The sequence below is a fragment of the Myxococcus sp. CA005 genome (genome assembly GCF_006518205.1).
Taxonomy (GTDB): domain Bacteria; phylum Myxococcota; class Myxococcia; order Myxococcales; family Myxococcaceae; genus Myxococcus; species Myxococcus xanthus.
Genome location: NZ_SRLV01000012.1, coordinates 55,746 through 148,721, shown reverse-complemented (window position 1 = coordinate 148,721; position 92,976 = coordinate 55,746). Strand labels below are relative to the sequence as shown.

Sequence of the window (92,976 nt, the reverse complement as noted above, 5' to 3'; positions counted from 1 at the left end):
GGCCGGGAGGGATGTGTCAGGCGCCGGGCGTCAGCGCCTCGATGCGCGCCTTTTCCGAGACGATGAGATTCCGGACGTGCTCACGCAGGGAGGCCACGTCGGTGAAGGCGCTGGGGTCGACGGGGGGCATGACCTGGACGTGGCAGCGGGCGGTGGTCTCCAGCACCAGGCCGTGCTTGGGCAGGGTGCGCGCGGTGCCGGTGAGGACCACGGGGATGACGGGGCAGCGCTGCTTCAAGGCCAACGCGAAGGCGCCGTCCTTGAAGGGCTTCACGACGCCGTCGGAGGAGCGCGTGCCTTCGGGGAACATGAGGATGGGCACGCCGCGAGACAGCCAGTATTCGCAGTCGGCCAGCATCTTCGTGATGCTCGCCCTGTCACCGCGCACCAGGGGGACATAGCGGTTGAGCCGCATGTTCCAGCCGATGAGCGGCAGCTTGAAGTTCGACGCCTTGGAGACCCACTTGAAGGGGCGGTAGAGGCCGAAGAGGACCAGGATGTCGCCGAGCGACTCGTGGTTGGACACGAGCACGGCCGGGCCCCGCCAGGGCAGGTGTTCGCGGCCGTCGACCTCCAGGTGCCAGAGCGGGTTGACGTAGAAGTAGAGCTGCGCCCAGAAGCACGAATACAGGTGCAGGACGCGCCCGTCGCGGTCGAACGGCAACGTGACGAGCCAGACCAGCACGGCGCCCACGAAGAGCACGGCGCTGGAGAGCATCAGGAACGCCCAGAAGACGATGGAGAAGAGGAGTCGAATGGCGCGCGCAGTGTGCCACAGGCTCGCGGCAGGTGGGCTTGTACTTGGAGGTGTCGCGCGGCGCCGGTCTGCTTCGTGGCGCATGCCGATGACCCTGTTCCGCGCCATCTGGCTAGCCCGTCTTCAGCACGGACACGGGCGCGGGCGGTTCGCTCGTGGAAGCGTCCAGCGCTTGCACCCGCGCGCCCTCGGCGGCGAAGGCGTCTCGCAGCCAGGGATGGCAGGTGAAGGCGATGACCTGCTGGTGCTCGGAGAGCTTCGCCAGCAGGTGGATGGCGCCTCGCGCCCGCTCCGGGTCGAAGTTCACCAACACGTCGTCGACGATGAGCGGCAGCGCCCCGCGCGTCTCGCCGAAGTCACGCACCACCGCCAGCCGGAACGCGAGGTAGAGCTGCTCACGCGTCCCTCGGGAGAGTTGCGCCGCGCTCCAGTCACGCTGACCATCACCCACGCGCAGCTCGCGCTCCTCTCCCGTGGGGATGAAGACGCGCTGGTAGCGGCCCTGGGTGAGCGTGGCGAAGTGCTCCGAGGCGAGCTGCACCACCCGCGGCTGCTGCTCCTCTTCGAAGCGGCGGCGCGCCCGCGCCAGCAGTGCCAGGGTCAGCCGGTCCGCCGCGTACTGCTTCGCCAGCTCGGCGGCCCGTGCGCGCAGGGACTCCTCGACGATGCGGAGTTTCGCCAGCGCGTCGTCGTTCTCCCACTGCTCCAACTGGTGGCTGAGTGCGCCGCGCTCCGTGAGCACCGCCTTCAGCCGGTCCTGGGCCTCCGCCTGTCGGTCGCGCAGGGATTCCAGCTCCACGCGCAGGCCCTGCTCGCCGCCCACGTCGATGAGCGCCTGCCGCGCGAGCGTCTCCGACAGGCCCGTGCGCGCCTCGATGCGGTGTGACAGCTCCCGCGTCCGGCCCGTCAGTTCCACGTAGCGGCGTGCCTGCGCGGCGCGGCGGCGGAAGGTCTCCTCGTCGGGGCTGCCACCTTCGGCCAGCAGCGTCGCCAACGCCGCTTCTTCGTCGTGGCACAGCCCGTCCAGTCGCGCTTTCTCCGCTCGCAGTTCGTGCCGCCGCTCTTCCAGCGTCCTGCGCTCCAGGCTCTGCGCGCGCTCCGCTTCCAGCGCCGCCGCCACCCGCGACGCCAGGGGCTCCATGACACCGGCGTCCAATTCACGGGCCTCCGTCGCGCCCGGGATGAGTTCCGCCACCACGGCCTCCGCCCACAGCCGCGACGTCACCAGGGCGCAGACTTGCGCGTCCACCGTGAGCGCGGCTTCCTCCGCGCCTACGTCCAGGAGTCGCTGACGGAGCGCCGCCGCGTCACGCCACAGCGTCAGTGCCGCGGACGCGGCCAACGTGGGAGGGAAGTGCCGCTCGGACAGCAGGGCCGTCAGCTCTGTGCCCAACTGTTCCTGCCGCGACTCCGCCTCGCCCACCGCCTCACTCGCGCGGTGCTCCTCGCGTCGCGCGGCGGTGTGCTCGGCGTGCAGCGTCTCCCGCTCCCGCTCGAGCTGCTCCCGCCGTCCCGCTCGCTCCAGCGCATCCGCCAGCACGGCTTCCCGCGCCGCCATGTCCGCCGCCGTCGCGACCAGGTTGAGTCCGGCCTCGGACGCCGCGGACAGTAGCTCACGGTGCAGCAGTTCCTCTCGCGCGGACAGACCCATCAAGGCCGCGCGCAGCCGCTCCTCTTCCTGCTGCCGCCAGCGCTGGCGCGCGCGTTGTGCCTCCACGTCCGCGTCGCGCGCCGTCTCCACACGGCGCCGGGCCAGCTCCAGCACGCCCGTCAGCAGCAAGCCGCCCACGAGGCACAGCGCGCCCACCACATTGCCCGCCAGCAGCCACGCCGTCACCGCGAGCGCCACCACCACCGCGGCGACCGCCGGCACCCACCATGTGGGAAGCACCGCCGCCGTCGCCTGCGGCTCGCCCTGGGTGCGGACGCTCTCGAATTGCCGGTGCAGCTCGGCCCGCTGCTCCGACAGGCGCTCCACCTCCGCGCGTACGGTGCGCAGCCGTCCCAGCCCCGCCTGTTGCTGGCGAATTCGCGACGCCCGTTCCTCCGGCAGCGTCGACAGCTCGGCGTCCACCCGCGCCAGCGCGCCATCCAGCCGCTCACGCTCCGAGACGGCGCGGGCCCATGCGCCCTCCGCCTCGCGATGCGCGACCTCGGCCGCTCCCAGCCGGAGCGCCAGTTCCTCCAGCGTCACGCGGACGCTTACGCTCAAGTCCAGCGCGAGCAGGCCGGGCCCATCCACGGGCAGGCCCAGCTCGCGCAAGGCCAGCTCCACCTGCCGCTGCTTCTCCGCCAGGGCGGCCCGGCGGGAGGGCAGGGCGCGCAGCAGCGCGGCGCCCTCGGTGTATGCCGCAAGGGCCTGGCTCAGCGCCTCTTCGCGACCCCGGACGCCCGACGGCGCGGACAGCCGCTCCAGCCCGGCTTCCACCGTGGCCAGCCGCTCCGCCAGCCGAGCGCCTTCCGCGCGATAGCTCCGACGCCGGTGCAGGCCGTCCTCGAGCCGCGACTCACCTGCCTCGGGGAAGGTCTCCAGCGCGGGCAGCGTCGCCAGCTCGGCGCGCGCCTGTGCCAGCGCCGCCACGTCCCCGAGCGCCGCCTCCAGTCGCGTCAGCCGCTCCAGTCCGGTCCCCGTCTCCAGCAGCGCCGCTTCGAGCGTCCGTTGCTCCTCCACCAGCGCGCCCAGCCGCTCCTTCTCCGCGAAGTAGCGCGCGGGCCGGTCTCCCTCCTGTCGCAGCCGGACCTGGACGTCCTCCAGGGCCTTCAGCGTCACGTTCAGCGAGGGAGTCACGCCGTTCGGCTTGTAGATTTTCTCGATGCGCTTGCGGAGTTGGTCCATGACCTCCGGCAGTCGGCGCGCGCCGCGCATGCTGGCGGCCACCAGGGCCTCGGAGGCGCCTCGCTGTTCGGTGAGCCGCTCGAAGCCGGCCAGCTCATCCAGGCGGAAGGCGAACACGTCGAAGAACAGCTCGCGCGACACGTGGGCCAGCGCGCTCTCCAGCGACTCCTTCGAGAGCTCCTTCCCCTCCGCGTCGCGCACCGACAGCTCGCCCTCCGACGAGCGCCGGCTCGCGATGCGGCGCACCAGCAGCGGTCCCGCGTGGGTGGTCAACGTCAGCTCGCCGCCGAACGCGCCGCCGTGGGCCGGCTCGTAGCGCTCCGGTTGCCCGCGCTTCTCGAAGCCGAACAGCATGCTGCGCAGGAAGGCCAGCAGCGTGCTCTTCCCCGCCTCGTTGGGGCCGTACAGCAGGTGCAGTCCCGGCCCCAGGTCGCGCGTGAGGCCGGAGAAGCGGCCGAAGCCGAGCACGCGCAGCGCGTCGATGCGCAGCCCCGGCTTCATGACGTCTCCTCCTCATGCAGCGACTCCACGCCGTGCAGCCCGGCCTGCACCACCCACTCCGCGCGAGGCGCCTCCAGCGCGTCCACGCCCAGCCGCTTCAGCCGCTGGCTCAGCGCGCCCATGGCCTCCTCTTCCCACAACCGCGCCAGCGCCGCCGGGTCCTCCGCGAGGAAGCCCACCTCGTCCAGCAGCGTGCGCGCGAAGCCGCCCGCCGCGCACACCGCCTCCAGGTCCACCTCCGGCCGGCTGCTGTCCCGCAGCGACTCCAACAGCACTGGTGGGTGACTCCTCGCGAGCTGTTCGCGCAGGTCCACCTCCAACTGTGCCAGCGCGCCGGGACGGGCCAGCTCGCGGTGCAGCGGACCTCTTCCGGTGAGGGTGAGTCGCACCGCGTGGCCGTCCAGCTCGGGCGCGCAGCGAGCCTCCACGCCCTCCATCACCGTGGCCAGCAGTCCGTCCAGCGTGCTGACGCCGGACAGCGGAACCTCCAGCTTGTGCCAGCGCACCCCGTCCACGGGGATGAAGCGCCGCCGCATGCCGCCGTCCTCCACCTCCACCAACATGCAACCGCGCGGGCCGGTTTCGTTCGCGTGCCGGCCCTGCGGGTTGCCGGGGTACACCGCCACGCCGCCGCCGGGGAGCATGTGCTCGGCGCGCGTGTGGACGTGGCCCAGCGCCCAGTAATCCAGCCCGCGCGAGCCCAGACCCGCGGTGGTGCAGGGCGCGTAGTTGGCGTGGCCCTCCGCGCGGCCCAGGTTGGCGTGCAGCAGTCCCACGCTGAAGCCATCCCCGGTGCGGCGGAAGCGCGCGGAGAGGTCGTCGCGCACCTCCACGTCCGGATAGGAGATGCCCTGCACGCGGCACAGTCTCCGGCCCTCGCGCTTCACCTCCACTTCTTCCCAGTCCGGGCCGAACACCTTCACCGACGGCGGAAGCCCCAGCGCGCCGGTGTCTCCGCTCAGCGGGTCATGGTTGCCGTGGACGATGAAGGTGGAGATGCCCGCAGCGTCCAGCCGGCCCAACTCGCGCCGCAGCGCCAGCCGCGCGCGCACCGAGCGGTCCTTCACATCGAAGAGGTCTCCGGCGAGCAGCAGGAAGGCCACCCGTTCTCGCAGGCACACCTCCGTGATGCGCGTGAGCGCTCGGAACGTCGAATCCTGGAAGCGTCCCAGGAGCGGCCCCTGGGTCGCGACGCCCCGGAAAGGCGTGTCCAGGTGCAGGTCGGCGGCATGAACGAACTTGAAGGGCATGGCGCGCCGCACAACGTACCCGATGCGGGCGGGTGACCCGACATTCCGGCCCGGACGCACGGTCGCTGGCCGACAGCAACCCCTCCCTTTGTGCCCGGGTGGCGTCGACTCGCCGCCAGAACGGGTGTGACGGGTAGGACAGAGCCGAAGGCCCAGAAGCGGAGCGGGGCCCGGGAGCATCCCGGACCCCGTGGGTTGCTTGCTCGCGGCGGGTCGCGAGCAGGCGGGCTACTGCTGACCTTCGGGGCTGTGCGTCCCGGTGTCCTTGGTGTTGTGGTCGTTCATCATCCCGGAGCCGCCCATGCCGGCGTCGTAGCCTTGCATCTCGTGGCCGGAGCCGCCCGTGCCGGCGTCGTAGCCTTGCATCTCGTGGCCGGAGCCGCCGGTGCCGCCGGTGCCGCCGCTAGGGTGCGGCTTGGTGCCCTGGCCGCTACCGCCGGTGCCCTCCATGCCCGGGGTGGTCGTCGTCCCTTGGTGCTCACGGTTCTGTTCCCTGCATCCTGTAATGGACATCGCCACCGCCACCGCACCGAGCACCATCCACCGATTGAAAGCCTGCATCGCGTTTCCTCCCTGAGTAGCGACTGGCCCAAGGCTGGAGGCGACCCTCGCGTGTTGCACCCCGCCCCCCCGACCGTTGCACATGTCCGCCCATGCTCCGGCCGGGCGGCCAGGGGCCCGCTTCAATCAAGAGGTGGGGCGAGTCCTCAGTCCACCCGCCGGAGCACGAGCAGCCCGTACTCCAGACCGCCGTCCATCAACGCCTGCTGCAGGCGCAGGTGCTCGCGGCTGGATTCGCCGCGGCCGGCCTGAGCGAGCGCACGCAGGGGATGCTGGGTGGGGTGTGCCGAAGCGCGCTCATGCACCATCAATTCCAGTGTCAGCGACCAGAAGCCCACCACGCGTGAGGACACGTCGTCGCGGACCTCCAGCTCCAACCCCGCGGCGTGCGCGGCGGACAGGTACTCATCGAGCGAGCCGATGCGCGTGCGCCAATACCGGTCAAAGCCAGGGGCCAGCTCCGGACGGCAGAGGAAGCAGTCGGCGATGGCCAGCACGCCGCCTGGCTTCAGCAGCGTCCGCGTGCGGCGGAACCACTCGGCGCGCGGCAGGTAGCAGGCGCTCTCCACCGCCACCACCGCGTCGAAGGCCGCGCGGCCCGGCACGGAGAGGGCGTCACAGAGGATGGGGCGCACGCGCGCGCTCACGCCCGCGGCCTCCGCGAAGCCGCGCACCAGCGCGACATGCGAGGGCACGTTCGTCACGGCCGTCACGTGCGCCTGATGCTCGGTGGCCCAGTAGAGCGCGCCGCCGCCCAGGCCACAGCCGACGTCCACCACCTCGCCGCCGTCCGGGAAGCGGCCCACGGCGCGCGCCAGCTCCATCAGCAGCGCTTCCTGCGCGGAATGGACCGTGTCGCGCAGCACCTCCGAGGACGCGCCGGGCGGCGGCACCACGTCCACCAGCCCGGAGTGATAGTGCACGCGTGGGCCGGGCCCATAGCGTTGGAGCAGCCGCTCCGTCTTCGCCTCGTAGTACGCGCTCACCTCGTCGCGTCTCCACTCGGGTTGCACGGCTTCGGCGTTCATGACTCCCCCTCTGGCAGCATCGGTTCGATGCGGCGCAGCGCCGCGTCCAGGCAGCGCAGGTCCAGTCGGCGCAGCGCCTGCGCGGCGGCGCGCGCCCAGGCCACCACCGCGTGACGGTCCGCCCCGGGCATGCTGGTGAAGCGCACGTCCCGCGTGCGGATGTCCTCCGCCACGTGCGCGGCCACGCCCAGTGCCCGGCCCGCCGCCGCCGCGCGGGGCTCCAGCACCGTGCCCGCCCACAACACGCGCAGGTACGCGGCCCACTGCTGGCCGGCGATGCCCTCCGCGACCTGGCGGAACAACGGCGCCGTCCAGTCGCTGGCGCGCACCTCCAGCGCCTGCGGGCCGGCGGCCACCGCCAGGGTGCGGACCGCCTCTTCCAGCACCGTGCCCGGCAGTTGCGCCGGCGCGCCGCACAGCGTGGCGAAGGCCAGGTTCTGGAGGATGAACTGCACGCACGGCCCCACGCGGATGGGTGGGTCGTGGTACGTGCACTCACCGTCGATGAGGTCGTCGGCGAGGTTGCCCGCGCTGAAGCTGAGGAAGAGCCCGGCGCCGCGCGCCATCAGGGCCTCGCGCGGCAGACCGGCCTCCGCGCCCGCCTCGTAGAAGAGGGACAGGGGGCCGGGCTGCGCCGCCTCCAGCGCCGCGAGCACGTCCCGCTCCGACACCTCCGGCAAGCCCAGCCGGCGAAGCGCGCGCAGCGACTCCTGGTACAGGGCTCCGCCGCTCATCGGTACTCCCTGGGAAGGACCATGCGGAGCACGGCGCCGCCCCCTGTCGCGTTCCGCCGGTGCAGCATGCCGCCGCTGGCGCGCAGGAGGCACTCGCTGGTGTAGAGGCCCAGGCCCGTCGCGTGGGACTTGCTGGTGTACAGCGCCTCGGCGGGGCGGCTGAGCTGGCCGGGCGGGAAGCCGGGGCCATCATCTGTAATCGTGACCTCCAGGCGCCCGCTGAGCGGCTCCACGCGCGCATGGATGTGGACCCGCGCGGCGCCTTCCTCGCCGTTGCCCTCGCAGGCGTTGAGCACCAGGTTCTCCACCACGCGGCGCAGCGTGGGCGCGCCGCCGCGCATCAGGGCGCGCAGGGGCGGGGAGGGCTGCTCCACCTCCACCTGGATGTCCACGTCCGGGAAGCGCAGGCCCACGCTGGCCTGCACCGAGTCCAGCACCGGCGCCAGCTCCACGGGCTCCGGCTCCATGCCGGCATGGCGCCGCCCCTTGTTGCGGGCGTCCATCATCATGTCCCGTATCTGCGTCAGGTTGTCGTTGAGCTGCCGGAGCAGGTCGTCGAACTCGGTGCGGCCGGGGCCCGGGCGGTGCGCGCCCACCACGGCCAGCATGTCCGCCGCGCTGCCCGCCGCCATGAGCGCGTTGTCGATGTCGTGGTGGTAGCCCAGGATTTCCGACAGCGCCTGCGACAGGCGGCCCACGTCGCGCTCCTGCTGCTCCAGCAGTTGCGCGTGCACGGCGGCGCGCAGGCGCTCCGCGTCCGCGCGGGCCCGGTCATGCTGCACGGCGAAGGTCCCCAGATAGAGCTGGGCGGTGAGCGCCGCGGGTCCGATGACGCCGAAGAGGGCCAGGTGTTCGTCGCTGCCGCGCAGGGGCAGGGCCAGCGCCAGGGCCAGCGCGGTGCCCAGGGCGAGGAAGGGCTGGCGCGGCGTCACCCGGTGCAGCCGGCCATGGAAGGCGGTGGTGAAGAGGAACAGCGAGGCGATGACGGCGGCCCCTGGCGGCGCCGACAGGGCCATCAGCGCGGCCACGAAGAAGTGCATCGTCGCCACGCCGAAGATGAGCCACCCCCAGCCCCAGGGCTCGATGCGGCGGCGCCGCCGGTGGACGAGCGAGAACAGGACGCCGCTGGTCAACATGGGCGCGGCGCACAGCAGCGCGGTGCCGAAGTGGATGCCGAAGAAGCTCCGCGCGCCGGGGGCCCAGGCCGTCATGGCCAGCAGGCTCGGCACGAAGGCACAGAGCGCGAGCCACGCGCCCAGGCCCGAGGCGGCCAGCACCTCCGCGGCATCCTGGGCGCGCGTCCACCGCCGGAACGAGGACAGGAGGGCCTGTCGCCCGGCGGAGCGCGGACTCATACGGTGGCGGACAGGATGTCACCCGCCGTACCCAGGCTGGACGACTCCTCGGTGGCGCGTTCGGCCCGGAGGTTCAGTTCGTTGACGATGTCCGCGTTGCCGCGCTGGAGCAGTTGCACCGACACCTCGCCGCCCGCGAGCACGTGGTGGAGGGCCTCCAGCACGGGCCGCAGCGTGGGGGTGAGCGTGCGCGCACCCAACGGGCCCTCCATGGCGCCCAACTCATTGCAGCGCGCCAGGTAGGCCGTCAGCGCGTCGTCACGGGCGGTGTCGCCGTGCGAGCCGTCGTGCGCTGGTTTGATCGCGCGGTTTCGAGGCCGCGGCGTCGCGAGCGCGCCCGTGCGGGCATCCCAGCGCGGTGGGCATTCTCGTCGCGTGCGAAGTGGATGGAACCGGATTTCTCGGACTCTTGGCGTCATGCTGGCTCCCCCCCGGGGCCCGGCACAGTCGTTTCACCCCCGAGCAAAGCGAAGGCGCCCCCGCGCCGTCAAACTCCCGGCCAGGCGAGTGTTGTCCAGCGTGTTCTCTTCACCCTTCAGGGCAGGCGGGTGATACGGGATGGACAGAGGGCGCGGTGGAAGAGGTGCGCGGAATGTCTCGAGTCTTGACGAAGCCGGGGCCGGTCACGGTGGCGGTCCTGACGTTGCTCGTCGCGATGGCCTCCATCCAGACGGGCGCTTCGCTGGCCAAGCAAGTCTTCCCCGTCTTGGGCGCGGCGGGGGCCACGGCGCTTCGCGTGTTCTTCGCGGCGCTCATCCTGGCGGCGGTGTTCCGGCCCTGGCGGCAGCGGCTCACCCGCAAGGACTTGCGGGCCGTGGCCATCTACGGCGCGGCGCTGGGCGGGATGAACCTGACCTTCTACCTGGCGCTGGAGCGCATCCCGCTGGGCATCGCCGTCGCCATCGAGTTCACCGGGCCGCTCGCCCTGGCCATCTTCTCCACGCGCCGGGCGCTCGACTTCGTGTGGGCGCTGCTGGCCGTGGCAGGCATCCTGCTGATTCTGCCGCTGTCGGAGACGTCGCGGTCGCTGGACTGGATGGGCGTCTTCTGGGCACTGGTGGCCGCCACCTGCTGGGCGCTGTACATCCTCTTCGGTCAGCGGGCCGGAGGCACCGTCCACGGCGGCACGGCGGCGTCGCTGGGGATGTGCGTCGCGGCGCTGCTCGTCATGCCCTTCGGGGTCGCGCACGCCGGCATGAAGCTGCTGGACGTGTCGCTGCTTCCCATCATCCTGTGCGTGGCCGTGCTGTCGAGCGCGCTGCCGTACTCGTTGGAGATGTATGCCCTCAAGGCGCTCCCCACGCGCACGTTCGGCATCCTGATGAGCCTGGAGCCGGCGCTGGCCGCCGTGTCCGGGCTGCTGCTGCTGGATGAGCGGCTGTCGCTGGTGCAGTGGGCGGCCATCGGCTGCATCATCCTGGCGTCCGTGGGCAGCTCCGCGACGTCGCGCAAGCCCGTTGAAGCCGTCGCCGCGAGCTGACCAGAAGGGGCCGCCGACACCGTTCCCTGGGGTCGGGCCTGTCTTCGGGCTCGCAATGGGGCCCGGCGCCGGGCTAGAGGACGGCCTCATGCGTGACCGAATCCAGGCCGTGCTCCGCCAGCTTGCCCAGTCGCCCGATATGGAGGCGCGCTGGCTCCACACCCTGTCCCTGATGGAGTTCATCGGCGCGCGGAAGATTTCGCGCACCGTGGCGGACCGGCACCCGACGCTGGAGGTGCTGGGGCACCTGGCCGACGAGACGCGCCACGCCTTCGCCTTCAAGCGCCTGTCCGCCGAGGTCGCCGGCGCGGAAATCACCACGTTCCTCTGCCCGGAGGCCGCGGGCCGCTACTTCCAGGCGCTGGACCACGAGCTGGCCACCTGGGCGACGTCCTTTACGGGCGCGCCGGACGTCTATCTGCACTACCTGCTCACGACGACGGCCATCGAACGGCGCGCCATGGTGCTGTACCCGCTCTACAAGGCCGCGTCCCGCCAGCCGGCCGTGCGCGAGGAGCTGGGGCGCGTCGTCACCGAGGAGCAGAGCCACCGGCTCACCATCGAGGATGCGTGTGTCGAGCGCCTCACCGCCGTGGGCGCCACGCTGGATGCCGCGCTGGCGCTGGAAGAGCGGCTCTTCGCGGCCTTCATCGGTGAGCTGGAGGCCACCGTGGCGCGGGAGTCGGGCGCCCAGGCGGCCTTCGTTCCGGCGCCCGGCGAGGACGTCGCGGCGCGGTCGCAGCAAGGGTGACTACAGCGCGTCGTCGTCGCCCACAGGCGCGCCCGTGCCATGGGCGCCTGACAGGACAAGCGTGCCGTCCATCAGCTCCGCGCGCAGGTTGCGGGCCTTGCGCGCCCGCTTGCGGCTGAGCTCCACGCCCACCGCGTCCAGACCCAGCGCGTTGGCCACGGCCAGCACGGTGCCGTGGCCACAGAAGGGGTCCACCACCGTGCGCGTGCGGGTGTGCTCCAGGATGAAGCGGCACGCGATGAGACACGCCTCCACGCCCATGCCGCGCGTCCACGTCACCTCGCCCGCTTCGGGCAGGACGTCCGGCGTGGACTTCGCCATGTCCACGCGGACGCCGCGCGAGAAGCACAGCATGTGGGAGTACGCGGGCCGGCCGAACGTCACCGTCCCGGGCGGCCGCCGGCACACCACCTTGTGCCAGAGCAGGTCAACGCCCACCTCCTCCGCGGCGCGGGCCACCAGGTAGCCCTTGTCCACCCAGGTGCCCTCGTCCTTCACGTCCGTCTGGTAGAAGATGGCCACGCCTTCGGGCGGCACGCGCGCGAGGATGAGCGCCGCGGCGCGGATGAACCAGGCCTTCCACTCCGCCAGCGACAGGGACGGGAACTCGGACCAGTCCGGCAGGGACGCGATGGCCGAGCTGCCCTCCAACACCGGTCGCGCCTCCAGCCAAACGAGTGCGTCTTCGCAGTACACCGTGCGCTTCGCCGCGCCCGTGGCGCCTGCCTGTTCGTCCACCATGTGGTGCTGGAGTCTGCCAGAGCCGCGCGCACTCCGCGTCGGGCTGGTCAACACGCCCAAACCGTGGCTTGCTAGCGCTTCTGTAGATTTCTACAATCCTGTTTTATCTCGTTGCAACGGAGAGACGGAATGCCCACGACTTCAGCGAAAGACGGGACTTCGCTCCACTACCGTGTCGTGGGTGAGGGTCCGCGCACGGTCATCCTGGTCCACGGTTGGATGGTATCAGGCGCGGTCTGGGATGCGCTGGTGGAGCGCCTGGACCTGACGGGGCTGCGGCTGGTGATTCCGGACATGCGGGGCTCGGGTCAGTCGGGCCGGCCGGACGGAGGCTTCAGTCTGGAGTCGCTGGCGCACGACGTGCTGGCCGTGGCGGACGCCGTGGACGCGCGGCGCTTCACGCTGGTGGGGCACAGCATGGGCGGCCAGCTGGTGAAGTGGGTGGCCGCGGAAGTGCCGGCGCGCGTGGAGGGGCTGGTGCTCCTCAACACGGTGCCCGCCGCGGGTCTTCCGCTGCCTCCGGATGCGGCGGGGCTGTTCCGCACGTCGGCGGACAGCCGCGAGAAGAAGCAGACCATCCTCGGACTCGCGTGCAAGCAGTTGTCGCCGGAGGCCCTGGAGGCGTTGGTGAAGGACTCGATGGGCGTCAGCCCGGCGGCCATCGAGCACGTCTTCGACGCGTGGACGGCGGGTGGCTTCGCCGACAAGCTGGCCTCGATTACGGCGCCCACGCTGGTGTTGGCCACGGACGACGCCTTCCTGCCGGCGGCCTTCCTGCGGGAGGCGGTGGTGTCGAGGATTCGCGGCGCGCGCCTGTCGTACCTTCCCGGCCCCGGTCATTACCCACAGGTGGAGCGCCCGGCGGAGACGGCGGCGCTGGTGTCCGCCTTCCTCGCCGGCTCCCAGCCGGCCTGAGCGCCCGCTTCGAGGAGGCAGCACGATGGCCTGGAACATGTCCTTCGAGTACGACGCGCTGAACGACGTCGTCACCGCCTACTTCACCGACTGCGTGTTGGTGAGTGAGGCGGACGTCCTTCGCTGGCGGAAGGAAGTCGAGGAGCACCTTTCCAAGTACCCGCCCAAGGTGGACCTCCTCATCAACCTGGACGGGCTGGTGGTGAAGTTCACCGCCGGCCGCGTCTTCGGCAAGGAGCGGCGCGAGGTGCTGGAGCGCTACACGCACCGCTCGTATCGCTTCGGTGGTGACGAGATGACGCGCATGTTCGTGCTCACCAGCGGCGCCATCAACGGCGCGGCCGTCAATCACTACGCCACCCGCGACGAGGCGCTGGCCGCGCTCCAGGCCGAGCGCGAGGCGCTGCGCAAGCGGGGCTTTTCGCCCTTCGGTGGTGGCTTCGCCGGCAGCAAGGTCTGAGTCTTGCTCCCCAGCCTCATGCGCGGCGGTGCGTCTGAACACACGCCCCGTCGCAGGCGTCGATGGCTGTCGTTGATGTCGTGGGCGCGTGGCGAGTTGAGGGGGCCTCACACGCCCGCGAACCACTCGTAGCCGCGGTCCTCCCAGTAGCCTCCGGTGGGCTCGGGCAGGAAGTTCACCTCGGTGAGGTACTTCACCATCTTGTAACCCAGCTTCACGCCCGAATAGAGGCGCAGCGGCGCGCCGTGGCCGGGCGTCAGTGGCTGGCCGTTCATTCCGTAGGCCAGAATCGTCTGCGGATGGAAGGCGCTGGGCCGGTCCCAGGACGAGTAATAACCCGCGTCGAACGAGCGCAGCTCCACGTAGCCCGCGCGGGTGTCCGCGCCCACCTGGCGGGCCAGCTCGCTCAGGCGGACGCCATGCCAGGACGCCACCGCGGTCCAGCCTTCCACGCAGTGGTGGCGAATGCGCAGGTCCGTGCGAGGCATTCGCTGGAGGGCGTCCAGCGTCAGCACGGTGGGGTGCGCCACGAGCCCGCCCACTCGGAGCGCCCATCCCGAGGGCGCGAGCGGCACCGTGTCGGAGACGTAGTATTCGGGGAACTTGCCTGGAGGCGTCGTCTCCTCGGGAGGCAGCTCCGGCGCCAGCCGGCGTTCATCGAACAACAGGGCCTGCGCGCGCGCGTTGAAGCGCTCCATGACGCCCAGGAAGCCCTCGTGAGGGCGGCTGCTGTCACACGCGCTGGCCGTGAGCGCGGTGGTGCCCAGCAGCGCCGTGCGCCGCGTGAGGAGGTGTCTAGGCATCCGGCTTCCTTCCGCCCGTCACCATCTCCGCCAGGCTTCGCGGGTGGAGCAGCACCAGGGTGATGTGGCCCACGGTGAACAGGGCGAGCAGCGCCAGGATGACGAGGTGGATGGCGCGCGCCGCGTCGTAGCCACCTAGCAGCGAAGTGAGCGCGCCGAACTGCACGGGCTTGTAGAGGACCAGCCCGGAGAGCACCGCGAGCAGTCCCAGCGCCAGCGTGCCCGTGTACGCCAGCCGCTGAAGGCCGTTGTAGAGCCCCTGCGCGGGCGCGTGTTTTCGCACGCGCAGGTAGAAGGCGAGCGTGTCCAGGGCGTTGCGTGTGTCGCGGCGGGGCAGGAAGAGGCGGCGGCGCCACTCACCGCTGAGGGCGAGGTAGAGCACGTACGCCACGCCGTTGAGGATGAGGAACCACGCGAAGGCGAAGTGCCAGTGACGGGCGCCGGCCAGCCAGTTCCCCAGCCGCATCCATTCGGGTGGAGGGATGCCCTGGTAGGGATACCAGCCGTAGGGCCGGCCCTGTGGTCCGAGCATGGGATAGGCGACAAGTATCTGGAGTCCGCTGGCCGCCATGATGAGCAGCAGCGGTACGTTGAGCCAGTGGGTGACTCGGATGAGCCACGGCTGAGGCCTGCGTCGTTCAGGGGCTTGCACGCGCGCGGAAGAAAGCACCCGGCATCACGCGGCGTGGGCGCGACTTGTCCCGCGTTGGTGGACAGCCATCATTCAGGGCGGGGGCCGCTCACCCTTCGTCGACGTGAGGACGGGCTCTGGCCTCGCGGGGCAGGAAGCGGCGGCGGATTTCAGCGCGCACGATGCTCCCGAGCCCGTTCGTGCAAGTTGCAACCTGGAGAATGGCGGCAGGGACACAAGCCCCTGGAATGACAGGGGGTTCGTGAGCCGTGGCCGGGCACGGCGCGTGCTCTTGGGGAGACACGACCATGCTCGCTTCTCCACTGCCATCCCTGGTGTCCTCCCTGTTGTTGTCCCAGGCCCCTTCGCCGGAGCCGTCTCCCGATGCCGAAGCCCCGGGCCTGCTGTCTCGCCTGGAGGTGGAAGGCGGGGTGGACGTCTACTTCGGCTACAACACCAATCGCCCCGCCGACGGTGCCAGTTTCATCCCTGGCACGGGCACCACCGCCCGGCGGGACAACGAGGTCTCCATCAACCTCGCGTCGCTGGGCGTGTCGCTCGCGCCCGAGCCCGTGGGCTTCAAGGTGTTGCTGGGCTTCGGCACCGGCATCGAGGTGCTGCACCAGGCCGAGCCGGAAGGCCCGGCCATCGGGCCCGAGGTGTGGCGCCATCTCCAGCAGGCCACGGTGTCGTACGCGACGGGACCGCTCACGTTGGAGGCGGGCGTCTATCCCAGTCACATCGGTCTGGAGTCGTTCCAGTCGCGGCTCAACTGGAACTACACGCGCTCGTGGATGGGTGAGCTGTCGCCCTACTACCAGTCCGGCCTCAAGAGCACCTGGGCCTTCGATGACGCGTGGAGCGCGCAGCTCCACCTGCTCAATGGCTGGCAGACGATTGGAGAGAACAACCGCGGCAAGGCGCTGGGCACGCAGGTGGCCTACGCGGGCCCGCGGCTATCCACCGCCCTCAACACCTTCGTGGGAGAAGAAGGTGACGGTGGCCTGCGACTCTTCGTGGACGCCGTGGCCACCTGGAAGGTGACGCACGCCTTCGCGCTGGCCGCCACGGCGGACGTGGGCCGGCAGGCGCGTTCCGGACAGTCGGCGGCCCTGTGGTACGCGGCGGGCTTCAACGCGCGGGTGCAACTCTCCGACGTCGTGGCCGTTGCCGCCCGGGTGGAGGCCTATCGCGACGAGGACGGGCTCATCACGGGGGCCGTCCAGACGTTGGCGGGCGGCACCCTCACCCTGGAGTTGAAGCCCGCAGAACACCTGGTCCTCAAGATGGAGGCGCGCCGCGACACCTCCACCGCAGACGTGTTCACCGGCCGCGCCACGGGAGGGGATGGCGCGCCCATGCTCGAGGACGCCGAGACGCTCGGGGTGCTCAGCGCCGTCGCCTGGTTCTGAACAGGAGCCCCATCTCATGGACCTCGTGCTCGTTCTTGTCACCGCCGCTTTCTTCGCGCTCGCGTGGGTCTACGTCCACGGATGCGAGCGCCTGTGAGGCATTGCCCGATGACTTTCGAATATGCCGCTGGCGCCGTCCTGTCCGTGCTGCTCGGTGCCTACCTCATCTACGCGCTGCTTCGCCCGGCGCGCTTCTAGGCCCCCGCCATGTCCTTCATCGGTTGGTCGCAAATCCTGTTGTTCTTCGCCTTGGTGCTGGCGGTGACGAAGCCGCTGGGGGCCTATCTCTTCCGTGTCCTCGAAGGGGACACCCGTCCGCTGCCGCGCGTGCTGGGCCCCTTGGAGCGCCTGCTGCTGCGCCTGTGCGGCGCGGCGGACCGGCACGAACAGACGTGGGTGGCCTACGCGAGCTCGCTGCTGGCGTTCAGCCTCTTCAGCGTCCTCATCGTCTACGGCCTCCAGCGCGTGCAGCACCTGCTGCCGCTCAATCCGCAAGGGCTGGGAGCGGTGGGGCCGGAGCTGGCTTTCAACACCGCCGTCAGCTTCACCGCGAACACCAACTGGCAGTCGTACGCGGGTGAGTCCACGCTCAGCTACCTCACGCAGATGGTGGCGCTGGCGTGGCAGAACTTTGTCTCCGCCGCCGCGGGCATCGGTGTCGCGCTGGCGCTGGCGCGTGGTTTCACCCGCCGGCCCGGTCCGGACGGACAGAAGACGTTGGGCAACTTCTGGGTGGATGTGATGAACGCCACCCTCTACGTGTTGCTGCCGCTGAGTCTGCTCTACGCGCTCTTCCTGGTGTCGCAGGGCGTGCTCCAGAACTTCGCGCCCTATGCGCAGGTCGTGACGCTGGAGGGCGCGAGTCAGACGCTGGCGCAGGGACCGGTGGCCTCGCAGGAAGCCATCAAGACGCTGGGCACCAATGGCGGCGGCTTCTTCAACGCCAACAGCGCGCACCCCTTCGAGAACCCCACGCCCTTCACCAACCTGGTGCAGATGCTGTCCATCTTCGCCATCCCCGCGGCCCTCACGTACACCTACGGGAAGATGGCGGGAGACACCCGGCAAGGCTGGGCCCTGCTCTCGGCGATGTCCGTCCTCTTCCTCGTAGGCGTGGCCGCGGTGTACGCGGCGGAGTCCCAGGCCAACCCGGCGTTGAGTGTCGCGGGGCAGGTGGCGCAGGCGGGAAACATGGAGGGCAAGGAGGTGCGCTACGGCATCGCGGCCTCCTCGCTCTTCGCCGCCGTCACCACCGCGGCCTCGTGCGGCGCGGTGAACGCGATGCACGACAGCTTCACGCCCCTGGGCGGCCTGGTGCCCATGGTCAACATGCAACTGGGCGAGGTCGTCTTCGGCGGCGTGGGCGCGGGCCTCTACGGCATCCTCGTCATGGTGGTGCTCAGCGTCTTCATCGCCGGGCTGATGGTGGGCCGCACGCCCGAATACCTCGGCAAGAAAATCGAGGCGCGGGAGATGAAGCTCGCGATGTTGTACGTGCTCGTCTTCCCGCTCTTCACGCTGGGCTTCAGCGGGCTGGCGGCCGTGCTGCCGCAGGGCGTGTCCTCGCTCAACAACGCGGGGCCGCACGGCCTGTCCGAAATCCTCTACGCGTACACCAGCGGCACGGCGAACAACGGCAGCGCCTTCGCGGGCCTCAACGCCAACACGCCCTTCTGGAACATCACCCTGGGCGTGGCGATGCTCGGCGGGCGCTTCCTGATGATGGTGCCCGCGCTGGCCATCGCAGGCTCCATGGTGGGCAAGAAGGTGGTGCCAGCGGGCCCGGGCACCTTCCCCACGCACGGCGTGCTCTTCACCGGTCTGCTGGTGAGCGTGATTGTCATCGTCGGCGCGCTCACGTTCTTCCCCGCCCTCTCCTTGAGCCCCATCGTCGAGCACTTCCTCGCCGGGGCTGGAAAGCGCTACTGAGATGTCCTCGCCTGCTTCGAAACCGGCGTCGCTGCTGGACGCCTCACTGCTCAAACCCGCGATGGTGGACAGCCTGCGAAAGCTCCACCCGCGCGACGTGGCCCGCAACCCCGTCATGTTCGTGGTGTGGGCTGGGAGTCTGCTCACCACGGTGTTGGTGGTGAAGGATTTGGTGGCGCCGCGCCCGGATGCCGCGCCGCTGGGCTTCACCGTGCAGGTGACGCTGTGGCTGTGGTTCACCGTGCTCTTCGCCAACTTCGCGGAGGCCGTGGCGGAGGGCCGCGGCAAGGCCCAGGCTGGCGCCCTGCGGAAGATGCGCAAGGAGACCACCGCGCGCCGCTGGAAGGACGGGCGCGAGGAGCGCGTGCCCGCGCCGGACCTGCGCAAGGGGGACGAGGTGATTTGCGAGGCCGGGGACCTCATCCCCGGTGACGGTGAGGTGGTGGAGGGCATCGCCAGCGTGGACGAGTCCGCGATTACCGGCGAGTCCGCGCCCGTCATCCGGGAGTCGGGTGGTGACCGCTCGGCGGTGACGGGCGGAACGAAGGTGCTCTCCGACCGCATCCGCGTGCGCATCTCCGCCAACCCCGGCGACTCCTTCCTGGACCGGATGATTGGCCTGGTGGAAGGCGCGGCCCGGCAGAAGACGCCCAACGAGGTGGCGCTCCACATCCTGCTGGTGGGGCTCACCCTCATCTTCCTGTTGGCGTGCGTGACGCTGGTGCCGCTGGCGCTCTACTCGGGAGTGCCGCTGTCGGGCACGGCGGTGGTGGCGCTGCTGGTGTGCCTCATTCCCACGACGATTGGCGGCCTGCTGAGCGCCATTGGCATCGCGGGCATGGACCGGCTGCTGCGCAAGAATGTGCTGGCCATGAGTGGCCGCGCGGTGGAGGCGGCGGGTGACGTGGACACGCTGCTGCTCGACAAGACGGGGACCATTACCCTGGGCAACCGCATGGCCACGGAGTTGCTCCCCATGCCGGGTGTGCGGATGGAGGAGCTGGCCGAGGCCGCGCAGCTCGCCAGTCTCGCGGATGAGACACCCGAGGGGCGCTCCATCGTCACGCTGGTGAAGGACACGTACAAGATGCGCCCGCGCGAGCTCCAGGCGCACCACGCCACCTTCGTGCCCTTCACCGCGCAGACACGCATGAGCGGCTGTGACCTGGTGGACCCGCACCCGCGCAGCATCCGCAAGGGCGCGGTGGACGCCATCGTCACGTACGTCCGTTCCCAGGGCGGCGCGGTGCCGGATGAGCTGGCGCAGGCGTCGGGCCGTATCGGCGACGCGGGTGGAACACCGCTGGCGGTGGCGGACGGTGCGCGGCTGCTGGGCATCATCCACCTGAAGGACGTGGTGAAGGGCGGCATCAAGGAGCGCTTCGACCGCTTCCGCGCCATGGGCATTCGCACGGTGATGATTACGGGCGACAACCCGCGCACCGCCGCGGCGATTGCACGCGAGGCGGGCGTGGATGACTTCCTGGCCGAGGCCACTCCCGAGGCCAAGCTGGCCCTCATCCGCACCGAGCAGGGCCGCGGCAAGCTGGTGGCCATGACGGGCGACGGCACCAACGACGCGCCCGCGCTGGCCCAGGCGGACGTGGGCGTGGCGATGAACACCGGCACCCAGGCGGCGAAGGAGGCCGGGAACATGGTGGACCTGGACTCCAATCCCACCAAGCTGCTGGAGGTGGTGGAGGTGGGCAAGCAGTTGCTGATGACGCGCGGCACGTTGACGACCTTCTCCATCGCCAACGACGTGGCGAAGTACTTCGCCATCCTCCCGGCGCTCTTCATGGGCGTGTTCCCGCAGATTGCGCCGCTCAACGTGATGGGGTTGTCCTCGCCGTTCAGCGCGGTGCTGTCGGCCGTCATCTTCAACGCGCTCATCATCATCCTGCTCATCCCCCTGGCGCTGAAGGGTGTCCGCTACCGCCCGTTGGGCGCCGAGGCCCTGCTGCGGCGCAGCCTGCTGCTGTACGGCGTGGGCGGCGTCATCGTTCCCTTCGTGGGCATCAAGGTCATCGACGTGCTGCTCGGCGCCGTGGGTCTGGCGTGAAAGGACTTATCCCCATGTTCTCCACATTCCTCACGGCCCTGCGCACGTGCGTCGTCACGATGGTGCTCACGGGGCTGCTGTACCCGCTGGCCGTCACCGGGCTTGCGCAGCTCCTCTTTCCGGGGGAGGCCAATGGCTCGTGGGTGAAGGACGGCCGGGGCCGCGTGGTGGGCAGCGCGCTCATCGGCCAGGGCTTCACCCGGGCGGGGTACTTCCATCCGCGTCCTTCCGCCGCTGGCGCGGGCTACGACGGCGCGGCGTCCTCGGGCAGCAACCTGGGGCCCACGTCGCTGAAGCTGAAGGAACGCGCGGCGGCCGAGCTGGAGCGCCTGCGCCGGGAGAATCCGGATGCAGCGGGGCCCGTTCCCGCCGAGTTGGTGACGACGTCCGCGTCTGGGTTGGACCCCCACCTGTCGCCGGAGGCGGCGCGCTGGCAGGCGGCGCGGGTGGCACGGGCCCGCGGCGTGGCGCTGGAGCGGGTGCTGGACGTGGTGGACGCGCGGGTGGAGGGGCGGACCTTCGGCGTGCTGGGCGAGCCGCGCGTCAACGTCCTGCTGTTGAACCTCGCGTTGGACAGGCGCTTCGGGCCGCTTCCGGACGCGGCGCCGGGCGTGGGGGGCAGGGCCTCGCCGGGCCAGGGCGCACCTTGAGCGACGTGGGGGGCACGCGCATTCACCACGTGAGATTCGCCGGGCGCGAGGGCATCCTCCGCCCCGCCTCCCACCAGATGGGCAGAGGATGACGATGACGCGGCGCTCACGCGCGGAGGACTTCCTGGAGCTGGTGGAGCGGGGCAGGCGTGGCCGGCTCAAGCTCTACATCGGCTTCGCGGCCGGGGTGGGGAAGACGTACCGGATGCTGGAGGAGGCACACGCGCTGAAGCGGCGCGGCGTGGACGTGGTGCTGGGCTTCGTGGAGTCGCATGACCGCGCGGACACGCAGGCGCTGGTGGAGGGCCTGGAGGTGGTGCCGCGCAAGCAGTACTCCTACCGCGACGTTACCGTGGAGGAGATGGACCTGGACGCGGTGCTCGCGCGCAAGCCCCAGGTGGCGGTGGTGGACGAGCTGGCTCACACCAACCTTCCGGTGTGCCGCCACCGCAAGCGCTATCAGGACGTGCAGGCGTTGCTGGACGCGGGCATCAACGTCATCGGGGCCTTCAACGTCCAGCACCTGGAGAGCCTCAACGATTTGGTGGAGCGCGCCACCGGCGTCGCCGTGCGGGAGACACTGCCCGACAGCTTCCTCAAGGCCGCCGACCAGGTGGTGAACCTGGACCTGGCGGTGGAGGACCTGCACGAGCGGCTCCGGACGGGGAAGATCTACGCGAAGGACAAGGTGCCGCGGGCGCTGGAGCGCTTCTTCACGGAGGAGAACCTGGCCACGCTGCGCGAGCTGGCGCTGCGTGAGGTGGCGGAGAGCCTGGACCGCGCCACCGCGAGGCCGCCTCCGGGAGAGGGAGATGAAGGTTCGCAGCGGAGCGCGGCCTGGGGCCGGGTGCTGGTGGCGCTGTCCAGTTATCCCCGGCACGCGGCGACGCTGATGCGCCGGGGCTCACGGATGGCGGGCCGGCTGAACACGGACTGGTTCGTCGTGTACGTGGAGACGCCGCGCGAGGCGCCGCACCTCATCGACGCGGAGGCGCAGCGGCATCTGCTGACGAACATCGAGAAGGCGAAGGAGCTGGGCGCGGAGGTGGTGCGCCTGAGGGCTCGAGACCCGGTGGAGGGCATCCTGGACTTCGCGCGCTCGCACGGCGTGGGTCACATCATCGTCGGCCGTTCGCATCAGCCGTGGTGGAAGCAGCGGCTGGGGCGCGCGGTGGACATGAGGCTGGTTCGTGAAGGCCGGGGCTTCGACATCCACGTGGTGGCCTTCGAGCCGCGCGAGGAGGGACGCCGCCCATGACGCTGCGAGCCCGGTTGTTGTTGGCGCAGGCACCCCTGGCCCTGGCGCTGTTGTTGGTGGGCGTGGTGGCCGTGGTGACGTTGTCCCAACTGGGGCGTTCTGGGCCTCGGGTGCTTCAGGACAACTACCGCAGTGTGCTGGCCGCGCAGGAGATGATGGCGCAGTTGGAGCGCATGGACAGCGGGGCGCTCTTCATCATCGCGGGTGAGCGGCAGCGCGGGCTGACGCAGCAGGCGGCGCAGCGCGCGCGCTTGGAGTCGCAGTTGCGGGTGCAGGAAGGCAACGTCACCGAGCCCGCCGAGGATGCGGCGACGCTCCGGTTGCGCACGTCCTGGCGGCGTTACCAGGAGGCCTATGACGGGTTCCTCGCCCAGTCGTCGCCGGAGGGGGCGCGGGAGGCGTACTTCGGTGTTCTCGAGCCGGCCTTCCAGGAGGTGACCGGAGCGGCCCGGGCCATCCTGGACCTGAACCAGGACGCCATGGTGCGCAAGAGCGAGGCGTTGCAGCGGCAGAGCGCGCGGGTGAACACGGTGATGGTGGCGGCGGTGATGGTGGCCTTCGTGGTGGGGTTGTTCGCGTCGCAGTCGCTGACGCACCGGGCGCTCCGTCCGGTGTCGGTGCTGTCACAGGCGGTGCGGCGCCTGGGCGAGGGCGACTACGCGGCGCGCGCGGTGGTGGAGGGACAGGACGAAATCGCGCAGGTGGGGCGGGACTTCAACGCCATGGCGGAGGCGCTTCAGCAGTACCGGCGCAGCAGCCTGGGTGAGTTGCTCCAGGCGCAGGCGGCATCACAGGCGGCCATCGACAGCCTGCCGGACCCGGTGGTGGTGTTCGGCGCGGACGGAGGGCTGCTCAACGTCAACCGCGCGGCGGAGGACGTGCTGCGGCTGTCGCTCGAAGCGGGCGGGGACATGCTGGGGCAGGTGGTGCCGGAGGCGCGCGCGGTGCTGGAGCGGGTGCGTGAGCACGTGTTGACGGGGCGAGGGGCGTATCAGCCGCGCGGGTACGAAGAGGCGGTGCGGGCGCCGCTCCCGGACGGGGACCGGTGGCTGCTGGCTCGGGGAAGTCCGGTGCATGGCGAGTCAGGGGAGGTGGTGGGGGCCACGGTGATTCTCCAGGACGTGACGCGGCTGCGGCGCTTCGACGAGCTGAAGAACGACCTGGTGGCCACGGTGGCGCACGAGTTCCGCACGCCGCTCACGTCGCTGCGCATGGCGCTGCACCTGGTGACGGAGGGCGTGGTGGGGCCGGTGACGGAGAAGCAGGCGGACCTGTTGTTCGCGGCGCGCGAGGACTCCGAGCGGCTGCAGGGCATCGTGGATGACCTGCTGGACCTGTCGCGCATCCAGGCGGGGCAGCTTCAGTTGGAGATTCGCCGGGTGCCGGCGGAGGAACTGGTGGACGCGGCGCTGGACGCTCAGCGGATGGCGGCGGAGGAGCGCGGGGTCCAGGTGTCGAAGCAGGTGGGGCTGGACGTGGAGCCGGTGGACGTGGACCCGGAGCGGCTGGGGTTGGTGCTGGGGAACCTGGTGGGCAACGCGGTGAAGCACACGCCCCCGGGAGGCGAGGTGGAGGTGCACGTGTGGCAGGAATCGCACGGGGTGCGCTTCGAGGTGCGCGACACGGGGGAGGGGATTGCCTTGGAGCAACAGGCGCGCATCTTCGAGAAGTTCTACCGGGCACCCGGCGCGCCTGCGGGAGGCGCGGGGCTGGGGCTGTCCATCGCGAAGGACATCGTCCAGGCACACGGCGGGGACATTGGCGTGGTGAGTACGCCCGGCCAGGGAAGCACGTTCTGGTTCACGCTGCCCCGGCGGGAAGAGTCCGGGCCGGCGAGCGTGTGACGCGAAGGTCGTCCGTTCAGCATCGAGGACAACCCAGAGGGTGAGTCAGAGGCCTTCTGTACGGTTGGCGTGCTGTGCACGTGAAAAGCCAAGAACTTCGAACGCTTGGGAAATCACTTGTGCGCGTTGATTCGTCGTTGTTACTAATCTTGCGGTCACCGCAAGTCAAATGGCGGTGGTCCGCGGCGTAAGGGGGGAGTGGAGGGCGTTGAGCAAGGAACCCTTCAAGCGTTTCGAGGCGCTCAGGTTTGCCCGGCGCCTCTTGGACGAGGGCTCGTTGGTTCTCAAGCAGCACGCGAAGGACCGCATGAAGGAGCGGAATCTCGCGACCACGGACATCGAGAACATCATCGAAGGCGGCGTCGTGAACAGCGAGGGGGAGCAGAAGGATGGTCGGTGGACCTACGTCATCGAAACCCCACGAATGGGGCTCGCGGTGGCCTTTCGCTGTGACGAAGCGGGTGAGGCGCACGAGTTGGTCATCGTGTCAGTCTGGAGGAAGTCATGAAGTGTGAGAGCTGCGGTGGGGAGCTCTTGGAGACACGACTCGACAGCTACCACTTCGACGAGAGTGGGCTGGAGGATGTCATCCTCGTGGGGGTGATTGAGCGTCGGTGCGAGAAGTGCAACGAACGAGAGGTCGTGATCCCGAGGTTGAAGGAGTTGCACCGGACGATTGCGAAAGCCCTGGCCGCGAAGAACAGCCTGCTGACGCCGCTGGAAGTTCGATTCCTGCGCAAGCATCTGGGGTTCTCACAGGCTGACTTCGCGAAGCGCATCAATGTCCGCTCTGAGGCTGTGTCCCGCTGGGAGACCGGCGCCGAAGAGTTCAGCTGGCATTTCGAGCTGCTTCTTCGCTTGATGGTGATGTTGGAGCTTCACGAGCGGAACTACACCGTGAAGTCCTTCGACGAGGTCCAGGAGAAGAGACTCACTGCCCCTGTCCGAATTTTCGCGGAGAAGTCCGCGTGGAGGCCAGACAGCACCAACATGCTGACCGCTGCCTGCTGAGGAGCGGTGTGCCTCAGGGCAACACCGCGCCCTCGTCTTCATGCCGCTTACGTCCCCGTGCGTTGAACCCCAGGCCTCAGGCGTTCGCCTGACCCTGGAGCTTCTGCATCTCCTCGCGGCGGACCTCGGAGGCGGTGCGGACGATGTCCTTGCACGACATGCCCAGGTCCTGCTCGGTGACCTTCTGACCGAGCTTGGGCAGTACGTCGCGCTCCTCCATCGTCACGTGGTCCTTCACCACCTTCTCCAGTTCGCCGAACAGGGCCACCAGCTTCTGCGGGTCGTTGCGCGCGCGAATCATCTGGGCGATGAGCTCCGTCATCTCCCCGTGCTCCTCGACGGAGTCCTGAATCAGCTTCTCCTCCACCACCCGGCGCGCGGCGGGGTACACCCAGCGTTCTTCAATCGTGGTGTGCAACGTGAGCGCCTCCGCGAGCTGGATGCCAAGCTCTTGCTTGCTCGCATCGTCCTTCGCCGCGCGACAGGCATCGAACAGCGCTTCCAACTCACGGTGCTGCTGAATCAACAGGTCAATCACGTCCACGTCTGTGCTCCTTGGAATCGGTTCGGTGTCCTCCAAGGCTCCGCATGCTCGCAGGACGTCGCAATCACCGCTCCAGGCACGAGGAGAAGCCCTGCCCGCTCTGCTCCCGTGGAACACCACGGGCGCTCCCAGGCCCGTGCTCAGCCCTCGCCCGACTCGTACTTCTTCCGCTTCCGCCACAGCGTGGACGCGTCGATGCCCAGCACCCGCGCTGCCTCATCCAACGTGGGCGCCGAGGCCATGACGCGCAGCACGTGCTCGCGCTCGATGTCCTCCAACGTGTGCGGCCCGCCCAGGGTCATCACCGGACTCCCCGCCGCGGCGATGCGGTCGGGGAACGCCTGCGGCTCCAGCACCTCCGCGGGCCAGACGATGAGCGCTCGCTCCATTGCATTCCGCAGCTCGCGCACGTTGCCCGGCCACCCATAGGCCAACAGCATCTTCTCCGTCGCGGGCGACAGCTCCGGCGGTGGGCGCTGCGCCGCGCGAGCGAAGAAGGAGACGAAGCGCCGGGCCAGCGAAAGCAGGTCCTCCGGCCGCTCTCGCAGCGACGGCAGCTTCACCTCGATGACGTTCAGCCGGTAGAGCAGGTCCTCCCGGAAGCGCCCCTCGGCCACGTCCTTCTCCAGGTCCCGATTCGTCGCCGCCACCACCCGCACGTCCGCCTTGCGCGTGCGTCCCTCGCCCAGCCGTTCGAACTGCTTCTCCTGGAGGAAGCGCAGCAGTTGCGCCTGGAGCCCCGGACTCATCTCCGCGATTTCATCCAGGAACAGCGTGCCCCCTTCCGCCGCCTCCACGCGTCCTGGCTGGTCCTTCACCGCGCCGGTGAACGCGCCGCGCACGTGGCCGAACAGCTCGCTGGCCAGCAGTTGCTCGGACAGCGTGGGACAGTTGACGGTGACGAAAGGCCGGCGCCGCCGAGCACTCATCGAATGCAGCGCGCGGGCGAGCACCCCCTTGCCGGTGCCACTCTCTCCCCGCAGCAGCACCGCCGCGTCGGACGCCGCCGCGCGCGTCAACAGCCCGATGGCCGCGTGCATCGCGGGCGAGGCTGTCTCCAACGTGGCCTCCGGCACCGCCTGGGAAAGCTGCCCCTCCAGGTTCTCCAACTGCGATGCCAGCTCCTGGTGCCGCCGCGCCTTCTCCACCGCGTGGCGAATCTGCGCGGGCGTGAAGGGCTTGGGCAGATAGTCCCGTGCCCCGCGTCGCATCGCCTCCACCGCCGTGTCGAACGTGGCGTAGGCGGTGATGAGCACGACGTCCAGGTGGGGCGACTCGGCCAGGAGGCGCGGCAACAGCTCCATTCCGCTGGCCGTGCCGAGCCGCAGGTCGACGAAGGCCAGGTCGGCGGGGCCTTGCGCCAGCGCGGCCAGCGCGGCCTCGGGGGTGGCCGCCTCGCGGACCTCACAGCCGAAGCCCTCCAGGCACACGCGCAGGGTGTGGCGGATGTTCCGCTCGTCGTCCACCACCAGCACCCGCATGGGGCGCTCACCAATGTCCATGACTTCATCCTAGGAGCAATCCGCGCCAGCGCGCGGTCAGACTCCCGCGCGGCGTGCGGGAGCTCACGCAATGGCCGCCCGGCTTGTTGGCGGTTGCCTCACATCCGCTGCACTCCGTGCTGGCGTTGCTCCCCGGTTTGGGCTGGAACAGGGGGCGTATGCGCTTGATGGGGATGATGGCAGGCGGCCCACCGCCCGAAGACGATGAGGAGGAGAACGTCTTCTCCCGAGCCCGAGGCCCCTCGCCGGCCGAGAAGCGGACTCGGAAGGCCGTGCTGGTGGGGCTGGTGCTGCTGTTGCTCGGCGGCGTCTGGCTGTACCTCCAGGGAGGGGAGAACCGGGCGCTGAACGCGTTGTCTCCCGCGCAGCGGGCCTCCCTCTTCCAGGAGACGCGCGACTCCTTCCACGAGATGTGCATGGGGGATGCGGGCACCAGCCGCTTCCCGAAGCGCTGCGCGCAGATGGCGGACTTCCTCACCCGCTTCACGGAATGTGACGCGACCTGCCAGCAGGAGATTGCGCCCGCGCTCCAGCGCTCCGTGCGCTGATACGGGGCGCCACCGGGGAAGCGACGGCCTGCTCTCCTACCCGGAGCGCGCGGTGAAACCGGGCCATGGGTTGGGATGCGCTCGCCCAGGTGGGGTTGGGTCCTACCCGTCTTTCACGGCGCTCCGCGTCCGTCTGAATGACACGGGTGGTGAGAGTTACCAGCCCGCAGACAGTTGGCTATCCTACGACGCGCGGCGTGAGCACCGGCCGCACGGGTTTGTGGCTCCCACGGGAGTCCACGGAAGGATGGCGACATGTGCTGGTGCAGCGGGCCTTGGAAAACGGGGTGGCTCTTCCACAGCCGGATTCTGGCCGCGGCGCGCGGCGTGGAGTCGCAGGCGTTGAAGGGGGCTCACGGTAGCGGGGAGGCCAGCGGGTGCGTCTGAAGCTCAAGCAGAAGATGATGTTGTTGCCGGCTGTTGTCGCGGTGTTCCTGGTGGCCATCCTGGTGGCGTTCATCGCCCTGGGCGCGCGCTCCGGTGGCGTGTACGCGCGCATCAGCAGTTCGCAGGTTCCCACCATCGAGCTGAACCGTGAGGTGATGCACCGCTTCCCGGGCCTGCACCGCAACGTGCTGGCGGCGGTGGCGGCGAAGGCGGGAGGGTTGGAGCCGCTGAGCGCGGAGGTGGACGAGCTCCAGTCGAAGCTCGACCTGGCGGGGGCCGTACCGGACGCGAACCGCCAGCGGGTGGATGAACTCAAGTCGTCCCTGGCCACGTACTGGACGAACTCCAGGGCGGCGGTGACGTTCGCGGTGGAGGGGGACGAGAAGGCGGCGTCCGCGCTCGCGAGCGTGGAGTCCCTGGCCGCCGCGCTGTCCCATGAGCTGGAGAGGGCCGTGGAAGCGGATGGCCAGGCCATCGCGACCTCCTACGCGGAGGTGGCCGGGCTGCACCGCGCCACCACCTGGACGGTGTGCGTGCTGGTGCTGTTGTGCATCGCGCTGACGGTGGGGCTGGCCTACTGGCTGCACCGCGAGGTGACGCTGCCGCTGGCGAAGCTGACCCACGTGGCCACGCGCATCGCGGAGAAGGGCGACCTGACGCAGGCCATCGACGTGAGCGCCCACGACGAGGTGGGCGAGCTGGCGCGCGGCTTCCAGGTCATGGTGACCCGGCTGCGCAACGTGCCCACCACCATCCAGACGGTGGTGACGGACCTGACGAACGCGGCGAAGACGCTGACGCAGGCCAGCCAGGAGCAGGTGAACTTCCTCACCAATCAGTCCCGCAGCCTCACCGAGGCGAGCACCACCATCGCCGAAATCGCGCAGACGTCCAGCATGGCCGCCAGCCGCGCGGAGATGGTGCTCCGCGTGGCGGGACAGGCGGATGCGTTCAGCGCGTCCGGCCAGGAGTCCATCGAGAAGAGCGCCGAGGGCCTCCAGCAGATTCGCCAGCGCGTGGGCGCGCTGGTGGGCAGCATCGCGCACCTGAGCGACCAGGCCGTGCATGCCGGTGAAATCATCGGCAGCGTGAAGGACCTGGCGGACCAGTCCAACGTGCTCGCGCTCAACGCGGCCATCGAAGCGGCGCGCGCCGGGGAACAGGGCCGGGGCTTCGCGGTGGTGGCGCGGGAGATGCGCTCGCTCAGCGGCCAGTCGCTGCAGAGCACCCAGCGCATCGGCAAGATTCTGCTCGAAATCAACCAGGCCATCCGCCAGACGGTGGGCATCGCCGAGGGCGACAGCGAGAAGATGGAGGAGGGCATCGAGCAGGTGCTCGCCTCGGCCAACACGCTGAAGGAAATCACCACCGTGGTGCAGGAGAGCAGTCAGGCCGCGCGCCAGATTGTGGCCTCCGTCACCCAGCAGAACGCGGGCATCGCGCAGATGACCGAGGTGATGACCACGCTGTCCTCCATGATGGCGGACGTGGTGACGGCCACGATGACGGCCGAGCAGGCGGTGACGCAAATCAACGCGTCGCTGGGACAGCTCCATGAGCTGTCCACCGGCTTCCGCGTCTGACGCCGCCTCGGGGCCGCGCGGGTGCCACCGTCCTGGGTGGCACCCCGGCTTGGGGCTCGGCTCACTCCCCCTGCATCAGCCCGGTGACGCGCCCGTCGTCGTGGACGGTGACGCGGCGGGCGGCAGGCTCGCGTGGCAGGCCGGGCATGGTGAGGATTTCTCCAGTGAGCGCCACCATGAAGCCCGCGCCCGCGGACAGCCGCACCTCGCGCACGGTGAGCGTGAAGCCGCGCGGCCGCCCCAGCTTCGTGGGGTCATCCGACAGCGACAGGTGCGTCTTCGCCATGCACACGGGCAGTCCGGCGCCGCCCAGCTCGCGGATGGCGTCCAGGTCCTTCTTCGCGCTCGCGGTGAAGGCCACGTCGTCCGCGCCGTAGACGGTGCGCGCGATGGCGGCCACCTTCTCCTCGGGTGTCTGCGCCACGTCGTAGAGGAAGCGCGGCTGGGGCGGCGCGGCGTCCGTACCGTCCAGCATCTCCAGCACGCAGTCGGCCAGCTCCAGCGAGCCGTCACCCCCTCGCGAGAAGCCGTCACACACGGCCGTCTCCACGCCGCGGGCCTTGCCGAAGGCGCGCAGCTCTTCCAGCTCGGACTCGGTGTCCTGCGGGAAGCGGTTGACGCACAGCACGGCCGGCAGGCCGAAGGCGGCCACCGACTCCAGGTGCTTCTCCAGGTGGGCGAAGCCGCGAACCAGGGCCTCGCGGTCCGGCTCGGCCACGCGCGCGGGGGAGGCGCCCCCGTGGTGCTTCAGCGCGCGCAGCGTCACCACCAGCACCACGCCCCGGGGCCACAGCCCGCTGCCGCGGCACTTGATGTCCAGGAACTTCTCCGCGCCCAGGTCGAAGCCGAAGCCCGCCTCCGTGATGACTTCATCCGCGTAGGCCAGCCCCATGCGCGTGCCCATCACGGAGCTGCACCCGTGCGCGATGTTGGCGAAGGGGCCCGCGTGCACCAGCGCGGGGCCGCCCTCGCGTGTCTGGGCGAGGTTGGGCATCAGCGCGTCCTTGAGCAGCGCCACCATGGACGCCGCCGCGTCCACGTCGCGCGCGCGCACCGGCTGGCCGTCCCGGGTGTGGCCGATGATGACGCGTCCCAGCCGCGCCTCCAGGTCCTTCAGGCCCTCCGCGAGCGCGAGGATGGCCATGACCTCGCTGGCGGCGGTGATGTCGAAGTGGTCCTCGCGTGGCACGCCCTGCGCCTTGCCGCCCAGGCCGACGATGACGTTGCGCAGGAAGCGGTCATTCATGTCCAGCGCGCGCCGCCAGCGCACGCGCGTGGCATCCAGGGCCACCGGCTGGCCGTAGAAGACGGCGTTGTCCACCAGCGCGGACAGCAGGTTGTTGGCGCTGGTGATGGCGTGCAAGTCACCGGTGAAGTGCAGGTTGATGTCGGCCGCGGGCTCCAGGCTGGCCTGCCCGCCGCCGGTGCCGCCGCCCTTCACGCCGAAGACAGGGCCCAGTGACGGCTCGCGCAGGGCCGCCACCGCGCGGCGCCCTCGCTTGCGCAAGCCCATGGCCAGCGCCACGGACATGGTGGTCTTCCCTTCGCCCGGCGGCGTGGGGTTGATGGCGGACACGAGCACCAGGCGTCCCTGCCGGCCGCCCCGCTTGCCGAGCGCGTCCAGCGACACCTTGGCGCGGTGGGTTCCCCACGGCAGCACGTCTTCGGGAGACAGGCCCAGCTCGGCGCCCACGTCGGTCATGGCTCTCAGCGTCATGCAGGGAATCTCCGTGCGGAACTGGCAGCGGTCAACGGCGGAGACGCATGCCTGCTACAATTCAGGGCTGTGAAGACCTTCGCTCGTGTGTCTGGATTCCTGCTGGTCTGCATTCGCGGCGTCAGCCCCGTGCTGGCGGCGGACCAGCGCGACATCGAGACGCGGTCCGATGTGTCTGTCGGAATGGATGTCGGGCCCGCTGGTCGCCGCTCCCATCATCGAGGACTGCTCCTAGCGCGCGTCAGTCCAGGCGGAAGCCTTCGGGGGCGCGCGGGTCCTTCCGTTCATACATGTTGAGGTACAGCATCACCGGCTCCTCCAGCCCGTCGTAGGTGACGACGTACACGTCGAGCATGCCGCTGCCGAACGGCGCGCCCTCCGACTCGAAGGCGCAGCAGCTTCCTCCCCGCTCGTAGCGGATCTTCTGCCCCTCTGGCCCCCGCAGGTGCTGGAGGTATTCGTGTTCGCCGCCGACACCTCCACCCACGTGGATGGGGTCGTTCTTGCTGTAGCCATAGCCGGAGGGCGCGCTGGGCGCGCTGGGCGCGCTGGGCGTGGCCTCGGGGGCCGCCGCTTCCGTCGCGGGCTCGTCTGGCCGGGTGGCGCCAGCGGTGGAGGCACAGCCCGTGGCCAGCACGGGCACCAGGAACAGCATCGCGAGGCGAGAGGTCGTCATGTGGCGGAAGCCTACCGCTTTCGCATGGCAAGCGGCCTGGGAGTCGGAGCCCCTTCGGCGGTGGCGGCCGAGCAGGGGGGCCCCTTTCATGCCCTTGGCGGGCGCCGCATCTTTCCGCCGGAAATGTCCCGCCAACGAGGCCGAGGAGCGCCCATGTCGAAGGCCCACATCTATGAGGAAGGACGGAGCGGATGGGGCGCGCCTGGGGCTGCCGAGGCCCGTCACCCGAGCGGGCCCGACTTCGCTCCGGCGCTGCTGAGATTGGGGCAGGCGCTCCAGGCGGCGCTCATCGTCGACGCGCACGGACGCGTGCTCTGGATGGACGATGCGCTGACTCACGCCACCGGGCCGCAGGGAGAGCCCTTTCAAGGGCGTTCCGTGGCCGAGGTGCTCGCTCGGCTGCCCTGGCTCGCGCAGGCGATGCAGCCCGCGCTCCAGGGCAAGGCCGGTGTTCACGAGGAGCCGGGCCTGACGGCCTTCGTCCTGCCCATGTTCGATGAGCAGGGGACATTGTTGGGAGCCTGCGCGCGCCTCCAGCTTCCTGAGTCCTCGATGGGGCAGGTCGCCGAAGGCGGTCTGACGCGGCACGCGCCGGAGAGCCTGGCGCACATGAACTCGGTGCTGCGCGCCACGTTCGACTCGATTGCGGAAGGCGTCATCGTGGTGGACCTGAACAAGCGCGTCACGGCCTTCAACAAGCGCTTCCTCGACATCTGGGGGCTGACCGAGGAGATGATGGTGGACCGCGACGCGGAGCGGGTGCTGGTGCGCGCGGCGGGCGGCGTGAAACACCCGGAGTCGTTCACGTCGCGAATCCGGGAGCGCTTCGAGCCGTCCGAAGAGGTGGACGTGGAGACGGTGGAGTTGCTGGACGGGCGCATCCTGGAGCGCAAGTCGCTGCCGCAGCGGATGGGGGGCGCCATCATCGGCCGCGTGTGGAGCTACCGCGAGGTGACGGCGGAGCGGCAGGCCGAGGCCGAGCGCGAGCGGCTGCTGCGCGAAGCCCAGGAGGCCATCCGCGTGCGGGACGACTTCCTGTCCATCGCCGCGCACGAGCTGAAGACGCCGCTCACGCCGCTGAAGCTGCACCTCCAGATGCTGCGGCAACACGGCGCCGAGGGGGACGGGGCCTCCGCCCGGCACGTGGACAAGTCGTTGATGCAGGTGAGCCGCCTGACGGGATTGGTGAATGACCTGCTGGACACCTCGCGCATCCAGGAAGGGCGGCTGACGCTGAAGCATGGGCCCGTCGTGTTGCAGGAGCTGGCCCATGACGTCGTCTCCGAGATGCGCCTGTCCAGCGCGCACCACCGGGTCGAGTACGAAGCGCCGGAGGCACCCCTGGTCGTCCTGGGCGACGCGGACCGGCTCGCGCAGGTCCTGGTCAACCTGATGGAGAACGCCTTCAAGTACAGCCCCAGTGGGGGAACGGTTCGCGTCCGGGTGGCTCGGGAGGACCGCCACGCCCATGTCTCCGTCCAGGACGAAGGCATCGGCATTCCGCGGGATCAGCAGGAGCACCTCTTCGAGCGCTTCTTCCGTGCTCGCAACGCCCCCATCTCCGGCTTTGGTGGGCTGGGGCTGGGGCTCTACATCTGCGGGGACATCGTCGAGCGGCATGGCGGCCGTCTGTGGGTGGAGAGCGTGCTGGGGCACGGCTCCACCTTCCGCTTCACCGTGCCGCTGGCGTCCACGTGACGGTGCCTCACCGGGGCAGGGCCTGCGCGGCCTGACGCTGGCGGGCCACGCGCAGGCGCCACACCGTCACGGGAATGCCCACGGCAAGAGGCGCCACGCTCCAGAGCCACAGCCCCTCCGTCCATACGCGCTCACGCAGGGGCGCGGGAGACTGGGCGCCCAGGAGGAAGGCGGCGGTGGTCAGCACGAACACGGCGAAGCCCTTGCGCAGCATCGCGGGGGACACGCGCCCCGCGAGCCTTCCGCCCACGAGGCTGCCCGTCATCGCGGCCAGGAGGACTTCGCCGGTGAGCACCCAGGGCAGGTCCAGGTGGCCCAGGTGGCCCACCAGGCCGGCGGCGCACTGGAGCGCGATGACCACCAGGGACGTGGCGGTGGCGACTGGCATGGGCAGCCCCGCCAGTGACAGCGCGGGCACGATGAGGAAGCCGCCCCCGGCGCCCACCAGTCCCGACAACGCGCCCACCGCGATGCCTTGTGCGAGCACGCGGGCCGCGGGGAGCGGGGAGACGCTGGTGGCGGCGGGCCCGGCTTCCCGGCGGCGAAGCATGGCCACGGCGGCGGCCACCATGACGCTCCCGAACAGGAGCAGCAGCGTGTCGGGCGCGAGGTGGGGATTGAGCCGGCCACCGAGGAAGGCTCCGCCCATGCCCCCTGCGCCGAACACGAGCGCGGTGCGCCAGCGGACGCGGCCCGCGCGGGCGTGGAGGAAGGCGCTGCTGGCGCTGGTGACGCCCACCACCACCAGGGACATGGCGATGGCCGTCCGAGGCTCGACGTCGAGCACGTAGATGAGCAGCGGCACGATGAGGATGGAGCCGCCACCTCCGAGCAGGCCCAGCAGGATGCCCACGAGCACCGAGCCCGCGATGCCCGCGTACAGCATCACCGCTCGCCTTCCGCGCGCGCGACGGCGAGCAGGTCCCGGTATGTGCGCAGCAGGTGCTCGAAGGCGGCGGTGTCCCGGACATCCGTCGGCCGCGCGGCCTGGAGCGCGTCGAGCACTGCGGTGAGTGCTTCCCGAGACGGGGTCGTCAGGGGGGGCACGGTGGGCCCTTCATGGGGCGGGGGTGCCACGGCGCGGTGGAGGCCGTCGAGCAGTCCGTCGCGGACGGTGCCCAAGGTGGGCAGGGTGTGGGGGATAGGACGCACCACGGGCAGCCGCGCGGTGTTCCACGCGAGCATCCCGCCTCGCAGGTTCATCACTCGGGTGAAGCCCAGGGCGACCAGGCTCGTGGCCGCCCTCGCCGAGCGCGCCCCGGAGCGGCAGATCATCACCACGTCCGTGTCACGCGGCCAGGCGTCGACAACGTCCGGCACCGTGGCCAGGGGGACGTGCCGGATGCCCGCGACGTGGCCCAGGATACCGTCGAGCTCGGCGGCCTCACGCACGTCGACCAGCGTGAGCTCGGAGGGCAGGAACGCCGCGAGCTGTCCCACCTCCACGTCGCGGTAGCCCGCGGGATGGGGCGCGGCGTTGTCGCAGAGAGGATGCATGGGGGCTCCGCGTGACTTCAGGCCTGGAGGGAAGGTGAGGGCGGCGTGTGTCCGCAGGCCCGGTTGGCGGGGACGGCCACGTCCAGCTTCCGGGGAGGTGGGAGCTGGAGCGCGTTCATCAAGACGATGAAGTCCGCGCGCGTGCGTCCAGCCAGCCGGGGGTTGTGCTGCTTCTCCTCGCCCACCGTGGACATGGCGTGCCCGGCGTAGTCGTGGCCGGGGTAGACCGCCGTGTCGTCGGGAAGGGTGAAGAGGACGCGGGTGATGGCGTCGTAGAGTTGGCCCGGGTCGCCGTTCTGGAAGTCCGTCCTTCCGGTGCCGCGGATGAGCAGCGCGTCCCCGGTGAAGAGGCGGCGCTCACAGAGGAAGCTCAGGCTGTCGTCGGTGTGGCCGGGCGTCTCGAGGACACGGACTTCGAGGCCGCCCACGCGCACGATGTCTCCATGGTTCACCGTCCGGTCCACGCAGGGCGCGCCGCGGCTGGAGGCCACCACGGTGGCGCCTGTCCGCTCGCGGAGTACACCCGCGCCGGTGACGTGGTCGGCGTGGACGTGCGTCTCCAGCACCACGGACAACGTGAGGCCCAGCTCCCGGAGGAGCTTCAGGTCGCGCTCCGTCTGTTCCAGCACCGGGTCGATGAGCGCGGCGGCGCCCGTGGCCTCGTCGGCCAGGAGGTACGTATACGTCGAGGTGTCCGCGTCGAAGAGCTGGCGGAAGAGCATCGTTCGCCTCCGTCGGAATCGGGTGCGAGGCCGTCATTGCCAGTGACGTGCCAACAGGCGGGGTGATGGAGGTGGCGGGACTCGGGTCGAGGGGACACGGGTTGCCGGCACCGCGGGAACGGACCTTGCGGGCAAGACGGCATGCTTCAAGCGCGCAGGCGTGAAACGCACCTGAAACAGGCGTGAAACGTCGTTTGAGGGCCATGCTCGTGGTGTTTCGTGGCCGACGTCCGCCCGTCGCTCAGCGCTCCGCCGTCGCACCCAGGTCGCGCAGGCGCCGCCACAGCGTCACGCGGCTGACGCCGAGCAGGCGCGCGGCCTCGGAGCGGTTGCCGCCCGCCTGGGCGAGCGCGGCGCGGATCCGTTCCGGCTCCAGCGAGGCATCCGGAGGCGGCAGCTTCGCGGGAGCGGCCTGCCGCTGCTCGGAGAACTCCGGTGGCAGGTCCGCCTCTCGAACCACCGGGCCTTCGCCAATGACGTAGGCGTACTCCATCACGTTGCGCAGTTCGCGCACGTTGCCGGGCCAGGGGTGCTCCTCCAGCAAGCGGCGGGCGCCAGGAGAGAAGCGCTCCACGCGGCGGGCGCCTCGCTGGTGCAGTTCCTCCAGGAACCGCAGGGCCAGTGGGAGGATGTCGCCTCGTCGCTCCCGCAGCGTGGGGAGGAAGAGCGGCACCACGCGCAGGCGGTACATCAAGTCCGCGCGGAAGCGCCCCGTCTCCACTTCGCGCCGAAGCGGCCGGTGCGTGGCGGCGATGATGCGCACGTCCACGGGCACGGGCTGGCGGCCTCCCACGGGGATGACGGTGCGCGTCTCCAGCACGCGCAGCATCTTCGCCTGGAGGTCCAGGGGCATCTCCGCCACCTCGTCCAGGAACAGCGAGCCCTTGTCCGCGAGCCGGAAATGTCCTGGGCTGTCGCGCACCGCGCCCGTGAAGGCGCCGCGCACATGGCCGAACAGCTCGCTCTCCAGCAGGTTGGGCGGCAGCGCCGCGCAGTTGATGGCGCGAAACGGCCCTCGCGCCCGTGCCGACAGCGCATGCAGCGCGTGAGCGATGTGCTCCTTGCCGGTGCCCGACTCCCCGCGAACGAGCACGCTGGACTCGGTGCGGGCCACCTTCTCGACGATGCGGAAGACGCGCTGCAACTCGGGCGCCTGGGTCCACAGGCCGTGGAACAGCTCCGCGCGACCGTTCGTCTCTTCCACCGCGTCAGGCGAGACGAGCAGGGCCCACCCGGATGCCCGAGGCCCTCGCGCCAGGGGGACGGCGCGCACCCGCACGGGCTTCGAGCGCCCACCCACGCGCAAGCGGACAGAGGCCTCACACCCGTTCTTCAGGACGGCGTCCAGCGGCTCCGTGCCGTCAGCGCGCCCCAGGACCTGCGCCAGCGGTGTCCCAGCGCGCAGCGTGCCGCCCAGCAGGGCTTCGAGCGCGGGCGTGAGCGCGGTCACCTTCCGCGCGTCGTCCACGAGGAGCACGGGGCCCGCGAGGGCATCCAGAGCGGGGAGCGCGAGGTGGGAGGTGGGCATCGCCGGTGCATAGCCCGGCTCCCGGCGTCTTACGCAAGGCCCCGCATCATGAATGCCCAGTAGAGGCGTGGCAGGCCGTACTTCTTCAGCAGCCACATGTCGCGCCGCTCCTGCATGGTGTCGATGAAGGGGATGGTGGGCGCGGGCTTGCCGTCGTAGTCGAACTCGGCGAGCAGCAGGCGCCCGTAGCCGGTGGTGAGAGGGCAGGACGCGTAGCCGTCATACCGCGCGGGCAGGGGCAGGTCCTTCATGTAGGCCAGGAGGTTCTCCACCAGCACCGGCGCCTGCTTGCGGATGGCGGCGCCCGTTCGGCTGGTGGGCAGGTCCGACGCATCACCGAGCGCGAAGACGTTCGGATGGTCCGGGTGCTGGAGCGTGTACTTGTCCGCCTTCACCCAGCCGGCGTTCGGACCCTCCCGCCAGGACAGCGGGCTGCGCTTGATGAAGTCCGGCGCGCTCTGCGGCGGGGTGACGTGCATCATGTCGTAGGCCAGGGTGATGCGCTCCGTCTGCCCGTCGCGCGTGGCCTCGAAGGTGGCCTCGCGCCGCTCGCCGTCCACTGCGATGAGGTTGTGCTGGAAGCGGGGCGTGATGCCGTAGCGGTGCACCACGCCATCCAGCACGGAAGCGAAGGGCTTCACGCCGAAGATGGTCTTGGCTCCGGAGCCGAAGACGACGCTGGTGCGCTCCATCACGCCGGTGCGGCGGAAGTGGTCCGCGGCCAGGTACATGATTTTCTGCGGGGCCCCGGCGCACTTCACGGGCGTGGAGGGCTGGGTGAAGAGCGCGGTGCCACCCTGGAAGTTCTGGAGCAGGCGCCACGTCTTGGGCGCGAGCTGGACGTCGTAGTTGCTGCTGACATGCGGCGTCTTCAGCGCCTCGCGCAGGCCCGCGACCTTGTCCCAGTCGAGCTGGATGCCAGGGGCGACGACGAGGAAGTCGTAGCCCAGGCGGAGGCCACCGCGGGTGAGGACCTCCCTCGCCTCCGGGTCTATCTCCGTGGCGGCGTCGCGCACCCACTTCACGCCGTGCGGGATGAGGCGGGACTCGTTGCGCACGGTGTCCTCGACGCGCGCCTCCCCGGCGCCCACCAGCGTCCACAGGGGTTGGTAGTAGTGGTGCTGGGAAGGCTCGAGTACGGCGACGCCCTTCTGCCCGGCGCGCGCCAGCCGGGCGGCCACCGTGATTCCGGCGGTGCCACCTCCGATGATGAGCACGCGATGGTGTTCGCGTACCGGCACCACCACGGGGCTGGACGGCGTCACCGAATCCCCGCGGTCGAAGTCCTCGCTCGTCTGCATGTCGCGCGCTCCCTTGTGACGCGTGAAACGGGCAGGAAGCCCTAGCAGGGCGCATGCCACACTCGTCCCCGAGGGCAGGCCTCGGGTGACGAGGTGAACACGTTGTTTCCCGACTGTTTCAGCGTGTTTCAGGGAGCGCGGGCCGCGGGCCCTACTTCCCGAAGAGGCCGCGCAGGCGCTTCTTCGCTTCTTCCTCGGCGCGCTTCTTGGCCTCGGCCTCCAGGCGCGCCTTCTCCTCGGCGGCCTTGGCCTCCAGCTCCTTGCGCTTGGCTTCGGCTTCGGCGCGAAGCTTGTCCTCGCCGCCTTCGATGATGCTCTGGACCTGCTGGCCGCGCTCGCCGCCAATCAGGTTGCCCGCCAGCGACGAGGCCGCCAGCTTCGCGATTTGCGCCACCGCAGGCTTCACGTCCAGGCTGGTGACCTCCGGCTTCCACGCGGGGCCTGTCAGCTTCAGGCCCACGGGGATGGCGGCCGGCGGCGTCACCTTGCCCAGCGTCAGCGTCTTCACCGTGGACGGCGTCAGCGACACGGAGCCCGTCAGGTCCAGCGAGCCATCCAGCCGGATGCCGCCGTCGAAGCTCAGCTCCGCCTCCGGCCGCGCCCACGTCAGCGGCTTGGAGAGCTGGGCCACGCCGTCCTTGATTTGAACGCTGAAGGGCAGGTCACCGCCCAGCTTCGTCACTTGCTCGTTCTTCAGGCCCTTGGCCGCGATGGGCAGCGCCTTGGCGAGCGGCTCGGACACCGAGGCCACCAGGTCCTTGCCCAGCAGTTCGCCATCCAGCAGGTCGCCGTTGATGCCGCCGAGCAGCGTCTGCTTGAGCTGGTCGGGCGTGTAGCCCACACCCTTCACGTCCACGTTGCCGTTGAACTTGCCCGTCACGGCCTTCTGCGGCGTGAATTGCGTCAGCGCCTGCTCCACCGCGACGCCCTCCACCTTCACCTTCGCCTCGAAGGGGCGCTGCTCCGGCAGCGGGCCCAGGCGCATCGTGGTGCCGTCCGCGACGATGCGTCCGCCGTAGACGCCCGTGGAGAACTTCTCCACGGTGATGAGGTCGTCGGTCATCTTCACCACGCCCGTCACCTGGGTCATGTTCATCTCCATGTAGCGCAGCGTGCCCACCGCGAAGCGGATGTCGCCCCGGTAGCCGTTGAAGCGCGTCGGGTCATCCGACGGCGGCTCCTCCGGCGGCGGTCCGCCGCGCGCCTGGACTTCCTCCTCGCTCATCATCAGCGCGTCCGCGTCCAGCTTCTGGCTCTTGAGGTCCGCGGAGAACGTCGTCGTCTGCTTCTTCCCCGTACCCGCGAGCGCGAAGGACGCGCTGCCCGTCATCGTGTCCTCGAGCACGTTCGCGGTGAGCTTGGGGATGTCCACCTTCATGCCGGAGCCCTTGCCGGGCGCGTAGGTGCCCGCGGCGCTCAGGTCCATCCGCTGGCCCGGGGCCTTGTCCACCAGCAGGCCGGGCCGCAGGTCGATGCCGCCCAGGTCCGCCTTCGCGTCGAAGCGCAGGGCGCCGCCCGTGGCCGCCGCGCCGGAGACCCGCGCGGAGAGCTTCATCGCGCCGCCCGCGTCCTTGGTGAGCTGGGCCGGAACGCGCAGCCGCACGGGCGTCAGGTCCACGTTGACGTCGATGGCCTGGGCGTCCTGCGTGCCGCTGCCGCGCACGTCCAGGCCGATGGGACCGGCAATCATCCCGTTGAGCTGCTTGCGCAGCGGCGGGTAGTACTCGGCGAGCACGGCCGGGTCCAGGTTGCGGCCCGTCAGCTCGAAGCCCTCCACCGCGGGCTTGTCCGTGAGCAGGCCCTTCACGCTGCCCTTGCCGGTGAGGCTCGCGGGGCCCAGGTCCACCTTCAGCTTGTTGAGCGCCAGGTCACCGGTGTTGATGTCGCCCGCGACGTCGGTGTCCATGACGACGTCCAGCGCCTTGCCGCCCTCGGAGCCGGTGAAGCTCAGGCCCAGGGCCTTGATGATGCCCACCAGCTTCGTGGGGCCCTGGCCGCCGGGAACGGCGCCGCCCAGGTCCGCCTGCCAGTCCGCGTCCAGCGTGCCCGCACGCAGGCCGATGTCCGGCGGCAGGAAGGGGCCCAGCGGGGCGAGGTCGATTTTCTGCGCCTTCAGCGTCACGCGCTCGGGCGTGGGGACCAGCGTGGCCGGCAGCGGCGCGGCGTGGAGGGACACCTGGAGGTTCTGGGTGTCCGCGAGCACGGCGGCGGCCAGGTTCACCACCAGCGGCTTGCCCACGCGGAGGTCCTTCACCTCGATGTCCAGGTCCTTCACGCCCAGCTCGCGGGCCTGTTCTCCGGCGCCGCGGTCCACGAAGCGGATGGCGCCGTCGGTGAGGGCCGCGCGCTCCACGTGGACACCGGAGAGGTCCATGGGCTGGGACTCTTCAGCGGGAGCCTCCTCTTCCTTGGGCTGCTGTTCTTCCAGCCGCTGGAGCAGGCGCTGCACGTTGGTGGTGCCGTCGGCGAAGCGGACCAGGTTGACGGTGAGGCCGGAGACCTCGGCGTTCTTCACCTGGATGTCCTTGCCGCTGGAGGACAGGAGCGGGCCCGCGGCGACGCGGACGTCAATCAGGGCCAGTTGGGCCAGCGGCAGGTCTTCCCCTTCGGCGGGGCCGACGGTGACGTTCTCCACCTGGGCGCCAATGGTGGGGAAGAGCTTGGTGGAGATGTCCCCGATTTCGATGGGACGTCCCAGGAGCTGGGAATAGGTGGCCGCCTGGTCGCGAGCCGTCTTCAGCAGGATGGCGTCCAGTCGCCAGAGCGCCACGGCCACGATGATGACGAGGAGCGCGAAGACTCCTCCAAGGACATAGGGCCAACGGCGCTTCTTCTTCACCACGGTGTCGGACATCGCTTGAAACCTCCTCCAGCGAGCGGGCCGCAGGCGCCGGCCTGTGCGGTACCCGACGGGCAGGCAGACGCTTAGCCCAGCCCAGGCTCGTCCGCACGCGTCAGACGCGCCAGCCCGCAGCGGGACAGCAGCATGACAGTTCTGCCCAAGACGACGCTGGAGGCGGGGAGAAATGCACGGAGGCGTACAATTCGAAGGACGGACGGCCGCTCTGGGAGCACGAAAAAAGGGGACACCAGCCGGCTCCTGGTGCCCCCTGCCACTCGACAGTTCTCCGATGTGGGCACCCGGCGCCAGGAAGGGAAGGGGGCCAACGCCGTCCCGGTTGCCCCTGGGGCCGGCTGCGCCGAGGGCGGGCAGGCGTTTAGTGTTGCACGGCGAGGATGCGCCAACCTCGCGTGTCGACGGCATAGAGCGCGCCCATGTCGTTGGGGACCGCCTGGGCGCCGCAGGCCTGGGGCGACAGGACGATGCCGACCAGGACGACGCCCTCCTGGTAGGGGGCCGCGTAGACGTCGTACGACTCGCGCCGGTACAGGCACTCCCTGCCGGGGTGAGACGGGGTCGGCGCCTTCTTGTCCCAGGGATAGAAGTCCTCCATGGCGAGCTGGATGGCTCGCGCCATGTCTCCTGGAATGCTGCGCAGCCCTTCTTCGGGAATGCCCGTGGGGGGAAATTCGAAACGAGCAGCTTCTTCCGGTGGCGCGTGGACAGGGCGTGGCGGGCGCTGGAAGAGCGCGCATGCGGGAAGTGCCAGGACGAGGAACGGCAGCCACCGGGTCATGAAGTCTCCTGCTCAGTCCAGCCCGCCAACGGGGGTCACGATGCCTGCGGCCTTGTTGCTCGGCTTGATGATTCCAATGAGGACCCAGCGTTTCCCTCGCCGGGAGTAGACCTCGCCGGGCGCATCGGGCCTGTCCAGGTAGGGGATGATCTTCTGGATCTGGCAGGCCGAATCAAACTGGATCTTCAAGAAGTAGAGCTGGTTGGCCGCCATCTTGTCCTGTTGGGACAGCGGCGAGGGGAACCAGGGGTGGCTGTGGAAGTCTGCGAGAATCGGTGTGACCCGGGCCTCTGGGTCGACGACGCGGCGGACCGGGAAGCAGGACTTCTGCTTCGTCTCACCGCGCAACTGAGGCTCTCCCAGCGGTGAGGGATGCGTGGTGCGGTAGATGCCATCCCCCCGCGAGTAGATGACGCCGCAGTACTCCTGTCCGAAGTCCCTGGCGGTGGCCCTGTCCAGACGCATGATGGCCGGACAGAGCTGGTCGATGACCTCGTCCGGGTCGCTCGAAGCCTGGACTTCGGGCCACGGACCCCTGGCCCAGACATAGCCAGAGTCGATGCTCATGAACCCGTAGGACTCGGTCTCCTGAGAGTGCCGCAGATTGCTGGAGCAGCTCAGTGCCAGCGCCAGCACTGCCCCACCGGCAATCCTGCCCGTTTCCCGGTCCCATCGCCGCCAGCCGGAGGTGCGCTCCGTCCAGGCGGACCGGTGCGGACAGTTCATGCTCATGCCCGGCGCACGTAGTGGGCCGCCGGGGGCAATGTCCAGTGCCGTGGCTTTCTCGGAGCGGGCCTGGATTTGAAGAAGGGACCTGGCGCCTGCCGCTCAGAGCCCGTCGTTGCCGCTCATGTCACACATGCCCGCCGGCCGGATGCGCAGCGCGCGCAGTTCGCGGCCGTAGTCGGTGCTGTCGCTGGCGACGAAGTAGAGGTCCCACCCCGAGCGAACGAAGTTGCTCGGGTCCGAGTGCATGGACCCCGGCGCGATGCCCTGCACCTCGAACACCCCCGGCTCGCGGGTGTCGCTCACCCACGCCTCCCGGCCTCCGGCCTCCGTGTGGGCGCTGAAGAAGAGGTACTCCTCCACGGCCGTCAGCTCCGCGGGCTCCGAGCCCAGAGCGCCCACGGCGATGTCGGCGTGCAGCCGCGTCCCCGCGCTCGTCCCGTCGCTGCTCCACAGCTCGCGGCCGTGCACCCCGTCATCCGCGACGAAGAAGAGCCGGTCCTTCACCACCGTGAGGTTCGTCGGCTGCGACGGCACCCTGCCTGGGTAGATGTCCTTCACCCGCATCGTGCCGGATGTCGTTCCGTCGCTGCGCCACAGCTCGAAGTCCACCCCCCCGGCTCCAGTCGCCGCGCTCAGGAAGAGCTTGTTCTTGTAAGCGACCATCCCCAGGGGGGCGCCGATGAACGTGTATACGTAACGCGCCCAGCTCGACGTGCCGTTGGTGACGTAGAGCCGCGTCTGCGGCGCATCGAAGTTCCAGGTGAAGAACAGCTTGTCCCCCACCGGCGTCAGGTCGCCCAGCATGTTTTCTTCCGACCCATCCACCAGCCGCACGAAGCTGGCGCCATCGGTCCGGTACAGTTGCACCCGGCTCGACTGGCGGTCGGTCGGTGAGAAGATGTTCACCTTGATGTAGAGGGCGTTCGTCCCCGCCACCAGCTCGAAGTGGCTGGAGACCAGGTTTCCCTCCGTGCTGAAGTCACGCAAGAGGAAGGTTCCCTCCTCCGTGCCGTCGCTGCGCCACAGCTCGCGGCCATGCACACCATCATTCGCCGTGAAGTACAGCACGCCGTCGTAGAAGGTCAGGTGCTCCGGGTCCGAGCCCAGCCCTCCCGGCGAGATGTCCTTCACCAGCTCCGTGCCTTCGGTGCTGCCATCCGTCTTCCAGAGTTCGCGGCCATGCACTCCATCATTCGCCGCGAAGTACGTCGTCGTCCCGCACTGGAGGAAGGGGCCCGCGTCCGAGCCCGGGCCTCCTGAGTACACGTCCAGTAGCGGATGCGTACCCGGAGCCACGCCCGAACTCAGCCAGGGCTCACGGCCCCCCACGCCATCCGTGGCGGAGAAGAGGAGGACCTCGTTGCCGTGGGTGAGGTCCTGCGGATGGGAGTGCCCCGCGCCCGGGATGATGTCCCGCACGAGCCGGGCCGTCGTGTCGCACAGGTCCCAGCCGGAGGCCGCACCCAGGCGCGCGGTGTCTTCACGGCTGGCGGCGGCTTCCACCTCCCCGTGCTCCAGGCGAACCGGGTAGGGTGCTTCGATGCCGCATCCGAGGGTGGCGATGCCTGAAACGGCGGACAACAGCAAAGGAAGGCTTTGTGCGCGAAGACGCATACTCACTCCTTGTTGCGGTGGCTGGCTGCGGTGGGGTGCCGCGGTCGCGCAATCTGGCCGGGATGTGACGAAACCCAAGCCGTCCGCGAGTCGGTCCAGGGCTGTCATTGCGTGACAGTCGCCCTCCGCGGGCGCCTCGGCGTACGAGACCGGGGACCTTCAGCCGACAACCCGGGCGAGCGCTGTTCGACGAAGAAGCATCCAGAGTGCGCTTCCCGCTTTTCGAACCGCCGTCCCATTACGAGACTCGACGCGCCATGCGCATTCGCTCCGCATTCGTCCTGTTGGCCTGTGTCTCCGCTTGCGCTTCGCGCTCGGGGGCTGGGCCGGAGTCTTCCACGGCCATGCCCACCGCTTCAGTCTCCGCCGCGGATGCCGACTATGTCGTCCTCGCGCGCGAGTACCTGGATTGGTATGCGGCGGCGCATCCCACCCGGGCCACGCGGCTCGGCTATCACATGCATGACGCCCACCTGCCGGACGTCTCTTCGGGCGCGCTGAAGCGCAAGGCGGAGGCGCTGCGCGGTTGGCTGACGCGCCTGGAGCAGGTGGTGGCGCGCGGTGGCCTGTCGGGAGACGCTGCCGTGGACGTGCGCGTGCTGGAGAACGCGATGCGCGCCGACCTGCTGGAGCTGGAGGAGGTGCGCCCCTGGGAGCGCGACCCGGGCTTCTACGTGGGCATCATCTCCAGCGGATTGGACGGCCTGTCGTCACGCGAGTTCGCCCCCGTGGCCGAGCGCATGCGCGCCATGCGCTCCCGGATGGCGCGCATCCCTGGCGTGCTCGACGCGGCGCAGTTCAACCTGAGCGGCGTGCCAAAGCTGTGGGCGGAGTACGCGCTGCGCGACGCGCGCGGCACCGCGGCGTACCTGCGCACGGACCTGCCCCGGGCCCTGGCGGCGCAGGGGTATGCCCAGGTGCCGTTGAGCGAGCGCGCCGCCTTCTCCGCCGCGCGTGAGGAGGCCGCGCGGCAGATGGAGGCCTTCGCGGTGTGGCTGGAGCGTGAGCTGCTGCCCAAGGCGGACGGCGACTTCCGCCTGGGCCGCGAGCGCTTCGAGAAGAAGCTGGCGCTGGAGGAGCACGTCACGCTGGACGCGGACGCGCTGCGCGACATCAACGAGCGCGCCATTCGCGACTACAAGGCCTGGGTGGCGCGCGAGGCCGCCCGGTTGGACGCCACCAAGACGCCCGAGCAGGTGATGGCGGAGCTGGTGAAGGACCACCCGAAGGCGGAGGAGCTGGTGGCGTCGGCGCGGGCGCAGTTGGTGGAGCTGCAGCGCTTCGTGCGCGAGCGGAACATCCTCACGCTACCGTCGGACCGGCTGCCCGTGGTGCGGGAGACGCCGCCCTATGCGCGGCTGGGCTTCGCGTCCATGGACACCCCCGGCCCCTTCGAGACGAAGGCCACCGAGGCCTTCTACAACATCACCAACGTGGAGCCCGGCTGGACGCCCGAGCAGAAGGCCCAGCACCTGACGTACTTCAACCGCGCGGGCCTGCTGGGCATCACCGTCCACGAGGCCATGCCCGGCCACTTCGTGCAGTTGCTCTACGGCGCGCGGATTCCCACGGACGTGCGTAAGGTCTTCACCCCCGCGTCACTGGTGGAGGGCTGGGCGCACTACTCCGAGCAGATGATGGTGGATGAGGGCCTGGGCAATGGTGACCCGGCCGTGCGGCTGGGACAGCTCCGCCGCGCGCTCCAGCGGCACGCGCGCTGGTATGCGGCGCTGGCGCTGCATGTGTACGGAGAGCCCGTGGAGGCGGTAGCGAAGCGGTACGCGGAGATTGCGTACTTCGAGCCCTTCCCCGCACTGCGCGAGGTGGAGCGCGGCACGCTCGACCCCACGTACCTGTATTACGCCGTGGGGCGCATGCAGATTTTCAAGCTGCGCGACGACTACCGCCGCCACCTGGAGTCGCGCGGGAAGACGCTGGTGCTGAAGGACTTTCACGACCGGCTCCTCCAAATCGGGCTGCCGGTGTCGCTCGCGCGGGAGGTGTTCCTGCCGGGCGACACGGCGCCGTCGCTGGAGTGAGCCGCGGACTACAGCTCGATGACCCGGGGCGTCTCCTCCTGCTCCACCTGCGAGCGGGAGGCGAGCCCCTGGAGGTTGAAGCCGTTGGGCGCGTGCACGGCGCCCGCGGTGTTCGGGTCCAGGTAGAGGCTCACCGGAGCGGCGAGCCCGTCGTACGTCACCTCGAAGACCTCCAGCTCGGTGGGCGCGCCGGTGCCGCAGCAGGGGCCCACGCGGCGCCAGGCGATGCGCTGGCCCTGGGGGCCTCGCAGCAGCTCCAGGAAGGCCATCATCCCCCGGTCACCCCAGCCGACGCGGACCGGGTCCTGGGGGTGGAAGCCGTACTCCACCCCCTCGACTCGCGGCGCCGTGGCGCGGGGCTCAGGCGCCGCGGACTTGTTGGTTGATGCACACGCAGCCAGGAAGAGCATCCCGGCACAAGCGGTTCGAAGCAGCGACATTCCGACCCTCCCCACCACCACCGTCCCGCGGGGAAGATGTGGCCGGGTGGCGCTCCGTGCATCCCGGTAGCGGGGCCGGCCGTTCACCGGCGGACGTTGACCGCGCCCGGCGTCACTTCTTCTTCGGCGCCGTCCCCGACATGTCGCGAATGAAGATGCGGTCGATGCCGTGGATGCGCAGGGTCACCAGCTCGTCCGGAGTGACGTTGGGGTAGCCCGCCTCGCGCATCTGCTTCACGAAGTCGGGCGTGACGCCGTGGATGCGGAAGGCCAGAATCTGGTCCTGGGTGAGGTCCTTGAAGCCCAGCTCGCGCATCTGCTTCACGAAGTCGGGCGTGACGCGGTGGATGCGGAAGGCGATGACGTCATCCGCGTCCGTGCCCTGGAAGCCCAGCTCGCGCATCTGCTTCACGAAGTCGGGCGTGACGCCGTGGATGCTCATGGCCGTCAGTTGATTCCAGGGCAGCTTCGCGAAGCCGACGCCGGAGAACTCCTTCACGCGCTGGGGCGTGACGCGGTGGATGCGGCTCTCGACCAGTTCCTTGAACGACAGCCCGGGGTAGCCCGCGTCGGACAGGCCGCGCACGTACTCGGGTGTCACGTCGAAGATGCCCGCCTGGATGAGTTCCTCCGTGCTGAGCTGCTTGTAGCCCAGCGCGGCCAGCCCCTGGATGCGGGCGGTCGTGACGTTGGTCGCCGCCAACTGGAACTGCACCTCGGGCGTGATGTCCGAGTAGCCCAGCGTGGCCAGCTTCTTGAGGAAGTCGCTGCTGGCATCGAAGCGGAAGTGGCCCGCTCCCTGGCTGTCCTGGAACTGGCCTTCGAAGTGGAAGGTACCGGCCTCGCGCGGCAGGGTGAAGGTGGTGGCGCCGCCCGTGGTGGACAGTCCCTGGAAGGACGCCAGGGGTTCCGTGAAGCCCATGTTGCGGTGCGGGCCCTGGCGGAGCTGGAGGTTCAGGGTAGATGGGTCGCTGCTCTTGGGCGAGGCCGACCAGGTGCCGCGAGGCTCGAAGGTGGAAGAGGCCGCGACGGCGGAGGTGGCCATCAACAACAGGGCCACGAGGGACAGGCGTGACGACGTGAGACGCATGGTGGGCTCCTTCGGGTAGACCCCTCCCGTGCGGCGCGCGTCGGATGGGACGTGCGCCGAGCGGGGTGGGGCAATCGAGACGTGTTGGGTGATGGGGCGCGGGACGGACGGCTTACTTCGAGCCGGTGCCGCGCATCTTCCGGATGAAGTCCGCGTCCACGCCGCCGGTGCGCAGCCGCACCAGTTCGTCGACGGAGAGGTCCTTCAGGCCTGCGTCGTGGAGCTCACCCAGGAAGTGGGCGTCCACGCCCGTGGCGCGCAGCCGCTGGAGCACCTTCGTATCCATCGTCTGCACGCCCGCCTTGCGGATGCTGGCGAGCCAGCCCGGGTCCACGCCCACGGCGCGAAGCTGCATCAGCTCCCGGGCCTTCAGCTTCGACAGGCCGTGCTTGTTCATCTCCCGGATGTACTCGGGGCTCACGCCCACGGCGCGCAGGTGGGCGAGCTCCTCCAGCGACATGCCGGCGTACCCAGCATCCTTGATGCCACGGACGAAGTCCTCGTCCACGCCCACGGCGCGCGCGTGGGACAGGGCCTTCGGGTCATCGACGTTGAAGCCCGCGGACTTGAGGGACTGGACATACTCGGGCGTGACGCCCAGGTTCCGCAGGCGCGTCAGTTCCTTCGCTTCCAGCTTCCGGCCGAAGCGCGTGTTCATGTCCTGGATGTAGTCGGGGGTGATGCCGGCGTGGCTCATCCTCACGAGGTTGGAGACGGTCGGCGTGTAGCCCATGGCCGTCAGTTGCTGCACGCGCTCCGGGGTGATGCCCGCGTTCTTGAGCGCGATGAGCTGCGCCACGGAGAGCTGCTGCCCCGCGCCGACCCGCGTCTGCTGGTCCGACTCACGCTGGGCGCGCGAACCCAGGCTCCGCGCCGGAGGCGCAGGTGGCGGGGTGGGGCCCGGGGCTGACTGGACCGCCACGGCCGCGACACTGGCCGGAGGAGCGGGAGGCGCCGGGGGCGCTGGCGGTGGCACGGGTGTGGGCGCGGGCGGCACCGGCGGGGCGAGCGAGAGCGCCGGGATGGGCGGAGGCTGGATGAGGACGGGCTCGTCGCCTGGCTGCGGCGCGGCGTCCGTCTGCCCCAGCAGGAGCGACGTCAGCGGCGCGGCCACGGCCAGGCTGCTGACCAGGGTGAGCACGGAGGCGCCCGCCGCCCAGCGTGAGGCGCAGCGCGACGTGGGCAGGGTGATGAGCCGCCGGACGCGCTCCGGCAACGAGCCGCCCAGCGCGGACATGGCGGGGCTTGGCGCTCCCGGCAGCACGCGGAGCGTCTCGAGCGCCGTCAGCGCCCGGGCGTAGGAGACGGAGTTGCCGCTGGCGGCCACCGCGACGTCGTCGCAGCAGTGCTCCCGTTCGACGCGGATGACGTGGGAAATCCAGCGGACCGCCGGGTGGAAGAAGAGCAGCGTCTCCACCAGCACCTGCGCCAGGTTCACCGCGAAGTCATGACGGCGGATGTGGGCCAGCTCATGGGCCAGCACCATCTCCAACTGCCGGGCAGGAAGGCCCGCAAGGGTGGACACGGGCAGGAGCACCACGGGCGACAGCCAGCCCACCGCGGCGGGCACGTCCACGTCGGAGGACTGGAGCAGCCGCACCGCGCGGCGCAGGCCCAGGCGTCGCGACAGGGCGTCCAGCCGCTCCTGCCACGCCGCGGGCGCGGGCAGGGCCCGGTCCGCCAGCCGGCGCAGCTTCATCCACTCCGCCGCCATCCGCCCCGAGCACAGGCCCACGCCCGCCACCCACGCCAGCACCAGCCAGTGCAGGTGTGCTTCCACCTGGGACAGCGCGCGTTGCAGTAGCAGGCCGGCCATGACCAGGAAAGAGCCGAGGCCCGTCAGCAGCGTGCTCTCGAAGCCGTTCGCGGCGCCGTCCTCGGCCATGTCCGCGTCAATCCATGCGGGCGACGCCGCGACGGGCGCCACTCTCCAGGCGGGCCGCGCCGCCTGCGTCACCGTCTCCTCCAGGCCCCGCGTTCCCAGCGCAGAGGTCAGGGACTGCGCGCGCGGCACGGAGGTGTCCATCGCCACTCGCGCGGGCGCGCCGTGGAAGTGCTTCCACCCGGAGGCCACCGGCAACGCGAGCGCCAGCACCAGCGCCCCACAGGCCAGCGCGTAACGCGCATGCGCCGCGCGCCGCCCCACCGTGATGAGTGCCACCGCCAGCGTCAGCGCCACCAGCGTGCCCTGCCAGAGCGAGTGCAGCAGCGCCCACCCCAGGGACTCCATCAGCAGCCGACTCATTCCTCGCCTCCTTCCAGGGTGTCGAGCAGCCGGCGCAGCTCCGCCAGTTCCTCGGGACGCGTCTTCTTCGACGACAAGGCCTGCATCGCCAGCCGCGCCGGAGAGCCACCGAAGGCGCGGTCCACCAGGTCCGTCACCAACTGCCGCTGGGTGCGCTGCTCCGTGGCCCGGGGCCGGTACACGTGCGCGCGCTGGGACTCGTCACGCTCCACCAACCCCTTCTCCGTCATGATTTGCATCAGCTTTAGCACCGTCGTGTACCCGGTGCCCTCGGGCTCGTCGCGGGTGAGGGCTTCGTGCACCTCGCGCACCGTGCTGTCGCCACGCGCCCAGAGGACCCGCAGGATGGCCAGCTCTCCATCCGTGGGACGCGGCAGCTTCGTCTCACTCATGATGCTTCCTTCCGTGACTCGATTGCCTGGATCCATATTACGAACGGATTCGTAGATGTCAACGAAGCTCTTCGTAGATGCGGTCCGTCAAAAGCCCCCTGCCTCTGGGTGAGGGAGGGGGCTTGGGGATTCAGGCGGGTGCCTGGCCGTCAGCTTTCCTGTCGCGTCGCGGGCTCCGGCGGCGTCTTGGCGTCGGCCTGGTTCTCCCAGAATCGGCGCGGGTGGCCGTCACCGCGGGTGCCGCCGGAGAGCCGGTCCACCCAGGGATACCGCTGGGCCTCCTCGGCCGTGTAGCCCAGGTTGAAGACGGTGGGGCTCTTGGGCTTGTCACCCGACTTCTCGTAGAAGGTCCCGAAGAGGCGGTCCCAGAAGTAGTTGGTGATGCCGTAGTTGCCCTGCTCGTTGTGGAAGTGGTGCGACAGGTGCAGCCGCTTGATGTCCTTCAGGAACTGGGACTTGGGCGTGTAGTTCAGGTGCTGGATGCAGTGGCAGAACTCATAAAAGCACGTAATCACCATGGCCCAGCCCAGCGCGGCGGCGGCGCCCGCCTTGCCGCCAATGAGATAGCCAATGGGGGCAATCACGCCGCCCACGGTGGGGAGCACGTTGGCCAGCGCGCCGAAGAGCACGCGCAGGTCGTGCGGGTCCTGGTGGTGGTCGAAGTGGATGCGCTTCCACGTCGCCGCGGTGAGCGGTGATTTGTAGAGGAAGCGGCTGTGCAGGATGTGCTTGTGCACCAGGTACCAGCCGAAGGGGAACGCCACGCTCGCGGCGAGCATCGCCAGCAGCATGCGCAGTGGGTTCTCGAACCACTTCACGGCAAAGACCAGGCTGATGATGCCCACGGTGATGTAGGCCACCACCGCGTAGTAGGTGAAGAACGAGTAGATGAGGTCGCCCAGCGTCATCCGGTCCAGGTTGTGCTTGCGGTTCTTCAGGAACGAAAAGGGTGCGCTGACTGCCACGGTATCCTCGCAGGGCGCCGCTGCCTCCCATGGAGGCAGACGAAGCAGGAGTGTGTGCGCGCCGTACCCGCCGGCCACGGGGCTTACGGCGGTGCTGTCAGTACCAAGGGCCCTTGAAATTGCCGCATCTTGAAGGGCGTCCCATAGCGTTTTCCTGGAGCAGGTGAGAAGCAACCCTGCTGAATGAACAGGCGGTGTGTTGCCTGCCTGCCCAGAAGCCGGCCCAGGCACGGGCTTCCTTCGCGTCCGATAGCAGCCCACTTTCCTGGAGGCCAGGATGACTTTCCGGGAGGCGCGGATGGCGGAGCACGAAGGACAGCAGACACCCAGGACCAAGGTCCGCAGGCGCAGGACACCGACTCCCAAGGCAGTGCGCACTGGTGAACGGAATGCCGGGCCGGACTGGGGCAGCATCGCTCTGCGCCGCACGGCGTCAGAGTACCGGGCCACGGCGGAGGAGCAGGCGGCGCGCGTGCGTGAGGAAATCGAGGCGGCGCTGGTCCAGGCCCGCAGCACCCGCGAGGCCATTGAACAGCGCATCGCGGATCAACTGCACGCGCCGCCGGTGCGCCACCCGCCCCCACCGCGGCGCAAGCGCGCTACTCGGGCGTCCCGGAAGAAGAAGTAGCGCGTCGCTCAGGGGGCGACGCGCGTGGGGTTCGGCGCGGCCACGGAGGCGACGTCGTCGGGCCCCCCGCTGGAGGAGGGCTCTCCCAGTTGCTTCAGCTTGCGCGCCAGGTCAGCGGCCTGCGCGCCCTTGGCACCCAGCTCGTTGCCCTGCACTCCGATGAAGGAGACCCGGGCGCGCTCCAGCAGCGCCACCTGCGCGTGGAGCTGGGCCAGCAGCCGCTCCTTGCGGCGGGCCAGCACGTCCAGGTGGTTGAGCTCTTCACCCAGAGAGGACGCGGCCAGCTCCAACTGCCGGCGGGCCACCGCGTCCTGCGTGGCGGCGGCGCGCTCTCGCAGCTCGCGCACCTGGGCGTCCACGTCGTTGGCCACCACGGAGCCGAGCTGCGCCTCCAGCCCGAAGTGGACCTCCGCCAGTGAGAAGCTGTCGCCCGTCATCTTCTCCAGCACGCCCAGCAGCTCCGTGCGCCCGGTGCTGGGCGGCATCTTCGTCACCACGTCCTTGCACTGGCGGTAGAGGGCCAGGGCCCGCGTGGCCAGGGTGTGCGAGTCGCCCTTGAGCGCGTCCTGTAACTGGCGGCCCCTCGCCTCCACCGCGTCCAGCTCCACGCGGAGGTTGGCCGGCAGCGTGCCGATGCTCCAGAAGAGGCCCACGACGAGGAAGCCCACCAGCGCCGACAGCAGGCCGTCGCTCCCCAGGAAGCGCGCCTCCAGCACCTGTTGGACGTAGAGGCCCAGTGGGACGAGCAGGCCCGCGGCGGCGGCGCTGGTGGCCACCGCGGCGGGTTGTCCCGGCTGCTCCCGTCCATGGCCCAGCCAGGCCACCATCGCCGCGGCGAGCGCGCCCGCGAGGCTCACGGGCAACGGCTCCGGGGCCCGGAAGAAGTAGGGCAGGGCGGGCAGCACCGTCAGCGCCAGGCGCAGCGCCAGGGGGTGGACCCCGGTGGGCTTCACGCACGCCTGCGCCGCGGCCACGATGGCGAGGTACTCCGGTGTCAGGTGCAGGTCCGGAACGGCCCCCGCGACCAGGCCCATGCAGGCGGCACCTCCCAGCGCGCGAAGCGTGCGGGTCTCGAACTCCTCGCGGTGGAAGTACTGCACGGAGAGGGCCATGGGTTCACCGTCCTGCTGCTAGTACGTATTGTTCTGGCCGAAGTTCTTGATGGACTTCTTGAGGAGGTTGCGCGACTCGGCCTGCGCCTCCTCCGCGCTGGACGCGCCCGCCAAGGCTGCCTGGGAGCGGCGGACGTCCGCAAGCTCCCCGGACAGCGCGTCCGCGGAGGTGCCGAAAATGGTCCGGGCGTTGTCCAGCAGGCTACTGGCCTTCGCCTTGTTGCCCCGCTTCATCTCCTCCGCGGCGGCCACCATGTGCTGGGTACCCATCGCCCGGACCGCATGGACGCGCACCTCCTTGTCCAGGTACTCGCGCACGCGGTCCAGGTCGCTCGTCACCTCCGCGGTGAGCTGCAGCGCCGTCTCCGTCGGCAAGTCCCGCGCCACGTCGACGTAGTGCACCCGGGCGTTCAGCAGCGCGAGCGCGCCGGCCGTCCGCGAGGTGTTCAGCGTCAGCTTCGCCATGACGCGCACCGTCTGGGCGCTGGCCATGTCGTACAGCGGCACCTTCAGCACGTTGCCCTCGCGGAAGGACGCCATGCCCATGACCTCCACGTCCTGCACCTCGGGCGGGACGTCCAGCCGCAGCTCCACCATTCGCGCCACGGTGCTGGTCGCCTGGTCCAGCTCGCGGGAGAAGACCTCCGCCAGCCGCGCCGAGTCGTCGATGAAGCCGGAGAAGCCGCCCCCCTGCTCGGCCATGCCGCGCATCAGCGTCTCCTGGTAGTCCCGGCCCACGCCCAGCGCGCTGACGGTGATGCCGTCGCGGCGCAACTGGCGGACCTGGTCCAGCAGGCCCGGCTCGGACACGATGCCCGTGGTGGGCTGTCCGTCGCTCAGCAGGATGGCGCGGCTGACGCGGTACTCGCGCATGTGGGGCCGCAGGGCGTTGGCCGCGGCGTCGAGCGCGCCGCTGATGTTGGTGCTGCCGTCATCCTGCAGTCCGGAGATGAGGGTCAGCAGCTCCTCGCGCGCCTCCTCCGTCATCCGCCGGCTGGGCTGCACCCGCACGTCGGTGCCGTAGTCGATGAAGGCCAGCCGGTCCTCGGGCTTCAGGCGCTGCACCAGCTCCGTGGCGGCGCGCCGGGCGTCGGCCAGCTTCTGGCCGTTCATGGAGCCGGAGCGGTCCAGCACCAGCGCCAGGCTGACGGGCACCCGCTGGCCGGTCTCCGCCGGACGCGCCTTCAGCTCCATCCACGCGAAGGCCTCGCTGGGCCCCGTCTGCACGTACGCGCCGGACAGCTTGCCCGCCATGTTCAGGGCGCCGTCCTCCGGCTTGGACGTCACCAGCGTCAGGGTCCGCGTGGCGGGCGGGTCCTCCGGGCGCCGCACCGTGTGGCTGGTGTCCGTGACGGCGGGAGGGGGTGGTCCGGGCGGCGTGGGCGGCGTGCCCAGCAGGAGCGCGCCCACGGCGAGCACTCCCGTCGCGGCGACCAGCAGCAGTGAGCGGTTCATTCAGGGCCTCGAGGTTGGAGGGATGCGGCACACTCGCCTGGAGTCACCCGAGGCCGCATCGGTCACCAGGAGGAGGGTCCACCCGTTGCCCGATACGACCTCCGCTCGCGGGCTCAGGCGTCGTGCGCCGGCAGTCGCTGCCGGACGAGCTCTTCCACCACGCCGCGGACACGGGCTTCGTCGAAGGGCTTCTCCAGCAGCAGGTTGGGGATGCTGGCCAGGAAGTCCCGCGCGCCCGAGGTGAACGCGCCGCCGGAGACGAACACGAAGCGGCGCTCCAGCCCCGCGTACTCGCGCCGCACGGCCTCGTACACGTCGCGCCCCGTCAGGTCCGGCATCATCACGTCGCACAGCACCGCGTCCGGTACCAGCCCGCGCTCCAGCAGCTCCAGCGCCTGGCGCCCGCTGCACGCCACGTCCACCTGGTGCTCGCGGAGGATGCGCTGCAACACCCGGCCCACCGCGGGCTCGTCATCCACCACCAGCACCCGGCCGCGCGGCGCGCGCGGTGCTTGTCGCGAATCAGGCTCCGAGGGCTTCGCGCGCTCCACCGTCTCCGGCGTGGGCAGCACCACCCGGAAGAGGGTGCCTCGCTCCGGCTCGCTGTCCACGGTGATGTCGCCGCCCAGCCCGCTGATGATGCTGTGGCAGATGGACAGGCCCAGCCCCGTGCCCACGCCCACCGGCTTGGTGGTGAAGAAGGGGTCGAAGATGCGGTCGATGACCTCACGCGCGATGCCCACGCCCGTGTCCGCCACCTCCACCACCACGCGCCCGGCGCCGTCCACCCGCGTGGCCAGCCGGATTTCGTGCCGGTGCGCCGCGCCCTCCGGAATGGCCTGCGCCGCGTTCACCACGAGGTTGAGGAACACCTGGCTGAGCTTGCCCTCGTTGGCCATGACGGGCGGGATGTCGCCGTAGTCGCGCCGCAGTTGCGCGCGGTGGCGGATTTCGTTGGCCGCCATCATCGCCACCGACTCCAGCACCGCGTGCACGTCCAGCGGCGACACGCGCTCCTCGTCCGGCCGGGAGAACGTCTTGAGCTGGCGGACAATCTGCCGCACGCGCTCGGCGCCTTCACATGCCTCTTGCAGCACCTCCTGCCATTCACCCAGGTCCGGCTCGCCCTTGAGCCGCGCCTGGAGCGCCGCCGCGCCGTCCCCGGGCGGCAGGCTGCGGCTGAACTCGTCGGACAGGAAGCCCAGGTTGGACAGCACGAAGGCCAGCGGGTTGTTGATTTCGTGCGCGATGCCCGCCGCCAGCGTGCCCACCGACGCCAGCCGGTCCGCCAGCGTCAGCCGCGCCTGGAGCTGGCGCTGCTCCGTCACGTCGCGGGCAATGGAAACCACCGCGGGCTGGCCGTCGAAGCGCAGCGGCAACGACACCACCTCCGCCACGCGGGTGCGCCCGTCCCTGCGCACCAGCCGCCGCTCGCCGGTGAGCGCGCCGGCCCGCACCGCGTCCGGGCTGCGCATGTCCCGCACGAACTCCGTGAGGGGGCGGCCCACCAGCTGGTCCGCGCGCTCGAAGCCCAGCGTGGCCACCAGCGCCGCGTTGGCGTAGACAATCTGGTTGTCCCGTTCGATGGCCGCCGCGTCCGGCACGCCCTCCAGCAGCGCGCGGAAGCTCGCCTCCGACAACCGCAGGGCTTCTTCCGCCTGCCGGCGCTCGGTGATGTCGCGCGCCAGTCCCTCCACCGCCACCATGCGTCCGGAGGCGTCCGTCACCGGCGCCACCACGTGCTCCAGCCACAGCGTCCGCCCGTCGGGGTGGAGGAAGCGCACCACCACCGGCGCGCCCTGGAAGGGCTCTGGCGCTTCCAGCAACTGCTCCATCAGCGCGCGGTCCTCCTCGTGCACGCGCCGGTACCACAGCTCCGCGTCCGCGTAGTGCGCCACCGGCCCGTAGCCCAGCTTGGTGTGGGCCACGCGGCTGACGTAGGCGAAGCCACGCGGGGCCTCGCGCCGGTACACGTAGAGGACGTCCGACGCGTTCTCCGCCAGTTGACGGAAGCGCCGCTCGCGCTCGCGCAGCGCCCGCTCTGATTCGCGCCGCTCCAGCGCCATGGAGATGGCGCCCGCCGCCGCCGACAGCAGGTCCACCTCCAGCCGGTCCCACCGCCGCGCCTCCGAGGTGTTGTCGAAGCCCACGAACCCCGTCAGCACGCCGCGCACGCGCAGGGGCAGCACCAGCAGGGACAAGATGCCCTGTGGGTCCAGCAGCTCCCGCTCCGACGCGGGGAAGCTCGCCACCAGGCCCTCGATGACGTCGCCCCGCGACAGCGTCTCCGTCCAGCGCCGCAGCGCGGGCTCCATGGGCACGTTCTGGAGGTCCGGGTTGTCTATTTCGGGCTTCACGCCGGGCGCGCACCACTCCGCGCGCTGGCTGCTCAGGATGGCGCCGTCCTGCGCCCGGTGCAGCTCGAACACGTAGACGCGGCTGGCGCCCGACGCGTGGCCCAGCGGCGCCAGCGCGGGCCCGTAGAGGTCGCCGCCATCCTGCGTGGCCAGCAGCCGCTGCTGCATGTCCACCAACGCGGTGAGGTAGCGCTCGCGCCGCGCCAGCGCGCCGTCCGCCGCCTTGCGCTCGGTGAAGTCGTTGAGCGTGCCCGCCGTGCCCAGGATGCCGCCGTCGTCGTCGTGCATCAGCCGGGCGAACACCTCCACCCAGCGGTAGCTCCCGTCGCGCGTGAGGTAGCGCATCTCATGGCGCACGAACTCCACTTCCCCCGCGAACAGTTTCTGGAGCGGCTCCGGGTCGCGCTCCCGGTCATCCGGGTGGAGGAAATCCGAGAAGGAGCGGCCCAGGCTCTCCTCCACGCTGAAGCCGGTGATGTCCGTCCAGGCCGGGTTGAGGAAGGTCCACGTCCCCGCCAGGTCTGTCTGGAACACCACTTCCCGCAGGCTGTCGATGACACCTCGGTAACGGTGCTCGTTGGAGGTCCAGTCAGGCGTGGAGTGCGGCTTCTGCATGATGGAACTCGAGAAAGTGGGCCGCGCGGGTGGACGCAAGGTCACCCGGATGCGCTACAAAGGGACAGAGAATCTGGATTTCCGGGCAGGCAAGCAAGGGGGCTTCGATGACCCTGGCAGGCGCGGGATGGGGACGGCGCCCCTTCTGCTGTTCTGTGGAAACACGGAGGCTGCCCTTCGTCCGGGGAAGGAGACATGCCTCCATGTTGCCTCTGCTCGCGGGAAGTCCCTCATGGCCTCTGGAAGCGCCCCGCTTTCGATGACGCATCTGGACTCCGAAGAGGCGGACGCCCTGCTGAAGGAGGGCGTCCTCCGGTTGCTGCTCGAGCAGGCGGGCGAGGCGCTCGTGTTGGTGGATGTCACCGGGCGTGTGCTCGCCTTCAACACGGAGGCCGGGCGTCAGTTCCGTATGAGCCGGCCCGAACGCGCCGAGCAGGGTTGGTTGCCCGGTTGTGTATGGACGCGTGCGGAGGATGCGTCCATGTCGGTGGAGGTGCCGCCCCTGGCGCGCGCGCTCACGGGCGAGTGGGTGGCGGAGGCCCGCTGGCGGGTGCGCCGGCCGGATGGGACGCACGTCCTGCTGCGCGCCTCCGCGGTGCCGCTGGAGCACGACGCGGGCCCGACGGCTGGAGCGCTGCTTCGCGCATGTGAGGTGGCCTCGGCCGTGGGGTTGGACGCGGTGGGCTCGGCGCGGCTGCTGGCGGAGGCCGGTGCGCTGCTGGGCGCCGCGTTCGACGATGAGGCCGCGCCGCGGTTGCTCCGCTTGCTGGTGCCCGCGCTCGCGGACGCGGCGGTGCTGTACCTGGGCCAGCCCGGCGGGCCGCCGCGCCCGGTGACGGCGCTGCACGCCGAGCCGGAGCGCCATGGCCTGCTGGAGGAGATGCTGCGCTGCTACCCATTGCCGCCTGAGCGCGTGCTGCCGTTGTTCGGCACTGGCCAGTCGGAGCGGTTGCGGGTGACGGAGGCCCACGTGGAGGCCACCGCGCGGGACGCGGAGCACGCGCGGCTGCTGCGGGGGCTGGGCCTGCGCTGCTACCTGGGCGTGCCGCTGGTGGCGCGCGAGCGCGTCATCGGCACGCTGGCCCTCTTCCGCGCGGATGAAGCCCGTGACTTCAGCGCGGAGGAGCTGCGGCTGGCGGAGGAGGTGGCCCGCCGCACCGCGCTCTCCGTGGACAACGCGCAGCTCCTCCAGGAGGCGCGCGAGGCGGTGCGCCTGCGCGACGAGTTCCTGGGAATCGCCAGTCACGAGCTGAAGACGCCGCTGACGCCGCTGCACCTCAAGGTGCAATTGCTGCAGAAGCAGGTGGATGGGATGGCGGCCCACAACCAGCCGGTGTCCGCCGAGCGCGTGTCGGAGACGCTGGAGGTGGTGCAGCGGCAGGTGCGCAAGCTGACGAGCCTGGTGGACAACCTGCTCGATGTGTCGCGAATCACCGCGGGCCGCCTGCGGCTGGAAGTGGAGGAGATGGACCTGGCCAGCGTGGCGGCGGAAATCCTCTACCGCTTCGCGCCCTCCGCCTCGCAGTTGAAGTGTGAGCTGGAGCTGCACGCGCCGGTGCCCGTCATGGGCCGGTGGGACCGGCTGCGGCTGGAGCAGGTGGTGACCAACCTGCTGTCCAACGCGCTGAAGTACGGCGCGGGACACCCCGTGCGCGTGGTGGTGGAGGCGGAGGGGCTCACCGCCCGCCTGACGGTGCGCGACGGCGGCATCGGCATCTCCGCGGAGGATTTGCCGCGCATCTTCGAGCGCTTCGAGCGCGCGGTGAGTGACAGGCACTACGGCGGCCTGGGCCTGGGGCTCTACATCACCCGGCAGATTGTGGAGGCCTTCGGCGGCACGGTGCGCGCCACCAGCGAGCCGGGGCAGGGCTCCCTCTTCGTGCTGGAGCTGCCGCGCGGCGACATCCCCGAGGAATGGCTGACGGCGCACGGCGCGCCGGAGCCGTCGTCGTCCTGACGCGCTAGGCCGCGCTCGCGGATGCCGCGGGCTCGGCGCGGCGGGGCAGCCGCACGTGGAAGCTGCTGCCGCGCTGGGGCCCCGGGCTCTCCGCCCAGATGGCGCCGCCGTGGCGCTCCACGATTTCGCGGCAGATGAAGAGGCCCAGCCCCAGTCCGCCGAAGTGGCGCGCCTGGGCGTTGGACGCGCGCGCGAAGGGCCGGAACAGGTCCGCCACGTTCTCCGGAGGGATGCCGATGCCCTCGTCGCGCACGCTCAGCAGCACGTGCGTCTCCGCGGCCTCCAATGACATGCGCACCGCGCCGCCGTGGGGGGAATAGCGCACGGCGTTGCTGACCAGATTGGTGAGCACCTGCTCCAGCCGCAGCGCGTCCCAGTCGCCCTCCACCGGGTGGGCGGGGACGTCCAGCTCGAAGGTGACGCCGGACTCGGTGCGCAGCTCGAAGCGCTCCAGCACCTCGCCCAGCAGGGGGACCAGGTCCAGACGCTTGCGCTCCAGCTCCAGCCGCCCGCCCTGGATGCGCGCGGTGTCCAGCAGGTCATCCACCAGCCGCGTCAGCCGCTCCGTCTGCCGGGCCATGGAGCGCAGCGCCTTGAGCAGCCGCTCGCGCTCCGGGAAGTCTCCGCTCTTCTCCAACCGCTGGAGGGTGAGCGCGGCGAAGCCCTTGAGCGGGGTGAGCGGCGTGCGCAGCTCGTGGCTGGCCACGCTGAGGAACTCCTCGCGCGCGCGCACCGCCTCCTTCAGCTCCGTCTGCGTGGCGCCCGTGCGGGCCGCCATCTCGTTGAAGCCGCGGGCCAGCTCGCCCAACTCGTCGTCCTCCTCCACGTCCACGCGCTGTGACCAGTCGCCCGCGGTCAGCGCGGCGGTGGCGGAGCGCAGATGGTCCAGGCGGCGGATGACGTCGCGGGCAACCAGCTGCGACAGCAGCAGGGCCATGAGGACGCCCAGCAGCACCAGCCCCACCACCGCGGCGCTCATGCGCGTAATCGCCGCGTAGGCCACCACCAGCTCCTGCGTCACCAGCACGTTCCACTCCGTGCCTTCCACGGGGGCCTCGGCGGCGAGGATGCGGCGGTCCGCCGCGTCGAAGGCCTCCAGCACGCCGATGCCGGGACGCAGCAGCTCCAGGCTGAGCGCGTCCGGCAGGTGGGCTTCACCCAGCAGCGGCGCTCCGGGCGCGGTGTCGCGCAGCACCTTGAGGCCGCGCCTGTCCAACACCTGCACGTGGAAGCGCCGCGACGCGGGCGTGGTGGCCTGGCTCAGTCGCTCCAGGGACAGCAGGCCCACCAGCATGCCCCGCACCTCGCCGTCCTCGCGGAAGGGCTGCGTCACCGCGACCAGGGGCTGGCCGGGCGGACGGATGAAGGGCGGAGACACCTCGGCGCCCCGGGTGAAGGCCGGGGGCAGGAAGTCGCGCGGCTCCAGGTTCCACCCCTCCACGCTGGGAGACGCGGCCAGGATGTGGCCCTGGGTGTCCACCGCGAGCGCCGCGTCGAAGGCGCGCTCCTGGGCCGCCAGGTTGACCAGGTAGGGCTCCAGCCGCTCCGGCGCGGCCGCGGCGAAGGCGGCGCGGAAGCCCGGGGACTCCAGCATCAGCGCCAGGGACTCGCCCGCGTCGTCCAGGTAGCGCCGCAGGAAGTCGGCCTCGCCCGCGGCGGCGCGCTGCGTGTCGTCGCGCACCTGCTGTTCAATCGCGTTCTGCGCCAGGTACGCCGCCAGCCCGCCCAGCGCCAGCAGCGGCACCAGCCCCGCGAAGGCCAGCCCTCGCAGCAGCTTCCACCCCACCGTGCGAGGCGCGCGCGGCCGCCAGTCCAGGGCCTGCGCGACACAGGCCAGGGTGAGCACCGCATACACGCTGGCGCCCAGCCATGAAGCACCCCGGCCCAGCGCGTACGCGAGCAGGGCGAAGGGCACCGCCAGCCCGCCCATGAACAGGGCCGGCAGCCGGCGGTGGAGCCAGTGGGAAGGCAGCAGCAGGCCCACGCCGCACACGGCGAAGAGCAGGCCCACCAGGGGCCGAAGGGGCGCGAGGTGGGCGTAGACGGAGAGCGGGAAGCGCTCGGGCACCACCAGCATGGCCACGCCGAACGCCGCGCCGGTGAGCGCCGCGAAGGTGCGCAGCACGGGCCGCTGGCGCATGGCGGGCCAGGCCTCCAGCACCACGCCGCCGAAGAGCACCGGGTAGAGAATGATGCCCGTGAAGCTGCCCGGCAGGACGTTGAGCACCCACCAGTACAGCGCCATGGCCGCGCCCAGCAGCAGGCGCCCCGTGACGTCCAGCCAGCGTGGCGCGCGCGGGTACAGCAGCGCGCCCATCAGCATGATGCTGCCCGTCAGGTACGTGAGGCCCAGCATGCGCACATACGGGTAGAGCGGCCGGAAGGAGGCCACCCGGAACTCGTATGGGACGTACGTCATCAGCACGCCGAACATCAGGCCCACGACGGCGGCGGGCCAGGTGAGCGGCAGGAGGGCAGGTGGGGGCAGCGCCTGGATTTGCGGTGAAGGCGAAGAAGACATCTTTTCGGATTCACGCGCGACGGGCGCCATGGGTGCTAGTGCCCCCCGGGCTTTCGTCGAAGGCTCGACATCACGCGACCTCGAGCACCGTCCACTCGCGGACCTCGCCCGCGAGCATCACTTCCACTGTATCCCCCGCCTTTCGGCCCATGAGGGCGCGCCCCACGGGGGAGGCGGGGGTGATGACGGACAGGAAGCCGTCACCGCCCGGCCCCGTCAGCTCGGTGCCGGCGCCCGCGGGCAGGACGAAGAAGGTCCGCTCGGAGAAGCCCTCCTCGTCCTCGGTGCTGACGTCCACGATGGCGCCCAGCGCCACCGGCCCCTGCCGGGGGAAACGGGGGACCTCCGCCTGACCGAACTTCGTCAGCGCCTGGAGTTCTTCCTGGACCCGGCGGGCCCGCTGGGCCTGTCCGGTGGCGAGGCTGCCGAACTCCAGGGCGGCGCGGCCGTCCTCTTTCTTCTCGGACTCCGTGGCCAGACTGCGGGCGGCCTCGCGGGCCTCCGCCTCGGCGCGGTGGGCCAGCCGGTCGCTCTGCTGGAGGCGGTCCGCGAGCTGGCCCAGGAGTGCATGCTTGTCGAGTCGCATGGGTGGTACAGAACTGTAGCGTCCATGGCGGACACCTCCAGTTTTCGGCCAGTCGCCCCCTGCCCGCTCGGGCTTAGAGTGGGGGCATGACACCCCAGGAACTCTCGGAGAAGGCCCGGCAGCTCGTCGCTGAAGGCGCGGTGCTGCTGGATGTGCGCACGCCGCAGGAATTTCAGGAAGGGCACCCCGAGCCCGCCCGGAACATCCCCGTGCAGGAGCTGCCCCGCCGGCTGGCCGAGGTGGGCCCGCCCGGCACGCCCGTGGTGGTGTATTGCGCCGCGGGTGGCCGCAGCGCCCAGGCCGTGCAGTTGCTGCGCGCCAACGGCTTCCCGGACGTCTTCGACCTCAAATCCGTGAAGAACTGGTAGCCAACCGGGGGCAGGTGACACGGGCGCCCGGTTGGAGCAGGGTTCGCCCTCCGGCCATGAGCCGCACGGCTGGCTTCCTCATCGTGGCGTTGTCGGGCGTGTGTTTCGGCGCGCTGGGCCTCTTTGGCCGCCTGGCCTATGCGGCGGGCACGGACGTGGCCACGCTGCTGTTCCTTCGCTTCTCAATCGCGGGGGCGGTGCTCGCCAGCGTCATGGTGCTGCGCCGCCAGCGGTGGCCTCGGGGTGGGGTACTAGTCGTCCTGATGTTGCTGGGCGCCGCCGGGTACTTCAGCCAGTCCGGGGTCTACTTCTTCGCCCTGCAGCACGCGCCCGCGGGGCTGGTGGCCCTGCTGCTGTACTCCTTCCCCGCGCTGGTGGCGCTGGTGCAGCGAGTCGTCTTCAAGGAGCACCTGGGCCGGGTGAAGTGGCTGGCGGTGGTCCTGTCGGTGGGCGGCACGGTACTGACAGCCGACCTGTCCCAGGGCGGCGCCACGCTGCCGGGCGTGCTGCTGGGCCTGCTGTCCGCGCTGTTCTACACCGTCTATGTCGTCGCCAGCGGCCGGGTGTCCGGTCGGGCGGGGCCGCTGGCCTCCAGCACCGTCATCCTGTGCTCGGCGGGTTTCTCCTTCGGCGTGGCCATGCTGGTGCGTGGCCCTGCCTTCCCCGGCTCCGTCACGGGCTGGGCCGCGGTGGTGGGGTTGGCGCTGGTGGCCACGGTGGCCGCGGTGCTCCTCTTCTTCGTGGGCATCCAGCGCATCGGCCCGGTGAACACGTCGCTGGTGTCCAACCTGGAGCCCCTGACGGCGGTGGTGCTGGGGGCGCTCTTCCTGGACGAGCGGCTCACCCCACGCCAGGTCCTGGGAGGCGTTCTCATCCTCGGGGCCGCGGTGATGCTGGCCCGCGCCGATGTGCCCCGCGCCTCCCCGGAGCCGCCCGCGGGAGGCGGTGCTCCGGGGGCGGTGCCCGGTTAATCCCGGGCACGCGACTTCCTCCTCCTACCAGCGCGTCACTTCGCGCAGGAAGCGGTGCACGTCCTGGTTGAAGCGCCGCGGCTGCTCCGCGTGGGGCGCATGGCCGGTGTTCGGGTACAGCTTGAACTCGGCGTCCGGCAGGGCGTCCACCAGCGCCTGCTGGTCAGCGACGGAGAAGAAGCCGTCCTGGTCTCCGCCAATGACGAGCACCGGCACGCGGATGTGGTTCAGCCGCGCCGAGTGGTCCTCCGCGAGCAGGCCGTCCAGCGCGTCCTGCCACACGCGCGCGGGCACCTTGCTGCTCTCCGACACCATCGTGTTGATGTACGACGCCGGAACAGGGCGCACGAAGGTGCTCTCCTGGAACGCGCGGATGAACTCCGGATCCACCGTGCCCTCGAACGTGTCCACGATGGACTTCAGCTCCAGCGCCACCGGGTTGCCGGCGACGGTGGGTGCCGAGCCGACGAGCACCAATCCCTTCACGCGCCGCGGGAAGTCCAACGCCACCTGCTGCGCGATGAAGCTGCCCATGGAGTGGCCGACGAGGATGGCGCTGCGCTCGCCCACCGCTTCCAGGAAGGCGTCCACGTCCGCGGCGAAGGACTGCTGCGTGTAGCAGCACGCCGGGCGCGTCGAATCCCCGTGGCCGCGCTGGTCCAGCACGTAGACGTGGTGGTTGCGCGGGAAGGTGCGCAGGTTCAGGTCCCACGTGTGGTTGGAATCCGAAAAGCCGTGGAGGAACACCACTGCGGGGCCCAGCGGCAGGCCTTGCTCCACGTAGCGCAGCGTCACGCCGGTGCGCAGGCGGACGGAGCGCTCACGGGGCGTGCCGAACAGCTCCTGCTCGGTGGAGGCCACCTCGGCGCCCTCGGGTGCCAGCCGCATGTCATTCGAGTCGGACTCCGGCGCGGGACCACAGGCGGTGAGAACGGGAAGAGCGAGCAGGGCGGCGAGGAGCTTTCTCATGCGTGAATGCCTCGAGGCTCTCCGGCGGGAAAGTCCGCCGGTGCATGGAGAAGTCTACGACTACCTCTGACATTGCCTCGCTGTAGGTGACTTGCGGGGTTGGTGTGCACCCGGTTTTCAGAGCGGAGAGTCAGCCGGAACCCGCTCAAAAACGCACCGTGGACGGAAGGTTCTCGCGCAGGCGGCGCGTCTGTCACGGCCGTGCAACACGGGCTCGCGTAACCTTTCGGCCGCCGCCTTCGTGGTGTCGCTGAATGCCCGGCGTTTCACCGGGCCATTTCGGTGGAGGACGGCACATGAAGGCACCTCGAGTGGCGGTCATCGGTGGAGGGCTGGGAGGCCTGTCGGCGGCGGCGCTGCTGGCACGGGGCGGTTGCGCGGTGACGCTCTTCGAGCGCTCGAAGCACCTGGGAGGCCGGGGACAGACGTCGGACGTGGAGGGCTTCCGCTTCAACCTCGGCGCTCACGCGCTGTACCAGGGGGGCGCGGGGATGCGAGTGCTTGGCGAGCTGGGCGTGAAGCCCGCGGGTGGCATGCCCGGCGCGGGCTCGTATCTGCTGAGTGGCGGACGCCTGCACACGATGCCGCGCGGGCTGGTCTCCCTGCTGACCACGGACGCGCTCGGACTGCCGGGGAAGCTGGAGCTCGCGAAGCTGCTCGCGGGGCTGGGACGCGTGGACCTGGCGCCGCTGGCGAACATCACCACGCGCGACTGGGTGGAGCAGCACCTGTCGAACGCGGACGCCCGCGCCTTCATCCTGGCGCTGGTGCGGGTGATGACCTACTGCGCGGACGTGGACGCGATGAGCGCCCAGTCCGCCGTCGCCCAGCTCCAGGCGAAGCCGGCGGTGCTCTACGTGGACGGCGGGTGGAGCACGCTTGTCTCCGAGTTGGAGACCCGCGCGCGCGATGCGGGCACACGGCTGGAGCTCTCCGCGCGCGTGAGCGCGGTCCTGCTAGCGGATACGGGTGCGCGCGTTCGTGGCGTGCGGCTCGCGGATGGGACGGAGCACGCGGCGGACGCGGTGGTGGTGGCGGGCGGGCCGGGTGACATCGCGGCGCTGCTGCCCGCTGACGCGCTCCTGGCGCACGACGCGGCCCGCGCCGTGCCGGTGATGGCGGCCACGCTGGAGCTGGGGCTGTCCCGGTTGCCCCGTCCGGACGCGCTGTTCGCGCTCGGGACTGATGGCCCCTGGTACGCGTCGGTGCACTCCGCGGTGGCGAAGCTGGCGCCGGAAGGCGGCGCGATGGTGCATGTGATGCAATACCTGGGCGGCAGGGGCCCGGAGGCGAGCGAGGCCCGCTTGGAGGAAGTGATGGATGCGCTGCAACCCGGTTGGCGGACGTCCGTGGTGGCGCGCCGTTACCGGCCCTCCCTGCTGGTGTCGCACTGGCTGCCGACGGCGGAGACGGGCGGCCTGCGCGGACGCCCCTCGGTGGAGGTGCCGCACGTGCCTGGGTTGTACCGCGTGGGAGATTGGGTGGGGCCGGAGGGCTTGCTCGCGGAGGCGTCCTTCGCCAGCGCGGAGTCGGTGGCGCGCGCGCTCGTCCCGGGCCAGCAGGTGGCGTCACGCCGGGCAGTGGGGCGCTGACGCATGGACCGCTCCGCGCGCGAAGGACTGGCGCAGGCCGTGCGCGAGCACGAGCGCTTCCTGTGGGGGCTCTGCTACCGCATGACGGGCGTGTCGGCGGACGCGGAGGACCTGGTGCAGGAGACCTTCGTGCGCGCCCTGGCCTCGCCGCCCGCGCGAACGGAGGCGCTGCGCCCCTGGCTGACGCGGGTGGCGGTGAACCTGGCCCGGGACACGTTGCGGCGGCGCAAGCGCGAGGGCTACGTGGGCCCCTGGCTGCCCTCGCCGCTGGACACGGGAGAGGAGGAGCTGCCGCCCCCTGGCGTGGAGGCGCGGCTGCCGGGAGGCGGCTCCACGGAGGGTCGCTACGCGCTGCTGGAGAGTGTCTCCTTCGCCTTCCTGCTCGCGCTGGAGGTGCTGTCTCCCAAGCAGCGGGCGGTGCTGCTCCTGCGCGACGTGTTCGACTACTCGGTGCGCGAGGTGGCCGAGGCGCTGAACCTGCGCGAGTCCAACGTGAAGGTGGTGCACCACCGCGCGCGGGCGGCGATGGCGGCGTACGACCGCGCCCGCTGCCTGCCGACGCGGGAGTTCCAAGCGCGCGCCCGCGCCGCGCTGGAGGGCTTCCTGGGTGCGCTGCTGACGGGGGACGTGGCGGCGGCGGAGGCGCTGCTCGCCAGCGACGTGTGCGCGCTGTCGGACGGCGGTGGCCAGTACCGCGCCGCGCGCGTGCCGGTGCTGGGACAGTCGCGCGTGCTGCTGCTCTACCGGCGGCTGATGGAGATGCGGGGGGCGCCCTCCGCCGTGGAGCTGCGGATGCTCAACGGCCTGCCGGCGGTGGTGGCCGTGTTTCCTCCGCCCCAGCGCGACCCGCAGGCGGGCACCCAGATGGTGGTCCGCGTGGAGCTGGGGGCGGACGGGCGAATCACACAGGTCCACTCCATCCTCACGGACCGCAAGCTCGCCGGGCTGCGCATGCCCGTGCCCGCCTGAGCGCTCCGGCGGCGCGTCAGCTCGCCGGGCGCCGGGCGATGATGAGCTCGCTCACGCCCTGGAGCCGCTGCACGCGCCGCTCGATGTCGAAGCCCGCGCGCCGCACCAGGTCGAACGTCTCCCGGTCCAGCCGGCACCCGCCGCTCACCCGCATCCAGGCGGGGGTGAGCAAGTCCTGCACGGTGGCCAGCGCTGGCGAGGGCGCGCGCACATGCTCCAGCATGCGCAGCGCGCCGCCCGGGCGCAGGACCCGGAAAATCTCCGTCAGCGCCTGCGCCGGGGCCTCCACGCTGCAGAAGACGAGGCTGGACACCACGGCGTCGAAGGAGGCGGTGGGGAAGGGCAGGGACTCCACGCTGGCATACAGCAGCCGCGCGTCGGGCCGCCGTCGCTGGGCGCGCGCGAGCGCCGCTTCGTCCACGTCGATGGCGGTGACGGCGGTGACGGTGTCCGGGTAGCCGGGCAACGCCAGGCCGGTGCCGGTGCCCACCTCCAGCACGTGGCCGGACAGGCCGCGCACCAGCTTGCGCCGGGCGGCGGTGAGGCCCAGCCAGCCCAGGGGCGTCATGACTGCGTCGTACGCGAGTGCCTTCATGGAAGCAGCCTCCTCGTCAGAAACGCGCGGGCCCGGAAGCCCGCCGCGGATGCGCCGGAACTCCGGGCCCATGAAACGCCAGGCTGCCGCGAGAAGGGCAGCGGACGTTGCGACCCTACCGCACGCCTACCGTTCCCGGGCTCTTCGGCGACGACGGCGGCGGCGAGGAGGCCGCGCCCGGCGCCTGAGGCCGCAGGACGCCCCAGATGCCGTAGAGCGCCAGCGCGATGCAGCCGTACTGCGCGGGCGTCAGTCCGAAGTAGCGGGCGTCCACGTAGGCCATGTCCGTGGCGCGCAGGAAGTCGAAGAAGAAGCGGCACGCCGCGTACAGCACCGCCAGCAGCGGCAGCAGGCGCCCCTTCAGCTTCCCCGCGTTGCGCAGGGCGTACAGCACGCCGCTGATGGCGAAGAGCGCCATGGCGTCGTACATGCCCAGGTCGTGCCGGGGGCCGCCGGGGAAGGCCACCGCCAGGAAGAAGTCCGTGGGCACGCCCGGGTGGTCATGCACGGCGAAGCAGCCCAGCCGCGCCACCGCCCAGCCCGGCGCCACGCCCAGGGCGAACGAGTCCGCGTAGTCCGAGAAGCGCAGCTTGCGGACCTTGAAGAACACGACGGCGGCGAGGATGCCGCCCAGAAGGCCACCGAACGAGGACAGGCCATCCCAGACCTTCAAAATCTGGAACGGGCTCTTGGACAGCTCCTCCGGGTGGTAGAAGAACAGGTGCACCCAGTGGCCCACGACGACGCCGACGCCCACGCCCCAGGGCGCGAAGTCGGCGAGCGGCTCCGGGTTCAGGCCTTCGCGCTCGGCGTTCCGGCCAAGCAGGCGAGCGGCCAACAGGATGCCCACCGCGACGAGGATGCCGAAGGGCTCGATTTTCAGGGGCCCCAGCTCAATCGAGGGGGCGTGCCAATAGGGAATCACGTCAGGCGGCTCCAGGGGATGCGAACGTCCCACCCTTAATCCGGGCGGAGGGATGTGGGCGAACAATTGTCGGAACGGAGTCTTTCCCGGCCTCGTCTTCTCGGGGGTCGGGTGGAGGACACCGCTCCTGTGTGCCTCCGGGCACCTCGCTCGTACCCGGGAGGGAATCACTCCCACTTCCGGACGTTCGCGCAAGGTCAGTTAGAACCGAATTAATCCATTCGTGCGTGTACTACGGGAAATCCGTGGTTTTTTGTCAGGCCCTTCCTGTCCAATCGAATGGGAACGCAGGGCCTCTCTGGAGGAAGGGGGACAGGCATGACGCCGCGAGCAGACTGTCACGTCGGGCCGGGCGCGCGAAGGCACGCGCTGCGGACGTGCGCGCGCTCCTGGCCGCGCCACCCTTCGTCCGGGCAACCCCTTCCACCCGCCGGGCCGGAGGTCCCGGGGGGACGTCGCCACAGGCACGCGGCGCGGAGGTCGCGCTGGTGGGCCCCCCCTGTCGGAGGCGCGCGGCCACGAGCGCGGCCCCATTGCCCCTGTCGCACGCGCGAGGCTCCGCACGCGACGGGTGCTGACCTGATGCCGGATGACCTCGCCTCATGCGTCCGGCGTAGCACGGTGGTTCAAGGAGCACACAACCCATGAAGTCCTACCTGTTGGTTCCAAAGGAGTCCATCGAGACGCAGGCTCGTGTGGGGCCTCGCGGCACGGAGCAGGGCGAGCGCGTGCTGTCGCGCACGACGGCGCTGCGCTTCGCGGTGGCGAACAAGGCGCCCGACGCGTTGTTCGCTCTCGGACTGCGGTCGGCCACGCTGCCCGGCGCGCGTCCGCCCGTCAGTGGACAGGAAGAGCGCCGTCGGAAGGGCAAGGGCGCGAAGTCGGCGCGCACGGGCACGCGCGGCGCGGACTCCTCCACGCCGCCCATGCCGGGCGCGACGGTGGCCGAGCAGACCGGCGCGGAGCCCGGCAGCTACCGGTACATGCCGCTCATCGGTGCCACCATGGCTCACTTCTACGAAGACCATACGGAGAAGGAAGCCCGCGGCGAGCTGGAACGCGACTTCGAGTTCATCCCCGACGTCGTCCCGTTGTCCTTCCCCGGCCCGGTGTCGGCTGGACAACCCGGACCGCGCAACCGGGGCATGTCCTCGCTGGCCGAGCGCGAGTGGCCCGACGAGTGCGGCGTTCCCCTGGCCCACGCCCAGGGCATCCGCGGCGCCGGCGTCATGCTGGGCATCCTCGACACCGGTGTGGACGCGGACCACCCCGAGCACGCGGCGCGCGTCATCCAGTTCCGCTACGTGTCGCTGTTCCCCAACTCGCCGCACAATCCGGCGCGTGACATCCGCGGCTTCGACCCGGACGGCCACGGTACGCACGTGTGCGGCATTGCCGCGGGTGTGCACCACGGCGTCGCCCCGGAGGTGGACCTCTACGTCGCGTCCGTTATCGAATCGGAGACCATCCGCACCAGCCTGGGCCGCGTGGCCGCGGGCATGGAGTGGCTGCTGCACCAGTTCAGCCGCCCGGAGAACTCGACGCGGCCCGCGGTGGTCAACCTGTCGCTCGGCTTCCCGCTGATGCCGCCGCCCGGCATCTCGGAGGCGGACTACAACCTCAACCTGCGCGCGCTGCAGACGATGATTCGTCGCCTGCTCGACAGCAATGTCCTGCCGGTTGTGGCGGCAGGTAACAGTGGACCCGACACGGTTGGTTATCCAGCCGCCTTTCCAGAGTCACTGGCTGTCGGCGCGGTCGACTTCGAGCGTAACGTGGCCACATTCTCCGCGAGTGGCACCGTGGGTAGGCGCGTCGTGCCGGACATCATGGGGTATGGGGTGAATGTCTATTCCAGCACGGAGCGTCGTTGTAACAACCAGGCGTTCTACGAGCGAATGAGTGGCACGAGCATGGCAGCGCCTTATGTAGCGGGTATCGCGGCGCTGTACCGTTGCCGTGCCCCTGACTTGACGGCGCTCGAGGTGAGGGATTTGATCCTGTCGAATGCGGTGAAGCTCCCTCGGTCGGGAACGCACAAGACAGGCAAGGGCCTGGCCGTATTCAGGTGACGGTGGCGGTTGAATCCGGGGTCGGCGCCATGGGAGCGCCGGACCCGGGAGAGGATGAGGGCCATGAGCAGGAAAAATGGCGAGTGGGGGGACGTCCGGGTCGGCGGCGTCCCGGGTCTGTCCGCGCGCGTGCGCCCATTGCCGGGCGCCGCGGGTGCGGACACGCAGCCCGACTGGATTGACGTGACGGTGATGCCCCGCGAGGAGCCGGCGGCGGCGTCGCGTAGACGCACGTCTCCACGGCCGCCCGTCCGCTCCCGAGCGGAAGTGCACCAGGCCGGCCTGGCCGAAAGCGCGCAGTTCCACCAGAGCCTCATGCGCTGGCTGGAGGCACACCATCTCCTGGGCGCGGTGCGCTCGGTGAGCGAGCCGGGCTCCATGCCCATGCTCCACCTGCGCTGCGCGCCGCGGGTGCTGGACCAGCTGCGCCGTGCCCCGGAGTTCGAAGCGGGCACGATGATGCCCCTCGACCTCATCTAGCGGTGGGTGCCCCTCGCCTCGCACCCCTGGTCTGGGACTCCCTCCCTGTCTGAAGAGGGCTGCCCGGGTGGCCCTTCCGCCACCTGGAAAGGCGTGTGTTCCCGCCTTTCCTGAAGATGTGGCCGAGCCCTCGTTTCCGCTACTGAGAACCGACGGCTCCGCCGCTTCTTCCTGAATAGCTTGGAATCTCGTGATTAGCCCGTCATCCTGCCAGTCGTCCGCGAGTCGAAGGATGACGTCGGCTGGCGGACGGGGTGAAGCGCATCGCGTGTGAGGCTGTGCGCGCGACGACGCCGTGAGCAGTGATTGTCTCCCATTGTCGCCGTGTCGCTCTGCCACCCGCGTCGCGCGGTGTGACGTCCATTGCACACGCGCACAGTCAGCTCGTTCCGGTACCGCCAGGAAAACCAGGGACCTGCGTCTGTCCGTTGAAAGGCACGAAGGTTGCCTTTCGCGGCTGTTGGACGCGAGCCCCGGAGTCCATCCATGCAACTGGCGACGAAGCCCTCACGAGGTGCGTGCAGCCCTTCTCACCTGGAGGTGGCGCGATGACGGCCTGGAATCCAGGAAGCTCGTGCCGCTGCTGCCGACGCAGGCGCTCCCCCCGGGTGTCCCGCCCGCCGGCCACCTCCAGCGCTCCGAAGGCCAGCCCGCACGCCAGCGTCGCGTCGCGGTGTGTGGCCGGCAGACGGTGCGGGTGCCTGGCCTCGGGCCACCGCAGTGTCCGGAGCCGCGTGGAGCGGATTCGCCGCCAGACGCGGCAGTGGTGGTGACGGGTGACGCTAGTCACCCGTCGGTGAGCGGCGTCACCGGGCAGCCTGTCCCACCAGGCTTCAGAGAGAGGCGTCGCTCGTTGAAATCACGTCCTTTTCGCAGCGGGCCCGGACTCGCTGCGACAGGCACGGGAGATGCGCTGGTGTCGGGGAGTCGCCTACCTCCTGCTCCAACAGCGCGCCCCCGAAGGTGGACACCAGCAAGACTCAAAAAACTGAAACCGCGGCCAGGCCCAACGCTCCGCGCCCGACACCCGCTCAAGGGCTGGGCGCCCAGCGACAACATGATTCGCGCCGAGCACGGGCTGCCGCTGCACCAGGACTCCTCGGGCATGCGCCCAGGCAACAACCGCAGCCTGCGCATGTTCGAGCAGGGCCCGGACAATCGGAACTTCTTCCCGCGGATGAGCGGCCAGCCGCCGCCCATCGGCAAGATGCTCAACGACCTGGAGGGCTGAGCCGCGCCTTCATGAAAACGGGCCCGCGTCATTCCGCACGAGGGCCCGTCACGGCCTCATGAGCTCGAGCTCAGGGGCGCCTCACGGCGCGGGAGCCGGGGCGCACGTGCCGTTCTGCTCCACGTAACCCGCGTCACAGTGGCAGTGGTCGCCGTGCGCGTGGCCGTGCTCGCCGCAGTCCAGTACTGGCGTCTCCGCGACACACGTGCCGTTCTGCTCCACGTAACCCGCGTCACAGTGGCAGTGGTCGCCGTGCGCGTGGCCGTGCTCGCCGCAGTCGAGCGTGGGCTCCTGGGCGACGACGCAGGTGCCGTCCTGTTCGGTGTAGCCCTCGTCGCAGTGGCAGTGGTCACCATGGAGGTGTCCGTGACCACCACATTCCTCGACGGGCTCCTCGGCGATGACACAGGTGAGGCCGTCCGCGACATAGCCCTCGTCGCAGTGGCAGTGGTCACCATGGAGGTGTCCGTGACCGCCACATTCCTCGACGGGCTCCTCGGCGATGACACAGGTGAGGCCGTCCGCGACATAGCCCTCGTCGCAGTGGCAGTGGTCGCCGTGGAGGTGTCCATATCCTCCACACTCGATTTCGTCGGAGTCGGAATCAGAAGCGCCGCATGCGGCGAAGAGAATCGCCGTCGCGGCCAGGAGGGCCAGTCGAAGAGGTCGAGGATGCATCACGGTTCCCGGCACATGGGTGAAATGGCGCGAAGCCTTCAGGCTGCTTCGGCACGTCTGGCCATATCTCACGTGTAATTGTGTTGCGCAACCGTGTTGCATTAGTGTCCTTGGGGCTGGATTCGCCGCTGCCGGAGCGCGCGCGGGCCCGGGTGGTGCAAACCGCCACCTGGCCGCAGGGCGTCCTACGTGCGTGCGCGCGCCGCCGTTGGGTATCGAGCATCCGGTGTCGCACCGCGGGGCGCGCTGTATCCGCTGGATGACGGGCGCGCGGAAAGTCATGTGAGGTACCCGTCCCAATCGCACTCCGAGTGCCGATGCATTGCCGCCCCTGGATTCAAGACGAGGGCAGTCATGGACGGACTTCGAGCAGGTGCCGTGGTGTTCCTGGCGTGCGCGGGCATGCTGGGAGCAGGTCCTTCCTGGGCGCAGGCGCCCCTGGAGGAAGAGCCCGGCGAGGTGCTTTCCGAGGACCAGTTGGAAGCACTGCTCGACTCACCGGTGGCGCAGCCTTCCGACGGTGAGCTGTCCACCGCGGCCTTCGGACCGGAGCGGTTGGCGCCGTACTTCGTGGAAGGCACCCTGGCAAAGGCCCACGCGGAGTTCCGGCGCGGGCGCTACGCGCGGGCGCGGAGCCTGCTGGCCCATGAGGAGGCCACGCCGCAGGTTCGCTTCCTCAGGGCGCAGTGCGCGCTGCTGGCGCGCAACCACGCGGTGGCGGCCGAGGAGTTCGCCGCGCTGGCGGACGGCTACGGCGCGCTGCGCGACCACAGCCTGCTGCGGGCCGCCCAGGCCAACGAGCGGCTGCGCAAGCTGGACACGGCCGCCGGGCAGTACCGCGGCGTGAGCCCGGGCTCGCCGCTGTACCCGGAGGCGCGCTTCAGCCTGTCGCGGGTGCTCCAGCGGCGGGGGGACATTCCGGGCGCGTTGACGGCGCTCCAGGAGCTCATCGACAGCCGCCAGTCGCGAGGGCCGGACGCGCTCCGGATGAAGGCGCTGCTGGCCATCTGCGACCTGGCGCGCGCGCAAGGGCAGTACAACGCCGAGCACCGCGCGCTGCTGGAGGTGTGGGCCACCAGTCCGCTGTCGAACGAGGCGCGCCGCGCCGAGAAGCGGTTGAAGGGGTTGCCGCTGCCCCTCAAGTGGCGGGTGCGCCGCGCGGAGGCGCTGGTGGAGCTGCACCGCAACCATGCCGGCATGGCGCTGCTGGACAAGGTGCTGCCGCACCTGGAGATGCCGGACGAGCTGGCCTGCCGCGCGCACCTCACCTACGGCCGGGCGCTGCGCAAGGAGCGCAAGCACCGCCGGGCCATCGAGGCGCTGGAGCCCATGGTGGTGGGCTGCACCGCGTCCGAGCAGCGGCCGCAGGCGCTCTACATCCTGGGCTACTCCCAGTCGGTGGTGGAGCCGAAGGCGGCCGTCACCACCTATGCCATGCTCGCCCGGGACTACCCGGAGCATGGCTACGCGGATGACGCGCTCTTCTTCGAGGCGTGGTTGCTCCAGCGCACGGGCGACGTGGAGACGGCCCTGGCGCGCTACGAAGAGGCCGCGCGGCGCTACCCGGCGGGGAACTTCGCGTCGGAGTCGCTCTTCCGTGCCTTCTGGCTGCACTCCCGCAAGGCCAACGCCCCGGCGGCCCTGGCCGCGCTGAAGGCGGTGGAGAACCTGCCCGAGGCGGCACGCACGGACGAGGCGCTGTGGCGCTCGCGGTACTGGCGTGCGCGCATGCAGGAGTCCGGCGCCTCGGCGCAGGCGGCGCTCGATGCGTACGCGCACATCGCCGCCGAGCGCCCCGCGGCCTGGTACGGGATGCTGGCCCGCTCACGGCTCGCGCTGCTCTCACCGGAGCGCGTGGCGCGGCTGTACCCCAAGCCCGTGCCTCCCGAGGCCATGGAGGGCACCGGCGGCTCCGGCCGCGATGACGCCCCGGCGGACGAAGTGGTGGAGGAGGTGGGCGAGCCCGAGGAGATCTGGCCGCTGCCGCCCGGCGCGCTGGCGAAGGACGCGCGCTTCAACGCGGGCGTGGAGCTGATGCGCCTGGGGCTGCCCGGCGCGGTGGATGAGTTCCTCGCCGTGGATGCGCGCGCGCTGCCCGAGGCCCCGGCGCGGCTGCTGTATCAGACGCTGAAGCGCACCGGCCGCAATCGGGCCGCGCGGCAGGTGGCGCGCACCTCGCTGAAGCAGGAGGTGCACGGTCCGCTGAGCGCCGCGTCCCGTCCCATCTGGGAGGCCACCTGGCCGCTGGCGTACCGCTCGTCCATTGCCCGTTACGCGCGGGCCCATCGCGTGGACCCCGACCTGCTCCAGGGCCTCATCCGCGAGGAGAGCCGCTTCAATGCCCGCGCGCGTTCGGCCACGGGCGCGCTGGGCCTGGCGCAGTTGATGCCCACCACGGCGAGACAGGTGGCGGACTCACTGGACATGCCGATGCCGGGTGAGTCCGCGTTGCTCCAGCCTCACACGAACATCCGCCTGGGTGCGGCGTACCTGGGACAACTGGTCAAACACTTCGGAGGCAACGTGGCCTACGCGGTGGCGGCCTACAACGCCGGGCCGCGCGCGGTGGAGCGCTGGCGGCATGCGCTGCCCGAAGCGGAGCTCGACGAGTGGGTGGAGCACATCGGCTTCGAGGAGACGCGCGAGTACGTGAAGAAGGTGCTCGGCAGCTACAGCGCCTACAAGCTGCTCTACGCGGACGAGCCCGCGCTGCTGAGGGACCTGCGCCTCAGTGACGCCAGCCGGCGGTGAAGCGCGGCGTCCCAGCGGAACCTCCAGGCGACACGGTGCCGTGCCGCCCGGAGGAGGGGACTCAGAAGTTGAGGCCGCCGTCCACGTCGATGGTGCGGCCGTTGAAGTAGTCGCACTCCAGGATGAACTTCACGGCGAGCCAGATGTCCTCGGGCACGCCGATGCGGCCCACGGGGATGTTGGAGACCAGCGCGTCGCGGGCCTTCTGGTTCATGCCCTGCGTCATCGGCGTCTCAATCATGCCCGGGGCCACCGCGCCCACGCGCACGCCGAAGGGGCTGAACTCGCGCGACCAGGTGACGGTGTTGGCCGCCAGTGCCGCCTTCGCGGACACGTAGTTGGACTGACCGCGGTTGCCGTGGCGGGCAATGGACGACATGTTGACGACCACGCCGCCCTTCTGGCCGGACTCGGCGACCTTCGCCACCACCTCGCGCACCATCAGCGTGGCGCCCGTGAGGTTGACGCCGATGACGGCGTTCCAGTCCGCGGTGGACAGCTTCTTCACCTCGCCGGTGGTCCGGTCCTTCTTCACCAGCAGCGCGTCACGGAGGATGCCCGCGTTGTTGATGAGCCCGTTGAGGCCGCCCATGGCGCCCTGCGCCCAGTTCACGAAGGAGACGATGTCCTCCTCGGAGGACACGTCCAGCTTGCGGCGGTGGATGCCGGCGGGCAGCGCGGCGAGGCGCTCCTCGGCCACGTCACCCACGGCCACCTGGGCGCCCGCCTCGTGCAGGCGCTGCGCGAAGTGAGCGCCCATGCCCTGGGCGCCGCCCGTGACGATGATCTTCAGGTCCTTGAGCTGCATGTGTCTCTCCGGCAGGTGGGGTGGTACGAAATGCCGCGCAGGGTACGAAACCCCGACCGCGCTGGCCAGCGGCGAGCGAGTTGAAACCTGAATCAATCTTCAACTTCTTGAAATGAAAAGCGCCGCGTCGTTTCCGACGCGGCGCGGCAAAGAGGCTCCGTCAGGGGCTCAACCCAGCTCGGCGGCAATCACGGCGCCCAGGCGGCGCATGCCCTCGGCAATCAGGTCCGGCGGGCGGTTGGAGTAGTTGAGGCGCATGAACTCCGGGCGCGGGTTGTTGGCGTAGAAGGGCGCGCCCGGCACGAAGGCCACCTTCTGCTCCACCGCCTTGGGCAGCAGCGCCTGGGCGTCCAGCCCGCCGGGCAGCTCCACCCACAGGAACATGCCGCCTTCGGGGTGCGTCCACTGGGTGCCCGCGGGCATGTGCGCCTGGAGGGCGTCCAGCATGGCCTGGGCGCGCTCGCCGTAGACGGGGCGCAGCGACTCCAGGTGGGCCGCGTAATCGAAGCGCGCCAGCAGCTTCACCACCGCGCGCTGAGCCAGCGTGGCCGTGTGCAGGTCGGTGGACTGCTTGGCGATGGCCAGGCTGCGCACGAAGTCGCGCGGGCCCACCACCCAGCCCAGGCGCATGCCCGGGGCCAGCGTCTTGGAGAAGGTGCCCAGCGACACGACGACGCCCTCGTCGTCGAAGGCGGACAGGGACGGCACGTGCTCGCCGCGGAAGCGCAGCTCGCCGTACGGGTCGTCCTCCAGGATGAGGAAGCGGTACTGCTGGGCCAGGCGGACCAGTTCGCGCCGCCGCTCCAGCGACAGGGTGGTGCCCTTGGGGTTCTGGAAGTTGGCGACCACGTACACCAGCTTGGGCTTGTGCGTGGCCAGCAGGCGCTCCAGGTCGTCGGTGCGCATGCCCTGGTCGTCGCTGCCCACCGTGGCGAAGCGCGCCTCATAGGCGCCGAACGTCTGCAGCGCCGCCAGGTAGCTGGGGTTCTCCACGATGACGAGGTCACCGGGGTCCAGCATCACCTTGGCCACCAGGTCGATGCCCTGCTGCGAGCCGTTGGTGATGAGCACCTGGTCCGCGTTGGACTGGCGGCCGCGCTTCTGGAGGTGGCCGCAAATCCACTCACGCAGCGGGCCGAAGCCCTCGGTGGTGCTGTACTGGAGCGCGGCGCGGCCCTCGGTCGCCAGGGCCTCGGCGTGCGCCTCGGCGATGGCCTCCAGCGGGAAGAGCTCCGGGGCTGGCAGGCCTCCCGCGAAGGAGAGGATGTCGGGCCGCTCGGCGACCTTCAGGATTTCGCGCACCGCGGACGTCTTGATGCGGGACATCCGCTGGGCCAACCGCCATACGGGCGGCGGGGGAAGGGGGGCGCTCATCGCGTCGGCGCTCATACGTCACGCTCCTTTTGGGGTGTCTGGAGGCACGCGGACATGCGTGTCCTCCTTCATGGACGTCAGGACGATGGTGGTCTGCGTGCGGGTGACTCCCGCGATGGTGCGCAGCGTTCCCACCAGGAGGGAGTCGAGCGAACGGGTGTTCGCCGTCTTCACCTTGAGAAGGTATGAGTCCTGGCCCGCCACGCGGTGGCACTCCAGGACATCCGGCAGCAACAGCACCTTCTGCAAGAACTCGTCGAAGTACTTCGGGTGCTCGATGCTCACGCCGATGAAGGCCGTGATGTCCTTGCCGAGCTTCGCCGCGTCCACGCGGGCCGAGTAGCCCGTGATGACGCCGCGCTCCTCCAATTTGCGGATCCGCTCCGCCACCGCCGGCTGGGACAGCTTCACCGCACGCGACAGCTCCAGCTGCGTGGCGCGGCCATCGCGCTGCAACATGTCGATGATGCGGTGGTCTAGTTCGTCCAGGAACATGGGGGCGTTTGCCTTGAATTTATAGGCACTTTTGCGGGACGGCAGATAATTTATATTTGATGCTCCAAGGGTGCAACCTCGAACGCGACGTCCATTCGCACCGTGAACTGTGTCGATGCTGACAGTGGAAAGGTGTGTCCGTCCGCCGGATGCCGCCTCGGCCGGACGGCGGCGGGAACCTGGGGCGAGCCAGGTGCGGTGGCACCTGCCCGGGGCTCGTTGACGCCGCGCATTGTGTCCGGATGAACGGAGGGCTGGCGCCTGACTGTTCACGGCGCAGCGCGCCCACCGATTTCCGGAAAGCGCTCATCGGTTCGAAGCAGCACGCCCAAGTGGGCTGGGTTGTTGCGATCGAGCGGCGCATCCGTGAGGTGCACGAACCAGCTCGGTGCGCGGCTCGGGGCGCCTCGGCTGCACCTGCCCGGCACCTATGTGGGGGCTGCCAGTGGCGCGCTGAGAGTCTGCCTTGCGGCGCACGACCTCTCGCGAGGCCATGGCCGACAGTCCAATGTGTTTGTGATTTCCAGCTCCGAGCGCGGTGCGGTGGGCTGCATGTCGCTTCGGAGGCGCCACGCATGAGCGCCGTGTATCTGCCCGTCTACGTCCAGGATGCGCTCGAGGCCAGCCTGGAGCGCATCACGCGCATCCGTGCTGGCGCACTCCGTGCCACCGGCAATCACTCAGGCCGAGGATGATGTGGCATGTCGTGCCCGCGCCGCCTCCCGCGCGGCACGTCCCGACGCGCAACGGCTCCCGTCGCGTGACCACGTGTACTGAACATTCAGAGTAGGCTTTGCGCACGTCGGCGCCGCACGAGTGCTGACGCCGTGCGTCGAACGTTCGGTTTGACGCGCGAAGCCATCGGCCGTGCTTTGACACCCTCCCTGCCGGGTGCTACCGCTAGGTGAAACATGAATCGGGCTTCATCTTCTCAAGACCGCTCCGGACCCGTCACGCCGCGAGGCCAGAAGACGCGTGCGAAGCTGTTGAAGGCCGCGGAGTCGGTCTTCGGTGAGAAGGGCTACGAGCGCGCCTCCATCGCGGACATCACGCGCAAGGGTGGCGTGGCGCTCGGGACGTTCTACGTCTACTTCCCCGACAAGCAGTCCATCTTCGTCGAAGTGGTGGACGAACTGGGCACGCGCCTGCGCCGGCTCATCGCCGAGTCCGTGGCCGGCTGCGAGGACCGCGTCGACGTGGAGCGCCAGGGCCTGCGCACCTTCTTCCAGTTCGTGCGGCAGCACCCCAATCTCTATCGCGTGGTGCGCCAGGCGGAGTTCGTGGATGAGGCCTGCTACCGCCGCTACTACGACCGCTTCGCTCGCGGCTACGTGAGCGGGCTCACCCGCGCCATGGAGGCGGGCCAGGTGCGGCGCATGGACCCGGAGGCGCTGGCCTACTGCCTCATGGGCATCAGTGATTTCCTCGGCATGCGCTGGGTCCTCTGGGAGGAGGACCCGGGGCTCGAGCGCGTCCTCGACACCGCGATGACGCTCATCTCCCACGGCCTGGACCCGCGTGCGTCCACGGGCCGCAACACCGTGAAGTCCTCCGCCGCTTCGAAGCCGAAGCCGAAGCTGAAGCCCAAACCGAAGCCCCTGAAGAAGAACACCCTGCGTCCCGCCCGCCGACCGGCGCGCGGCGCCCGGAGCTGACGAACACTCATGCGATACGCCCAGATTCTCTCCACTGGCCGCTACGTCCCCGAGAAGGTCCTCACCAACGCTGACGTCGAGAAGATTCTCGGTGAGAAGGTGGATGAGTGGCTCCAGCAGAACGTGGGCATTCGCGAACGCCACATGATGGCGGATGACCAGGCCACCTCCGACCTCTGCGTGGGCGCCGCCCGCCAGGCGCTGGAGCGCGCGGGCACGAAGCCGGAGGAACTGGACCTCATCATCATCGCCACCGATACCCCGGACTATCTCAGCCCCGCCACGGCCTCCGTGGTGCAGGCGAAGCTGGGCGCGGTGAACGCCGGCACCTACGACCTCAACTGCGCGTGCGCGGGCTGGGTGACGGCGCTGGACGTGGGCTCGAAGACGATTGCCGCGGATGACAGCTACCAGCGCATCCTCGTCGTGGGCGCCTACGGCATGTCGCGCTACATCAACTGGAAGGACAAGAAGACCGCCACCCTGTTCGCGGACGGCGCGGGCGCGGTCGTGCTGGGCGCGGGTGACACGCCCGGCTTCATGGGCGCGAAGCTGCTGGCCAACGGCGAGTACCACGACGCGCTGGGTGTCTACACCGGCGGTACGAACCGCCCGGCCACCGCGGAGTCGCTGGAGCTCACGGGCGGCAAGCCCGCGGTGCAGTTCGTCCGCAAGTTCCCGGCGACGTTCAACACCGAGCGCTGGCCCATGCTGCTGGACCAGCTCCTCAAGCGGCAGAACCTGAAGCTGGACGACGTGAAGCAGTTCGTCTTCACGCAGCTCAACCTGCGCACCATCGAAGCCACCATGAAGATCCTGGGCCAGCCGATGGAGAAGGCCCACTACACCATGGACAAGTGGGGCTACACCGGTTCGGCCTGCATCCCGATGACGCTGGATGACGCGGTGGTGCAGGGCAAGGTGCAGCGCGGCGACCTGGTGGCCCTGTGTGCCAGCGGCGGCGGGCTCGCCATGGCCTCCGCCCTCTACCGCTGGACGGCCTGAGTCACGCCATGACGGAGGGCGCGCACATGTTCATCGGTGACTGGATGGGCCGTGGCGCCCTCTACTGGCCCGACAGTGTCGCGGTGGTGGACCCGTCCCGGGGTGACGCGGGCCGCTTCACCTACCGCGCGATGAACACGCGCGCCACCGCGTTGGGCGGCTGGCTGCGTGACGTGGCCGGCGTGCAGAAGGGCGACCGGGTGGGCATCGTGGCCCACAACGGCGTGGAGTACCTGGACGCGCTGTTCGCCTGCGCGAAGATTGGCGCCGTCTTCGTCCCCTTCAACTGGCGCCTGCACGCCGCCGAGCTGGCGGACCTGGTGCGCTCCATCCGTCCCGGCGTGCTCTTCTTCGGCGACGACTTCCGCGACACCGTGGCGGATGTCCGCGAGCGCCTGGGCGGTGGCCCCCGGCTGGTGTCCCTGGAGTCGCAAGGCCTGCCGGGCGCGGACGCCTACGCGGCGACGCTGGCCCACGTGCCGGGCTCGCCGGTGACGCAGGACGCGGTGTCCGAAGAGGACATCCTCTGCCTCATCTTCACCGGCGGGACGACGGGGCGCTCGAAGGGCGCGCGCGTCAGCTACCGCATGGTGGCGTGGAACACCCTCAACACGTTGGTCCACGAGGTGCGGCCCGGCGACGTCACGGTGACGCACACGCCCATGTTCCACACGGGCGGGTTGCTCGTGTACACGCTGCCGCTGCTCACCGTGGGCGGCACCGTCGTCCTCATGCGCCGGTGGGAGCCGGAGGCGCTGCTGGACCTCATCCCCCGGGAGAAGGTGACGCTCTTCTTCGCGGTGCCCACGCAGTACCAGCAGCTCCTGGAGTCGCCGCGCTTCAAGACGACGGACTTCTCCTCCGTGCGCTTCATGACCAGCGGCGGCGCGGCGCTGCCGGTGCCGCTCATCCAGGCGTGGCAGGCGGTGCACCCGGTGCCCTTCAAGCAGGGCTTCGGTATGACGGAGTTCGGCCCGGGCCTCTTCAGCATGGGACCGGAGTACGCGGTGTCGAAGGCGGGCTCCATTGGCCGGCCCAACTACTTCATCGCCGCGAAGCTGGTGGATGACGACGGCCGGGAAGTCCCCACGGGCGAGGTGGGTGAGCTGCTCCTCAAGGGCCCCTCCATGTGCTCCGGCTACTTTGAAGACGAGGCCGCCACGCGCGAGGCGATTGACGCGGAAGGGTGGCTGCACACCGGCGACCTGGCGCGCGTGGATGCGGACGGCTTCTTCACCATCGCCGGGCGCAAGAAGGACATGTTCATCTCCGGCGGAGAAAACATCTACCCGCTGGAGCTGGAGTCCGCGCTGTATGAGCACCCCGCGGTGGCGCAATGCGCCGTGGTGGGTGTGCCCGACGCGAAGTGGGGCGAGGTTGGCCGCGCCTTCGTGGTGCTGAAGCCGGATGGGAAGGTTTCGGCGGAGGCGCTGTTGGAGCACCTGCGGGGACGCGTGGCGCGTTTCAAGGTGCCCAAGCGCGTGGAGCTGATGGAGCGCCTGCCTATCTCCGCGGCCGGAAAGATTCTCAAGCGTGAGCTTCGCGACGCGGCCGTGGCCGCGGACCGGGACAGCTCGCGTCATTGAGCGTGAACGCACCTTGAAGGACGGGCCACGCCAACGGTGGCTCGCTGCCTGTCGACTGTCGCGTCAGCCCGGCGATGCCCGCCGGATGAAGAGGAGCAACCCATGAAGAAGAAGCTGCTGCTGTCCGCGGTGATGACGTCTGCGCTGTCCCTGGTGGGCTGTGGTGAGAGCGACCCGGTGGACAACACGCCCAACCTGAGCACGCCGCAGGGCATCCTGGCGTTCGTGGAAGGCAAGACGCTGACGATGACTGGGGCCAACATTCCCAGCCATCCGAACGGCTTCAGTGAAGACATCAACTTTGGTGCCAGCTCGCAGTGTTATCAGAGCGTCACCATGACGGTGCAGGGCGGCAACTTCCGGGTCGACAGCATCCCGGGCACCATCGAGGGCGCGCCGAACGCGGGCATGTCCGGCACCTGCAACCCCGAGCTCCCGCAGAACGCGCTGTCCTTCACCTCGACCGTCGTGAGCATCGAGAACGTGCAGGGCGACGGCGAGTGCTTCGACGTCGCGTTCACCTACCCGGGCTTCCGGCAGGTGGGCCGCGGCGCGTTCTCCGCGGACCGGCGGACGCTGGACCTGGAGCTCTTCTTCGAGGGCGGCGCCACGGGCGCCAACTGCGCGGCGGGTGGTGTGGGCTCGGCCACGGTGAACCAGGTCATCGGGGGCGAGAGCCGGCCGTTCGATGGCAAGGCGGTGCAGCGCTACACCATCGGCGGTTAGTGTGAGTCCCGCTGGAAGGGAGGCGTGCTCCTCCTCCCTTCCGCGTGGGGCCCGTGCCCGGCGGGTGCCGTGTGGCGCGGGCGCGGCAGGGGTGGAGCACGGCCTCGCGAGGCGGGCAGTCCGCGGGCCACGGAAAAAGTCGAGCACGCAGACGTTCGCAGTCCGGCCGGAAGGCTGGGAGCGCCCCCGCGCATGGGGCCGAGGTGTTTATGGCACGGTGGTGGTTGTCCGAGGCACGCAGGGCGGCGCGGCGGTCCGCGGGAGCCCTGGCGTTGGCGCTGGCGGGTGTGTCGCTTCCGGCGGCGGCGCAGAGCACGCCGGTTCCCGGCCTTTACTACGGTGAGTGGAACGACGAGGCGAACCGCGACGAGGACGCGAAGCCGAGTCAGTTCAGCCTCATCAACTACTTCTTCACGCGCGTGTCGGTGCAGAACCAGGTGGGCGACCCGGCCGGCCTTCGCGGCGTGTCGCTGGGCCCCATTGGCATGCCCGCGGGAAGCGCGGTGCGCGCCGAGCCCGGCCTGTCCGCGTACTTCATCGAGCAGCGATGGATTCCCGTCATGGAGTACAGCCCCCACTTCGTGGACGGGCTGGCCTCCTTCCGGGCCCAGTTCGAAATCGACTACATGTGGGGCCGGTCGGCCAACGCGCTCCAGCAGAACGAGGGCGGCGGCTTCAACGCCGACCAGGTCAACATCCAGACGAAGAACGTCAACGTCGCGCTGTATCCCACGCGCAAGCCGCGTGAGCTGACGTTGCTGGTGGGCACGCAGCCAGTCTACGACAACGTCTACGACCCCACGCGCACGCCGCTGTCGGACATCACCCGCACCGGCTACAAGATGAGCTTCCTGGGCAGCGATGCCACGGGCATCTCCATCTTCAGTGGCTACAAGGGCCTGGCCAAGCTGAGCCTGATGCCGCTGGGCACCGCGCAGGCGGACAAGGGCACGCGCAACGACCCGCGCCTGAAGTACATCTGGCTCATCACCGGTGACTACGTCTACCCGGTGCGGCCCAACACCAACGTGGGCCTGTCGCTGTGGTTCCTCAACGACCAGACGAAGGGTGACGCCTACGCCTTCGAGGGCCTGGTGAAGAGCGGTCCGTCCTCCACGGGCCTCAACACCTTCACGGGTACGGCGCGCTTCGACATCGCGCGGCCCACGGGCAACGTCTTCTGGGCGGGCGCCAACTTCAACCACAACATCGACTTCCGCACGGGCCGGTTCGGCGCGTCCGGCTTCGTCATGTACAACGGCGGCAAGTACGTCAGCGACGACCCGGAGCGCTCCGCCCTGGCCGAGCTCAACATCTCCGGCCTCTCCGCCAACCTGGAGCTGATGTACCAGTGGGGCCGCGGGCCCGCGGACATGCTCACGCTGGAGGGCATGTACACCACCGGCGACGACGACCTCTCCGACAGCCGTTACACCGGTGCCTTCACGCTCAACCAGTACGGTCTGCCGGGCGCGGTGTGGTTCAACCACAAGATGCTCATCCTGTTCCCGTTCACCAGCACGGTGAACAACTACACGGGCGCGGTGACGGACATCTCCAACCAGGGCTACGGCATGCGCGCCGCCATCGCCACCGCGGCGTGGGACATGGTGCCCAACAAGCTGAACCTCAAGCTGGGCGTGGGCACCGCCACCTCCGACGCGACGCCCGTGCGGTGGACGCCCGAGGTCGAGCGCGGCCGGTACATCGGCACCGAGGTCAACGCGGAGCTGCGCTACCACATCCGCTACCTCATGACGGCCGGTCTGCACGCGGGCTACCTGTTCCGGGGCAGCTTCTACGACGGCTCGCCCACCATCCGGACCAATCCCTTCTCCGTCTTCACCACCTTCACCTGGTACGCGTTCTGACCATGAGCACCTCCCGCGCATTCACGGCCCTGCTCCTCGCGGCGGGGCTCTCCTCCGCCGGTTGCGTGCGCTCGTACGCGCACCAGCCCGCGCTCTCCTTCCAGGATTTGGACTACACCTCCGAGGGCTCGAAGCAGCCCTGGCCGGTGAAACGGATTCCGCTTCCGCGCACCGCGAATCAGTACGGCATGGCCGTGGTGCCACAGATTGCCTACGTCGACATGCCCGGCAGCGGCCCGGACGCGAAGGCCGTCGTCTTCATCCACGGCCTGGGTTCGTACCTGAAGTTCTGGCGGGCGCAGCTGGACGCCTTCCAGAAGCAGGGCTACCGCGTCATCGCGGTGGACCTGCCCGGCTACGGCAAGTCCGACAAGCCCGGCACCTTCCCGTACACCATGGAGGCCATGGCGGACGCGGTGCTGGAGTTGGTGGACGGCCTGGGCCTGGACAAGCCCGTGCTCGCCGGTCACTCCATGGGCGGGCAGACGTCGCTCTCCTTCGCCATCCGCTACCCGGAGTCGCTGAGCGGGCTGGTGCTGGCGTCGCCCGCCGGCTTCGAGAAGTTCAGCTGGCGGGAGAAGGAGTGGTTCGCGCGGGCGATGAGCTCCGAGTTCATCAAGTCCGCGCCGGAGGCCAGCATCTGGGGCAGCGTGCGCCAGGCCAACTTCATGCACTGGCGGCCGGAGTTGGAGTGGCTGATTGAGGAGCGCGTGCGGCTGGCGAAGTCGCCCGAGTTCGACGCCTACGCCTACGCCAACGTGCGCACGGTGCGAGGCCTGTCCCACAACGACTTCGTGCGCGACAACCTGCACCGCGTCACCGTGCCCACCGTCATCATCTACGGCACGGATGACCGGCTCATCCCCAGCCCCTTCCTCCACGGCGGAGAGACGCGCGGCATCATGGAGTACGGCGCGTCCCACATTCCCGGCGCGAAGCTGGTGGCGCTGGAGGGCTGTGGGCACACCGTGCAGCTCGACTGTGCGGAGCGCTTCAACGAGGCGGCCTTCGCCTTCGTCCGTGACGCGGCGGCGGGGCGCATCGAGGTGCCGTCCGCTCCCGCGAAGGAGGAGGCGCCGCGGCCGGAGTCTCCTCCCGCGCCGGCGTCCGAGCCGCTCACGCCGGAGAGCCTGCCTCCGCCCACGCCGGGCCAGGAAGGCGAGCCGACGCCGGGCGTGCTGCCCCAGCCGTAGTGGGGTGGTGAGCCGGTCCACCTCCACCCTTTCGCGAGGGTGGAGGTGCCGGGTGCGGATGACTACGGGATGGTGTGGTTGACCACCATGTCGTACTGAACCTCGGCCGTCAGGTCCTTCGAGTTGAAGTGGCCGTAGGGATAGCCGGTGTAGCGCTTCTCACCCGTCTGCCCGGGGATGCGTGACGTGTACTCACCGTAGACGATGCCGTCGTAGCCGATGATTTCGTCCGCCGTGGAGTAGATGGTGTAGCGGAAGGCGCCCTCGTAACCGCTCGTCGAGCGCAAGTCATTGAGGTACGTCGAGCGGCCGGTGACGCTGCCCCAGAAGAGGTAGCCCGGGTACAGGCCGTTGGTGGAGCCGCAGGTGGGCGTCGACGGGCCGGACATGTAACAAGACGTCAGGCCCAGGTTGGCGCCGGCGATGCCGACGAAGGTGTCCACCGAGGACGTGAGCGGTACGCCGACGTTGTATGTGCCGCCGTCCGCCGCGTCGTGGGCCGTGCCGCCGAGGATGGCCTTGCGCGCCAGCGTCACGCCCATGGAGTGGGCGATGATGTCCACCTTCGAGGCCCCGGTGTACGCCTTCACCGCCTCGATGAACTTGCGCACCTTCATCACGTTCTGCTTCGAGTGGTACTGGTTCGCCGACTGGAGCGCGTTGGCCGGGCCCCACGTCGTCGCGTACAGCTCGCTCGTCTTGTAACCCCGCGAGTGGAAGTACTCGAGGGAGTTGGTCCAGCCCGTCTGGCCGAAGACCGAGCCCACCGCCTTGTCCGAGTTGCCGTGGATGAAGATGACGGGCTGCTTCGTCACGGTGTCGGAGGCGCTGGCCTTGCCGCCGTAGCTGCCGCCCGTGAGGTCCGTGCGAATGAAGTCGTAGCTGTCGTAGCCGTTGGACGACAGCCAGTTGCGGAAATGGGTGGTGGCGCCGGAGGTGGAGACCGCCGCGGCTTCCACCGCGCCGAGCGCTTCTTCGTGGGACGCGATGTCCTCGCCACAGCCGGTGGCGATGCCAAGCAGCAGCGTGCTCGCGAGATACAGCGAAGGCCTCAGTCGCATGGGCATACTCCTTCGTTTGTTTGGGAATTCGATACACAGTCTAGAGACATCTCGCGCGCGCGTCTTCCGCTGACTGGACGTGCGCGGACGTTGTCGCGTTGCGTCGCGTGGTAAGCAACGCGCCATGCGCGCACGCAAGGTCGTCATCCGGAAAGCAGGTGGGTACGAGCAGCTCCACCTTGAAGAGGTGAATCAGGATTCACCTGGAATCGGTGAGGTCCGGGTGGCCACCGAAGCCATTGGGGTGAACTATGCGGACTGCGTCATCCGCATGGGGCTGTACGCCTCCGCGAAGGAATATGTGGGGTGGCCCATCACCCCGGGCTTCGAGTTCGCGGGCCACGTGGATGCCGTGGGACCAGGCGTGGAAGACCTGGCACCCGGAGCGCGGGTGTTCGGCGTGACGCGCTTCGGTGGTTACGCCACCCACGTCACGGTGCCCCGTCACCAGGTGTTCACATTGCCCGCGCGGCTGAGCATGGAGCAGGCCGCGGGGTTCCCCACGGTGTTCCTCACCGCGTACTACGCGCTGTTCGAACTGGCGCATCCGCGTCCGGGGGCCAACGTGCTGGTGCACTCGGCGGCGGGGGGCGTGGGTGGGGCGTTGCTCCAGTTGGGCCGCATCGCCGGGTGCCGGATGGTGGGCGTGGTGGGCGGGACGCACAAGGTGGAGACGGCCCGCGCGCAGGGGGCGGAGGTCGTCATCGACAAGAGTCGGGAGGACTTGTGGAGCGTGGCCAAGAAGGCGGCGCCCCGTGGTTATGACGTGGTGCTGGATGCGAACGGGCCGTCCACGTTGCGCGACAGCTACAAGCACCTGGCGTCGCCGGGGAAGCTCGTCATCTACGGCTTCCACTCCATGCTGCCGCGCACCGGTGGGCGGCCGAACTACGCGAAGCTGGCCTGGGACTGGCTGCGCACGCCGCGGTTCGATCCGCTGACGCTCACCAACGACAACACCAGCGTGCTGGCGTTCAACCTGTCGTACCTGTTCGAGCAGCGCGCCGTATTGGAGGAGTCCATGGCGCAGCTCTTGGGCTGGTTGGAGGAGGGGAAGCTGGTGCCGCCACCGGTGAAGTCGTTTCCGTTGGACGCGGTGGCGGATGCGCACCGGGCACTGGAGTCCGGCGGCACGGTGGGGAAGCTGGTGTTGGTGCCGTGAATGCGTGCTTCAGAGGGGGAGCTGCGCGCCCTGCAGGGTGAGGAGGCTCTGCGGGACGACCCATGCCGCCTCCGGGTCGGAGAGCACGCCGAGGTACGCGCCCGGCACCACATGGGGGCCGTGCGCCACCGGGACTCTCAACCGGAGGGGCACCTTTCGCGGCGCTGGGTGGGACGGGTGCCACGGGGTGACGTGGAGGTCGAGCAGGTAGTGGGTGCTGCGGCCGTCGCTGTCCGGCACCTGCTCCACGATGGCCGAATCCGTGATGCGCGCCCACGTCAGGATGGCGCGGCGCACGTGCTCAGCGTGTTCGGCCTGGTTGTGCTGGCGGGCTTTGCCCTCCTGGCTGAACCGGAGCGCGGCGAAGATCCACGCCACCAGTCCACCGATGAAGCCCACCATGGCCACGGCGCGCTCGTTTTCGTAGAGGGCGTAGGCGCCCAGTAACGGAAGGCCGATGCCGATGATGATGGTGTTCGTGGTCCCTTGATAATGCGCGGGCGGCTTCGGCTGAACGCGCAGCGGTGGAGGCGGCCACGGTGGCGTGGCGCCCTCGGCGAGGGTCGACGGCGCGGGGCTCAATGCAACGAGCTGGGTGTTGTGGTGCGCGAGCATGTTCGTGACGACTTTCTGTGTGCCTGGGGTGACGCACATTCAGGCCGTGCTGTGTGTCCCGGCACGTACTTTCAAGCACGCGACGGCACGGCCGAAAGCCCCATTCTATCGAGCGGGCCGAGGCGCCTGTTGGGGAGCGGCGTCCTTCGCAGGAGGACTCTGGGGGCGTGCGCGCTGACGCTCCCGCATCATCGCGTCGATTTGGCGGCCCAGCGCAGGGATTCGCTGCGTGTAGCTGATGGACGTGCTGACGTAAGGGAAGCCGTCTTCGCCCTTCGCGAAGTCCGCCGCGTCGGCCACTTTCGCGTCGTAGTAGCGGTAGCCCAGGTTGGACAGGAACACGACGATGTATCGGCGCCAGGGTTTGCCGGGCAGGGAGCGGACGATGCCGCCGTCGCTGCCGTAGTTCTCCGTCAGCCCTGTCTTATGGAGGAATGTGACTTCCGCCGTCGCGTTGCAGGGGCGCGTGTCCCGGCCGAAGGCGGTCTCCGCCGCCGTTACGGTGCCGTCCTCGGAGTTCACCCATCGAGTAGGGACGGCCGCGGGGATGCCTGGTTCCGCGCGCGCATCTCCGCACAGCAGCGTGGATGACAGCGCTTCGTGCAGGGCCTGGTCGGCGAGTAGGGATTGGAGGTGGGTTCTGGACGCGCCAGAGAGTTCCTTCGCCGTCACATCGCGGCCCGATGCGGTGCGCCAGAGGACACCGGGGCCTCCTTCGATGAGCAGCAGCAGCCGCGCTGTATCCAGCGCTGTCATGTGAATCTGGCCGGGGTTCCAGCTCCGGCCTGTCACCGGGGACGTGCCATGGACTTGCAGCGTGTCCAGGCCCAGCGCCGCCAGCTCCGCGTTGAGGCTCGCCATCGCGCCTTGTTCGTGGAGCAGCTTCACCAGGGCCTCGGTGGCGGTGTTGTCCGATTCGGTCACCATCGGCTCCAGCCAGTCACGTATCGGGCGCGTGCCCTTGTCCTCGGTGTCTCGGAGGAAGCGCCAGGGCTGGTCCCACGTGAGGTGACCCTGGTCCACCCACCGGAGGACGCGAAAGGCGATGAGCAGCTTGAAGAGCGAGGCGGGGTAGGGCGCCATGAAGCGGAGCGGCGCTTTGTCTCGTCCGGGGACCAGGGGCTCCGTGGGTGTGGCATCGTGGGCGCCGCTGTCCCAGCGGTCCAGATTCCACGCTGTGTAACGCACTGCCGTGGTGCCCAGCGTTTCGACGTCGATGGGGACGATGGCGCCAGTTGGGTAGTCGCGTGACAGCAGCACGTTGGCGGCGGCCGTGGGACGGCTCCGGGCGTCCAGTTCGATGACGGCGACGTCGACGTAGGGTGCGTGGGCGATGCGCGCACCGTCGCGCTTGAAGTCGAGCACCTGGTCAAAGCCTGCGTCCCGCACGGCCGCGAGGAGTGACTGCTCCAGCGTGGCGGAGGCTTTGGCGCGGCGTGTGCGTTCAGTGCGCGGGAGCCGCGTGGATGCGGCTCCTGCTTCCGCACACAGCAGGAGGAGCATTGCGACGAGCAGCCATGGGGGGGATGGGGGCTGCATGTCGTGTGGCCCTCCGAGCGGGTGGGGAGGTGACGGTGAGGCGGGTTGCTTGCCCGCTTCCCTTTCCTGAGCCGACGCGATGCCGCCGGGTTCAGCTAGCGTGGATACCATGCCCATCGTCCATGACTGGCTGGCCCGGCGTGCCGCGCTGGCCCCTGAGCGTACCGCCCTCATCGACGCCGACCATGGCGAGCGACGCATCTCCTTTCGTGAATGGAACGATTCGGCTTCGCGTACCGCCGCTTTCCTCCACCATGCGCTGGGTGTGGGGCGAGGGGACCGTGTCGCGGTGCTCGCCTACAACTGCGTCGAGTTCCTCGACCTCTTCTTCGCGTGCGCGAAGCTGGGCGCCGTCCTTCAGCCTCTCAACTGGCGGCTGAGTGCCACGGAGCTGGGGGGGCTGCTCGCGGATGCCGAGCCATCCGTGTTCGTCTTCGGGCCGGAGTTCCGAACCCAGGTGGAGGCCGTGCGGTCTGGCGCGTCCTTCGTGCGCCACTGGCTCAGTCTCGCGGCTCCAGGGCCGAGCGAGCGGGCCTTCTCCGAGCGCGACACGCAGACGGACGTGGCCCTTCCTCCGCTGGAGCTAGAGGAGGATGCTCCATGGGTGCTCTGCTACACGGGCGGAAGCACCGGTCTGCCGAAGGCCGCGGTGCTCACGCACCGCTCCATCACCGCCAACGCGGTGAACACGGTGATGGGCTGGGGCCTGACCGCCGATGACGTGGCGATCCTCAACGCGCCGTTGTTCCATGCCGGAGGACTCAGCGTCTTCACCGCGCCGCTGGCCTACGCCGGCGGCGCATCGGTGGTGTGCCGGAGCTTCGATGTGGAGGGCGTGTTCGACCTCGTGCGGCGGGGCGTGGTGAGTCTCTTCTTCGGTGTGCCCACCATGTTCATCGAGATGCAGCGCCACCCGCGTTTCGATGCCGTGGACCTGTCACGCCTCAAGCTGGTCATCAGCGGCGGCGCGCCCTGCCCGGCCCCCGTTTTCGAGCGCTTCTTCGCTCGGGGCGTGGACTTCAAGACGGGGTATGGCCTCACCGAAGCGGGCCCCAACAACTTCTGGCTTCCACCGGAAGACGTGCGCCGCAAGCCAGGGGCGGTGGGCGTGCCCCTGTTCCACGTCGAGGCTCGCATCGACGGTGAGACGCAGCCGGGCGACGTGGGCGAGCTGCTCTTGCGAGGCCCTCACCTGTGTGCGGGCTACTGGCGCCGTCCGGGGGACACTGC

Annotated in this window: 79 protein-coding genes and 1 pseudogene (1 of these 80 cut by a window edge); 35 read left to right on the top strand and 45 right to left on the bottom strand. The window is 70.0% G+C overall.

From position 1 onward, the window contains the following. Positions 1-16 precede the first annotated feature (16 nt). The 8 genes from FMQ63_RS07995 to FMQ63_RS37805 form a co-directional block, all read right to left on the bottom strand. Positions 17-865 carry a 1-acyl-sn-glycerol-3-phosphate acyltransferase gene (locus tag FMQ63_RS07995; RefSeq protein WP_011550294.1) on the bottom strand — a complete coding sequence of 283 codons (849 nt, stop codon included), beginning with the start codon at positions 863-865 and terminating at the stop codon, positions 17-19. 4 nt (positions 866-869) lie between these two features. Continuing rightward, positions 870-4,094, bottom strand: a complete 3,225-nt coding sequence (locus tag FMQ63_RS38545; protein WP_011550295.1) for an AAA family ATPase — start codon at positions 4,092-4,094, stop codon at positions 870-872. After that, positions 4,091-5,344 (bottom strand): DNA repair exonuclease, encoded by a 1,254-nt coding sequence (locus tag FMQ63_RS07985; protein WP_011550296.1) that lies wholly within the window; start codon positions 5,342-5,344, stop codon positions 4,091-4,093. The genes FMQ63_RS38545 and FMQ63_RS07985 overlap by 4 nt, the downstream gene beginning before the upstream one ends. 228 nt (positions 5,345-5,572) lie before the next feature. Further along, on the bottom strand, positions 5,573-5,905 hold the full coding sequence (locus FMQ63_RS07980) for a hypothetical protein (protein ID WP_020477936.1): 333 nt from the start codon (positions 5,903-5,905) through the stop codon (positions 5,573-5,575). A gap of 146 nt (positions 5,906-6,051) precedes the next feature. Next, on the bottom strand, positions 6,052-6,933 hold the full coding sequence (locus FMQ63_RS07975) for a cyclopropane-fatty-acyl-phospholipid synthase family protein (protein WP_011550298.1): 882 nt from the start codon (positions 6,931-6,933) through the stop codon (positions 6,052-6,054). Next, positions 6,930-7,667 carry a hypothetical protein gene (locus FMQ63_RS07970; protein ID WP_011550299.1) on the bottom strand — a complete coding sequence of 246 codons (738 nt, stop codon included), beginning with the start codon at positions 7,665-7,667 and terminating at the stop codon, positions 6,930-6,932. The genes FMQ63_RS07975 and FMQ63_RS07970 overlap by 4 nt, the downstream gene beginning before the upstream one ends. Beyond that, positions 7,664-9,022 carry a sensor histidine kinase KdpD gene (locus tag FMQ63_RS07965; protein ID WP_011550300.1) on the bottom strand — a complete coding sequence of 453 codons (1,359 nt, stop codon included), beginning with the start codon at positions 9,020-9,022 and terminating at the stop codon, positions 7,664-7,666. The genes FMQ63_RS07970 and FMQ63_RS07965 overlap by 4 nt, the downstream gene beginning before the upstream one ends. Next, the gene (locus tag FMQ63_RS37805; RefSeq protein ID WP_225909679.1) at positions 9,019-9,441 is read right to left on the bottom strand and encodes a hypothetical protein; all 423 of its coding nucleotides are present in this window, start codon (positions 9,439-9,441) and stop codon (positions 9,019-9,021) included. Before FMQ63_RS37805 ends, FMQ63_RS07965 begins: the two co-directional genes overlap by 4 nt. 173 nt (positions 9,442-9,614) lie before the next feature. Here FMQ63_RS37805 and FMQ63_RS07955 point away from each other — a divergent pair, with 173 nt between their 5' ends. Next, entirely contained in the window at positions 9,615-10,502 is an 888-nt protein-coding gene (locus FMQ63_RS07955; RefSeq protein WP_011550302.1) for an EamA family transporter, read from the top strand. A gap of 88 nt (positions 10,503-10,590) precedes the next feature. Continuing rightward, positions 10,591-11,253: a hypothetical protein gene (locus FMQ63_RS07950; RefSeq protein ID WP_043612119.1), complete on the top strand. Its 663-nt coding sequence runs from the start codon at positions 10,591-10,593 to the stop codon at positions 11,251-11,253. On the opposite strand, the gene FMQ63_RS07945 is transcribed toward FMQ63_RS07950, so the two are convergent. Then, the gene (locus FMQ63_RS07945; RefSeq protein ID WP_044272895.1) at positions 11,254-11,994 is read right to left on the bottom strand and encodes a DNA methyltransferase; all 741 of its coding nucleotides are present in this window, start codon (positions 11,992-11,994) and stop codon (positions 11,254-11,256) included. A 129-nt stretch (positions 11,995-12,123) separates the two neighbouring features. Here FMQ63_RS07945 and FMQ63_RS07940 point away from each other — a divergent pair, with 129 nt between their 5' ends. Next, on the top strand, positions 12,124-12,909 hold the full coding sequence (locus FMQ63_RS07940) for an alpha/beta fold hydrolase (RefSeq protein ID WP_011550305.1): 786 nt from the start codon (positions 12,124-12,126) through the stop codon (positions 12,907-12,909). Positions 12,910-12,934: 25 nt separating this feature from the next. Next, entirely contained in the window at positions 12,935-13,369 is a 435-nt protein-coding gene (locus tag FMQ63_RS07935) for a hypothetical protein (RefSeq protein ID WP_011550306.1), read from the top strand. A gap of 107 nt (positions 13,370-13,476) precedes the next feature. Here FMQ63_RS07935 and FMQ63_RS07930 read toward each other — a convergent pair whose 3' ends face one another. Together FMQ63_RS07930 and FMQ63_RS07925 are read right to left on the bottom strand one after the other, a co-directional pair. Then, on the bottom strand, positions 13,477-14,172 hold the full coding sequence (locus FMQ63_RS07930) for a molybdopterin-dependent oxidoreductase (protein WP_011550307.1): 696 nt from the start codon (positions 14,170-14,172) through the stop codon (positions 13,477-13,479). After that, the gene (locus FMQ63_RS07925; RefSeq protein ID WP_020477933.1) at positions 14,165-14,842 is read right to left on the bottom strand and encodes a cytochrome b/b6 domain-containing protein; all 678 of its coding nucleotides are present in this window, start codon (positions 14,840-14,842) and stop codon (positions 14,165-14,167) included. Before FMQ63_RS07925 ends, FMQ63_RS07930 begins: the two co-directional genes overlap by 8 nt. 269 nt (positions 14,843-15,111) lie before the next feature. Between FMQ63_RS07925 and FMQ63_RS07920 the strand changes: the two genes are divergently transcribed. The 9 genes from FMQ63_RS07920 (at position 15,112) to FMQ63_RS07880 (ending at position 24,969) form a co-directional block, all read left to right on the top strand. After that, a complete protein-coding gene (locus FMQ63_RS07920) occupies positions 15,112-16,215 on the top strand; it encodes an outer membrane beta-barrel protein (protein WP_011550309.1) in 1,104 nt (367 codons plus the stop codon). A gap of 108 nt (positions 16,216-16,323) precedes the next feature. Then, positions 16,324-16,413, top strand: a complete 90-nt coding sequence (kdpF, locus tag FMQ63_RS07915; protein WP_020477932.1) for a K(+)-transporting ATPase subunit F — start codon at positions 16,324-16,326, stop codon at positions 16,411-16,413. Between the two features lie 9 nt (positions 16,414-16,422). Beyond that, entirely contained in the window at positions 16,423-18,144 is a 1,722-nt protein-coding gene (gene kdpA, locus FMQ63_RS07910; RefSeq protein WP_011550311.1) for a potassium-transporting ATPase subunit KdpA, read from the top strand. 1 nt (position 18,145) lies between these two features. Continuing rightward, positions 18,146-20,206 (top strand): potassium-transporting ATPase subunit KdpB, encoded by a 2,061-nt coding sequence (kdpB, locus tag FMQ63_RS07905; protein ID WP_011550312.1) that lies wholly within the window; start codon positions 18,146-18,148, stop codon positions 20,204-20,206. Positions 20,207-20,220: 14 nt separating this feature from the next. Then, positions 20,221-20,856, top strand: a complete 636-nt coding sequence (kdpC, locus tag FMQ63_RS07900; RefSeq protein WP_011550313.1) for a potassium-transporting ATPase subunit KdpC — start codon at positions 20,221-20,223, stop codon at positions 20,854-20,856. A gap of 88 nt (positions 20,857-20,944) precedes the next feature. Next, entirely contained in the window at positions 20,945-22,114 is a 1,170-nt protein-coding gene (locus FMQ63_RS07895; protein ID WP_011550314.1) for a sensor protein KdpD, read from the top strand. Then, positions 22,111-23,958, top strand: coding sequence for an ATP-binding protein (locus FMQ63_RS07890; RefSeq protein ID WP_011550315.1), 1,848 nt, complete (start codon positions 22,111-22,113; stop codon positions 23,956-23,958). Before FMQ63_RS07895 ends, FMQ63_RS07890 begins: the two co-directional genes overlap by 4 nt. Before the next feature lie 208 nt (positions 23,959-24,166). Then, positions 24,167-24,466 (top strand): DUF4258 domain-containing protein, encoded by a 300-nt coding sequence (locus tag FMQ63_RS07885; protein ID WP_020477931.1) that lies wholly within the window; start codon positions 24,167-24,169, stop codon positions 24,464-24,466. Next, a complete protein-coding gene (locus FMQ63_RS07880) occupies positions 24,463-24,969 on the top strand; it encodes a type II toxin-antitoxin system MqsA family antitoxin (protein ID WP_011550317.1) in 507 nt (168 codons plus the stop codon). Before FMQ63_RS07885 ends, FMQ63_RS07880 begins: the two co-directional genes overlap by 4 nt. A gap of 76 nt (positions 24,970-25,045) precedes the next feature. On the opposite strand, the gene FMQ63_RS07875 is transcribed toward FMQ63_RS07880, so the two are convergent. Continuing rightward, a complete protein-coding gene (locus FMQ63_RS07875; RefSeq protein ID WP_026113916.1) occupies positions 25,046-25,513 on the bottom strand; it encodes a hemerythrin domain-containing protein in 468 nt (155 codons plus the stop codon). Positions 25,514-25,653: 140 nt separating this feature from the next. Then, complete coding sequence (locus tag FMQ63_RS07870; protein ID WP_011550319.1) at positions 25,654-27,015, bottom strand: sigma-54 dependent transcriptional regulator; 1,362 nt, start codon at positions 27,013-27,015, stop codon at positions 25,654-25,656. Positions 27,016-27,173: 158 nt separating this feature from the next. Here FMQ63_RS07870 and FMQ63_RS07865 point away from each other — a divergent pair, with 158 nt between their 5' ends. Further along, positions 27,174-27,563: a hypothetical protein gene (locus FMQ63_RS07865; protein ID WP_201423377.1), complete on the top strand. Its 390-nt coding sequence runs from the start codon at positions 27,174-27,176 to the stop codon at positions 27,561-27,563. A 377-nt stretch (positions 27,564-27,940) separates the two neighbouring features. Next, a complete protein-coding gene (locus FMQ63_RS07860) occupies positions 27,941-29,533 on the top strand; it encodes a methyl-accepting chemotaxis protein (protein WP_011550321.1) in 1,593 nt (530 codons plus the stop codon). Between the two features lie 61 nt (positions 29,534-29,594). Here the strand turns inward: FMQ63_RS07860 and FMQ63_RS07855 are convergent, their stop codons facing one another. Continuing rightward, positions 29,595-31,250 carry a formate--tetrahydrofolate ligase gene (locus tag FMQ63_RS07855; protein WP_011550322.1) on the bottom strand — a complete coding sequence of 552 codons (1,656 nt, stop codon included), beginning with the start codon at positions 31,248-31,250 and terminating at the stop codon, positions 29,595-29,597. Positions 31,251-31,491: 241 nt separating this feature from the next. Continuing rightward, positions 31,492-31,926: a hypothetical protein gene (locus FMQ63_RS37800; protein ID WP_225909680.1), complete on the bottom strand. Its 435-nt coding sequence runs from the start codon at positions 31,924-31,926 to the stop codon at positions 31,492-31,494. Positions 31,927-32,079: 153 nt separating this feature from the next. On the opposite strand from FMQ63_RS37800, the gene FMQ63_RS07845 reads away from it, so the two are divergent. After that, positions 32,080-33,624 (top strand): cell wall metabolism sensor histidine kinase WalK, encoded by a 1,545-nt coding sequence (locus tag FMQ63_RS07845; RefSeq protein WP_225909681.1) that lies wholly within the window; start codon positions 32,080-32,082, stop codon positions 33,622-33,624. Positions 33,625-33,631: 7 nt separating this feature from the next. Here the strand turns inward: FMQ63_RS07845 and FMQ63_RS07840 are convergent, their stop codons facing one another. From FMQ63_RS07840 to FMQ63_RS07800, 9 genes are all read right to left on the bottom strand, one after another. Beyond that, entirely contained in the window at positions 33,632-34,510 is an 879-nt protein-coding gene (locus FMQ63_RS07840; protein ID WP_216608916.1) for a sulfite exporter TauE/SafE family protein, read from the bottom strand. Then, a complete protein-coding gene (locus tag FMQ63_RS07835) occupies positions 34,510-35,121 on the bottom strand; it encodes a rhodanese-like domain-containing protein (RefSeq protein ID WP_011550325.1) in 612 nt (203 codons plus the stop codon). Before FMQ63_RS07835 ends, FMQ63_RS07840 begins: the two co-directional genes overlap by 1 nt. A gap of 17 nt (positions 35,122-35,138) precedes the next feature. After that, positions 35,139-35,843 (bottom strand): MBL fold metallo-hydrolase, encoded by a 705-nt coding sequence (locus tag FMQ63_RS07830; protein ID WP_011550326.1) that lies wholly within the window; start codon positions 35,841-35,843, stop codon positions 35,139-35,141. Between the two features lie 241 nt (positions 35,844-36,084). Then, positions 36,085-37,371 (bottom strand): sigma-54-dependent Fis family transcriptional regulator, encoded by a 1,287-nt coding sequence (locus FMQ63_RS07825; protein WP_020477927.1) that lies wholly within the window; start codon positions 37,369-37,371, stop codon positions 36,085-36,087. A gap of 29 nt (positions 37,372-37,400) precedes the next feature. Beyond that, the gene (locus FMQ63_RS07820; protein WP_141276580.1) at positions 37,401-38,672 is read right to left on the bottom strand and encodes an FAD/NAD(P)-binding oxidoreductase; all 1,272 of its coding nucleotides are present in this window, start codon (positions 38,670-38,672) and stop codon (positions 37,401-37,403) included. A 151-nt stretch (positions 38,673-38,823) separates the two neighbouring features. Further along, positions 38,824-41,526, bottom strand: coding sequence for an AsmA family protein (locus FMQ63_RS07815; protein ID WP_011550329.1), 2,703 nt, complete (start codon positions 41,524-41,526; stop codon positions 38,824-38,826). Positions 41,527-41,890: 364 nt separating this feature from the next. Then, complete coding sequence (locus FMQ63_RS07810) at positions 41,891-42,310, bottom strand: hypothetical protein (RefSeq protein WP_011550330.1); 420 nt, start codon at positions 42,308-42,310, stop codon at positions 41,891-41,893. Between the two features lie 12 nt (positions 42,311-42,322). Then, positions 42,323-43,042: a hypothetical protein gene (locus FMQ63_RS07805; protein ID WP_011550331.1), complete on the bottom strand. Its 720-nt coding sequence runs from the start codon at positions 43,040-43,042 to the stop codon at positions 42,323-42,325. Positions 43,043-43,138: 96 nt separating this feature from the next. After that, a complete protein-coding gene (locus FMQ63_RS07800) occupies positions 43,139-44,620 on the bottom strand; it encodes an ELWxxDGT repeat protein (protein ID WP_228556378.1) in 1,482 nt (493 codons plus the stop codon). A gap of 377 nt (positions 44,621-44,997) precedes the next feature. Between FMQ63_RS07800 and FMQ63_RS07795 the strand changes: the two genes are divergently transcribed. Then, positions 44,998-46,692 (top strand): DUF885 domain-containing protein, encoded by a 1,695-nt coding sequence (locus FMQ63_RS07795; protein ID WP_225909683.1) that lies wholly within the window; start codon positions 44,998-45,000, stop codon positions 46,690-46,692. Between the two features lie 8 nt (positions 46,693-46,700). Here FMQ63_RS07795 and FMQ63_RS07790 read toward each other — a convergent pair whose 3' ends face one another. The 5 genes from FMQ63_RS07790 to FMQ63_RS07770 form a co-directional block, all read right to left on the bottom strand. Next, positions 46,701-47,132 (bottom strand): fibril protein, encoded by a 432-nt coding sequence (locus FMQ63_RS07790; RefSeq protein WP_225909684.1) that lies wholly within the window; start codon positions 47,130-47,132, stop codon positions 46,701-46,703. 112 nt (positions 47,133-47,244) lie between these two features. Next, positions 47,245-48,222: a hypothetical protein gene (locus FMQ63_RS07785; protein ID WP_011550334.1), complete on the bottom strand. Its 978-nt coding sequence runs from the start codon at positions 48,220-48,222 to the stop codon at positions 47,245-47,247. Between the two features lie 112 nt (positions 48,223-48,334). Next, a complete protein-coding gene (locus FMQ63_RS07780; protein WP_011550335.1) occupies positions 48,335-50,467 on the bottom strand; it encodes a M56 family metallopeptidase in 2,133 nt (710 codons plus the stop codon). Continuing rightward, positions 50,464-50,859: a BlaI/MecI/CopY family transcriptional regulator gene (locus tag FMQ63_RS07775; RefSeq protein ID WP_026113917.1), complete on the bottom strand. Its 396-nt coding sequence runs from the start codon at positions 50,857-50,859 to the stop codon at positions 50,464-50,466. Before FMQ63_RS07775 ends, FMQ63_RS07780 begins: the two co-directional genes overlap by 4 nt. A 149-nt stretch (positions 50,860-51,008) precedes the next feature. Beyond that, positions 51,009-51,824: a sterol desaturase family protein gene (locus FMQ63_RS07770; RefSeq protein WP_020477925.1), complete on the bottom strand. Its 816-nt coding sequence runs from the start codon at positions 51,822-51,824 to the stop codon at positions 51,009-51,011. Between the two features lie 277 nt (positions 51,825-52,101). Here FMQ63_RS07770 and FMQ63_RS07765 point away from each other — a divergent pair, with 277 nt between their 5' ends. Continuing rightward, on the top strand, positions 52,102-52,452 hold the full coding sequence (locus FMQ63_RS07765) for a hypothetical protein (protein WP_020477924.1): 351 nt from the start codon (positions 52,102-52,104) through the stop codon (positions 52,450-52,452). A gap of 8 nt (positions 52,453-52,460) precedes the next feature. Here FMQ63_RS07765 and FMQ63_RS07760 read toward each other — a convergent pair whose 3' ends face one another. The 3 genes from FMQ63_RS07760 to FMQ63_RS07750 form a co-directional block, all read right to left on the bottom strand. Continuing rightward, positions 52,461-53,564 carry a hypothetical protein gene (locus FMQ63_RS07760; RefSeq protein WP_011550339.1) on the bottom strand — a complete coding sequence of 368 codons (1,104 nt, stop codon included), beginning with the start codon at positions 53,562-53,564 and terminating at the stop codon, positions 52,461-52,463. An 18-nt stretch (positions 53,565-53,582) separates the two neighbouring features. Then, positions 53,583-55,019, bottom strand: a complete 1,437-nt coding sequence (locus FMQ63_RS07755; RefSeq protein WP_020477923.1) for a VWA domain-containing protein — start codon at positions 55,017-55,019, stop codon at positions 53,583-53,585. 113 nt (positions 55,020-55,132) lie between these two features. Next, a complete protein-coding gene (locus tag FMQ63_RS07750; RefSeq protein WP_044272903.1) occupies positions 55,133-57,991 on the bottom strand; it encodes a PAS domain S-box protein in 2,859 nt (952 codons plus the stop codon). 232 nt (positions 57,992-58,223) lie between these two features. Here FMQ63_RS07750 and FMQ63_RS07745 point away from each other — a divergent pair, with 232 nt between their 5' ends. Next, positions 58,224-59,948 (top strand): GAF domain-containing sensor histidine kinase, encoded by a 1,725-nt coding sequence (locus FMQ63_RS07745; RefSeq protein WP_228556377.1) that lies wholly within the window; start codon positions 58,224-58,226, stop codon positions 59,946-59,948. A 4-nt stretch (positions 59,949-59,952) separates the two neighbouring features. Here the strand turns inward: FMQ63_RS07745 and FMQ63_RS07740 are convergent, their stop codons facing one another. Both FMQ63_RS07740 and FMQ63_RS07735 read right to left on the bottom strand, forming a co-directional pair. After that, positions 59,953-62,499, bottom strand: a complete 2,547-nt coding sequence (locus FMQ63_RS07740) for an ATP-binding protein (RefSeq protein WP_020477922.1) — start codon at positions 62,497-62,499, stop codon at positions 59,953-59,955. Positions 62,500-62,539: 40 nt separating this feature from the next. Next, positions 62,540-63,055, bottom strand: a complete 516-nt coding sequence (locus FMQ63_RS07735) for a GreA/GreB family elongation factor (RefSeq protein WP_011550344.1) — start codon at positions 63,053-63,055, stop codon at positions 62,540-62,542. Between the two features lie 86 nt (positions 63,056-63,141). Here FMQ63_RS07735 and FMQ63_RS07730 point away from each other — a divergent pair, with 86 nt between their 5' ends. Next, positions 63,142-63,423, top strand: a complete 282-nt coding sequence (locus FMQ63_RS07730; protein ID WP_011550345.1) for a rhodanese-like domain-containing protein — start codon at positions 63,142-63,144, stop codon at positions 63,421-63,423. 56 nt (positions 63,424-63,479) lie between these two features. After that, a complete protein-coding gene (locus FMQ63_RS07725) occupies positions 63,480-64,394 on the top strand; it encodes a DMT family transporter (protein WP_216608914.1) in 915 nt (304 codons plus the stop codon). Between the two features lie 24 nt (positions 64,395-64,418). On the opposite strand, the gene FMQ63_RS07720 is transcribed toward FMQ63_RS07725, so the two are convergent. Further along, positions 64,419-65,363, bottom strand: coding sequence for an alpha/beta fold hydrolase (locus tag FMQ63_RS07720; protein ID WP_011550347.1), 945 nt, complete (start codon positions 65,361-65,363; stop codon positions 64,419-64,421). 296 nt (positions 65,364-65,659) lie between these two features. Here FMQ63_RS07720 and FMQ63_RS07715 point away from each other — a divergent pair, with 296 nt between their 5' ends. Both FMQ63_RS07715 and FMQ63_RS07710 read left to right on the top strand, forming a co-directional pair. After that, positions 65,660-66,955, top strand: coding sequence for an NAD(P)/FAD-dependent oxidoreductase (locus FMQ63_RS07715; protein ID WP_011550348.1), 1,296 nt, complete (start codon positions 65,660-65,662; stop codon positions 66,953-66,955). 3 nt (positions 66,956-66,958) lie between these two features. After that, positions 66,959-67,924 carry a sigma-70 family RNA polymerase sigma factor gene (locus tag FMQ63_RS07710; protein ID WP_011550349.1) on the top strand — a complete coding sequence of 322 codons (966 nt, stop codon included), beginning with the start codon at positions 66,959-66,961 and terminating at the stop codon, positions 67,922-67,924. Positions 67,925-67,940: 16 nt separating this feature from the next. Here FMQ63_RS07710 and FMQ63_RS07705 read toward each other — a convergent pair whose 3' ends face one another. Both FMQ63_RS07705 and FMQ63_RS07700 read right to left on the bottom strand, forming a co-directional pair. Beyond that, positions 67,941-68,519: a class I SAM-dependent methyltransferase gene (locus FMQ63_RS07705; RefSeq protein ID WP_043612125.1), complete on the bottom strand. Its 579-nt coding sequence runs from the start codon at positions 68,517-68,519 to the stop codon at positions 67,941-67,943. Positions 68,520-68,634: 115 nt separating this feature from the next. Further along, on the bottom strand, positions 68,635-69,444 hold the full coding sequence (locus tag FMQ63_RS07700; protein ID WP_026113918.1) for a prolipoprotein diacylglyceryl transferase: 810 nt from the start codon (positions 69,442-69,444) through the stop codon (positions 68,635-68,637). 644 nt (positions 69,445-70,088) lie between these two features. On the opposite strand from FMQ63_RS07700, the gene FMQ63_RS07695 reads away from it, so the two are divergent. The 3 genes from FMQ63_RS07695 to FMQ63_RS37330 all read left to right on the top strand — a co-directional run bounded on the left by FMQ63_RS07695 (position 70,089) and on the right by FMQ63_RS37330 (position 73,227). Beyond that, the gene (locus FMQ63_RS07695; RefSeq protein WP_011550352.1) at positions 70,089-71,516 is read left to right on the top strand and encodes a S8 family serine peptidase; all 1,428 of its coding nucleotides are present in this window, start codon (positions 70,089-70,091) and stop codon (positions 71,514-71,516) included. Positions 71,517-71,579: 63 nt separating this feature from the next. Further along, entirely contained in the window at positions 71,580-71,996 is a 417-nt protein-coding gene (locus tag FMQ63_RS07690) for a hypothetical protein (protein ID WP_225909686.1), read from the top strand. A gap of 1,057 nt (positions 71,997-73,053) precedes the next feature. Further along, entirely contained in the window at positions 73,054-73,227 is a 174-nt protein-coding gene (locus FMQ63_RS37330; protein ID WP_020477921.1) for a hypothetical protein, read from the top strand. Between the two features lie 81 nt (positions 73,228-73,308). Here the strand turns inward: FMQ63_RS37330 and FMQ63_RS37325 are convergent, their stop codons facing one another. Then, positions 73,309-73,905 (bottom strand): hypothetical protein, encoded by a 597-nt coding sequence (locus FMQ63_RS37325; RefSeq protein ID WP_171452265.1) that lies wholly within the window; start codon positions 73,903-73,905, stop codon positions 73,309-73,311. 354 nt (positions 73,906-74,259) lie between these two features. On the opposite strand from FMQ63_RS37325, the gene FMQ63_RS07680 reads away from it, so the two are divergent. Next, positions 74,260-76,656 carry a transglycosylase SLT domain-containing protein gene (locus FMQ63_RS07680; RefSeq protein ID WP_011550356.1) on the top strand — a complete coding sequence of 799 codons (2,397 nt, stop codon included), beginning with the start codon at positions 74,260-74,262 and terminating at the stop codon, positions 76,654-76,656. A gap of 61 nt (positions 76,657-76,717) precedes the next feature. On the opposite strand, the gene FMQ63_RS07675 is transcribed toward FMQ63_RS07680, so the two are convergent. The 4 genes and pseudogenes from FMQ63_RS07675 to FMQ63_RS37795 all read right to left on the bottom strand — a co-directional run. Further along, positions 76,718-77,464, bottom strand: a complete 747-nt coding sequence (locus tag FMQ63_RS07675; RefSeq protein WP_011550357.1) for an SDR family oxidoreductase — start codon at positions 77,462-77,464, stop codon at positions 76,718-76,720. Positions 77,465-77,632: 168 nt separating this feature from the next. After that, complete coding sequence (locus FMQ63_RS07670) at positions 77,633-78,853, bottom strand: PLP-dependent aminotransferase family protein (RefSeq protein WP_011550358.1); 1,221 nt, start codon at positions 78,851-78,853, stop codon at positions 77,633-77,635. A 3-nt stretch (positions 78,854-78,856) separates the two neighbouring features. After that, positions 78,857-79,333, bottom strand: a complete 477-nt coding sequence (locus FMQ63_RS07665) for an Lrp/AsnC family transcriptional regulator (protein ID WP_011550359.1) — start codon at positions 79,331-79,333, stop codon at positions 78,857-78,859. Positions 79,334-79,602: 269 nt separating this feature from the next. After that, a pseudogene (locus tag FMQ63_RS37795) lies at positions 79,603-79,716 on the bottom strand (DUF5953 family protein); the annotation flags it as partial. Between the two features lie 528 nt (positions 79,717-80,244). Between FMQ63_RS37795 and FMQ63_RS07660 the strand changes: the two are divergent. The 6 genes from FMQ63_RS07660 to FMQ63_RS07635 all read left to right on the top strand — a co-directional run bounded on the left by FMQ63_RS07660 (position 80,245) and on the right by FMQ63_RS07635 (position 87,369). Next, positions 80,245-80,988 (top strand): TetR/AcrR family transcriptional regulator, encoded by a 744-nt coding sequence (locus tag FMQ63_RS07660; protein WP_011550360.1) that lies wholly within the window; start codon positions 80,245-80,247, stop codon positions 80,986-80,988. 9 nt (positions 80,989-80,997) lie between these two features. Beyond that, entirely contained in the window at positions 80,998-81,993 is a 996-nt protein-coding gene (locus FMQ63_RS07655; protein ID WP_011550361.1) for a 3-oxoacyl-ACP synthase III family protein, read from the top strand. A gap of 8 nt (positions 81,994-82,001) precedes the next feature. Then, positions 82,002-83,579: a long-chain fatty acid--CoA ligase gene (locus FMQ63_RS07650; RefSeq protein WP_020477918.1), complete on the top strand. Its 1,578-nt coding sequence runs from the start codon at positions 82,002-82,004 to the stop codon at positions 83,577-83,579. 36 nt (positions 83,580-83,615) lie between these two features. Next, the gene (locus FMQ63_RS07645) at positions 83,616-84,305 is read left to right on the top strand and encodes a hypothetical protein (protein ID WP_011550363.1); all 690 of its coding nucleotides are present in this window, start codon (positions 83,616-83,618) and stop codon (positions 84,303-84,305) included. A 209-nt stretch (positions 84,306-84,514) separates the two neighbouring features. Further along, positions 84,515-86,176, top strand: coding sequence for a hypothetical protein (locus tag FMQ63_RS07640; protein ID WP_026113919.1), 1,662 nt, complete (start codon positions 84,515-84,517; stop codon positions 86,174-86,176). Positions 86,177-86,178: 2 nt separating this feature from the next. Continuing rightward, positions 86,179-87,369: an alpha/beta fold hydrolase gene (locus tag FMQ63_RS07635; protein WP_011550366.1), complete on the top strand. Its 1,191-nt coding sequence runs from the start codon at positions 86,179-86,181 to the stop codon at positions 87,367-87,369. Between the two features lie 62 nt (positions 87,370-87,431). Here the strand turns inward: FMQ63_RS07635 and FMQ63_RS07630 are convergent, their stop codons facing one another. Further along, positions 87,432-88,430, bottom strand: coding sequence for a lipase family protein (locus tag FMQ63_RS07630; RefSeq protein ID WP_026113920.1), 999 nt, complete (start codon positions 88,428-88,430; stop codon positions 87,432-87,434). Between the two features lie 124 nt (positions 88,431-88,554). Here FMQ63_RS07630 and FMQ63_RS07625 point away from each other — a divergent pair, with 124 nt between their 5' ends. Then, entirely contained in the window at positions 88,555-89,592 is a 1,038-nt protein-coding gene (locus FMQ63_RS07625) for a medium chain dehydrogenase/reductase family protein (RefSeq protein WP_011550368.1), read from the top strand. A 9-nt stretch (positions 89,593-89,601) separates the two neighbouring features. Here the strand turns inward: FMQ63_RS07625 and FMQ63_RS07620 are convergent, their stop codons facing one another. Both FMQ63_RS07620 and FMQ63_RS07615 read right to left on the bottom strand, forming a co-directional pair. After that, positions 89,602-90,207 (bottom strand): hypothetical protein, encoded by a 606-nt coding sequence (locus tag FMQ63_RS07620; RefSeq protein ID WP_225909687.1) that lies wholly within the window; start codon positions 90,205-90,207, stop codon positions 89,602-89,604. Positions 90,208-90,312: 105 nt separating this feature from the next. Continuing rightward, positions 90,313-91,596 carry a serine hydrolase gene (locus FMQ63_RS07615; protein ID WP_228556376.1) on the bottom strand — a complete coding sequence of 428 codons (1,284 nt, stop codon included), beginning with the start codon at positions 91,594-91,596 and terminating at the stop codon, positions 90,313-90,315. A 259-nt stretch (positions 91,597-91,855) separates the two neighbouring features. On the opposite strand from FMQ63_RS07615, the gene FMQ63_RS07610 reads away from it, so the two are divergent. After that, on the top strand, positions 91,856-92,976 hold the 5' portion of the coding sequence (locus tag FMQ63_RS07610) for a long-chain fatty acid--CoA ligase (RefSeq protein WP_011550371.1). The gene runs 397 nt beyond the window's last position; 1,121 of the gene's 1,518 nt are visible here — the first part of the coding sequence; the start codon lies at positions 91,856-91,858; its stop codon lies off the right edge, out of view.

Bases quoted from the DNA above. Each gene is read 5' to 3' on its own strand.
- FMQ63_RS07995 (WP_011550294.1), bottom strand. From the start codon at position 865: ATGGCGCGGAACAGGGTCATCGGCATGCGCCACGAAGCAGACCGGCGC.
- FMQ63_RS38545 (WP_011550295.1), bottom strand. From the start codon at position 4,094: ATGAAGCCGGGGCTGCGCATCGACGCGCTGCGCGTGCTCGGCTTCGGC.
- FMQ63_RS07985 (WP_011550296.1), bottom strand. From the start codon at position 5,344: ATGCCCTTCAAGTTCGTTCATGCCGCCGACCTGCACCTGGACACGCCT.
- FMQ63_RS07980 (WP_020477936.1), bottom strand. From the start codon at position 5,905: ATGCAGGCTTTCAATCGGTGGATGGTGCTCGGTGCGGTGGCGGTGGCG.
- FMQ63_RS07975 (WP_011550298.1), bottom strand. From the start codon at position 6,933: ATGAACGCCGAAGCCGTGCAACCCGAGTGGAGACGCGACGAGGTGAGC.
- FMQ63_RS07970 (WP_011550299.1), bottom strand. From the start codon at position 7,667: ATGAGCGGCGGAGCCCTGTACCAGGAGTCGCTGCGCGCGCTTCGCCGG.
- FMQ63_RS07965 (WP_011550300.1), bottom strand. From the start codon at position 9,022: ATGAGTCCGCGCTCCGCCGGGCGACAGGCCCTCCTGTCCTCGTTCCGG.
- FMQ63_RS37805 (WP_225909679.1), bottom strand. From the start codon at position 9,441: ATGACGCCAAGAGTCCGAGAAATCCGGTTCCATCCACTTCGCACGCGA.
- FMQ63_RS07955 (WP_011550302.1), top strand. From the start codon at position 9,615: ATGTCTCGAGTCTTGACGAAGCCGGGGCCGGTCACGGTGGCGGTCCTG.
- FMQ63_RS07950 (WP_043612119.1), top strand. From the start codon at position 10,591: ATGCGTGACCGAATCCAGGCCGTGCTCCGCCAGCTTGCCCAGTCGCCC.
- FMQ63_RS07945 (WP_044272895.1), bottom strand. From the start codon at position 11,994: ATGGTGGACGAACAGGCAGGCGCCACGGGCGCGGCGAAGCGCACGGTG.
- FMQ63_RS07940 (WP_011550305.1), top strand. From the start codon at position 12,124: ATGCCCACGACTTCAGCGAAAGACGGGACTTCGCTCCACTACCGTGTC.
- FMQ63_RS07935 (WP_011550306.1), top strand. From the start codon at position 12,935: ATGGCCTGGAACATGTCCTTCGAGTACGACGCGCTGAACGACGTCGTC.
- FMQ63_RS07930 (WP_011550307.1), bottom strand. From the start codon at position 14,172: ATGCCTAGACACCTCCTCACGCGGCGCACGGCGCTGCTGGGCACCACC.
- FMQ63_RS07920 (WP_011550309.1), top strand. From the start codon at position 15,112: ATGCTCGCTTCTCCACTGCCATCCCTGGTGTCCTCCCTGTTGTTGTCC.
- kdpF (WP_020477932.1), top strand. From the start codon at position 16,324: ATGACTTTCGAATATGCCGCTGGCGCCGTCCTGTCCGTGCTGCTCGGT.
- kdpA (WP_011550311.1), top strand. From the start codon at position 16,423: ATGTCCTTCATCGGTTGGTCGCAAATCCTGTTGTTCTTCGCCTTGGTG.
- kdpB (WP_011550312.1), top strand. From the start codon at position 18,146: ATGTCCTCGCCTGCTTCGAAACCGGCGTCGCTGCTGGACGCCTCACTG.
- kdpC (WP_011550313.1), top strand. From the start codon at position 20,221: ATGTTCTCCACATTCCTCACGGCCCTGCGCACGTGCGTCGTCACGATG.
- FMQ63_RS07895 (WP_011550314.1), top strand. From the start codon at position 20,945: ATGACGATGACGCGGCGCTCACGCGCGGAGGACTTCCTGGAGCTGGTG.
- FMQ63_RS07890 (WP_011550315.1), top strand. From the start codon at position 22,111: ATGACGCTGCGAGCCCGGTTGTTGTTGGCGCAGGCACCCCTGGCCCTG.
- FMQ63_RS07880 (WP_011550317.1), top strand. From the start codon at position 24,463: ATGAAGTGTGAGAGCTGCGGTGGGGAGCTCTTGGAGACACGACTCGAC.
- FMQ63_RS07870 (WP_011550319.1), bottom strand. From the start codon at position 27,015: ATGGACATTGGTGAGCGCCCCATGCGGGTGCTGGTGGTGGACGACGAG.
- FMQ63_RS07865 (WP_201423377.1), top strand. From the start codon at position 27,174: ATGCGCTTGATGGGGATGATGGCAGGCGGCCCACCGCCCGAAGACGAT.
- FMQ63_RS07855 (WP_011550322.1), bottom strand. From the start codon at position 31,250: ATGACGCTGAGAGCCATGACCGACGTGGGCGCCGAGCTGGGCCTGTCT.
- FMQ63_RS37800 (WP_225909680.1), bottom strand. From the start codon at position 31,926: ATGACGACCTCTCGCCTCGCGATGCTGTTCCTGGTGCCCGTGCTGGCC.
- FMQ63_RS07845 (WP_225909681.1), top strand. From the start codon at position 32,080: ATGTCGAAGGCCCACATCTATGAGGAAGGACGGAGCGGATGGGGCGCG.
- FMQ63_RS07840 (WP_216608916.1), bottom strand. From the start codon at position 34,510: ATGCTGTACGCGGGCATCGCGGGCTCGGTGCTCGTGGGCATCCTGCTG.
- FMQ63_RS07835 (WP_011550325.1), bottom strand. From the start codon at position 35,121: ATGCATCCTCTCTGCGACAACGCCGCGCCCCATCCCGCGGGCTACCGC.
- FMQ63_RS07830 (WP_011550326.1), bottom strand. From the start codon at position 35,843: ATGCTCTTCCGCCAGCTCTTCGACGCGGACACCTCGACGTATACGTAC.
- FMQ63_RS07825 (WP_020477927.1), bottom strand. From the start codon at position 37,371: ATGCCCACCTCCCACCTCGCGCTCCCCGCTCTGGATGCCCTCGCGGGC.
- FMQ63_RS07820 (WP_141276580.1), bottom strand. From the start codon at position 38,672: ATGCAGACGAGCGAGGACTTCGACCGCGGGGATTCGGTGACGCCGTCC.
- FMQ63_RS07815 (WP_011550329.1), bottom strand. From the start codon at position 41,526: ATGTCCGACACCGTGGTGAAGAAGAAGCGCCGTTGGCCCTATGTCCTT.
- FMQ63_RS07810 (WP_011550330.1), bottom strand. From the start codon at position 42,310: ATGACCCGGTGGCTGCCGTTCCTCGTCCTGGCACTTCCCGCATGCGCG.
- FMQ63_RS07805 (WP_011550331.1), bottom strand. From the start codon at position 43,042: ATGAGCATGAACTGTCCGCACCGGTCCGCCTGGACGGAGCGCACCTCC.
- FMQ63_RS07795 (WP_225909683.1), top strand. From the start codon at position 44,998: ATGCCCACCGCTTCAGTCTCCGCCGCGGATGCCGACTATGTCGTCCTC.
- FMQ63_RS07790 (WP_225909684.1), bottom strand. From the start codon at position 47,132: ATGTCGCTGCTTCGAACCGCTTGTGCCGGGATGCTCTTCCTGGCTGCG.
- FMQ63_RS07785 (WP_011550334.1), bottom strand. From the start codon at position 48,222: ATGCGTCTCACGTCGTCACGCCTGTCCCTCGTGGCCCTGTTGTTGATG.
- FMQ63_RS07780 (WP_011550335.1), bottom strand. From the start codon at position 50,467: ATGAGTCGGCTGCTGATGGAGTCCCTGGGGTGGGCGCTGCTGCACTCG.
- FMQ63_RS07775 (WP_026113917.1), bottom strand. From the start codon at position 50,859: ATGAGTGAGACGAAGCTGCCGCGTCCCACGGATGGAGAGCTGGCCATC.
- FMQ63_RS07765 (WP_020477924.1), top strand. From the start codon at position 52,102: ATGACTTTCCGGGAGGCGCGGATGGCGGAGCACGAAGGACAGCAGACA.
- FMQ63_RS07760 (WP_011550339.1), bottom strand. From the start codon at position 53,564: ATGGCCCTCTCCGTGCAGTACTTCCACCGCGAGGAGTTCGAGACCCGC.
- FMQ63_RS07755 (WP_020477923.1), bottom strand. From the start codon at position 55,019: ATGAACCGCTCACTGCTGCTGGTCGCCGCGACGGGAGTGCTCGCCGTG.
- FMQ63_RS07750 (WP_044272903.1), bottom strand. From the start codon at position 57,991: ATGCAGAAGCCGCACTCCACGCCTGACTGGACCTCCAACGAGCACCGT.
- FMQ63_RS07745 (WP_228556377.1), top strand. From the start codon at position 58,224: ATGGCCTCTGGAAGCGCCCCGCTTTCGATGACGCATCTGGACTCCGAA.
- FMQ63_RS07740 (WP_020477922.1), bottom strand. From the start codon at position 62,499: ATGGCGCCCGTCGCGCGTGAATCCGAAAAGATGTCTTCTTCGCCTTCA.
- FMQ63_RS07735 (WP_011550344.1), bottom strand. From the start codon at position 63,055: ATGCGACTCGACAAGCATGCACTCCTGGGCCAGCTCGCGGACCGCCTC.
- FMQ63_RS07730 (WP_011550345.1), top strand. From the start codon at position 63,142: ATGACACCCCAGGAACTCTCGGAGAAGGCCCGGCAGCTCGTCGCTGAA.
- FMQ63_RS07725 (WP_216608914.1), top strand. From the start codon at position 63,480: ATGAGCCGCACGGCTGGCTTCCTCATCGTGGCGTTGTCGGGCGTGTGT.
- FMQ63_RS07720 (WP_011550347.1), bottom strand. From the start codon at position 65,363: ATGAGAAAGCTCCTCGCCGCCCTGCTCGCTCTTCCCGTTCTCACCGCC.
- FMQ63_RS07715 (WP_011550348.1), top strand. From the start codon at position 65,660: ATGAAGGCACCTCGAGTGGCGGTCATCGGTGGAGGGCTGGGAGGCCTG.
- FMQ63_RS07710 (WP_011550349.1), top strand. From the start codon at position 66,959: ATGGACCGCTCCGCGCGCGAAGGACTGGCGCAGGCCGTGCGCGAGCAC.
- FMQ63_RS07705 (WP_043612125.1), bottom strand. From the start codon at position 68,519: ATGAAGGCACTCGCGTACGACGCAGTCATGACGCCCCTGGGCTGGCTG.
- FMQ63_RS07695 (WP_011550352.1), top strand. From the start codon at position 70,089: ATGAAGTCCTACCTGTTGGTTCCAAAGGAGTCCATCGAGACGCAGGCT.
- FMQ63_RS07690 (WP_225909686.1), top strand. From the start codon at position 71,580: ATGAGCAGGAAAAATGGCGAGTGGGGGGACGTCCGGGTCGGCGGCGTC.
- FMQ63_RS37330 (WP_020477921.1), top strand. From the start codon at position 73,054: ATGATTCGCGCCGAGCACGGGCTGCCGCTGCACCAGGACTCCTCGGGC.
- FMQ63_RS37325 (WP_171452265.1), bottom strand. From the start codon at position 73,905: ATGCATCCTCGACCTCTTCGACTGGCCCTCCTGGCCGCGACGGCGATT.
- FMQ63_RS07680 (WP_011550356.1), top strand. From the start codon at position 74,260: ATGGACGGACTTCGAGCAGGTGCCGTGGTGTTCCTGGCGTGCGCGGGC.
- FMQ63_RS07675 (WP_011550357.1), bottom strand. From the start codon at position 77,464: ATGCAGCTCAAGGACCTGAAGATCATCGTCACGGGCGGCGCCCAGGGC.
- FMQ63_RS07670 (WP_011550358.1), bottom strand. From the start codon at position 78,853: ATGAGCGCCGACGCGATGAGCGCCCCCCTTCCCCCGCCGCCCGTATGG.
- FMQ63_RS07665 (WP_011550359.1), bottom strand. From the start codon at position 79,333: ATGTTCCTGGACGAACTAGACCACCGCATCATCGACATGTTGCAGCGC.
- FMQ63_RS07660 (WP_011550360.1), top strand. From the start codon at position 80,245: ATGAATCGGGCTTCATCTTCTCAAGACCGCTCCGGACCCGTCACGCCG.
- FMQ63_RS07655 (WP_011550361.1), top strand. From the start codon at position 80,998: ATGCGATACGCCCAGATTCTCTCCACTGGCCGCTACGTCCCCGAGAAG.
- FMQ63_RS07650 (WP_020477918.1), top strand. From the start codon at position 82,002: ATGACGGAGGGCGCGCACATGTTCATCGGTGACTGGATGGGCCGTGGC.
- FMQ63_RS07640 (WP_026113919.1), top strand. From the start codon at position 84,515: ATGGCACGGTGGTGGTTGTCCGAGGCACGCAGGGCGGCGCGGCGGTCC.
- FMQ63_RS07635 (WP_011550366.1), top strand. From the start codon at position 86,179: ATGAGCACCTCCCGCGCATTCACGGCCCTGCTCCTCGCGGCGGGGCTC.
- FMQ63_RS07630 (WP_026113920.1), bottom strand. From the start codon at position 88,430: ATGCGACTGAGGCCTTCGCTGTATCTCGCGAGCACGCTGCTGCTTGGC.
- FMQ63_RS07625 (WP_011550368.1), top strand. From the start codon at position 88,555: ATGCGCGCACGCAAGGTCGTCATCCGGAAAGCAGGTGGGTACGAGCAG.
- FMQ63_RS07620 (WP_225909687.1), bottom strand. From the start codon at position 90,207: ATGCTCGCGCACCACAACACCCAGCTCGTTGCATTGAGCCCCGCGCCG.